We start from the raw sequence: 86,375 nt of genomic DNA, 5'->3' as shown, positions 1-86,375 counted from the left end.
GTAAGGCATGCCGCCAGCGTTCAATCTGAGCCAGGATCAAACTCTTCAGTTCAAACCTGTTACTGTTTTCGGTTTCGTTAGAAACCGGTCGCTCACTCAACGTACTGACGAAGTGTTCATCCATCTTTCGATGAAAAAACCTTCCTTTCATTACTGTGTGAGGCTTCTGATACTTTTGCTATCCGGCCAATTCCGAAGAACCGGCCAGTGCATTTCCGCATCAAGCGCCCACACTTATCGGCTGTTAGTTTTTAAAGATCGTTCGCAAATCACAGCACCTACAACCACCGGCACCGCTTCGTTTGCGTCGCTGCGTCTGCAGCAGAGAAACGAGATTATGGAGAGCCGGTCGCATCACGTCAATACCCTTCTCGCAATTTATTTTAAAAAGCTGAAGAGCACAAAAATTAAGCAGCAACGTGCGAACTTCCAATTAGTTAGTCATCCGATTTAATTGCCGACTCATCGAACGGACCGGAAATGCCGGCGCGGTTACGCCTTCTCTTATAGAGAAGCACCGACAACCGAGTCATTCGAAGAGGGAAACCCAACCGACCAGGAGTAGGCGGCAGGCTATTCATAAGAGGAGAAGAGAGGAATGAAGAAAAGCCAACTGGAAGCTTTTCCACAGAAAATGTTCGCAAGCCTGTGGATAACCGCTCCAAAACTGCGCCAAGTACTTGATAGAAAACTGTTCTTGCGCGTTGCGCGCAAAGCGCGGCGCCCTGCGGTCGCCGCGCCTCTGCCTTACTTATAGTCAGGCCGACTTCATCGTCACATGCGCATTCGTACGCATAAACGCGCTGCGCTCGACGATCGCGCCAAACAGCAAGCCGATCGTCGTCCACATGATCGCCTGCATGCCGAGCGCCGCCACGCGGAATTTCCACAGCAGCACCGCCGGGAACGCGGCCGGCACTTCATTGATCACCGGCATCGACAGTTGGACGGCCGCGATGATCACGACGAACACGAGTCCGGCGACAATCGAACCGTTCCACGCGCCCAGCTTCGCCGCCGCGCGACGACGCACCTTCAGCGAAAACACCATCGTCGCAAGAGAAATCGCGATCATCAGAAAGAACAGGCCCGTACGCGTGCCGATCGTCTCCGGGTCGCCGACCGACGGTGGATTGGCCGGATACTTGAGATTCGGCACGATGACGAGCGCGATGAACGCGCCGAGCGCGAGCCACGCGGACAATGCACGCACGCTCAATGCACCCGCACGACCATACGCATAAGCGAATACCAGCGAAAACAGCCCGCCGAATGCCGCACCATAAGTGACGACACCGGTCAGCAGACCGAGGCCCGCTTGCGTCTCACGACTGACGATTTCGGGCTCAGGCGCCTCGCCACGTGCAGCGGCCGCTTTTTCCTCGAACGAAATGGCCTGATCGACCTGCGGTTCGCCGACGATTCGCGCGAACGTGAACGTGAGCAAGCCCGCGACGATGCCCGCGAGCATCCCGCGTACCAACAATTTACCAACCATGTCGAACTCCGTTAGTGGCAGGGGAAGCCAAGCAGATGGCGACCGTCGTGCACGAACTCATGCACGTACATGCCGGGCACGAGCGACGTCGCGCCCTGTTCCGCACCAACGAAGTAAAGCGCGAGCAACAGCAGCAAGCCGCCGAACACCACCCATGGCAGCAGTTCGCGCAAAGGAATCGGAGTAGGCTGAGCCGCCGGTTGCGCGGCGGAATCGAAAACAGCGTGGTTCATCACGGACATCTCCTGGGGTAACGCGCCCCGAAAGTCGATTGCAGAGGAATGATGCGAAGTTCAGGTCTGGCTTTCGGCTCTTTTCATTGCAATGCCGATTACAGTGGCGCGACCGCGCCGGGTTCTCACCGGCTTCCGCGCTTCGCAAGGCGCCTATTCTACGCGCTAAACTTCGGCCTTCGTGAAGGAAGGCCGTACAAACTCCCGCTGGATCATGCCGCCGCAAAGCCGGGCGTGACGGCGACGCAAAGGCATTCAATGGATACGCGACTGTTACTGGTGAGCCATGCGGCGACGGCCGCGCAGCGCGCGGGCCGCTTTCCCGCCGACGAGCCGCTCGACGCGCGCGGCCACGCCGAAGCCGCAGCCGCCCGGACACGCCTCGCCCTTCCCGCCGCGACGGCAGCCACTGTATTAACCAGCCCGGCCGCCTGCGCACGCGAGACGGCTGTCGCGCTCGGCCTTGCGGCCACGCCTGTCGATGCCTTGGCGGATCTCGACTACGGTCAATGGCGCGGCCAGCGCGTCGCCGACGTTGCCCAGCAAGCGCCCGACGCACTGGCCGCCTGGACGCGCGACCCCGCCGCCGCGCCGCCCGGCGGCGAATCGTTCGGTCAATTGGTGCAACGAATGGGACGATGGCTCGACGCGCTCGCGCTACAGCCGCCGCAAGAACCCGCGCCAAAGGAATCCGCCGACGATACGGCCAACGCGACGCCACACACCGCTCGCCCCCGAACCCTCATCGCCATCACACACGCGCCGCTGCTGCGCGCCGCCATTGTGTCTACGCTGGGCGCATCGCCGGACGTGTTCTCTCGCATCGAGATCGCGCCGCTATCAGTGATCGAATTACGCCACTCGCGGCGCGGCTGGACCTGGTGGCCGGCCACCGCCCTCTGATAACCACACTCGCCTACCGCCCCGACACCACCAGCCGCAACCGGTTCGTCCCCTGCGGCGTCAACGTGATCTCGGTGCGCTGTCCCTTCGCGCCAAGATAAAAGTGCTGGCGCCCCGGTGAATTCTGATCGTGGGTCGCATCGGGCAGACACGACGCGATGTCGGCGGCGACTGCCTCCAACGCATCCGCGTTCGCGCCCGCCGCCTGATGCGGCGTCCACGTGCACTGGAAACTGCGATGTGCGGCCGAGCATTGCGCGTCGTCGCCATAGGGCTGCGCGACGCCTTTGCCGTCCTCGGGCGTCAGCGACGCGAAGCCATCGGGCGCGGCGGCCACGATCCGTTTGAGCGCGGCGCAAGGCCGGGGGCTATCGTCGGCGGATGCGCCGCACGGCAGCAACGCAACGAGCGATGCCGCGGCCAGCGCGATAGCGGGGAATCGATAGGGTTTCATATTGGGTGTGCTTGTGTGTGCTACGCCGAAAGTTCGGCGAAAGATCCGGCAAAAAAGTGGCTACCGGAGCCTCGCATGCCGAAGCACACGACATGCCCATACGCGCCGCCACACACGCCATCCCAAAGCACTCACCGCCCCTTCCACCATATACAAGGGCCATTCCCGCAGCCACCCGAGCCCGTCCCCCACGGCACACAAATTGCGTCGCGCCATACCGGCCACGACATCGTCGCCACTTCATTTGACGGAACCGCCGACGCCATCCTTCACATCATGTCGATCACATCCATTACGCCCGCCTCCGCCCGCCTGTCGTCCGGCATCGAAGGAATCGACGACATTCTCGGCGGCGGCCTCACGCCGAACCGCATGTATCTCGTCGAAGGCGAACCGGGGACTGGCAAAACCACCCTGGCATTGCAATTCTTACTCAGGGGGCTCGACGAAGGGCAGACCGGCCTCTACATCACGCTGTCCGAAACGCGCGCCGAGCTGCTCGCGATCGGCGAAAGCCATGGCTGGGACCTGAGCCGCTTCACGATACTCGAGCAGTTGCCCGAGGAAGGGCTCGAACCGCAGTACGAACAGAGCGTGCTACATCCGGCCGAAGTCGAACTCGGCGAGAGCGTGCGCAACATGATCGAGCGCATCGACGAACTGAAGCCCGCGCGCGTCGTGCTCGACAGTCTTTCCGAGTTGCGACTGCTGGCGGAGAACCCATTGCGCTACCGCCGGCAGATACTCGCGCTCAAGCGCCATTTCTCGACCCGCGACTGCACCGTGCTGCTGCTCGACGACACCTCGGCCAGCGCCTCCGGCATTCAGCTTCACAGCATCGTGCACGGCGTCATCAGCCTCGACAACATCGCCCACGATTACGGCGGCAACCGGCGCCGCATGCGCATCGCGAAGATGCGCGGCATCCGCTTTCGCGAGGGCTATCACGACTTCACGCTGAACACCGGCGGCCTGCGTGTCTATCCGCGCCTCGTCGCGGCCGAACATCACAGCACGTTCGACACGAACCCGATCAGCACCGGCACATCGGGGCTCGACGCGCTGCTCAGCGGCGGCCTCATCCCCGGCACCAATTCGCTGATCATCGGGCCCTCGGGGGTCGGCAAGACCACCACCGTGGTGTCGTGCCTGCTCGCCGCGCTCGAACGCGGCGAGCGTTGCGCGTACTACGTGTTCGACGAAACGCTCGGCACGCTGGTCACGCGCTGCGCGACGCTCGGCATGGATCTCGCGCCGCACGTCGAAAGCGGTCTGCTGACGCTGCGCCAGATCGATCCCGCGGAAATCTCGCCGGGCGAGCTGTCGAACGACGTGCGCAACGCCGTCGAAAACGAGCGCGTGCGCTACGTCGCGATCGACAGCCTGAATGCGTATCTGCAGGCCATGCCCGGCGAGCGCTATCTGCTACTGCACATGCACGAGCTGCTCGGCTACCTGAATCAGCAAGGCGTGATCACGATGCTGGTGCTCGGGCAGCACGGCATCATCGGTGAAGTGCAGACCGAGATCGACATCAGCTATCTGAGCGACGTGGTCGTGCTGTTCCGCTATTTCGAGCATCACGGCGAAGTGCTGACGGCCGTGACCGCCGTGAAAAGCCGCGCGAGCGAACACGAGCGCACGATCCGCCAGTTCCGCCTCGGCGGCAAAGGCGTCGAGATCGGCGAGGCACTGCGCGACTTCGAGGGCGTGCTGTCGGGCCTGCCTTCATATCGCGGCAGCACCGCGATGCTCGGCACGGCGCGCAATCTGATCGACACTTCCGGACAGTAAGCGATGGAGCAGCGTGTCCTCATCCTCGCGCCGTTCGGCCGTGACGCCGACGTGATCGCCGCGGTACTGCACAACGACGCGCGCGCCTGCGTGAGCTGCGACACCGCCGACACGCTCACCACCGAGCTCGACGTCGGCGCCGGCACCGCGCTGCTCACGGAGGAAGCGCTCGCGAACGGCCATGCCGCGGGTCTGTTTGCGTGGCTCGAACGACAACCCGCATGGTCCGACTTCCCGTTCATCCTGCTGGCCGCGCGCAGCATCGGCCGACGCTCCGCGCGCGGACTCGAAGCGCTCGAGCGCCTCGGCAACGTGGTCGTGCTCGAACGGCCGCTCAATTCGGAGACGTTGCGCCGCGCGGTCGCGTCGTCGTTGCGGGCACGCGGACGCCAATATGAATCGCGACGGCTGCTGGCCGAGCGCATCGACGCGCAGGACGCGCTCGAACAGCTGAACGATTCGCTCGAAAGCCGCATCGCCGAACGCACGCACGAACTCGCATCGGCCAACGACCGCCTGATGGCCGAAATCCACGAACGCGCGAAAGTGCAGGCGGTGCTGGTGCAATCGCAGAAGATGGAGGCGCTCGGCCAGCTCACCGGCGGCATCGCGCACGACTTCAACAATCTGCTGAACGTGATCATGGTGAATGCCGAGCTGATCGCTCGCGTGAGCAACGACGAGCGTCTGCGCGGCATGGCGGCCACCGTCAAGCGCGCAACCGAACGCGGCGCGAAACTGACCGGCCAGTTGCTGACCTTCTCGCGCAACAGCAATCCGAATCTGCAGGCGCTCGACGTGGTCGCGCTGCTGCAGGGCATGCGCGACATCATCGCGGTGTCGCTCGGCTCGGGCATCCGCTATGACAACGCGTTCGAGCGCAACGAGATGTGGACCCACGCCGACGCGAATCAGCTCGAACTCGCGGTGCTCAATCTCGCGATCAACGCGCGCGACGCGATGCCGGCCGGCGGCCACCTTGACATTCGCGTGACGACCCACGACGCTCCCGACGAGACGCTGAAGGCCGGCCGCTACGTGGTGATCGAAGTCGCCGATACCGGCTCGGGCATTCCGGCCGCGGTGGTGTCGCGCGTATTCGATCCGTTCTTCACGACCAAGCCGGTCGGCAAGGGTACCGGGCTCGGCCTGAGCCAGGTGTACGGCATCGCGAGGCAGGCGGGCGGCGCCGCGCGCATCTTCAGCGAGGAAGGCGCCGGCACCACGGTGCAGATCTGGCTGCCGCGACGCGAACGCGTGGCCGCGCGCAACGAAGCCGAGGCCAACGCCGAAGCGAACGCCGCGAGCGACAAGCGTGTCCTCGTGGTCGAAGACGACGGCGAAGTGCGCGCGATGCTGGTCGAATCGCTGCGCATGCTCGGCTATACGGTGACCGAAGCCGCCGACGGCCGCGCCGGTCTGGACCGTCTGGAGGAGGACCATCCCGATCTGCTGATGGTGGACTTCGCGATGCCGGGCATGAACGGCATCGACGTGATCGCCGAGGCGCGCAAGCTGCGCGCCGATCTGCCGGTGATCCTCGCGACCGGCTATGCGGACGTCGACATCTCCGGTCTCGCGGTTCAGCATTGCACGATTCTGCACAAGCCCTTCCAGCTCGACGACCTGGCCCGCACGGTACGGCTCGGACTTGCCGCCTGAGTCCTGAACCCTGCGCTCTGAACTGCATCGAACCGCCTCTCGCCAAACCACTCGCCAGACGCATCGACAAGCCGATCGAAAGGTCGATTCAAACGCCCTGCCGGCGCAGCCGGCGCAGTTCATCGCACCTTTCGCCAGCCCTTCTCCCAGCGGTTTAACACCACTGTCGCATTCCCGCCTCAGACTTTTCCGAACCGGCGATAATTTCCAATTCAATAGTTTGCTAACGAATAGTTTGGAAATACAATACCGGCCATGTCGAATCTCGATGCCCTGCGCCGCACTGTCAGTAGCACGCTGGTCCTCGCCGCCAGAAAATGGCGGCGCTCGAGTCATGGCGTGCTGGCGGCATTCAACGTGTCGGAAGCATGCGCGACGCCGCTGCTGACCGCGAGCCGGCTCGGCTCCGCGGTGCGTCAGGTGACGCTGGCCGATCACATCGGCATCGAGGGTCCTTCGCTCGTGCGGCTGCTCGATCAGCTGTGCGCGGCGGGCCTGATGCGTCGCGACGAAGATCCCGAGGACCGCCGCGCCAAGACCGTCGCGCTCACCGACGAAGGCCGCGCCGTCACCGCGAAGATGGAAGAAGAACTGGTGACGCTGCGCGCGCAGGCACTCAAGGGCGTGTCGCGCGGCGATCTGGAAGCCACATTGCGCGTACTCGACGCCTTCACGACCGACGCCGCCGCGCGCATCGAAGCGGGCAGCGCCGAGCCCGAACCCAGCGACACCCACACCGAACCGGCTAAACGCGCACCGCTCAAGCGCGAACCGCTAAAGCGCAAAACCGCCAAACGCGGGCCGCTCGCGAACAAAACCCAGACGGCCGGCAAAACCGTCGTGAAACCATCGGGTAAATCTCGCGGCACCGCCCTTTCCCGCAAGTCCACCCAACGCCGCGCGCGAACTGCCGCGCCGCGTCACGCCGATTCCGCGTAACGGTTTATGGTCTACCCCTCCATCCGCGACTGGCTGTTCTCGGTCAAGACATTTGCCGCGGCCATGCTCGCGCTCTACATCGGCCTCGCGTTCGAACTGCCGCGACCGTACTGGGCGATGGCCACCGTCTATATCGTGTCGAATCCGTTCGTCGGCGCGACCCGTTCGAAGGCGATCTACCGCGCGCTCGGCACCGCGCTCGGCGCGTCGGGCGCGGTGCTGCTGGTGCCGCCGTTCGTCGAATCGCCGTATCTGTTCAGCGTGATCGTCGCGACGTGGACCGGCACGATGCTCTACCTCGCGGTGTCGGACCGCACCGCACGCAGCTACGTGTTCATGCTGGCCGCCTACACGATGCCGATCATCGCGCTGCCCTCGGTGATGAATCCGACCGCCGTCTTCGATCTCGCGATCAGCCGGACCGAGGAAATCACGCTCGGCATCGTGTGCGCGAGCATCGTCGGCAGTACGCTGTTTCCGAGCCGGCTCGCGCCGACCATCATCGAGCGCACCGACGCGTGGTTTCGCGACGCCGCGTTCTACGCGACCGAAACGCTGTCGGGCCGCATCGCGAGCGCGGCGATTTCGGGCGCGCGGCAACGGCTCGCCAGCACGAGCAACGGCCTCGAACTGCTGCTGAGCCAGCTCGCTTACGACCACACGCGACCCGACATCCTCGCGCGCGCGCATGAACTGCGCGGCCGCATGCAGTTGCTACTGCCGATGATGTCCGCGCTCGCCGACCCGCTGGTCGCGCTCTACAACAACGGTCGCGATAGCTGGCCCGAAGGGCTCGACGCGCTGCTCGCCGACGTCACCCGGTGGTTCAATCAGCCGCTGCCCGCGCCGCGCGAGGGCTATCACGCGGATGAGACCGCCAACGCGCTGCGCGAGCGCATCGCCGCGATGCGCCCGCCGGCCGCCGCGCTCGCGCACTGGGACGGCGCGCTGCTGTCGAACGCGCTATGGCGCCTGAAGCAGATGATCGACCTGTGGCAGGACTGCCGCTCGCTGCGCATCATCATCACGCACGAGGGAGGTTCGTGGCATCCGCACTTTCGTCATTGGCGGCTCGGCGGCACCGAGCGCTTCTACGATCGCGGCATGATGCTGTTCGCTACCGTCTCGGCAGCCATGGCCGTGGTGCTCGCATGCGGCCTGTGGATCAGCTCGGGCTGGAACGACGGCGCGAGCGCGGTCACGCTCGCGGCGGTGGCCTGCTGCTTCTTTGCCGCGCTCGACGAGCCCGCGCCCTTCGTGTTCCGCTTCTTCGTCGCGACCGCCATCAGCGTGGTAGCGGCGGGTCTCTATCTGTTCGTCGTGCTGCCGCAGGTGCACGATTTCCCGATGCTGGTGATCCTGTTCGCGGCGCCGTTCATCCTGGTCGGCACGCTGATCCCGCGCCCGCAGTTCAACATGGTGACGGTGCTGGTCGCCGTGAATACCGCGACCTTCATCAGCATTCAGGACGCGTACGACGCGAACTTCCTCACCTTCATGAACGCGAATCTCGCGGGCCTCTCCGGTCTGCTGTTCGCGTATCTGTGGACGCGCGTGACGCGCCCGTTTGGCGCCGAACTCGCGGCCGCGCGGTTGTTGCGCTCGAGCTGGGCCGACGTCGCGCTGACCGCGTCGGCCCAGCCGATCGAAGATCCGCGCAACCTCGCCGCGCGCATGCTCGACCGTCTGATGCAGTTGATCCCGCGACTTGCCGCGACCGACGATCATCGCCATCCGTCGATCGAAAGCTTCCGCGATCTGCGCATCGCGTTCAACGCGCTCGATCTGCGCCGGCTCACCCGCAAGCTCGGCGGCGAAGCGCCGGCCGCGATCGATCACGTTCTCGACGGCGTGCGCACTTACTACGAAGGCTGCGTCGAAGGGCGTCATCGTCACCCGGTGCCGCAAAGTCTGATGGCGGCGATCGACGCGGCGGTCGCGCGCGTCACCGCGCAAGGTCTCGCGAACGCGGCCGCACCGACCGAGACTTCGCAGACCTCGGCGCGCCAGTTGCGCGATGCGCTGCACGCGCTGGTCGGCTTGCGTCTTTCGCTATTTCCGGCCACCCTCACAAAGCCGACGCCGACCGAACCGGAGGCCGCCGCATGACGCACTATCCGTTGGCGCAACCGAGTTCGCCACCCGTCCACCCTTTTTCCAGTTCCCGCGATGATCGGTGAAATCGATATCTTCGGCGTATTCGTGCCATCCGTGCTGGTGCTGATGTTCATCGCGTATCTGATCAACCTCGCACTGCGCACGGTGCTCGCGTACGTCGGCTTTTACCGCCTCGTCTGGCATCGCTCCATCTTCGATCTCGGCATCTATGTGCTGGTGCTGGGCCTTGTCGTCGTTGTTTCGCACAGACTAATAACGTGAAAAAAACCTGGTTCTCCGTTGGTCAGATCCTGCTGACCCTGATCGTCGTCGTGATCGCAGCGCTCGTGCTGTGGAAACTGGTCAACTACTACATGTTCGCGCCATGGACCCGCGACGGGCACGTGCGCGCCGACGTGATCCAGGTCGCGCCGGATATCTCGGGACTGATTTCGTCGGTCGAAGTCGTCGACAACCAGCAGGTCAAGCAGGGCCAGACGCTGTTCGTGATCGACCAGGCGCGCTACACGCTCGCGCTGCGTCAGGCCGAGGCCACCGCGCAGCAGCGTCGCGCGACACTCGATCAGGCGCGCCGCGAATACGCGCGTAACCGCCAGCTCGGCAACCTCGTCGCTGCGGAAGTGCTCGAAGAAAGCCGCTCGCGCGTCGAAGCCGGCGAAGCGGCACTCGCCGACGCGAACGTCGCGATCGACACCGCCAGGCTGAACCTGCAACGCTCGACCATCAAGAGCCCGGTCGACGGCTATCTGAACGACCGCGCGCCGCGCGCCGGCGAATTCGTGTCGGCGGGCCGCGCGGTGGTCGCGGTGGTCGACATGCATTCGTTCCGCGTCGACGGCTACTTCGAGGAAACCAAGCTGCGCGGCATCGACATCGGCCAGCCGGTCGACATCACCGTGATGGGCGAGCCGACGCCGTTGCGCGGCCACGTGCAGAGCATCGTCGCGGGTATCGAAGACCGCGACCGCACGCAGAGCGCCAATCTGCTGCCGAACGTGAACCCGGCGTTCAGCTGGGTGCGGCTCGCGCAGCGCATTCCGGTGCGCGTCGCGCTCGACGAAGTGCCGGCCGATTTCCGGCTGATCGCCGGGCGCACGGCAACGGTCGCGGTGCGCGATCTGTCGCCGACCAGAACGCGGGCCGTGTCGGGAACGCGTAGCGCGTCGGCCACGGTCCCGGCTTCGGCCGCGGCGGTGGCGCCGAATGCGGCGGTCGGTTCCGGCTCCGCCGCGTCGGCGGCGGCTGCGGCTTCATCGGGCGCGTCGCAATGAAATTCGCGCGTACCCTGTTTTCGCTGGCGCCGCGCCTGCCGCGGCTGCCCTTGCTGCCGCTGTTGCCGCTCAGCGTCGCGCTGACCGGCTGCATCAACGTCGGTCCCGACTACACGCTGCCGAAGCAGGCGCTCGTCAACGCGCCGCTTGCGACCGGCGCGATCGAAGGCGCCGACCCGACGCTGACCTCGACGCTCAACACGCCGACCGTCTGGTGGAAGCTCTACGACGATCCGGTGCTCAACAGCCTCATCGACGAAGCGCTGAAATCGAATACCGACCTGCGCGTCGCGGCCGCGAATCTGGCGCGCTCGCGCGAGGCGCTCGGCGTCGCGCAGGCGCAAGGCGGCTTCTCGGGCAAGGCGTCGGCGGCGGTCCAGCGCGCCCAGGAATCGGCCGAGCAGTATCTGCTCACCGAGAAAATTCCGGTCGTCAACGAAGGCGACTTTGGCCTGAGCATCGCGTATGAAATCGATCTGTTCGGCAAGCTGCGGCGCGGCGTCGAAGCCGCGAGCGCGGACACCGAGGCGGTCGCGGCCGCGGGCGACCTCGCGCGCATCACGGTGGTCGCGGACGTGGTGCGCTCGTATGTCGGGCAATGCTCGGCGGCCGAGGAATTGCGCATCGCGCAGCAATCGCTGGCGCTGCAGAAACAGCGCGTGGACCTGTCGCGCCGGCTGCGCGACGCGGGCCGCGGCAACCAGACCGAAGTCACGCGCGGCCAGACCCAGGTCGAAAATCTGAGCGCCGATATTCCGCGCTACACCGCGCGCCGCAAGATCGCGCAATACCGGCTCGCGGCGCTGCTCGCGCGTGCGCCGTCCGATCTGCCGCCGGCCGTGCTCGCGTGCGACCGGCTACCCCAACTGCGTCAGCCGATTCCGATCGGCGACGGCGCCGCGCTGCTGCGGCGTCGCCCGGACGTTCGCGAAGCCGAGCGGCAACTGGCGTCCGCGACCGCGCGCATCGGCGTCGCGACCGGCGCGCTCTATCCGAGCGTGAGCATCGGCGCGTCGGCGGGCTTTACCGGCGTGCTCGAAGACATTCCCACCCAGCCGACCGCGCGCTGGGGCTTCGGTCCGTTGATCACCTGGAACTTTCCGACCAACGGCGCGCGCGGCCGCATCCGCGAAGCCGAAGCGTCGAGCCAGGTCGCGCTCGCGAAGTTCGACGGTGTGGTGCTGACCGCGCTGCGCGAGACCGAGACCAACCTCGCGACCTACGCGTCCGACTACCAGCGCGCCGAAGCGCTGCGCTCGGCGCTGCAGTCGGCCGCGCAATCGGCGGATGAAACGCATCGGCTGTATCGCGCGGGACGCGAGTCGTTCCTCTCCGATCTCGACGCCACCCGTACGCTGACGGCGGCCAAAGCGCAGCTCTCGGCAGCCGAGGGTCAGGTGGCAATCGATCAGGTGAATCTGTTCCTGTCGCTCGGCGGCGGCTGGGAGGTCAGCGGGCAGAGCACGCCGGGCGAGACGCCTGCGCAGTTGAAGGCCACGCCGGTTGCGGCGAAGGCTAAAGCGGCGACTTCGTCGTCGGCGGCATCGCCTTCGACCACCGCAACGGCCAAGGCTCCCTGATCGGCTTAGCTTACGAAATATATTTAATTAACTTTCATTTTTCTTTCATTTCATGTTAAATACGAGACACCACTACACACTACGGGGTCTCCTATGTCGCCATTCATGCAAGGTGCCACTACGTTGGGAGGATGCATCGGCGTCTTCACGGTCGTGGTAGCGCTCGTGGAAATGCTGGCGAATTGAGTTCGGACAGGAAGGGGTGGCGTGAGCACGCGGTCGTGCAATGCTGCCGTTCAACACTAACGCCCCTTCCCCGCCGCCAGATGAATCGCCGCCCGCACTCGCGGATACGTGCCGCAACGGCACACCACCGGCGTCATCGCTTCATCGATCTCCGCATCTGTCGGATTCGGCTTGTGCTTGAGTAGCGCACAGGCCGCCATCAACTGCGCACTCTGACAATACCCGCACTGCACGACGTCGAGTTCGAGCCATGCCGCCTTCAGCGCCTGCGCCTCGCGTCCGTGCAAGCCTTCGATCGTCGTGATCTTCTGCGTATGCAGGCTCGACATCGGCGTCTGGCACGCGAGACACGCGGCATCGTCGAGATTGATCGTGCACGCGCCGCAAATGCCCACGCCACAGCCGAACTTCGTGCCGGTCATGCCGAGGTCGCAGCGCAATACCCAGAGCAGCGGCATGTCCGGCGCGGCGTCGACTTTCACCATGCGTCCGTTGATGTTCAGTAGTGCCATGCTTGCCTCCTGAAGCTTCTGACGCTCCTGAAACTCCTGAAGCGCCACGTCGAAATCTCGAACTCCCGTCCCGTCACACGAGCTGCAACGGCAAGGTCCGCAAGCGCTGCCCGGTCAGCGCGAACACCGCATTGGCCACCGCCGGCGCAACCGGCGGCACGCCGGGCTCGCCGACACCCTGCGGATGCAACTGGCTCGGCATGATGTCGGTTTCGATTGCCGGACACACGTTCATCCGCACAACCGGGAAATCGACGAAGTTCTTCTGCTGCACCTGACCATCGACGATCGTGATCTCGTTCTGCAACGCGCTCGACAAGCCGAACACGATGCCGCCCTCCATCTGCTGGCGGATCAGATTCGGATTCACCGGCAAGCCGCAATCGATCACGCACACCACGCGATGCACGCGAATCTGCCGGTTCGGTCCGATCGACACCTCCGCGACCTGCGCCACGACGCTGCCAAACGCCTCGTGCAACGCGACGCCGCGCGCGCAGCGTGCGCCATCGGCCGCGGGCTTGAGCGGCTGCCCCCAATTCGACAGCGTCGCGACACGCTTCAGGACTGCCAGGTGTCGCGGATGTTCGGCCAGCAGCGCGGCGCGAAACGCGATCGGATCCTGCCCGGTCGCGGCCGCCAGTTCGTCGGTGAAGCTCTCTGTGAAGAACGCCTGGTGCGAGTGGCCGACCGAGCGCCAGAAACCGACCGGCACCGGCAATTCGACGATCTTGTGCGACACCCGCGCGACCGGCCATTCGTACGGTTGATCGAACGCGCCCTCGCAGGTGGTCTTGTCGAGCGGAATGCGCGGCACGCCGTAGTAGCGCGCGAGCGACTCCGGCACGATTGCCTGCCCCGCCGATTTCGCGTGCCACGCCACCAGCTTGCCCTGTTCGTCGAAGCTCGCGCGCAGCCAGGCCGCGCACGCCGGCCGGTAGAAATCGTGCGTGAAGTCCTGCGCGCGCGACCAGATCGTCTGCACCGGACGACCGTCCGCCTCACGCGCAATCGCCGCGGCCTGTGCGATGAAATCGAGTTCGAGACGCCTGCCGAATGCGCCGCCGAGCAGTTGCGTCTGCACGTCGACCTGATCGGCGTCGATGCCGAGCGCCTTCGCCACATGCTGCCGCGCGAGCGCGGGCACCTGCGTCGACGCCCACACGGTGGCCGCGCCGTCCGCGACCTGCACGGTGCAATTCAGCGGCTCGACCGCGCCATGCGCGAGATACGGCGCGTAATACATCGCTTCGAGCGTGCGCGCCGCGCGACCCATCGCGTTGTCGACGTTGCCGCGATGGAAGTACACGTGACCGTCGCTGTCGTCGAGCGCCGCGACGAGGCGGCGCTTCACATCCGCGCTCGACACCTGCGCGGCCGCGCCTTCGTGCCAGTCCACCTTGATCGCCGCGACCGCGTTCATCGCGCGATAAGCGTTGTCCGCGATCACCGCCACGCCGCCGGTGCCGCCCGCGTAGGGCGGCAGCGCGAAGGCCTTGATGAAGCCCGGCATGCTCCGCGCGGGCGCCGCATCGAACTGCGCGACCGTGCCGCCAAGCGTCGGACACATCACCACGCTCGCGTACAGCAGGCCGGTCGGCAGCACGTCGATGCCGAAGCGCGCGACGCCGTCGAGCTTCGACGCGGCTTCGATACGCCGCACCGGCTGACCGATCAGCCGGAACTCAGTCGGCTGCTTCAACACGATGCTGCGCGGCAGCGGCTGCCGCGCAGCCTGCGACGACAACTCGCCGAAGCTCGCCTTATGCCCCCACGCATGCAGCACGTAGCCGTTTTGCGCGCGGCATTCGTGCAGCGGCACGTCCCATTGCTCGGCCGCCGCGCCGATCAGCATCGCGCGCGCCGACGCGCCGGCCTCGCGCATCGGCGTCCATAGATCGTTGATGCTCGACGAGCCGCCCGTCATCATCGTGCCGAACTCGCGCACCAGCTTGCGCGTGATCCACACGGTGCCGCGCTTCACGTAGCTGTCGTCGTCGGGACGAAACGGCAGATCGTCGACGATGCTCTGCACGCTGTTGTAGATCCGGTCGATCGGCGCTTCCTCGACGCGCACCTGCGACCAGTCGGCGTCGAGCTCTTCGGCCAGCAGCATCGCGAGGCCCGTATGGATGCCCTGGCCCATTTCGGCCTTGCACATCATGATCGTCACGCGGTTGTCGGCATCGATCTTGACCCAGCCGTTGAGCGCGACCTGCGAGCCCTGCACCGGCAGCGGCGTCGACGTGCTCAGCCGCTGCCGCGGCGGCACCACGGCCCAGCCCACCAGCAAGCCGCCGAGCGCGCTGGCGCCGCCGAGCAGGAACGTTCTGCGCGTTAACATGAGATGGCTCGCTCCGGCTAGCGGCACGATGACGGCGAAACGGCAAAACACGGACGAAAGCACGAACGTCGGCGTGGCAGAAAACGCCCAGACACCTATGCGCGTTTGCGAATAGTAATAAGACGGACAGCCGGGTGTGAGACTTAAATGCGCGCGCCCTGCGCAACGGGCCGTGCGGCGGGGGAATGCGGCGGAGGGAGACGGCGGGGCGAAGTCGTGGGGTGTTTCATTAACTGCCGCGACGTGCCGGGCCCCGCCGGCACGTCGCGTGCATGGTGCTCATGGTGCTGAGGTGCTATATGCGGCGCCTAGCGGCGGTTCGAGCCCGACATCACGTCGATCCACACGGCCAGCACGAGAATGCCGCCCTTCACGATCATCTGCCAGTACGCATCGACATCGAGCATCGACATGCCGTTGTCGAGACTCGCCATCACCAGCGCGCCGATCAATGCGCCGTACACGGTGCCGGAGCCGCCGCGCATCGAGGTGCCGCCGATAAAGCACGCGGCAATCGCATCGAGCTCGCCCATCGAGCCCGCCGACGGCGACCCGGCCGCGAGCCGCGCGGTGTTGACGATGCCGGCGAACGCGCACATCAGCCCCATCAGCGCGAAGATCGCGAGCTTCACGCGGTCGGTGTTGACGCCGGAGAGCCGCGTCGCTTCGAGGTTCGAGCCGACCGCATAGATGCGCCGGCCGAACACGGTCTGCGTCGCGACCCACGTGAAGATGCCGAGCAGCGCGAGCAGCAGCAGAACCGGCACCGGAATGCCGCCGTAGTTGTCGAGCATCGCGACGAAGCCCGCGAGAATCGCGCCCGCGCCGATCACCTTCGCGACGTCCTGCCAGAGCGGCACGACGCGCAACTGATAACGCTGACGATTCGCGCGCTGACGGATCGTCAGGAATGCCAGGAGCACGAACAGCACGACCGCGAGCGTGTCGCCCGCGAGCCGCGGCAGATAGCCCTGTCCGACGAACACGAAGCTGTCCGACACCGGCGCGATCGTCGAGCCGCCGGTAATGCCGAGCAGAATGCCGCGATACGCGAGCATGCCACCGAGCCCGACGATGAACGACGGCACGCGCCGGTACGTCGACCACCAGCCGTTGAACACGCCGACCGCGACGCCGAGCAGCAGCACGACCGGAATCGTCACGCCGATCGGCCAGTGCCGGTTCACGTCGAGAATCGCCGCCACGCCGCCGAGCAAACCGAGCAGCGAGCCGACCGACAGATCGATCTCGCCGGCGATGATCACGAACACCATGCCGCACGCGAGCATGCCGGTGATCGACATCTGCCTCAGCAGATTCGACACGTTGCGCGGCGTGACGAACGCGCCGTGCGTGAGCGCGGAAAAGAAAACCCAGATCACCGCGACCGCGATCAGCAGCGCGAGGATCTTGTAGCGCGCGAACAGTTGCTGGATGCGCTGGGTGCCACCGAATCCGCCACGCGATACGGCGTTGTCGGTACGTTGGGAAGTCACTTCGGGAGTCATGCGGCACTCGCTGCGGTTAAGTTCGAAGAGGGATGCACGGGACGAATCGCGGCGCCGAGTATGTCCTCCTGGGTGAGGCCATCGTTGACGAAATCGCCGCGCAACTCGCCCTCGCCGATCACCAGCACGCGGTCGCTGAGGCCGAGCACTTCCGGCAATTCCGACGACACCATCACGATCGACATACCGCGTTGCGCCAGCTGGAAAATCAGTTTGTAGATTTCGTATTTCGCGCCGACGTCGACACCGCGCGTCGGTTCGTCGAGGATCAGCACGGTCGGCTCGGTCAGCAGCATGCGCGTGAGCACCGCCTTCTGCTGGTTGCCGCCCGACAGGCTCGCGATCGACAGCATCGGATTCGCGGCGCGCACCGAGAGCCGCTTCATTTCGGTGTGGATCGTATCGAGTTCCGCGGCGGAATCGATACGCCCGCCCGACGTGAAACGCTGCAACACCGCGAGCGTGATGTTATGGCCGACGCTCAGGCCCGGCACGATGCCGTGACGCTTGCGATCCTCGGGCACCATCGCGATACCTGCGCGAATCGCGTCGATCGGCGCGCGGATTTTCAGCGGCTTGCCGTCGAGCACGACGCTCGCTTCGCTGATGCCCGGATAGGCGCCGAAGATCGCCTGCATCAGCTCGGTACGGCCCGCGCCGACCAGTCCGGCGACGCCGAGAATTTCGCCGCGTCGCAACGAGAACGACACGTCGTCCACGCGTTTGCGGCGCGGATTCGTCACGTCGAAACAGGTGACGTTGCGCGCCTCGAAGATCACCTCGCCGATCGGATGCGGCTCGCGCGGAAACAGATTCTTGATCTCGCGGCCGACCATCAGCGAAATGATGCGGTCGGTCGTGAGCGCGTGCATCGGTTCGGTCGCGACGTGACGGCCGTCGCGAATCACGCTGATCGTGTCGCACACGGCGGCGACTTCGTCGAGCTTGTGCGAGATATACACGCAGGCAATGCCGCGCCGCTTCAGATCGCGCACGATGTCGAGCAGGATCGCGATTTCGAACGCGGTCAGCGACGACGACGGTTCGTCGAGAATCAGCAGCTTCGCGCGCTTGTTCAGCGCCTTCGCGATCTCGATCAGTTGCTGATGGCCGCCGCCGTAGTTCATCACCGGCTGCGCGGCGTTGATGCCGCTGATGCCGAGTTCGCGCAGCAATTCGTCGGCGCGCTGGTACATCGCCGCGTAATTCATGCGCCCACCGGGCAGCGTGATTTCGTTGCCGAGAAAGATGTTCTCCGCAACCGACAGCTCCGGCACCAGCATCAGTTCCTGGTGAATGATGATGATCCCGGCGTGTTCGGTGTCGCGCACGCTCGCCGCTTTCAACGGCTTGCCTTCCCACGTTATTTCGCCATCCCAGGTACCGTGCGGATACACGCCCGAGAGCACTTTCATCAGCGTCGATTTTCCCGCGCCGTTTTCGCCGCACAGGCCCACGCATTCGCCCGGCGAGACGCTCAGGTCGATGCCGTCGAGCGCTTTCACGCCGGAAAAAGATTTGACGATGCCGCGCATCGTCAGAAGAGGTTGCGTCATTCGCTCTGCCTCGCTGCAAGGTGGGCGGGCGCCCGGCCAGACTGCCGGGCCGCCTGGCCCGACAGCGTGGCGCTCACGCCGCGCCCGTCTTCCGTCTTATTGGCTCGCGAGTTGCGACTGCGTGTAGAAGCCGTCCTTCACGACGAGATCGATGTTGGCCTTCGTCAGCTTGGTCGGCTGCAGCAGCACGGTATCGACCTTCTTCTTGCCGTTGTCGTATTGCGCGTTGAAGCCCGGCTTTTCGCCCTTCGCCAGCGCCACCGACAGCTTCGCCGCTTCGCCCGCGATCAGCTTCAGCGGCTTGTAGACGGTCATCGTCTGCGTGCCGGCCTTCACGCGCTTGACGGCGGCGAGGTCGGCGTCCTGGCCCGAGATGGGTACCTTGCCGGCGAGGTTCTGCGCGGCCAGCGCCTGGATCGCGCCGCCGGCGGTGCCGTCGTTCGACGCGACGACTGCGTCGATCTTGTTGTTGTTCGCGGTCAGCGCGTCTTCCATGATGCGCAGCGCGGTCGATGCGCTCCACTCCGGCACCCACTGCTGGCCGACCACCTTGATGTCGCCCTTGTCGATCGCCGGCTGCAGCACCTTCAGTTGACCCTGACGCAGCATCTTCGCGTTGTTGTCGGTCGGCGCGCCGCCGAGCAGGAAGTAGTTGCCCTTCGGCCGCACGTCATACACGCCCTGCGCCTGCATTTCGCCGACCTTCTCGTTGTCGAACGAGATATAGGCGTCGATATCGGCGTCGAGAATCAGGCGGTCATAAGACACGACCTTGATGCCCGCTTTGCGCGCTTCGGCGACCACGTTGCCGAGCGTCTTCGAATTGAACGGCACGATCACGATCACGTCGACGCCGCGCGAAATCAGGTTTTCGATCTGCGAGATCTGACGCTCTTCGCTCGCATCGGCCGATTGCACCGACACTTTCGCGCCGAGTTTTTCCGCCGCGGCGACGAAATAGTCGCGATCGCGCGACCAGCGCTCGACGCGCAGATCGTCGATACAGAAGCCGATTTCCGGGTGATCCTTGCTCGCGTGCGCGAGCGGCGCGGCGAGCGACAGGCTGGCGAGCACCGCGCCACACAGCAGCGAGCTCAATACGTTACGACGCATGGCGAATTTCATTTCTGTCTCCTTGTGTTGTGATAGCCGGAATCCCGGATGTGCCGTTCTGCGCTGCGAGCCGCAGTAGACCAGGCGATAAACCCACAGCTTCTGGTTCGCGCGGTCAGCGTGGCCGCGCGATATTTGTGTTCGTGCTTTATGTCCATGCGAAAGCTTCTGCCACCGCGCGGCGTTTCAACGTCCGCTATAAATCGCCTGATTGACGATGTTTTCCATGCGCTCCTGCTGCCCGCTCGCATGATGCGGATTCAGATCGCGCGCCACCGTGTCCTGCGCGAGCGTCGATAGCGAGTAGTCGCCGGACAGGATCCTGCGGCCGAACTCGCCGTCCCAGCCCGCGTAACGCTGCCGCTTGAACTGTTCGAGACGCTCGTTTTCGATCAGCACCGCCGCACGTTCGAGGCCGAGCGCGAGGTTGTCGATCGCGCCGATATGGCCATGAAACAGGTCTTCCGCATCGACGCTCTGGCGCCGCACTTTCGAATCGAAGTTCATGCCGCCGGTCGTGAAGCCGCCGTGGCGCAGAATCTCGTAGAACGCCAGCGTCAGTTCCTCGACGCTGTTCGGGAATTGATCGGTATCCCAGCCGTTTTGCGGATCGCCGCGATTCGCATCGACGCTGCCGAAAATGCCGAGTGCGAACGCGGTCGCGATCTCGTGATGAAACGAATGGCCGGCGAGCGTCGCGTGATTGGCCTCGATGTTCACGCGGATTTCCTTGTCGAGCCCGTATTGCAGCAGGAAGCCGTGCACGGTCGCGACGTCGTAATCGTATTGATGCTTGGTCGGCTCCTGCGGCTTCGGCTCGATCAGCAGCGCGCCCTTGAAGCCGATCTTGTGCTTGTGGTCCACCACCATATGCAGGAAGCGCGCAAGCTGCTCGCGCTCGCGCCCGAGGTCGGTATTGAGCAGCGTGTCGTAGCCTTCGCGGCCACCCCACAGCACATAGTTTTCGCCGCCGAGACGCAGCGTCGCGTCGAGTGCATGACGCACCTGGGTCGCGGCGAACGCGAAGATCTCCGGGTTCGGGTTGGTCGCGGCGCCGGCCGCATAACGCGGATGCGAAAACAGATTGGCAGTGCCCCACAGCAATTTGATGCCGGTGTCCTGCTGCTTGCGCGCGAGATAATCGGACACGCGCAGGAAGTTCTCGCTGTAGTCCCGGACACTCGCGCCTTCGGGCGCGACGTCGGTATCGTGGAACGTGTAGTACGGTGTGCCGAGCTTCGAGAAGAATTCGAACGCGGCATCGGCCTTTTGCAGTGCCCGCTCCATTGCGTCGCCGGGTTGCTGCCACGGCCGCCGGAACGTGCCCTGCCCGAAGATATCGACGCCCGGCCACACGAACGTATGCCAATAGCACACGGCAATCCGCAGATGTTCTTCGAGCGTCTTGCCGAGTACTTTTTTCGTTCTGTCATAGTGGCGGTACGCAAGCGGATTGTCCGATTGCGGGCCTTCATAACGGATCGCGGCAATGTGTTCGAAGTAGGACATCGGCGTCTCCATGTCGTGTTTAATGCTATCCACGCGGCATAGCCGGGCCAGCCGACGAGGTGACGCCATGCTGCCGCTTGCACGATGTGTCGGCAATTGCGAAATTGCGCAGCACGCTTGATGTTTCTTACCGCCCGCGCGTTTGTTTGTGACCGGCGCCCGATTCGGGGCCTAGAATAACCAGACGCTTAAAAACGGAGCCGCCCGCGGGCGCTCACCCGCAACCCCGTTGCGTGGGACTCGACAAAGGAGACGAAGACGCAATGGCCGGTTCGGTCATGCGTCGTTGACCGCCATGACCCGTCCGCAAGCACCACAAACAACCCACCGCATCGCGCTGCTGTTCAACGCGAACAAGGTCTACGACCGCGAGATCATCACCGGTATCGGCAACTACCTGCTGTCGACGCGCGTCGCGTGGGACCTGTTTCTCGAAGAAGACTTTCGCTGCCGCCTCGCCGGTATCCAACGCTTCGACGGCGACGGCATCATCGCGGACTTCGACGACCCCGCCGTCGACGAGGCATTGCGCGACTGTCCGCTGCCGGTGGTCGCGGTCGGTTCGTCGTACGAGGATCCGACGCAATACCCCCCGGATTTACCCTATATCGCGACCGACAACAGCAAGCTCGTGTCGCTCGCGTACACGCATCTGATCGGCGCGGGTCTCGAGAACTTCGCGCTATACAGCCTGCCGCAGGCGCAGGAAAACCGCTGGGCGCAGCAGCGCGAACTCGCGTTCTCCGCTCTGCGCAGCCAGGACGGACGCAGCGCCGCACAGATCGACAACGAGATCTATCGCGGCCTGTCGACCAGCGCGCCGTCGTGGAACCAGGCGATCGAGCAATTGACCGCGTGGTTGCGGCAACTGCCGAAGCCGGTCGGCATCATCGCGGTCACCGATGCGCGCGCGCGGCATCTGCTGCAGGCCTGTCTGATCGCCGGCATTCCGGTGCCCGAGGAAGTCGCGATCATCGGCATCGACAACGATCCGCTCACGCGCACGCTGACGCGCATTCCGCTGTCGTCGGTGATTCAGGGTACCGAGGAAATGGGCCGCACCGCCGCGCACATCCTGCATCAGATGCTGCATGGCGCGCGTTTTCCAGGGCGTCGCATCCTGGTGCCGCCGGTCGGTATCAACGTGCTCGAATCGACACGGCATCAACCGCTCGCGAGTCCGTACGTGATGCGCGCGCGCCACTTCATTCGCCAGTACGCGTGTCAGGGCATCCGCACCGAACAGGTGGCCGACTATGTGGGCGTGTCGCGTTCATCGCTCGAGGAGTACTTCCGGCGCGAGCGGCAGTGCACGGTGCACCAGGAAATCCTGCGTCATAAGCTCGACGTTGCGAAGTCGCTGCTCGCGAAACGCGATGCGTCGAGCGCGGAAGTCGCGATACGTTGCGGCTTCACGTCGCTGCAATACATGTACGCCGTATTTCGCCGCGAACTCGGCTGCACGCCGCGCGAGTATCAGGAGCGCGTGAGTGCGAAGCCGGCGAAAGCCGCCGGCTAGGCATGCTCTTTTTCTTTTTTTTCGCCTTGACCACATGATCAGCATCGCACAACTTTCTTCCGAGCCGTGGGGCACGCTGCACGGCGGCGATCGCGTGCGGCTCTACACACTGCGTAACGCGCACGGCATGAAAGTCGCCATCAGCGACCTCGGCGCGACCCTGGTCTCGTGGCACGCGCCGGACCGCACGGGACGTCTCGGCGATATTCTGCTCGGCCACGATACGCCCGCCGAATACGTGGCGGCGACCACGTATATGGGCGGACTGGTCGGCCGCTGGGCGAACCGGATTGCCGGCGCGCGCTTTTCGCTCGACGGCATCGAATACGCGCTCGATCGCAACGAAGGTCCGAACCTGCTGCATGGCGGCACCGTCGGTTTTCATCGTGTGCTGTGGGACGTCAGCGAGGACGACGGCGCGTTGCTGATGCGGCTGGAGTCGCCCGAAGGCGACGCCGGTTTTCCCGGCCACGTGACCGTGCAAGTCCGCTATTCACTCGACGACGACGGCACGCTGACGATCGAATACGAAGCGATCGCCGACGCGCCGACACCGCTCAACCTGACCAGCCATCCGTACTTCAATCTCACCGGTTGCGCGGGCACCGATATTCGCGGCCACGTTCTCTCGATCGACGCCGAGCGTTTTTTCGAAGTCGACGCCACGATGATTCCGTGCAAGCTCGCCGACGTCGCGGGCAATGCCTTCGACTTCCGGCAGAGCGCGCCGATCGGCGGCCGGCTCGACTGGCCGCACGCGCAGCTTGCGCGCGCCGGCGGCTTCGATCACTGCTACGTGCTGCGCGAAGCGGCGCAGGCCGGCATCGACGGCCATATGCCCGCCGTGCGGGAAGTCGCGTGCGCGTACGATCCGGGCAGCGGACGCGAACTGACCGTCTCGACCGATCAACGCGGTCTGCAGTTCTACACCGGCAACGCGCTGAACGGCAACGCGGGACGCGGCGGCGTCCGCTATCAGCGGCATGCCGGTTTGTGCCTCGAAGCCGGCGGCTTTCCGAACGAGGTCAATATGGCCGGGCAGGACGAAGTGATCTTGCGGCCTGGCTCGACTTACCGGCAAGTGACCGCTTATCGGGTCGACGTGCATAAAGGGATTTAAGCCGGATTAATAAGCCGGATTACGTGCGCTTTTCCGTTGTTTTACGAAAACCACGTCGGCGGGATTACAGCACGCCGACTGGTTGTTTGTGGCAATACTGAATTAACTTCCTGGTGGTTTCCCTGAAGCAGACCGCTTTCTAGACTCCGCAACAGGTGCCCGCATTGCGGCGGTGCCGGACAGACAACGTCGGAGGGAAACATCATGAAATCGCTGATTCAGGCAGTCACGCTCGCGGCGCTTATTGCCGCGCCGATTGCATCGTTTGCACAAAGCGACCAGCCGGTCACGCGCGCCGAAGTGAAGGCGCAATTGCAGCAACTCGAACGGGCCGGCTACAACCCGGCCACCGCGGAAGACTCCACCTATCCCGCCGATATCCAGGCGGCTGAAGCGCGCGTGTCCACGCAGAACGCGATGGCCCAGGGCAACACGTCGGGGTATGGCACACAACCGGCGGGCACGACGCAAACCGGTGGCCAGCATCCAATGGTGACGAATCCGGCGGACCAGTAGCGGACAGAACGCACGGATTGCACGGATTGCACGGATTGGCCGGTTGTGGCGGAAAGTTGGCGGTCCGAAAGACTGCTTGTGTTTTCACCTGTTCGGCCTGTAAAGCCTTGGCGGCTTTTTAGCGTTTCCGGCTTTTAGCGTTTTTCTCGCGAGAATAAAGCGGGCGCATGCTTTTAACGGCATACGCCCGCTTTTGTTTTATATGCGTGACCTCTGGATCCAGTTCGCGCATCGTGCACGAATTTCATCACCAACGCGTTCGATCCCGACATAGACTTCGCTGTGGCGAATACCGATTTGCCTGCCCCGACCTTGCCCGATCGACGAGGGAGCCTCCACTCCCTCCTTTCCTGGAGACTTGCGATGCCCCACACCGTTGCCGAAAAACGCGCCGCTTTCCGCGCGCTGCATACGTCCGGCTGTTTCGTGCTGCCCAATCCGTGGGACGCGGGCAGCGCCCGCTATCTGCAGACGCTCGGCTTCAAGGCAGTCGCCACCACGAGTTCCGGTTTTGCGTGGTCGACCGGACACGCGGACAACACGCTGCCGCGCGAAGCGATCCTCGCGCACCTGCGCACGATCGTCGAGGCGACCGATTTGCCGGTCAACGCGGATTTCGAAAACGGTTTCGGCAGCACGCCACAGGAAGTGGCCGACAGCGTGACGCTCGCGGTCGCGACCGGCGTCGCGGGTCTGTCGATCGAAGACTCGACCGGCAACCCCACCGCGCCGCTTTTTCCGCTCGACGTCGCCGTGCAGCGCATCGCCGCGGCGCGCCATGCGATCGATCAGAGCGGCGGCGATACCTTGCTGGTCGGCCGCGCGGAAAACTTCTTCGCCGGCAAGCCCGATCTCGACGACGCGATCGCGCGTCTGCAGGCCTACGCGGCAGCCGGCGCCGATTGCCTGTACGCGCCCGGCATCCAGACACGCGAGCAGATCGAGGCCGTGGTCGCGGCCGTCGCGCCGAAACCCGTCAATCTGCTGATCGGCTCGACCTCGAATCTGAGCTTGCAGGAAGTGGCGGCGCTCGGCGTGCGGCGTATCAGCGTCGGCGGCGGCTTGGCGCGCGCGGCGTGGGGGGGCTTCATGCAGGCCGCGCAGACGCTGGCCGAAGGGCGCTTCGACTTCACCGGCGCGGCGGCAGGCGCGAAGCTCAACGCGCTTTTCGGCGGCGGTGCGTGAGACGCGGATTGCGAAGCGAAGCAACGTATCGCATCGCGGTGTGCTCGCGCGATATTCCAGTCGATCCAACCGCACACATTTTCGTCGACATGCTCGCGTGCCCGGAACAAGTGGACGTCGGGATCGAATGCGTGGCGGCGGCTAAAGCAACGGCTGGCACGTAGCGCGCAGCGTCGTTCGTACATGGCGTAGAGCGCGCTGCAAGCCCGTAGTGTTTCCGATGAGAAAAGCGTGCACACGCGTCGGTGATGACACCGCGCGTGGGCCGCGATCCCACATGCGTTGCGAAAGTGTCGAACAGGGCGGCTCGAATGCGTGGCTCACTCCCCTTCGCCCCCACCGTTTATTCCCGCCGCATGCGCGCATCGTGCCAAATGTTATTATCGGAAACATCATCCGCTCCGATAAAGCGCGTAGCCAAACAGCAGCAAACCCCATGGACACCCACCTCACCAAACCCGTCGACACGTCCAGTACGGACCTTGGCCGTCGCGTACGCGCCGCCCGCCAGGCCCAGGATCTGACGCTCGAAACCGCGAGCCGCCTGTGCGGCGTGTCCCGCTCGACGCTGTCGAAAGTCGAAAACGGCCTGATGTCCCCCACTTTCGACGTGCTGCAAAAAATCGTGCTGGGCCTGAAGATCGAAATCGGCGAACTGTTCGGCTCGACGCCGAAAGTCAGCGCGAGCGGCCGGCGCGCGCTGACCCGCAAGGACGAGGGACAACGCCACGCGTATCGCGGCTATCAGATGGAATTGCTCGCCACCGATCTCGCGCACAAGGCGATGCTGCCATTTCGTATCCGCATCTCCGCGCATACGCTCGATGCGTTCGACGACTGGGGCCGCCACGAAGGCGAGGAATTCCTGTACGTGATCAGCGGCAGCGTGTGCCTTTATTCGGAGCTGTACGCGCCGACGCATCTGAATGCGGGCGACAGTCTCTACTTCGACAGCCGCACCGGTCATGCGGCCGTGTCCACCAGCGACGAAGACGCCGAAGTGCTGTGGATGGCGACCAACGCGGACTTGCCGCACACACCGCCGGCCACGATCGATTCGGCGAAGAAGTAACGCGCTGAATAACGCGCTCAGCCCTTAGCGCGCCGCCAGCGCCCGTTGCGCGAGCTGCGCGATATGCAGCGCCTGCTGCCCGGTGCCATGCTCGATCTGTTCGCGGCAACTGAAGCCGTTGGTCAACACGATGGTCCGCGCATTCGCCGCGGTCGCTTCACGCACGGCCGGAAACAGCGTGTCCTCGCCGATCTTCTCCGACAGCGCGTGATGCTCGATGTTAAAGCCGAACGATCCCGCCATCCCGCAGCAGCCCGTATCGAGCAGCGTCCACTTCACGCCGAGCCTGTTCAGCAGCGCCGTATCGCCCTGCATGCCGAATAGCGCCTTCTGATGGCAATGCCCATGCACGACCACGTCGGCATCGAGAGTCGGCCAGTCGAACGGCTGACGCGCGACGAAATCGGCAAACAGAAAGGTCTGCGCTGACAGCCGCGCCGCCAACGCGTGATCGGGCAACTGCTTCAGCAATTCGTCCTTGAAGACCGACAGACAGCCAGGTTCGAGCCCGACCAGCGGCACGCCGGCGGCAATCTCGTCGGCGAGATCGTCGACGATATGCGTGAGCAGTTCACGCGCGCGATCGAGAAGGCCGAAGTCGTACAGCGGACGCCCACAGCACAGACGGCGTTTCGGCAGCACGACGTGCCAGCCGAGTTGCGTGAGAACGTCCGCAGCGGCCTGCGTGATCTCGGGCGTGAAGTGGTCGTTGAAGGTGTCAACCCATAGGATGACTTTCTTCGCGTCGGCGTCGGCGCGCGCGGGAATCGCGCGTGTGAGTGTCTCCGCACGCTGCCGATACGTGGTCGTCGCGAACTTCGGCAATGCCCGCGCGGGCGCGACACCAGCCACCCACTTGCCGAGCGCGGACAAACCCGGCGCCGACATCAGAAAGTTCGCCAGACGCGGCACGCGCGCGGCCCACGGCGCCCATGCGCCGATGCGCCCCATGAACCACGCCTGGCGCGGTCGACGGTGCCGCTCATAGTAGTGCGAAAGAAACTCCGACTTGTATGACGCCATATCCGTATGCGTCGGACAATCGGATTTGCAACCCTTGCACGCGAGGCAGGTATCGAGCGCCTCCTTCACCTCGCGACTATCCCAGCCATCGGCGATCACCTCGCCTTGCAGCATTTCCCAGAACAGATGCGCACGACCGCGCGTCGAGTACTTTTCCTCGCGCGTCGCACGATAGCTCGGACACATCGTGCCGCCTTCCAGCGAGCGGCATTTGCCCATGCCGATGCAGCGTTCGATCGCGCGTTGAAAGCCGTCGCCCTCGTGACTCGCGAACGCAAGCTTCGTATGCAGCGTCACCGGTTGGTAGGCGGGCCCCATGCGCAGGTTTTCGTCGGCACGATACGCGTGCACGACCTTACCCGGATTCAGCCGGTTCGCCGGGTCCCAGATCGCCTTGAACTGCTCCATCGCCTGCATCAGTTCGGGGCCGTACATGATCGGCAGAAACTCGGCCTTGGCCTGACCGTCGCCGTGTTCGCCCGACAGCGAGCCGCCGAATTCGACCACCAGCTCCGCCGCTTCGCGCAGAAATTTTCGCCACGTCGCGACGCCTGCCGCGCTGCGCAGATCGAAGGTGATGCGTGCGTGCACGCAGCCGTCGCCGAAATGGCCGTAGAGGCTGGTTTCATAACCGTAACGATCGACCAGCGCCTGAAACGCGCGCAGATAATCGCCGAGCCGCAGCGGATCGACCGCCGCATCTTCCCAGCCGACCACCGGATCGGGCTTGTCGCGATCCACCGACAACGCGACCGCCGACGCCCCCGTCTCGCGAATCGACCACACCTTGGCCTGCAACGCGCGGTCCTCGACGAGCTTCGTCGAAACGTTCGCGCCCGCCGCGCCCGACTGAAAATACGCGGCCGCGTCCTGTGCCTGGCGCAACACCGCCTCCTGCGTATCCGCGCCGAATTCGAGCACGACCCACGCATCGCCGTCGGGCAGCAACGCGATTTCGTCCTTCTTCAAACCGCGCGCCTGCAGGCCGCGAATGATCGCGCGATCCAGTCCCTCGATCGCGATCGGTTCGCAGCGCATGAAATGCGGCACCGCATCCGCGGCCGTATAGATGTCTTTGAAGCCCACCACGACGATCACACGCTTCGCCGGACTCTTCACGAGACGCACTTTCGCCTGCAACGTGACCGCGCAGGTGCCTTCGCTGCCGACCAGCGCACGCGCGACGTTGAAGCCGTTTTCGGGCAGCAGCTGATCGAGATTGAAGCCCGACACGCGCCGTCTGATTTGCGGAAATTTCGCGCGAATCTGCGTGGCGTAGGTGTCGCGCAACTGCTTGAGCGCCGCGTAGATTTCACCCCGGCGGCCACCGGCGGCGATGATGCGTTCGAGTTCTTCGTCGGAGGTTGGGCCGACCCAGAAGCGCGCGCCGTCGAAGGTCGCGACTTCGAGCGCCTCGACGTTCTCGACGGTCTTGCCGGCCATCACCGAGTGCGCGCCGCACGAGTTGTTCGCGATCATGCCGCCGAGCGTGCAGCGGCTGTGGGTGGCCGGATCGGGCGCGAACGTCAGGCCGTGCTGTTCGGCGGCATCGCGCAGCGTATCGCACACCACGCCCGGCTCGACGATCGCGACGCGCGCAAGCGGATCGACCGAGACGACGCGATTCACGTACTTGCTCGCATCGGCGACCACCGCGACGTTCACGCATTGGCCGTTCTGCGACGTGCCGCCGCCGCGCGCGAGAAACGGCACATCGTTACGCCGACACGCGGCGAGCGTCGCGAGCAGATCGTCGAGGTCGGCGGGCACCACGACACCGAGCGGGATTTGCCGATAGTTCGATGCATCCGATGCATACAATGCTTTGGAGCCCTGATCGAACCGCACTTCGCCGCGCACATGTTCGCGCAGATCGCTTTCGAGCGTCTGCAATAGCGCGGCGCTCGCTGCGAACGGCCTGGCGATACGCGCCTCATCCGCTGCACCATGCTCGCCGCTCCGTGTATCGGCGCGCCGCTCCTCGTCCAACGACAATGACGTTCCCACTCCGCACCTCGTCTGCAATGCCGGCGCCCGCGCCGCGATGTGCGCTCAGGCCGCCTGGCTGGCGGTCATCCGGAAGATGCCCTGGGCGTTGCCCGCGTCGAAACGCAGGTCCGTTTCCCAGCGGCGCGCGTCCTGATCGAAACTGCGCTTGCGGGTGATGAATTCATAGAACGAACCCGGCACCTCGCGCGTGACGATGCCGCCATCGGCCGCGCGGAACTCGCGCCGCACGATATCCGCGCGATACGCGGTCTGAAACACGCGGCCCGAGCGCGAATGTTCGACCTCGGGTTTCATCGGCCGGCCCTTGGCTTTTTCGTCGTCCGACAGCTTGAACACATCCGCGACGCGGTCCGTCGCGTGATTGAACGCGTTGCCCTCGGTCGCGATCCACGCCATTTCCGCCGATTCCTTCAACAATACTTCGTAATCGGCTTCGCGGGGCATCTCGTGCTGACGCGCGAACGCACCGACGATCACCGGCAGCAACTCATGCGCCGCGTCGAGCGGCAGCACGCCGTCACGCTCCAGTTCCCACAGCAAGCCGCTTGCCCGCGGCGTCAACGGATCGCGCGACGCGCCGATCACATTCGTCACCGCCTGCTGAAACGCCGCGGAAAAACGCTCGGGATGCAGTTCGCTGACGAAGAACTGCGCGATCTCGTCGGGCGCGTCGTCATGCGCCCATGCGCGGCCGGTCATGCCGAGACGATCGAGCGGATAGCGGCCGTTGATGCGAAAGCCGAGCGGCCGCAGGATCCGCGCGAACGCTGCCTCACCAGGAGGCAGCGCGCCGCTGTGCGGCCAGCGCACGGTGCGCAGCGCGCCGTGATCGAAGTACACGCTGCCGCCGGCCTCGACCGCTTCTTCCGTATAACGACGGCCGTTTGCCGAGCGCGCGAGCAGATCGTCGAACAGCGCCATGTTCATCGCCTGCGCGAGTTCGGCGCGCGTCACGCTGCCGTTTTCCCACTCGCGCAGCACGTGCGGATGATTCAGCGTCGCGAAGAGCCGCGCGGTTTTCCGCTCACCCAACAGTTTCAGCAGCAGTTGTTCGACGTTCGCATTGTTCGGGTTTCGCATTCGGGATCTCCACGCTGTCGCTGTACGGTGAACGCCCGCATGGGCGCTTCATAACTGGCGCCATTATTGAAAACCCGCTCGCGCCCCGTAAAGCGAGATAAACTGGCCACTTGATGCGTTTTTGGAATTAACGTGCGGAAGTGAATGAACATGCGAAAGTTCAAGATCCCCAATATGGGCGCGTTGCTCGCGTTCGAAGCCGCCGCCCGGCACGAAAGCTTCACGCATGCGGCGCGCGAACTGTTCCTCACCGAAAGCGCGGTGTCGCGGCAGATCAATACACTCGAAAGCAACCTCGGCGTGCGGCTGTTCGTGCGCGTCAAACAGCGCGTGGTGCTCACGCGCGCGGGTAAGGTGTATGGCGCGCAAGTTCGGCGCTCGCTCGAACAGCTCGATCGCGACACGCTGTCGATCATCGCGCACGGCAGCGGCGGCGGTTATCTGGAGCTCGCGGTGCTGCCGACCTTCGCGTCGCAATGGCTGATTCCGCGCATGGCCGCCTTCAACGAGCAATACCCGGACGTGCGCGTCAACATGGGCGTGCGTACCGCGACGTTCCCGTTTGCCGACACGCATTTCGAAGCAGCGATTCACTACGGCAAACCGACGTGGCCGGGGACGTCGGCGGATTTTCTGTTCTGCGAGGAAGTGGTGCCGGTGTGCGCGGCGAGTCTGCTGAAGCGGCCAATCCGCAATGCCGCCGAGTTACTCAACTACCCGCTGCTGCATTCGACGACGCGGCCCGACGGCTGGGCGACATGGTTCGCGAATCTCGAGGTCGACGACAATCGGACCATGCAGGGCGTGCGCTACGAGTTGCACACGATGTTGATCAGCGCGGCCGCAGCCGGGCTCGGTATCGCGCTGGTGCCACGCTTTTTCGTCGACAAACAGTTGAAGCGGCTCGGTCTCGTGATTCCGTTCGAAACGCCCGCCGTCGCCGACGCGGCGTATTACCTCGTGTACCCGACCGAACTGAGCCACGGCAAACCGCTCGCGAGTTTCCGCGAGTGGTTGCTGCGGGAGGCCGCGGCGTATGGCGCGATTTATCCGGAACTGGCGGAGCGGCCGGACGGCGCGTGATTGGGCGTGATCGCGCGAGTTAACGGCGCGCGGGGCTGCCCGCGCGCTTATTCAGCTGCCGTCGCGCGCCTGCGCCAAAGCGGCGAGATTGCCTTCGCCGAAACCATGATGTCCGCGACGCTGGACGATTTCGAAGAAGATCTCGCCGGTACGGCGACGCACGAAGGTCTGGAAAAACAGTAGCGGCACGCCGTCCGCGCCGATCTCGCCGTCCACCAGCACATGCGTGCGCCGCAAACGCTCGACGTCGAGCCCATGGCCGGGCAAACGCGCATCGAGCAGATCGTAATAGCGCGGCGGCGGCTCGACGAATTCGACGCCGTTCGCCAGCAGACGCTCGACGCACGCGAAGATGTCGTCGGTGGCGAGCGCGATGTGCTGCACGCCCTCGCCCGGATGATCGGGCAGATACTCGTGCATCAGGCTGGTCCGGCGCGTGCCTTCCTCGTACAGCGGCACGCGAATCGCGCCGCACGGCGATACCATCACGCGCGATTCCGCCGATACGTGCCAGTTCGCGTGCAGCTCGTGAATCTCGCGGAAATTGAGCAGGTCGCGATAGAAATCGACCCACTCCTGCATGCGGCCTTCGCCGACCGTTTGCGTCAGATGATCGACCGCGATCAGGCCGCTGCCCGCGTGATTCAGATCGGCCTCGGCCGTGTCGATTTCGATCGGCCGGAAGTCGATGTCGAAGATCGAGATATCGCCGAGTCCGCCGCGCTGACCGCCGCGCCCGCGCCATCGGTCGACGAAATAGATGTGCGAATCGCCAATGCCCTGGATCGCCGGAATCAGCAGCTCGCCCACGCCGAGACGTTCGCCCTCGAACTCCCATGCGCCGAGTTCCACCGCGCGCTCGAACGCGCGCTGCGCATCGGCCACGCGAATCCCGATCGCGCAGATGCCGACGCCGTACTCCTCCGCGTAGCGCGCGGCGAACGAATCGGGCTCCGCGTTGATCAGGAAATTCATCTCGCCCTGGCGGTACAGCGTGACGTCCTTGCTGATATGCCGTGCGATCGCCTTGAAGCCGAGCCGCGTGAAGGTTTCGCCGAGCACGCGCGGATCGCGCGCGGCAAACTCGACGAATTCGATCCCGGCCGTGCCGAGCGGATTGTGCTCCGGCGCCAACACGGCACGCTGCGCGGCGTCTGGAGTGGGCAAGTCGCTGGGCATGGCAATCTCCTTGTACGGTCTTTCTGCATTGCGGCCGGTGTTTCCGAGGTTCGGCGTAAACCGGTTCGGCCGTCCGCGGCGGGATACGTGATGTGTTACCGGGTGCGTGGTATGCCGCAGCATCGGACGTGCCGCTACGGCTTGCGCAACGTGTTTGTACACCGGGTCGCGGGGCATTCGCAACCGCGATTTTGTACTGAATGGTTCATACATCGAGCGACGCCTCTTGCGACGCCGACTGCGGGCGCCTCGGAGTTCCATCGGTCAGTCACCCGACGCGCCGCTTGAGTCACCTTTGCGGGCCGTGTTGTCCGCGTCTCTTTCCACGTTTTCGCCGGCGTTTTTGCCGACATTCTGGCTCACGCTTTTCCCGCGCTTTTTCGCGGAGTTTCCCCCTTCCTTGCCCGACACCGCCGCCATCCGCGCCCGCGCCACCTCGCGCACCGCCTCGATAAACGCACGCCCGACCGCCGACGGCTGGGTATCCGAGCGACGAATCAGCCCGACCGGCTCGCCGGTACCCGCGAACGGCAACGGCAGCCGCACCAGCATCCCATGCGCGAGTTCGTATTCGACCGCGCTCTGCGGCACGAACCACACCGCGCCGTTTTCGAGCGTCAGCGCGCGCCCGGTCGATACCGACAACACCTCGACAAACGCCGACAGGGGCGGCACGCCCCACGCAGCGAGCAGACTCTCGGCCGACTGGCGAATCAGCGTGCCGAACGGCGGCAAGACAACCGGGAACCCCTCGAGCGACGTGCCCGGCAAACCCGTCCCTCGCGCGAGCGGATGGCCGGCGCGCACGACCGCGATCAGCGGCTCGGTGAACAGTTGCTCGAAACTCAGACCGACCATCCGTTCCGGGTCCGCGAGACGGCCGATGGCGAATTCGATCGCGCCCGCTTTCAGGCGTTCGAGCAGTTCCGGGTTCGCTCCGGTCGCGAGCCGCACGATCACGCGCGGCCACTGCGCGGCGAACTGCCGGAGCACCGGCGGCACCAGCACGGCCGCGACGGTCGGCAGTACGCCGATTTCGAGCGTCGCGGCGGCCGCGCCCTCGGCTTGCGCGAGCAGGTCGACGCCCTGACGCAACGCGCTTACACAGGCGCTGGCGTGCGGCATGAACAGCTGCCCCTCGCGCGTCGGCACCGCGCCGTGACGGCCGCGCTCGAACAGCTTTACACCAAGGATCGCTTCGAGCTCGGCGACCGTTTTGGATACCGCCGGCTGGGTGATGGACAGACTGTCGGCCGCCCGCTGGACGCTGCCGAACTGCGCGACGGCCAGAAAGCACTGGAGATGACGGAATTTGACGCGGCTATCCGCGAGACTGCGTTGCATAACGGAAGGTTATACGAAACGGGTCAAAACGTCATTTTGCATAACCGGCGATGTTGGATAAAGTGCGTGTCATAAAGCCGCATCCTCACGATTCCTCCAACGGAGACACTCATGGCAGACTCTTCCCTGCTTACCCCGCGCGATTTCGCATCGCATCCCGAATACATCTACCCGCCGTACGGTTCGTCGGTCAAACGCGGCCCGACGCGTCCGCTGATTCCGCTGAAGGAACGTCTGCGCGACCAGCGCGTGCCGGTCTACGGCACCGAAGACCTCGGCGCGCTCGATAGCGACCTGACCCGCAACGCGGTGCGCAACGGCGAGCCGCTCGGCGAGCGCATCATCGTGACCGGTCGCGTGCTCGACGAAGGCGGCCGCCCGGTGCGCAACACGCTCGTGGAAATCTGGCAAGCCAACGCGGCCGGCCGTTACGTCCACAAGGCCGACCAGCACGACGCGCCGCTCGACCCGAACTTCCTCGGCGCCGGCCGTTGCATCACCGACAACGAAGGCCGTTACCGCTTCCTGACCATCAAGCCGGGTGCGTATCCGTGGGGCAACCATCCGAACGCATGGCGTCCGCAGCACATCCATTTCTCGCTGTTCGGCGATCACTTCGGCTCGCGTCTGGTCACGCAAATGTACTTCCCGGGCGACCCGCTGCTCGCGTTCGACCCGATTTACCAGGGCACGCCGGAGCAGGCCCGTGAGCGCATGATCTCGAAGTTCTCGCTCGACATTACGCAGGAAGCCTATGCGCTTGGCTACGATTTCGACATCGTGCTGCGCGGCCCGAACGAAACCCCCATGGAGCGCTAAGCCATGACGACTCTCAAGCAAACGCCTTCGCAAACCGTTGGTCCGTACTTCGCCTACGGTCTTTGCCCGCAGCAATACGATTTCGACTACAAGAGCCTGTTCACGCACGTTCTGGCCGACCGCGAAGCGGCTGGCGAGCACATCACGATCGTCGGTCAGGTGTTCGACGGCGACGGCAAGGTGGTCGGCGACGCGATGCTGGAAATGTCGCAAGTGGACTCGAACGGTCACTATCCGGAATCGCGCGACGACATCCAGAAGTCCGGCTTCCGCGGCTTTGCGCGCGTCGGTACGGGTACGGATCCGCACAAGCGCTTCTTCGTCGAAACGGTGAAGCCGGGTCGCGCGCACGCGGACGAAGCACCGCACATCAACGTGATTCTGACGATGCGCGGCATGCTGCTGCACACGTTCACGCGCATCTATTTCGAAGACGAAGCGCAGGCAAACGAAAAGGACGCCGTGCTGGCAGCCGTGCCGGCCGAGCGCCGCAACACGCTGATCGCACGTCGCGATCCGGGCATGGCCAACGTGTATCGCTTCGACATTCACATGCAGGGCGATAAGGAAACCGTGTTTTTCGATCTGTAAAGCGGGGCTTGTGAGGCGAGATTTTGAAGTGACTCTTTCACACTTTCATCTCGCTTTCACATAAACTGCGTACGATCCGTCAAGCGACTGGATCGCGAAACTCCGAGTAGTAAAGGTTAAGCCCGCGTCGAGCGGGCTTTTTTTTTGCGCGACGGATCCGCGACGTTTCCGGTTTGACGGCCGACACCGCTCAGCAGCGGAAATGATCGATGTTTTGTCCGGCGTGAATCGCGCGCGCGAGCCATGCCGGTTTGTCGCCGTGACCATCCCACGTATTACCGAACGCGTCGCGATACAGCACCGCGCGCACGGCGTTCGCATCGGCTTCGAGCGATTCCGCCAGCGCCTCGATCGTGATGTCGTATTCGTCCATACGGCGGCGAATCCACACGATCATGCGATCGCGCACATTCTCATCGAGTTCGAACAGCCGTTGTTGTCCTTCTCGCTCTTTCATAATCCTGGTGTCGCAGCTGATGCTGGCGTTAGACAAACAGGGCTTCGCAAATCGCTGCGAAACCCATGCGAAATTTAAAAAAAGGTCGGAAAAATCTGAAGCAATACGAATTTACGACATTGTTATAAATACGTGAAAACCCGTACTTATAAATAATATCGATTAAATTCTGAATTGAAGCGTCTGAACGAAGGCGAGAGAATTGGCCGAATTAACAATTCGAATTGCGCGCAATCTGCATCCGGATCTGTACCGCGCCGCATGATCGCCTTCACAGGTCGCCGCAGTGTTCCGACGGGGCTTCAGCGTATGGGAGGTCATTCTAGCATCCAATTTATTTGGAACGCAGCAAGGGACTTTTTCTAATGACGCTTATTGCAGGGCCTATGGCTTTTCAGTATTCGTGGCTTCGGCGGCGTGATTGACGGACAATGCGAGACTCGATGCTCGTCGAAAATCCGCGGCCGGGCCGCGCCGCCGCAGTTCATTCGACAAGCGTAGCCGCCCTCAGGAGACAACGCCATGCCCGCCTCGACCGCCATCCTCACGATCCTCGCCGCGCTGCTATTAGGCGCGATGAGTCCGGGACCTAGCTTCGTCATCGTTGCACGCAACGCGATCGGTCTGTCGCGCGGCGACGGTCTCGCCACCGCGCTTGGGATGGGCATCGGCGGCGTGTTTTTTAGCGGCATCGCGCTACTCGGGCTCTATACGCTGCTCGCGACCGTCGAGTGGCTGTACGTCGGCCTGAAAGTGGCCGGCGGCATCTATCTGATCTACCTTGCTTCGAAAATCTGGCGCGGCGCCGCGAAGCCACTGGCCTTCAGCGCAACCCAGGACGGCAGCGGCGGCAATCCGCGCAAATCGTTCTGGATCGGCCTGAGCACGCAGCTCAGCAATCCGAAAACCGCCGTCTATTACGGCAGTATCTTCGCGGCACTGCTGCCGCAGCATCCGCCGGTGTGGTGCTATTTCGCGTTGCCGCCGGCGATCTTCGCTATCGAGGCAGGCTGGTACACGGTCGTCGCGCTGTGCTTTTCGAGCAAGCGGCCGCGCGAGATCTATTTGCGCTGGAAGGCGTGGATCGACCGGGTCGCCGCGAGCGCGGTGACCGCGCTGGGACTGCGGCTGATTCTGAATGCACACAAGGTGGGGATCTGACGGCAGCATGTAGCGGCGCGCATCGTCGTATCGATACGCGCCCCCGTGCCCGCCAGTAGGCGCCGGCAATCGCAGTGCGTCAGCCCTTCCCCTCCGCCTTGATCCGCGCGCGCAATTCGAACTTCTGGATTTTCCCCGTCGACGTCTTCGGCAACTCGCCAAAGCGCACCGCCTTCGGCAGCTTGTAGCCGGCAAGAAACAGCCGGCAGTGCGCGATGATCTCCTCCTCGGTCGCCTGCGCGCCTTCCTTCAGTTCGACGAACGCGCACGGCACCTCGCCCCACTTCGCATCGGCCATCGCGACCACCGCCGCGACCGCGACCGCCGGGTGGCGGTACAGCGTGTCCTCGACCTCGATGCTCGAAATATTCTCGCCACCCGAAATGATGATGTCCTTGCTGCGGTCACGGATGCGCACGTAGCCGTCGGCCGTGCGCACGCCGAGATCGCCGGTATGGAACCAGCCGCCGCGGAAGGCCGCGTCGCTCGCGCGTTCGTTCTTCAGATAGCCCTTCATGCAGATGTTGCCGCGGAACATGATCTCGCCGAGCGTCTCGCCGTCGTTCGGTACCGGCTCGAGCGTGTCCGGATCGAGCACCGCAACCGCCGCCTGCAGGTGGTAGCGCACGCCCTGACGCGCGGTCAGGTCGGCGCGGGTGAGGTCGTCGAGCGCGTCCCACGCGTCCTGCTTCGCGCAGACGGCCGCCGGCCCGTAGGTTTCGGTCAGACCGTACACATGCGTCAGATCGAAGCCGATCTCCTTCATCTTCGCGATCACGGCGGGCGGCGGCGCCGCGCCCGCGACCATCGTCGATACGCGATGCTCGATGCCCTCGCGCCATTCGGCCGGCGCGTTCGCGAGCGCGCTCTGCACGATTGGCGCGCCACAGTAGTGCGTGATGCGCTCGCGGCGAATCAGCTCGAACACGGTCTTCGCGTCGAACCGGCGCAGGCACACGTTGACGCCCGCGCGCGCCGCCACGGTCCACGGGAAGCACCAGCCGTTGCAGTGAAACAGCGGCAGCGTCCACAGATAGACCGCGTGCTTCGGCATGTCCCATTCGAGGATGTTGCTGAGCGCGTTCAGATACGCGCCGCGATGATGGTAGACGACGCCCTTCGGGTCGCCGGTCGTGCCCGACGTGTAGTTGAGCGCGATCGCGTCCCACTCGTCGGCGGGCGGGGTCCATTCGTAGGCCGGGTCGCCGGTCTGCAGGAACGCTTCGTAATCCGTCGCGCGCGGGAATTGCGCGGCGTCGGCCGGGTAGGCGTCGGCCACGCTGATCACGCGCAGTTGCGGAAATTCGAGCGCCGCCCGATGCGCCAGCTCGGCGTATTCGGTATCGACGATCAGCACCTTCGCCTCGCCGTGGCGCAGCATGAACAGCAGCGTCGCGACGTCGAGCCGGGTATTCAGCGTGTTGAGCACCGCGCCCGCCATCGGCACGCCGAAGTGCGCTTCGACCATCGGCGGGATGTTCGGCAGCAACGCGGCGACCGTATCGCCGCGCTCGATGCCGGCCGAACGCAATGCGCTCGCGAGCCGCCGCGCGCGCTCGTAGGTCTCGCGCCAGTTTCGACGAATCTCCCCATGGACGATCGCGAGCCGCTCGCCATACACTTGCGCTGCGCGCACGAGGAAGTCGATTGGCGTCAACGGGACATAATTGGCCTCGCGTCGCTCGAGACCTTCGTCGAACATGTGCTGTGTCATTGCATCGTCTCCTGGGGGCGCGAACCGCGCCGATGATCGTTCTGATTGGCAGGCCGGGGGCTGCTGCCGACTTCCCACGTTGGCAACGGGGCCTAGCCTAGCAATTGTCATCGCGAACTGTCTGTCATTCAAATGACAGAGTAGCCGACCCACGGTCGGCGCCCACCCAGAATCGATCCAGCCCGGCCGCTACCGCTCCACGCCGCTTACCGCTCATGAACGACGCTCCGCTCACCTCCCCCGCCGAACTCCCCTCGTCCCAGCGCGTCGCGCCCGCCGAGCTCGCGCGGCTCTTCGCCACCTGCGCGTGGTTTCGCGCGCTCGCCGCCGAGCATCAGGCGATGGTGCTCGCCAGCGCGCATGCCGAGCACCTCGAAGGCGGCGCGTGGATCGCGCGCCGCAGCGAACCCTCCGACTACTGGATCGGCGTCCATTCCGGGCTCATCAAGCTCGCGATCTACAACGCGTCGGGCCGCAGCTGCACGCTGTCGGGCGTGCCGCCGGGCGGCTGGTTCGGCGAAGGCAGCGTAATCAAACGGGAATTGCGCAAATACGACGTCGCCGCGATCCAGCCGTCGCTCGTGATGTTCGTGCCATCCACGACCTTCCATGCGCTGCTCGAATCGAGTCTGCCGTTCACCGGCTTCGTGATCCGTCAGTTGAACAACCGGATGGGGGAATTCATTGCGTCGATCCAGAACAGCCGGCTGCTCGACGTGGATGCGCGTGTCGCGCAATCGCTCGCGCAGTTGTTCAACCCCGACCTGTATCCGGACACCGGGCGCACGCTGGCGATTTCGCAGGAGGAAGTCGGTTTGCTCGCCGGGGTCTCTCGGCAACGCATCAATCAGGCGCTGCAGAACCTCGAAAAGCTGCGGATCTTGCGTCTGTCGTATAACCAGATCGATGTGCTCGATCTCGAACGGCTCTGCGAGTTCGGACGGGAACAGATCTAGAAGATCCTGGAGACCCGGGAGATTCGGGAATAGGCGCCGGGTAGATCGAAGAAGCGTCGCCGGAACGATGCCGGCGACGGCCTTTCTCTTTCGTTTCTGTTTCCGCGTTTGGTCCCGGCGTGACGCGGCGGTCTAACTCGCCCGCACGCCACCTTTGCGGGTGGCGCGCATTTCGAGCACGTCGTCGGTCTTGAATAGCGCGAACATGATCGCGGTCAAGACTCCTGATCTTTTCCAGCGCAGGTAGTAACGATGTGCGGTCTGATAAGGCACATAGTGCTCAGGCATTGCGCTCCATGGCGCGCGCGTGTGCAGCACCCACATCACGCTGTTGAGCACGCGGCGGATATCGATCGGCGGACGACCGCGGCGCGGCCCCTCGTTCAGCGTCTCAGGCAGAAGCGGTGCGACACGCTGCCATTGTTCGTCGGTTAAGTCCTGAATGACCGGCCAGATCGCGATGGGTTCGGAAGAAGGAATATTCATGCATAAAGGCGCGTCCACGCAAAACGCGGACCGACGTCGCGGCGAAAAGTATGTCCATATGTCAACTCGTTCGAGACTACTCGAAGCTCACGAGGGACAAAGTCAATTCTTGTCAACTAAACAAGCGCAATTGTCAAAAAACACAATACGTTATTGCGTCAACACGCTGATGGCGCAGCATGAGCCCGTGGTCTATCATCGGCGCGCCCGACGCCGCGGCTCATCCGTGCGCGCCGCGTTCAAACGATAAATCCCTCTCTCCACACGCAGGAAATTCAGTGAGACACATCCGCTTTCTCAAGACCGCCGCGCTGCTTGGCGGCGCCGCCCTTGCCGTCACATCGGAGCAGGCCGCCGCGCAAAGTTCGATCACGCTGTACGGCGTCGCCGACGTCAGCGTGCGCTATCTGACGAACTCGAACGCCAATAACGACGGCCGCCTGTTCATGACGAACGGCGCGGTCACCAATAGCCGCTGGGGTCTGCGCGGCTCGGAAGACCTCGGTGGCGGCATCAAGGCGATCTTCGATCTGGAAAGCGGTGTCAACCTGCAGGACGGCACGGCATCGGACAGCCATCGCCTCTTCAACCGCAACGCGTACGTCGGCCTGAGCAGCCGCTACGGCACGCTGACGCTGGGCCGTCAGAAGTCGCCGCTGTTCGATCTGCTCGGCGACACCTACGACCCGCTCACGGTCGGCAACTACAACGAGAACTCGTGGCTGCTGGGCGCGCTCGGCGCGGGCCTCTACGGGGACAACGCGGTCAAGTACACCGGCACCTTCAACGGCCTGACGGTCGCCGCGATGTATTCGTTCGGTACGGACTCGACGTCGACCGGCGAGGGCGGCTTCTCGGGCCAGGTGCCCGGCCATCTCGGCGCGGGCAATATGTACGGCTTCACGCTGTCGTACGTGGCCGGGCCGCTCAGCGTCGCAGCCGGCGTGCAGCAGAACAGCGACAACAGCAATCACAAGCAGACCATCTTCAATGCGAACGCCGTCTATGCGTTCAGCTCGACGAAACTGTTCGTCGGCTATCTGCATTCGAAGGACGACACCGGCTTTGTCGACAGCGCGCTCGCGCAGCAGCCGCTGGTGCAGGGCGTCGATATCGTGAAGGGTTCGGGTCGCATCGACAACGGGCCGTTCGCCGGCGTCACGTGGCAAGCCACGCGCGCGCTCATGCTGACGGGCGCCGCGTATTACGACCACATGTCCAATGCGGCGATCGGCGACGGTCAGCTCGGCAGCGGCTATCGCTACACCTTCGTCGCGCTGGCCGAATATGCGCTGTCGAAGCGCACCGAGGTGTACGGCACGGTCGATTTCAACAAGGTGTCGGGCGCGGCTTCGGTCGAACTGCCGGGCCGCGACAACCAGACCGGCGTGGCGCTCGGTCTGCGCACGATCTTCTGAATTCCAGATCGGCATGGCAAAACGGCGTCCCTCGGGACGCCGTTTTTTTTGCTTCTCACGCGGCAAACCGGCTTACCAGTCTGCCGCGCGCATAAAAAAAGGTGCCGCGAACGGCACCTTTCTGTACTACAGGTAGCTTCTGCTGAAGCTTAGAAGCGGTGACGCAAACCGACCGTAGCAGCCGTCTGGTTCTTCGACGACGACGTCGGAACGCTATTGTCGCCGCTGTAGATCGAAGCCACGCCGCCGTCGCCCATTGCGTGCTGGTACACGGCTTGAGCGTAGACGTCGGTGCGACGCGACAGCGAGTAGTCAGCCTGCAGGCCGATCTGGTGGTAACGGGTCTTCTGGTCGTTGCCGTCGGCATTGATGCCGTAGCCACGTGCGTCCGTGAACGTGTAAGCGATGCCCAGAGCCATTGCCGGCGTCAGGTTGTACTTACCGTTGACTTCGTAGTTGTTGGTGCGACCTTGACGCTGACCAGCTGCTGCGCCGACCAGGTTGTCGATACGCGATTGCGTCCATGCCACGCCGACGAGTGCCGGGCCGAAGCCGTACGAAGCGCCTGCGCCGAACTGACGCTGACGGAATTGAGCGTCGGCGAGCGAGCCGCCTGCGTTCGCGATCGTGCCCACCGAAGCGCCCGTGGTGTTGCCATTCGGGTTGTTCTGCTGAGCGTATGCAGCACCGAGGTGCAGGCCTTGCCACTGGTATGCAGCACCGACGCTGTACTGGCGGTTGTTGGCGAACTGACCAGCCTGGTTCGAGAAGCCGTACGTGCCGCCGAACGTGAAGCCAGCGTAGTTAGCGCTCGAGTACTTGATCGAGTTGTTAACCGACAGACCACCGTTGGTGTTCAGGTTGTCGTTGTTGTACGGGTGAGCGAAGAACGTACCGCCCCAGCTGCCCGTTGCGGTCAGCGGTGCCAGGTAGTCTTGCGCTGCGTCGTATTGACGGCCCAGCGTAACCGTACCGAATTGCGAGCTCGACAGACCGACGAACGCTTGACGGTTGAACATGCCGCCGTTGTTGGTGAAGCCGCCGTTGTTGATGTTGAAGCCGCTTTCCAACGTGAAGATTGCCTTCAGACCGCCGCCCAGATCTTCCGAACCGCGCAGGCCGAACATGCTCTGGTTGATGCCGCCGCTGCCTGCTGCCCACTTAGCGTTGCCACCAACGTTGCTGGTGTACGTCAGGCCTGCGTCCAGCAGACCATACAGGGTCACGCTGCTTTGTGCGTGTGCGACGGAAGCGAACGATGCGGCAGCCGCAACGACGATGAGACTCTTTTTCATGGGAACTCCAATTCGAAAAATTTACGGGGAGCGGGACCCGCCTCAGCGGCTGATGCCGAGAGCATCTGCCACCGCCCTGTGGCCGAGCCGTGAAGCTTGGCTGGGCACCCTTGAAACGAAGCGTGAGTGTAGGTGGACACCCTAATAGCAGCGCCGACAATTCACGCAACATGATTTTTCGAATTTCGCAACAATTGGTGCGGACACTGACCTAAGTCATTGTTTTTCAGTCAGTTCTGACAATATTGAGCGGTGGGGTCGTCAGCGTTAGAGCAGACGAATTTGCAATGTCTCAATATTCAAAGTTGTGCGTTTGCAACACCGTTTTAATACCTGTGACGTAATCGGGCCGGAACAAATTGCCGACTAAAGCGTGTAATGATTTGTTACCAGACAATTGAATGAGCAATTTCGCGAGTGACGCAAAAAATATTTTCGAAATGCGGGAACTTAATAGAATTATTGCAGTCTTTATCGCGCTTGCTCTCTAATCAACACGGTTTGTATTACGATCGATTAGCTCGTTGCGCAATTGCATAGGCTATTCGCCGAATTGCTCCCGATCGCTATTTGCCAGCTTCAAGCAACGGCTCGTGTAGCCTCGCTACGCAGCGATCCGCAGTCCCCACGGCCTCTTCATGTCGGCAATAAAAAACCGCCTGTTCGGCGGCCTTCTTATTTCTCATTCCGACTAATACGTCTTTCAGTCGCGCTTTCATAAAGCGTAGGCGTATCGCGAAGAAGCTTTCGGCACGGGTGTTGTCCGGAAGTAAATTGCGGCGCCGGCCGCCGCGTGACAAAACCCGTGCTGAAAGCGGACGACATACGTCAGTAAGCCTTCCCAATTTATTTAACGACGCAGCTCTGTTCGTTTTGACGCGGAGTTTCCCTGATACCGGCGCGGTCACGCTTGTGGCCGTGCTGGTGCCCGCTTATGCGCTGCGCTGCAAACGCCTGACGGCCGCCCGCATTCTCAGACGATGCGCGCCGCGCGCCGGCGCTTGACCTCGCGTGTCAACGTATGCGGAAAGTCCACTCATGACACCGCCTGTAGAAATCTCTCCGGCTCAAAACGAAATTTTCAACGCACGTGGCGCCTCAGCGAGAACCTGGCTTCGACCCTGCCGCGTCGTCGGACGATGCCGCGAGAAACGGATCGAGCCCGAACAGCCATGCAAAGCAGAACGCGCCCCACTTCAGCGCGCGCATCGGCCGCCGCGGCGGGTCTTCATGCGCGTCATCGAACGATGCGCCCGGCGCGGCTTCAGGCGGGACTAGCTCGGCAGCGGTCGGGTCGGTTCGCATGATAGTTCTCGTTATTGGATGGATGTGGAAGCCGACCTGTCGCAAACGACATGCCACTCTCAGGAGGCCGAATACATCCCTGCTGGAAAACAGGCTACAGACGTGCGGAGGTCGACTCTGTGCGCTTGCACGCCAAAGCCGCGAAGTGACCGAACGATCGAACGGAAATCCGCAGACGGAAGCGGAAACCGGTATAGGGCTTGATTGCTGCCGGCTATCCGTAGGATGAACGCAGAAACGGAAGAAGCGTGAAGCGCGCTTAAAGACGCTCACTTAAAGACGCGCATTCAAAGACAGTTACGCCGCGCGCAAAAACAAAAAGGGTTCCGAAATTCGGAACCCTTTTGCCAATACTTGGTGGGCCGGGTGGGGTTCGAACCCACGATGTCCTTTCGGAGGTGGATTATGAGTCCACTGCCTGCAACCAACACGGCGTCCAGCCCAGGAAGAAAAAGACCCGGTCATAAAGGCCGGGCCCGTTTCGTCGATTGGCCGACATACTACACGAAAAAGGAGCCTCCGCAACCGCCCCGCTTGCGCGAAACGACCGGGAGGCCCCTTTGATCGCATCATTTGCAGCGATGCGCCACCGCGATCAATTCCCTTCGAGGAAAGACTTCAGCTTGTCCGAGCGACTCGGATGACGCAGCTTGCGCAGCGCCTTCGCTTCGATCTGACGGATCCGCTCACGCGTGACGTCGAACTGCTTGCCCACTTCCTCCAGCGTGTGATCGGTGCTCATTTCGATACCGAAGCGCATGCGCAACACCTTCGCCTCGCGCGGCGTCAGCGAATCGAGCACGTCCTTCACGACGTCGCGCATGCTGGCGTGCAATGCGGCATCCGCCGGCGCAACCGTGTTGTTGTCTTCGATAAAGTCGCCCAGATGAGAATCGTCGTCGTCGCCGATCGGCGTTTCCATCGAGATCGGCTCCTTCGCGATCTTCATGATCTTGCGGATCTTGTCTTCCGGCATCTCCATCTTCTCGGCCAGCGTTGCCGGATCCGGCTCGAGACCGGTTTCCTGCAGGATCTGACGCGAGATGCGGTTCATCTTGTTGATCGTTTCGATCATGTGAACCGGAATCCGGATCGTACGCGCCTGGTCGGCGATCGAACGCGTAATGGCCTGACGAATCCACCACGTCGCATACGTGGAGAACTTGTAGCCGCGACGGTATTCGAACTTGTCCACCGCCTTCATCAGGCCGATGTTGCCTTCCTGAATCAGGTCGAGGAACTGCAGACCGCGGTTCGTGTACTTCTTCGCGATGGAAATCACCAGACGCAGGTTCGCCTCGGTCATCTCACGCTTCGCCTGACGCGCCTTCAGTTCGCCGGCCGCCATCTGACGGTTGGTTTCCTTCAGGTCCTTCAGCGGCAGCACCACGCGCGCCTGCAAGTCGAGCAGACGCTGTTGCTGTTCGCGGATCGCCGGGATGTTGCGCGTCAGAATCGCGCTATAGGCATGCCCTTCGGCAACGATCTTGTCGGCCCATTCGAGGTCCGTTTCGCTACCCGGGAAACGCGCGATGAATTCCGCGCGCGGCATCCCGCACTTGTCGACCACGGTATGCAGAATCTGCCGCTCGACCTGACGCACTTCGTCGACCTGCGCGCGCAGCGTGTCGCACAGACGCTCGACGGTACGCGCGGTGAAGCGGATCGCCATCAGCTCGTTCTGGATCGTTTCCTGCGCCTTCAGATAGGACTTGGACTTGTAGCCTTCCTTCTCGAACGCGCGACGCATCTTGTCGAACCATTCGCTGATCAACGCGAATTTTTCGAGCGACGCGCGACGCAACGCTTCGAGTTGCGCGGCGTTGGCGGTGGCTTGCGCCGAACCGTCGTCTTCTTCCTCGTCCTCTTCGTCCTCTTCCTCGGCGTCCTCGTCTTCGTTTTCGATCGCTTCCGCTTCCTGCGCGGAGAAGCCGTCGGCATCTTCCGCGTCGGCGTCGATCAGGCCGTCGACCAGTTCGTCGATGCGGATTTCGTCGTTCGCGACGCGCTCGGCCATCGCGAGGATGTCGGCGATCGTGGTCGGGCAGGCCGAGATGGCCATCACCATGTGCTTGAGGCCGTCTTCGATGCGCTTCGCGATCTCGATTTCGCCTTCGCGCGTGAGCAGCTCGACCGTGCCCATTTCGCGCATGTACATGCGCACGGGATCGGTGGTGCGGCCGAATTCGGAATCGACGGTGGACAGCGCGACTTCGGCTTCCTCTTCGACTTCGTCATCCGACGAAGCCGCGGGCGCGTTGTCGTTGAGCAGCAGCGTTTCAGCGTCCGGGGCCTGTTCGTAGACCGCCACGCCCATGTCGTTGAACGTGCTGATGATGCCTTCGATCGCCTCGGTTTCCGTGAAGTTGTCCGGCAGGTGATCGTTGATTTCGGCGTACGTGAGGAAGCCGCGCTCCTTGCCGAGCTTGATCAGCGCGCGCAGTTTCGAGCGGCGTTCTTCGAGTTCCTCCACCGTACCGGGCTGCGACGACGCGAATGCATCCTTCAGCAGCGCTTTTTCCTTGGCACGACGGTCGCGAGCCTTGACCTTCTCCGTCTTGCCCGGGGCGGCGGCAACGGTTTCTTCGGCCTGGGTTGCATCGTCATCGACAGATACTTCGTTCAGCTTTTTCGTCATGGAGTTCGCTGTACCAGCTGTAGTCTCGACCCCCGGCTGTTGGGCAACAGCCGGTTGAGCCGTGGATACTGGAGTCACGCGCGCTACCGCATCATCCGCGACGGCAGCCGCTTCCCTTGCGCTTCTGACACCTGGTCGCCTGGCGGCGGCCGACGGTGCTACCGCTTTCGCCGCCCGAACCGGGGCCGCCTGCGCGGCCGCAGTGGTCGACGATTTCTTCCCGGCAGCCGGTGCAACGTTGACGGCAGACGTTTTTCTGGCGGAAGCAGTCAGCTTGGCTTCGGTAACTTTTCCGGTGCGCTCTTGAGCGCGTGAGCCTGTTGTCTGATTTCCGCCTGTCGTCTTTGCCATCGCATCGCCTTTCGCCTTTGCTAGGAAAACCCTTGAAAAAACAAACCGCTAGAAACTTTTGATTATACCACCCGAGTTTTGAGCCCTCCGTTAGAGCCCGAGCTGACGCTTCATGTCAGCCCGCTTCCGATTGAGCTCCGAAAGCTCGGCAAATTCTTCCGGCGTATGCCGGGATTGTCGCGAAAGTTGCTCGAGACGATCGCAACAGGCGTCGTACCGCATCTTCAGAATCGCGGCCTTCAATTCCTCGCCAACGATCCGCTCCTGCTCGCGCCGCTCCTCGACGACGGCCGCGTCCTGCGGGTCTTTCAGCAGCAAATCCCGAACGTTTTCATCATAGTCTAGAATTTTGCGAAAGATTTCCTCGAAAGTTGGGGCGTTCGCGCCATTTCGCAAGAGATCGGACAACAGCTGGAACTCCGCCGAATCGCCGAGCGCACGCGCGTGCGTGGTCACCTCCGCGAACAGTTCCGCGTGCCGGGTCACGGTGACGAGCGCATCCTCCGCCTCCTCGTCGAGCATCCCGACGGTGCGCGGATACATCACCAGATTGCGCAGCGTCTTTTCCTCGATCCCCGTCACGCTGCGGCGGTCCTTGCGGGCCGGCGCCTCGCGCGCCGCCGCGGCAATCCGCGCATCGACCTCGCACAGCGCCGCGACTTCGCTGAACGGCACGTCGAGCCGGTCCGCGAACATATGCATGATTTGCGCGCGCAGCGCATTGGCCGGCAACGCCTGCAACAGCGGCTTGGCGTCGAACAGCGCGCGCGCCCGGCCTTCCGGCTGGTCGAGCTCCTTGCCCGTCAGCACCTCGTTGAGCATGAACTGCGACAGCGGCATCGCCCGCTCGACCTGCTCGGCGAACGCCTCGGTGCCGAATTCACGCACGTAGCTGTCGGGATCGTGCTCGGTCGGCAGGAACAGGAAGCGGATCGTACGGTTGTCGGCTGCATGAGGCAGGCAGGCGTCAAGCGCGCGGCGCGCGGCACGGCGCCCGGCCGAATCGCCGTCGAAACTGAAGATGACCGTGTCGGTCTGGCGCATCAGTTTCTGCACATGAATCGGCGTGCAGGCGGTGCCGAGGGTCGCGACCGCATTCTGGAAACCCAACTGGGCCAGCGCGACCACGTCCATATACCCTTCGACGACCAGCACGTAGTGCTGTTCGCGGATTGCGAGACGCGCTTCAAACAGCCCGTATAGCTCGCTGCCCTTGTTAAATAGCGGTGTTTCAGGCGAATTCAAATACTTCGGCTCACCGCCGTCGAGCACCCGGCCACCGAAGCCGATCACCTGGCCCTTCACGTTGCGGATCGGGAACATGATCCGCTCGCGGAAGCGGTCGTAGCGGCGGTTCTGGCCCTGCCCGTCGGACTTTTCGCTGACGATCACGAGACCCGCTTCGACCAGCGCGTCGTCGCGATAATTCGGGAACGCCGTCTCGAGGTTCTGCCAGCCGTCCGGCGCATAGCCGAGGCCGAAGCGCGCGGCGATTTCGCCGGTCAGGCCGCGCTTCTTCAGATACTGGATCGCGCCCGACGCGCCGCGCAGCTGCTTGCGGTAGTAGTCGCAGGCGGTCTGCATCAGGTCGGACAGCGCGGTGGTAACCGCTTTGGATGCCGCCGGCGCATAGCCGCCGCCAGCACCGCCGCCCGCGCCGCCATAGCCGGGCGAAGGCTCGTGCGGCACGGTCAGGCCGACCGATTGCGCGAGCTCGTTGACCGCTTCGGGAAACGATGCACCGACGTGCTCCATCAGGAAACCGATGGCCGTACCATGCGCGCCGCAGCCGAAGCAGTGATAAAACTGTTTAGTCGGACTAACCGTAAACGAGGGGCTCTTCTCGTTGTGAAACGGACATAGCCCCATGAAGTTCGCGCCGCCCTTTTTCAACTGCACATACTTGCCGACCACGTCGACGATATCGACGCGGTTGAGCAGGTCCTGCAGGAATGACGGTGGGATCACAGTGAATGACGCTGCCAGGAAAGCTTCAAAATCCAGGCCCGAAAAGCGGGCCCGACACGATCGCCGGGCCGCGCACCCCACTTCCAACAAAGCGCGCGCGACCCGGACAGACCGGCGGAGTTACTTCGCGAGCGCGGTCTTGACCTGCGCCGAGACGGCGGTCATGTCGGCCCGGCCGGCCAGCTTCGGCTTGAGCACGCCCATCACCTTGCCCATGTCCTGCGGACCGGCCGCGCCGGTTTGCGCGACCGCGGCCTGCACTTCGGCGACGATTTCCGCTTCCGACATCTGCTCGGGCATATAGGCGGACAGGATAGCCAGCTCGGCCTTTTCCTTGTCGGCCAGATCCGTGCGGCCAGCGGCCTCGAACTGGCTGATCGAATCCTTGCGCTGCTTGATCATCTTGTCGACGGCGGCGGTTATGCCCGCGTCGTCGAGCGTGATGCGCTCATCGACTTCGCGCTGCTTGATCGCGGCGAGCAGCAGGCGGATCGTACCGAGACGCTCGGTCTCGCGCGCCCGCATGGCAGCTTTCATATCGTCGTTGATCCGGTCCTTGAGACTCATCACTCACCTGAATTGCGTTGAAAAGTTGAAAAACCGGCCGGTCGGCGGCAGCAATACCGCGACATCAACACGAAAACCCGCTTGGGACAGCTTCCTCAAGCGGGTTGGCGCAATATGCGTAGTGGATGCGACCCTGCCGGCTGGCCCGATGGGCCGGGTTATCCGTGATGGCACCGATGCGCCATCCTCGGTTCGATGGTCGCCGCGACGCTCCTCGGAGCGGAAGTACGGCAACGCCAGAATGAATCAGTAGAGCTTTTTTGGCAGCATCTGCCCACGCAGACGCTTGAAGTGACGCTTCACCGCCGCCGCTTTCTTGCGCTTGCGTTCGGCTGTGGGCTTTTCGTAAAACTCGCGAGCGCGAAGTTCCGTCAGCAAACCGTTTTTCTCCATCGTGCGCTTGAAACGGCGCATGGCGACTTCGAACGGCTCATTGTCTTTTACGCGGATGGTCGTCATTTTTCAATAACGGAACTTTGTAAAGGTTGATGAGTATAGCAGAGCTTTCTCACAAAGCCATTGCGCCGTCAAGCCCCCCGCGCATAGTCGGCGGCGGCCTCGCCAGCCGCGACACCCGACGCCCACGCCCACTGGAAGTTATAGCCGCCGAGCCAGCCGGTCACGTCGACTGCTTCGCCGATGAAGTAGAGACCGGGCACCCGCGAGCTCATCATCGTCGTCGACGACAGCCCGCGCGTGTCGACGCCGCCGCGCGTCACTTCCGCCTTGCGATAACCCTCGGTGCCGTTCGGAGTGAGCGTCCAGCGCATCAGCGCCTCACCGATGCGGCGCAACGTCTTGTCCGGCAGATCAGCCACGCGCGCCTCGGCGGGCACCTGATGCGTGTCGAGCCACACATGCGCGAGCCGCTGCGGCACCCATTCCGACAGCAGATTGGCGATCTGCCGCTTCGTGCCGCTTTTGGCCTCGATCAGCTCAGCGGCGGCATCGCGCTCCGGCAGCAGATTGATATGGAGCGGCTCGCCGGGTTGCCAGTAGCTCGAGATCTGCAGCACGCCGGGGCCCGACAGGCCGCGATGCGTGAGCAGCAGGTCTTCGGTGAATTCGGCGCCGGTCTTCTTGTTGCCGGTCGACAGCTGCACTTCGAGCGACACCCCCGACAGCGCCGCGAACGGCTCCCAGTCGGCCGGCGCGAAGGTCAGCGGCACCAGCGCGGGACGCGTATCGATCAGCTTGTGGCCGAACTGTTTGGCGATCCGGTAGGCGAAATCGGTCGCGCCGATCTTCGGGATCGACAGACCGCCCGTCGCGATCACGAGCGCGCGCGCGGCGATCGTCCCGGCCGACGTACCGAGCGTGAACGCGCCCTGCCCATCGTGCCGCACCTCGTCGACCGACAACGGCGTGCGCCACGCGACGCCGCCCGCATCGCATTCGTTCTTCAACAGGTCGATGATCGCATCGCTCGACTGGTCGCAGAACAGCTGGCCCTTGTGCTTCTCGTGCCACGTCACGCGATGCTGCTTGAGCAGCGCCATAAAGTCGCGCGGCGTGTAGCGCGCGAGCGCCGAGCGGCAAAAATGCGGATTCGCCGACAGATAGTTGGCCGGCCCCGCGTGCAGATTCGTGAAGTTGCAACGCCCGCCGCCGGAAATGCGGATTTTCTCCGCGAGGCGCTGCGAGTGGTCGATCAGCGCCACGCGCCGGCCGAGTTGCCCGGCCACCGCCGCGCACATCATGCCGGCCGCGCCCGCGCCGATCACCGCGATATCGAAAGATTCCATGGGGCCGCATTGTACCTGCGGGGCCCGACCGCCAGAGGCCCGGGTCCGTGGGCGTCTGCGCCCGTTTGCCCGCGCTGCTATACTTTCAGGCTTACCTTTCACTTTCGGGCGTGCACTCGTGCGCCCGGTTCACGCGACTCAAAGCGACTCATCATGCTCGTTCTCGGCATCGAAAGCTCCTGCGACGAAACCGGTCTCGCGCTCTACGACACGGAGCGCGGCCTGCTCGCGCATGCGCTGCATTCGCAGATTGCGATGCATCGGGAGTATGGCGGCGTAGTGCCTGAACTGGCATCGCGCGACCATATCCGCCGCGCGTTGCCGCTGCTCGAAGAGGTGATGGAGCGCGCGAGCGTCGCGCGCAGCGACATCGACGCGATCGCCTACACGCAAGGTCCGGGGCTCGCCGGCGCGCTGCTGGTCGGCGCGAGCGTCGCCAATGCGCTCGCGATGGCGTGGAACAAGCCGACCGTCGGCATTCACCATCTCGAAGGGCATTTGCTGTCGCCGCTGCTCGTCGACGAGCCGCCGCCGTTCCCGTTCGTCGCGCTGCTGGTGTCGGGCGGTCATACGCAGTTGATGCGCGTGACTGACGTCGGCGTCTACGAGACGCTCGGCGAAACGCTCGACGACGCCGCCGGCGAAGCCTTCGACAAAACCGCCAAGCTGCTCGGCCTCGGTTATCCGGGCGGCCCGGAAGTGTCGCGCATGGCCGAGTTCGGCACGCCCGGCGCGGTCGTGCTGCCGCGTCCGATGCTGCATTCGGGCGACCTCGACTTCAGCTTCAGCGGCCTGAAGACGGCCGTGCTCACGCATGCGAACCGGCTCGGCGGCGCGAACATCTGCGAGCAGGCGAAGGCCGATCTCGCGCGCGGGTTCGTCGATGCGGCCGTCGACGTGCTGGCCGCGAAGTCGCTCGCGGCGCTCAAGCGCACGAAGCTGAACCGACTGGTGGTGGCGGGCGGCGTCGGCGCAAACCGGCAGTTGCGCGAGGCGCTGTCGGCGGCCGCGCAGAAGCGCAACTTCTACGTGCATTACCCCGACCTGTCGCTGTGTACGGACAACGGCGCGATGATCGCGCTGGCCGGCGCGCTGCGCCTGCAACGCTGGCCCGAACAGGCCGGCAACGACTACGCGTTCACCGTGAAGCCGCGCTGGGATCTGACGTCGCTCGCACACTGAAGCAAGTTCAAACCGCGCCGTCCGCCGCAATTACAACGAGCGACGACGGGCACGAAACGAAAAAAAGCCGCTTTAAAAGCGGCTTTTTTCATACTGCGCCTCCCCGTAACCCATCGGGGCAAGCGGATAGCGCGTAGCTTCAACCCACGCGCTTATCCCGCTCGATCACCGCATACGCGCTGTGATTGTGGATCGACTCGAAGTTCTCGGCTTCGAGCACGTAGGCGACGACACGCTCGTCCGCATTCAGACGTTGCGCGACGTCGCGCACGAGGTCTTCGACGAACTTCGGATTCTCATACGCACGCTCGGTGACGAACTTCTCGTCCGGGCGCTTGAGCAGGCCCCACAGTTCGCACGACGCCTCTTCCTCGGCGATTCGCACCAGTTCTTCGACGGCGACGTCGCCGCTCAGCTCGGCATCGATCGTCACGTGCGAGCGCTGATTATGCGCACCATACTGCGAGATTTTCTTCGAGCACGGGCACAGGCTCGTGACCGGCACCAGCACTTTCATGAACAGCCGCGTCGCGCCGTCACGGGCATCGCCCGTCAGCGTGACTTCGTAGTCGAGCAGGCTTTGCACGCCCGACACCGGCGCGGTCTTGTTCATGAAGTACGGGAACGACACTTCGATGCGGCCCGCCTCGGCCTCGAGCTTTTCGAGCATGGCCGCGAGCATCGTGCGGAAAGTGGCCGCGTCGAGCGGTGCCTTGTTCTCTTCGAGCAGCGCGACGAAACGCGACATGTGCGTGCCCTTCTGCTCGGCCGGCAGATGCACGTCGAGATTCCACGTGCCGACCGTCGGCTGCACGTCGCCGCTTTGCGTGCGCACCGTCAACGGATGACGCACGCCCTTGACGCCGACCCGTTGGATCGGAATCTGACGCGTGTCGGGGGTGCTTTGCACATCGGGCATCACAAAGGCGGGATTCATCTGATTCATTCTTGTGTCCTTTCTGGAAAGCGCCGGGCGGCCCCGAGATTTCGCTGCATCGGGATTGTCGCGCAGCGGTTCGGGCGCCCGGCGGCCGTGCGGATCGGCGCGCGCAACGGCGAACGCCGGCTCCTGCCGGCGTTGGGTGACGGGCCGCAACGCCCGTCCGTTCAAACTGGAGATTGCCGTGGTCGCCGTCGCGTGAGTGATACACGCGGGCAGCCCAGTCGGTACGACCGGTGCTGGCGCGCTTACGCGACGCGCTTCACCGACGATTGACCGCCGACCGCGCCGCTCGCGAGGAAGCGTTCGCGGATCGACCGGGCGATACCCGCGGCGTCGAGACCGCACGCGGCGAGCAGCTTGGCCGGGTCCCCATGATCGATGAACCGGTCGGGGAGGCCCAATTGTAGTACGGGTCGCATAGCCCCACTCTCGAGCAGGGCTTCGACGCAGGCCGAACCCGCGCCGCCCATGATGCAGCCTTCCTCGACGGTGACGATCGCGTCGTGCGTTTCGGCGAGCTGACGCACGAGTTCAGCGTCGAGCGGCTTCACGAAGCGCATATTCGCGACCGTGGCGTCGAGTTGCTCGGCCGCTGCAAGCGACGGCGCGACCATCGTGCCGAACGCGAGAATCGCGATGCGCTTGCCGGCCGGCTGCGAGGTCTCGCGACGCACTTCGCCCTTGCCAACCGGCAGTGCGGCCATCTGCTTGACGGTCGCGACGCCCGTGCCGGCACCGCGCGGATAGCGCACCGCGGTCGGGTTCGGCTGCTGCAATGCGGTGTACAGCATCTGGCGGCATTCGTTTTCGTCCGCCGGCGCCATCACGGTCATGTTCGGGATGCAGCGCATGAACGCGAGGTCGTAGGCGCCCGCGTGCGTCGCGCCGTCCGCGCCGACGAGGCCCGCGCGGTCGATCGCGAACACGACCGGCAGGTTTTGCAGCGCGACGTCGTGGATCAGCTGGTCGTACGCACGTTGCAGGAAGGTCGAGTAGATCGCGACGACCGGCTTCATGCCGTCCGCGGCGAGACCGCCGGCGAACGTCACCGCGTGCTGCTCGGCGATGCCGACGTCGAAGTAGCGATCCGGGAAGCGCTTCTCGAACTCGACCATGCCCGAGCCTTCACGCATCGCCGGCGTGATGCCGACCACGCGCGAGTCGAGCTCGGCCGCATCGCACAGCCATTCGCCGAACACCTGCGTGTAGGTCTTCTTCGACGGCGTCGTGGCCGGCTTGATGCCTTCGGCCGGATTGAACTTGCCCGGGCCGTGGTACAGCACCGGATCGGCCTCGGCCAGCTTGTAACCCTGGCCTTTCTTCGTGACCACGTGCAGGAATTGCGGGCCGCGCAGTTCCTTGATGTTCTGCAGCGTCGGGATCAGCGAGTCGAGATCATGACCGTCGATCGGGCCGATGTAGTTGAAACCGAACTCCTCGAACAGCGTAGCCGGCACGATCATGCCCTTCGCGTGCTCTTCGAGCTTGCGGGCGAGATCGAGCATCGGCGGCGCGACGCGCAGCACGCGTTCGACGCCCGCACGCGCGGCAGCGTAGAAGCGGCCCGACATCAGGCGCGCGAGATGGCGATTCAGCGCGCCGACCGGCGGCGAAATCGACATGTCGTTGTCGTTGAGGATCACGAGCAGCGGCACATCGTCTTCGACGCCCGCGTTGTTCATTGCCTCGAAGGCCATGCCGGCCGTCATCGCGCCGTCGCCGATCACGGCGATGCCCATGCGGTTGTCGCCCTGCAGCTTGCTCGCGACCGCCATGCCGAGCGCGGCCGAGATCGACGTGCTCGAGTGCGCGGTGCCGAACGTGTCGTATTCGGATTCGTCGCGTTTCGGGAAGCCCGAGATGCCGCCCAGCTGACGCAGCGTGTGCATCTGGTCGCGGCGACCCGTCAGGATCTTGTGCGGATAGGTCTGATGGCCGACGTCCCAGACGATGCGGTCGTGCGGCGTGTCGAACACATAGTGCAGAGCAATGGTCAACTCGACCGTGCCGAGGTTGGACGAGAGATGGCCGCCCGTCTGCGATACGCTGTCGAGCACAAAAGCGCGCAACTCGTCTGCAAGCGGTTGCAATTGGCGGCGATCGAGGCGGCGCAGGGCTGCCGGGTCGTCGATGGTTTTCAGCAAGTCGTACATCGTCGTTCCATTGTAGGAAAACTTACGCGCCCGCACTTCATACATGCACCCCGGGGATGGAGAGTGCGCGGCGGCGGGCTTTCGCGTTCAGCTGACCCGGTTCACCACCAGGTCGGCCAGTTCGGCAAGACGCTGCGCGCGCGCGCCGAACGGCGCGAGCGCGGCGTGGGCGTCGCTGCGCAGTTGCGCCGCGAGTGCGCGCGACGCGTCGAGCCCGATAATCGACACGTAGGTCGGCTTGCCGTCCTTCGCGTCCTTGCCGGCGGTCTTGCCGAGCGTCGCGGAGTCGGTCGTGACGTCGAGAATGTCGTCGACGACCTGAAACGCGAGGCCGACCGCCGCGGCGTATGCGTCGAGCGAAGCCAGCGCCTGCGCGTCCGGCGTCTCGCCGGCCAGCGCACCCATGCGCACGGCCGCGCGCAACAGCGCGCCGGTCTTCATGCGATGCATGGTCTCGAGCTGCGGGCGCGTCAGCGTGTGGCCGACGCTCGCCAGATCGATGGCCTGACCGCCGCACATGCCGATCGAGCCGCTCGCCAACGCCAGCTCGCGCACGAGCGATGCCTGCTGCTGCGCGCCCAGCACGTCCGAAGTCAGCGCAACGAACGCCTGCGATTGCAGCGCATCGCCGACCAGCAGCGCGGTCGCCTCGTCATACTTGACGTGGACCGTCGGCTTGCCGCGGCGCAGTGCGTCGTCGTCCATGCACGGCATGTCGTCGTGCACGAGCGAATACACGTGAATCATTTCCAGCGCCGCCGCCGCCGCGTCGAGGCACTCGACGCGCGCGCCGGTCAGCTCGCCGGCCGCATGGCACAACAGCGGCCGCACCCGCTTGCCGCCGCCCAGCACCGCATAGCGCATTGCTTCGTGCAGTTTGGCGGGTTCGGTCGTCTCGGCCGGCAGATAGTTTTCCAGCGCCGTTTCGACACGCTCGAGCACCGAGCGCGTCCATTGTTCGAATGTCATAGGTCGTCCCCGCTTTCAGTCGCGGCTGTGCCTGCGGTATTCATGGGCAGAGGCTTGAGCGTCTCGCCGTCGAGCACGCGCACCTGCTGCTCGACCTTTTCGAGCTGCTGCTGACAGAACGCGACGAGCGCCGCGCCACGGCGATACGCGCTCAGCGATTCCTCGAGGCTCAGGCTGCCGCCTTCCATGCGTGCGACGAGCTCTTCCAGCTCCGCCTGCGCGGCCTCGTAGTTCTCCGGCAGCGGCGCGCTATCGCCGTTTTCAGCGGATGCGGCGGCGGAATCTTTCGATGCGGTCTTCGCCATGAATAGTCGCAAAATTAAAACAAGTCGGACATTCTACGGCAAAAGCGACAGTTTCGACCCGCTCGCCACCCTGCGCCCCGCCGTCCCACCCCGTTTCAACCCTGACTTATCCCTGCTTTTTCCCCTCTTCGACCCTGAAGTCTCGCAGAAAAAAAGCCACGGGTCTGCGGCAAAAATGCCGAACTTTCCTGACATTTTTAACCCAAATCAGATACTTAAGTGCCCCAGCAGAGGGGAAACGGGTATAATTGCCGGTTCCCTAAATCGAATCTATCGATGGTTGGGTTGTTCACTGCTTTCACGTCTTCACGGGAGTGGGAATGTCCAATCTGAGCAATGCATTGCAGTTGCGGTCTGTCCACAGCCAGCTGCCAGTCACGGCTTACTTTGACGAAGCGCTTCTTACGCGCGAAATCGACACCCTTTTCAAGAAAGGTCCTCGCTACATCGGCCACGATCTGATGGTGCCCGAAGCGGGGGATTATTTTGCCTTGCCCAGCGAACGCGAGGGGCGGGTACTCGTGCGTAACCAGCAATCGCAAATCGAACTGCTGTCGAACGTGTGCCGCCACCGGCAAGCCATCATGCTCAACGGTCGCGGCCAGGCGCAGAACATTGTCTGTCCGCTGCATCGCTGGACATACGACCTCAAAGGCGAGCTGCTCGGCGCCCCGCATTTCGCCGACAACCCGTGCCTGAATCTCGGCGCCACGCCGCTGCAGAACTGGCAGGGGCTGCTGTTCGAGGCACAGGGACGCGACGTCGCGAAAGATCTCGCGCGTCTGGGCCCGAGCCGTCATTTCGACTTTTCGGGCTTCATGTTCGATCACGTCGAAGTCCACGAGTGCAACTACAACTGGAAGACCTTCATCGAGGTCTATCTGGAGGACTATCACGTCGCACCGTTCCATCCGGGCCTCGGCAGCTTCGTCAACTGCGACGATCTGACCTGGGAGTTCGGCGACTGGTACAGCGTACAGACGGTCGGCGTGCACAAGGATCTGGAGCAGCCGGGCAGCCCGACGTATCGCAAGTGGCACGACGAGGTGCTGCGCTTCCGTGGCGGCAACCCGCCCGAATTCGGCGCGATCTGGATGGTGTATTACCCCGGCATCATGATCGAGTGGTATCCGCACGTGCTGGTCGTGTCGTGGCTGATTCCGCGCGGTCCGCAGAAAACCACCAACGTGGTGGAGTTCTATTACCCCGAGGAAATCGCGCTGTTCGAACGCGACTTCGTCGAGGCCGAGCGCGCCGCCTATATGGAAACGGCGCGTGAAGACGACGAAATCGCCGAGCGCATGGACGCCGGCCGGTTCGCGCTGATGGAGCGCGGCGAGTCGCAGGTCGGTCCGTATCAGAGCCCGATGGAAGACGGCATGCAGCACTTCCACGAGTTTCTGCGCCGCGAACTCGGCACGATCTGATTCACGCCGCGAGGCATCGGAATCGATACACGGAAAGACGGGCTGCGGCCCGTCTTTTTTGTTTAGACTACCGACATAGACCGGCCATCCGCCCGCCGCGCCACAACGTGCAGCCGAAGCCGCCATCGCCCGTATCGAGGAGACGCCATGCCCCACACTCACTACACCACCCTGATCTCCGCGATCAATCTCGCCGAACGGCTCGCAGCCGCGCCGGGCAGCGTGTTCGTGATCGACTGCCGGTTCGATCTCACCAATGCCGAAGCGGGCGAGAAAGCCTATCTGGCCGGCCATCTGCCTGGCGCGCACTATCTGCATCTCGATCGCGATCTGTCCGGGCCGAAGAACGGCTCGAACGGCCGGCATCCGCTGCCGGATCGCGCGCGGCTGGTCGAGACGCTCGAATCGCGCGGGCTCAAGCAGGGTCAGCAGGTCGTGGCCTACGACGCACAAGGTGGCATGTACGCGGCGCGCGTCTGGTGGCTGCTGCGCTGGCTCGGCCACGACGCGGTCGCGCTGCTCGACGGCGGACTGCAGACTTGGGAAGCGGCCGGCCAGGCATTGACGCAAGACGCGCCCGCGCAAAACACCGGCGACTTCAACGCGGCCGCGCCGCTCGCCGTCACCGTCGATGCACAGGCGGTCGAGCGCAATCTCGGTTCGAAAGAGCGCGTCGTCGTCGATGCGCGCGCGGCCGATCGCTATCGCGGCGAGAACGAAACGCTCGATCGCGTCGGCGGCCATATCCCGGGCGCGCTCAATCGCTTCTTCAAGGACAACCTCACCGCCGACGGCCGCTTCAAGGCCGCCCACACGCTGCGCGAGGAATTCCACGCGCTGCTCGGCGACACGCCGCCCGAGCACGTGGTGCTGCAATGCGGCTCGGGCGTCACCGCCTGCGTGAATTCGCTGGCGATGGAGATTGCCGGCCTGCATGGCTCGGCGCTCTATGCGGGCTCGTGGAGCGAATGGAGTTCGGACCCGAAGCGGCCGGTGGCGACGGGCGCGAATCCCTGAGCACGAACTGAACACGAACCGCGACCCTTAACAAAAAAGGCCGTTGCCGCGTCAAAGCGGCAACGGCCTTTTTCATTCATCAGTTTTCCGGTTCGATCGACGAAACGTGAAGATTCTTTAAAGCCCGCAAGCTTTGTCAACGTTCGTCAACTTCGCTGGCGCGTGTCACGCCACCCCGTGCTGCTTGAACCACACCAGCGCGCGACGCCAGCCATCCTCCGCATCGGCCTTCCGGTAGCTCGGCCGGTAATCGGCGAAAAACGCGTGACCCGCATCGTCATAGACGACGAACTGCGAACCCCGCCCCGCCTGCGGACCTTGCGCGATCGCCTGCTTCATCTGCTCGAGGGTGTCCTGCGGAATGCTCTGGTCCTGGCGCCCGTACATGCCGAGCACCGGCGCGTGCAGGCTGGCGACGAGGTCGATCGGATTGGCCGGCGTCATCGCATTCTTCGCGCCGGTCACGCGACCATACCAGGCCACGCCCGCCTTCACGCGCGGATTGTGCTCGGCGTACAGCCACGCGATGCGCCCGCCCCAGCAGAAGCCGTTCACGCCGAGCCGGCTCAGGTCGCCGCCGTTTTCGCCGGCCCACGCGGCGGCCGCGTCGAGATCGGCCAACACCTGCTCGTCGGGGACCTTGCTGACCAGTTGCTCGCTCAACTGCTGCATGCTCGTGTAGACCGTCGGATCGCCCTCGCGCTCGTACAGGTTCGGCGCGATCGCCAGATAGCCCTGCTTCGCGAAGCGCCGGCAGACGTCGGCGATATGCTCGTGCACGCCGAAGATCTCATGCACGACGAGGATCACCGGCAGATGTGTCTTGCCCTTCGGCTGCGCGCGATAGGCCGGGATCAGCGTACCGCCCGAATGGAACGCCACTTCGCCGGCTTCGAGGCCATCGCTGTCGGTATGGATGGTTTGCGCCGAGACCGGCAGCACCGCCGCCGCGAAACCGGTGCCGAGCGCGGCCTTGATGAAGGTGCGCCGATTGAAGGGAACGTGCGGGATCAGACTGTCGACTTCGGGTTTCAGCATGCGGCGCTCCTCGATGAATTGTTAGATGCAACAGGATACGCCTTGCCCGCATCCCGTTGCAGCTTCGACCAGGGTGACCGCCGGCCCGCGTCAGCCCGTCAGCGCGGTCAGTGCAGCTTGACGCGCGGCAGCGTGGTGCGGCGCAGCCAGTGCGCGAAGGTATCGAGGACCATGCGCGGATAGCCGTGCAGCGCCGCGATATGCAACCGGTACAGCGACATATACATGAAGCGCGCGAACAGCCCCTCAATCAGCATGTTGCCGCCGATCACCCCGCCCATCAGATTGCCGACCGCGCTGAAGTGCCCGAGCGACACCAGCGAGCCGAAGTCGCGATAGGTGAACTCCGGCAGCGGCTTGTTGTCGAGCCGCGCCGCCAGCGCCTTCAGCAGAAAGCTCGCCTGCTGATGCGCGGCCTGCGCGCGCGGCGGCACGTTGCGCTCGTTGCCCGGCCACGCACAGGCCGCGCAGTCGCCGAGCGCGAAGATGTTGTCGTCGATTTCGGTTTGCAGCGTGCGGCGCACGTTGAGCTGGCCGAGCCGGTTGACCGGCAGACCGTCGAGTTGCCCAAGCACCGCCGGCGCCTTGATGCCGGCTGCCCACACGGTCAGATCGGCGCGCACGGTATGACCGCTCGCGGTGCGGATGAAACCGGGCGCGACCTCGGCCACGGTCTCGCCGATCATCAGCTTCACGCCAAGCTTGGTCAGCAATTCGGCGGTGGCGGTGGACACGCGCTCCTGCAACGCCGGCAGAATGCGCGGCCCCGCCTCGATCAGCACGATGCCGACGTCATGCCGCGGATCGAGCTTGTGCAGGCCGTACGCGGACAGCACCTGCGCGGTATTGCGCAACTCCGCGGACAGCTCCACCCCCGTCGCGCCGCCACCGACGATCGCCACCTGAATGCGCGGCTCGCTCGACGACCACGTGCCGGGTCCCGGTCGCGACTCGACCGGCTCGTGCTCCTGATGCTCGGCGCGCATGCACGCCGCGATCAGACGCTTGCGGAAACGCTCGGCCTGGCCAACGGTATCGAGCGCAATGGAGAATTCGGCGGCGCCCTGGACGCCGAAGAAGGCCGTGGTGCTGCCGATCGCGACGACCAGCGTGTCGTACTCGAGCTCGCGCTCGGGCAGCAGCACCGCGCCGTCGTCGTCGAGCAGGGTGCCGAGCGTGATACGGCGATTCGTGCGGTCGAGCCCGGTCAGCTCGCCCTGCTGGAACTCGAAGCCATGCCAGCGCGCCTGCGCCGCGTATTCGAGCTCCTGCGTGAACGGGTCCATGCTGCCGGCCGCGACCTCATGCAGCAGCGGTTTCCAGATATGCGTGGGGTTGCGGTCCACCAGCGTGACCTGCGCCCGCGCGCCACTGCCCGTCTTGCGGGCGCCATAGCGGTCCCCGAGGCGTGTCGCCAGTTCCAAGCCGCCCGCACCTCCCCCAACGACGATAAATCGATGCATTGCACTTCTCCGTGTAGCCGATGAATTATGCGTCGCGACGCTGCGCACGAATGCGCCGTCCTGCACCGATTGTCCTCGACCCACACGGGCGGCCACAAGTCGCCAAAACCCATGTGTGACATGCGCACGACGTTATCGCGCGCGTGTCACAAACAGGTTAATGCGCTTCTTCCCAGTTCAGCCCGGCGCCGACTTCGGCGACGAGCGGCACCTTCAGCGCGGCGACGCCGCACATCAGTTCGGGCAAGCGCTTGCGGACTTCTGACAATTCGGCGTCGGGGACTTCGAGAATCAGTTCGTCGTGCACCTGCATGATCATGCGCGTGCCGATCCGCGAATCTTCGATCCACTTCTGCACCGCGATCATCGACAGCTTGATCAGATCGGCGGCGGTGCCCTGCATCGGCGCGTTGATCGCCGCGCGCTCGGCGGCCTGACGGCGCGGACCGTTGCCGCCGTTGATCTCCGGCAGCCACAGGCGACGGCCGAACACGGTCTCGACGTAGCCCTTCGCCTTCGCGCTCAAACGCGTCTCGTCCATGTAACGCGCGACACCCGGATAACGCGCGAAGTAGCGGTCGATATACATCTTCGCCGCATCGCGCGTGATGCCGAGGTTCGACGCGAGACCGAACGCGCTCATGCCATAGATCAGGCCGAAATTGATGACCTTCGCGACGCGCCGCTGATCGCTCGACACTTCGAGCGGTGTCACGCTGAAGATTTCCGACGCGGTGGCGCGGTGAATATCCTCGCCCTGCGCGAACGCGCGCATCAGCGATTCGTCGCCGGAGATGTGCGCCATGATGCGCAATTCGATCTGCGAATAGTCGGCGGACACGAGCTTGTGTCCCGGCGGCGCGATGAATGCCTCGCGAATGCGCCGGCCTTCGCCGGTGCGCACCGGGATGTTCTGCAGGTTCGGATCGTTCGACGCAAGCCGGCCCGTCACCGCGACGGCCTGCGCGTAGTTCGTGTGCACGCGACCAGTTTGCGCGTTGACCATGCGCGGCAGCTTGTCGGTATAGGTCGACTTCAGCTTCGACAGACCGCGATGCTCGAGCAGGATCTTCGGCAGCGGATAGTCTTCGGCGAGCTTCTGCAGCACTTCTTCGTCGGTGGACGGCGCGCCGCTCGGCGTCTTCTTGACGACCGGCAGCTCCAGCTTCTCGAAGAAGATCTGGCCGATCTGCTTCGGCGAGCCGAGATTGAATTCGCCGCCCGCGAGTTCGTACGCCTCGCCTTCGAGTTGGATCAGCCGCGTGGCGATCTCGCTACTCTGCTGGCGCAGCTTGTCCGCGTCGATCAGCACGCCCGTGCGTTCCATCTTGCGCAGCACGCGCGAGGTCGGCACTTCGATCGCGCTGTACACGTGTTCGAGCGTCTTCTCCGCGGCGATCTGCGGGTACAGCGCCTGATGCAAGCGTAATGTGATGTCGGCGTCTTCGGCCGCGTATTCGGCGGCCTGCTCCAGCGCGACTTCGTCGAAGCCGATCTGTTGCGCGCCCTTGCCGCAAATCTCTTCGTACTTGATCGTCTTCACGCCGAGATGGCGCAGCGCGAGACTGTCCATGTCGTGCGTGCGATGCGACTCGAGCACGTACGATTCGAGTAGCGTGTCGTGCTGAACGCCGCGCATTTCAATGCCGTAATTCGCGAGCACCTGTTCGTCGTATTTCAGATGCTGACCGACCTTCTTGCGGTCCTCGCTTTCGAGCCACGGCTTGAGCTTCGCCAGCACTTCGTCGCGTGGCAGTTGCACCGGTGCGTCCGGGCCGCGATGCGCGAGCGGCACGTAAGCGGCACGGCCCACTTCAACCGACAGGGACAGGCCGACGATCTGCGCGGTCATCGGATCGAGCGAAGTCGTTTCGGTGTCGAACGAAGTCAGCTCGGCCGCGTCGATCTTCGCGAGCCAGACGTCGAACTGCTCCCACGTCTGCACGGTCTCGTAGTGACGCTCCTGGTCGACCGACAGCGCGGGCGGCACGTCGGTTTCAGGGCCTTCGACCGCATCGGCGATTTCGACTTCGCGCAGCCACGTCTTGAAGCCGTTGCGCGTGAACACATCGCGCAACTCCTCGCGCGATTCGGGCCGGCTTTGCAGGCTTTCCTCGATCGACACGAGATGCCCGGTCAGATCGCACTGACGCTCGACGGTCACGAGCTTGCGCGCCATCGGCAAGAAGTCGAGCGCGCGGCGCAGGTTCTCGCCGACCGCGCCCTTGATCTCGTTCGCGTGTTCGACGATGCCGTCGAGCGAGTCGTATTGCGTGAGCCATTTGAGCGCGGTTTTCGGGCCGCATTTATCGACGCCCGGCACGTTGTCGACGGTATCGCCGATCAGCGACAGATAATCGACGATGCGCTCCGGCGGCACGCCGAACTTCGCGATCACGCCTTCGCGGTCGAGCGTTTCGTTGGTCATCGTGTTGACCAGCGTGACGCGATCCGACACGAGCTGCGCGAGGTCTTTGTCGCCTGTCGAAACGACCACGTTCATGCCGAGCTTTTCCGCTTCGGCGCACAACGTGCCGATCACGTCGTCGGCTTCGACGCGTTCGATCATCAGCAGCGGCCAGCCGAGCGCGCGCACCGCGACGTGAATCGGCTCGATCTGACGCGACAGATCTTCCGGCATCGACGGACGATTCGCCTTGTAGTCGGGATACCAGTCGTCGCGAAACGTTTTGCCCTTGGCGTCGAACACGCACGCGCTATACTCTGCTGTGACTTCCTTGCGCATGCGCCGCAGCATGTTGATCATCCCGTAGAGCGCACCCGTCGGGCTACCCTCCGGGCCGCGCAGATCGGGCATCGCATGGTAGGCCCGGTATAGATAACTCGAACCGTCGACCAACAGCAGGGTCTTACCTTCAAGGCTTCGTTCTTCAGGCATTATGACTAAGAGAAAAGTGATTCCGAGTCTGCGATCGCTCGCAGATCAAGAGCGCGCAACGGCCAAAAAGGCCCGCGCATCGTGGCAGATGTTCACGATTATGGCAGAGTTTATCGAGGCGACCGAGTACCTCTCCGAGATTCGCCCGGCGGTCAGCATCTACGGTTCTGCGCGCCTGAAACCGAACTCGCCGTACTACAAACTCGCCACGCAAATCGCGCGCAAATTGTCGGATGCGGGCTTCGCGGTGATCTCCGGCGGCGGCCCCGGCATCATGGAAGCAGCCAACAAGGGCGCGCATGCGGGCAAGGCACCGTCGGTCGGTCTGAACATCGAATTGCCGCACGAGCAATCGGGCAACCAGTGGCAGGATATCTCGCTGCGCTTCCGTCACTTCTTCACGCGCAAGGTCACGTTCGTGAAGAACTCGGACGCGGTGATCGTGATGCCGGGCGGCTTCGGCACGCTGGATGAACTGGCCGAAGTGCTCACGCTGATCCAGACCAAGAAGTCGCGTCACGTACCGATCATTCTGGTCGGCGCGGAGTTCTGGGAAGGCCTGCTCGCGTGGTTCAAGAGTTCGCTGATTCCGATGGGCCTGATCAATCCGACCGACATCGATCTGATGCAGGTAATCGACGATCCGGACCAGGTGCTCGACGCGGTGCTGAAGTTCTATGAAGACCGCGAGGAAGGCGAGCAACATCCGGTCAAGTCGGACGAAGACCGGATGTTCTATCTGTAATGCCATGACTTAGCGCGGGCACCGCGTTGCGCGAATCGTTTCGCGCTGCGCGCTTCTCGCGGCGTAGCGCATGCGTGCATGCAAAGCAGTTTTCGGCGGGCGGCCTTCGGGTCGCCCGCTTTCGTTTTGCAGGCCAGTTTGCGGCGCGCTTACGGTCATACACTCGCACGCAAAAATCGTTTTGCGTGCCGCCGGTTCGGCGCTAACCTGCTGGGCTTCTACTCGAAGCTCTGCACTATGGACCACGAACTGACCTCGCCCGCCTCCGAACTTGCGCCCACCCCGACGCTGCGCGAAATCTTCGGCGGCTTTCTCGGCCTCGGGCTGATTTCATTTGGCGGCGCATTGCCGCTCGCGCGCCGCGCGCTCGTCGAACGACGCCGTTGGCTCACGGCCGACGAGTTCACCGACCTGCTCGGTCTGTGCCAATTCCTGCCGGGCGGCAACGTAATCAATCTGTCGGTCGCGATGGGCATGCGCTTTCGCGGCGTGCCCGGCGCGCTGGCCGGCCTGCTCGGGCTGATCGCGGGACCCTCGCTGGTGGTGATCGGCCTCGGCGTGCTGTATGAGCACACGCAGAACGATCCGCACGTGCGCCATCTGTTCGCGGGGCTCGCCGCGGCCGCGTCGGGCCTGTTGATCTCGATGGCGACCAGGATCGTGCTGCCGTTACGCAACAAGCCGCTGGCCGCGCTGATCGCGGTGCTCGGCTTCATCGCGATTGCAGTGCTGCGCTTGCCGCTACTGCCGACGATGCTCGTGCTCACACCGCTCAGCATCTACTTCGCCGCAAGGAGCGCACGATGAACGATACGCTCGTTGCGCTCGCGACCATCTTCAGTCAGCTGTCGCTGCTCGCATTCGGCGGCGGCAATACGATTCTTCCGGAGATGCAGCGGCAGGTGGTCGACGTGCATCACTGGATGCCGGCCAGCGAATTCAGCGCGCTGTTCGCGCTCGCGCAAGCCGCGCCGGGCCCGAACCTGATGATCGTGACGCTGATCGGCTGGCATGTGGCCGGTTGGGCCGGCATGCTGGTCACGTCGATTGCGAAGTTCGGGCCGTCGTCGCTGGTGACGATCATTGCGCTGCACGCCTGGGACCGCTTCAAGGATCGGCCGTGGCGACGCTATGCGCAGCTCGGGCTGGTGCCGGTGACGGCCGGCATCGTCGCGGCGAGCGCGGCGGTGATCGCGCGAGCATCGAACCCGACCGCGATCGCGTGGGCGATCACCGCGTTCACCGCGGTCATGGCGACGAAGACGCGCATTCATCCGCTGTGGCTGCTGGCGGCCGGCAGTCTGATCGGGCTGACGGGGTTCGGACAGGGTTGAGAAAGCTTTCCGGCGGCATGCGCCGGCAAGCCGTGCAACAGCACATACGGCGCGAACGGACGATCTCGATAGATGCGCCTGAGGCTGCGTCAACCGGGCCAAACGGCATCCGCCACTAACGACGGATGCCGGCTTCGCCCTACCGGGCTACTGGAACGCCACCTCGGCAAAGCTCCGCAATTTGCGGCTATGCAAGCGATGCAGCCCATTCATCCGCAGCAACTCCATCGCCTTCACGCCGATCTGCAGATGCTGGTCGACCTGTGCGCGATAGAACTGATCGGCCATGCCCGGCAACTTCAGCTCGCCGTGCAGCGGCTTGTCCGACACGCACAGCAAGGTGCCGTAAGGCACGCGGAAGCGGAAGCCGTTCGCGGCGATCGTCGCGCTTTCCATGTCGAGCGCGATCGCGCGGCTTTGCGACAGCCGCTGCACCGGCTCGCGATGATCGCGCAGCTCCCAATTGCGGTTGTCGACGCTCGCCACCGTGCCCGTGCGCATCACCCGCTTCAACTCGACGCCGTCGAGCTGCGTGACCTGCGCGACCGCGCGTTCGAGCGCGACCTGCACTTCGGCGAGCGCCGGGATCGGCACCCACAGCGGCAGATCGGCGTCGAGCACATGGTCTTCGCGCACGTAGCCGTGCGCGAGCACGTAGTCGCCGAGACGCTGCGTGTTGCGCAGCCCCGCGCAGTGGCCGAGCATGATCCACGCGTGCGGACGCAGCACCGCGATGTGATCGGTGATCGTCTTCGCATTCGACGGCCCGACGCCGATGTTGACCATCGTGATGCCGCTGCCGTCCGCGCGCTTCAGGTGATATGCGGGCATCTGCGGCAGACGCGGCGGCGGTGTGCCCTCCTGCGCCTGTTCGCCGAGATTCTCGTTGTACGTGACCACGTCGCCGGGCTCGACGAACGACGTGTATTCGCTGCGGTACGCGCGCAATTCCGCATCGTCGGTATGGGCCATCATGTTGCGGCCGAGCTTGACGAATTCGTCGATGTAGAACTGGTAGTTCGTGTACAGCACGTAGTTCTGCACATGCGTCGGCGAAGTCGCCGTGTAGTGCTTCAACCGATGCAGCGAAAAATCGACGCGCGCCGCCGTGAACAGCGCGAGCGGATGCGGCTCGCCGGGCAGCGGCTCGTAGGTGCCGTTGACGATGCGGTCGTCGAGCAGCGCGAGGTCCGGCGTGTCGAAGATGTCGCGCATCAGGAACAGGCGCTCGCGGTCCAGATCGCCTTCGAGGTGGATGCCCTCGGCGAAGGCGAAATGAATCGGGATCGGCTGATCCGATACGCCGACCTCGATCTGCACGTGATGGTTCTTCGCCAGCAGCCGCAGCTGCTCGCGATAGTAATTGCCGAACAGATCGGGCCGCGTGACGGTCGTCTCGAACACGCCCGGCCCCGCGACGAAGCCGTACGAACGGCGCGAGTCGATGTGCGTATTGACCTCGGTGCGCACCCGCACGAACGGATAGCATGCGCGCACGCGCTGCTCGAACTGTTCGTTGCGGCGGTAGCGCGCGAACGCATCGCGCAGAAACGACGTGTTCGCCTCGTAAATCGCCGCGAGACGGGTGACGGCCTCGGTCGCGTCTTCGAAGCCCTCGGTCGGGAAACTGTTGGTGGGAGTCAGCACCGTGCGTTGATTGATATCGTTGTTCATCATCGTTCCCCCCTATTGATGCAACGACCTTACCACGGAACCCGCCGCCGCCAAATGTCGCCATCGCACGCTCGGCGGGGTTCGCGCACGCCGCGCGCGTGTTGCGCGAAAGCGGCGCAAAATAAGGCCGCGCGCCCGTACGCAAGGCCGGATTTGCTAGAATCGGCGCACCCAATCGGAGAATCACCATGAAGCCGCTCCTTCCCGTCGCCGTTGCGCTGGCTCTCGCCTTCGGCAACGCCGCGATGGCTGCCCAGCCCGTCGACGAACCGCCGCCGGCCGATGCGCCCCAGTCCGCCAATGAACGGGCCGGTCTGCCCGACCTGGCGAAGATCAATCGTCCGGGCGCCGAGGTCAGCTCGAAGGTCGACATCAACGTGCCGCGCACGCCGAGCTTCCATCAGGTCACGCCGAGCGGCACCGAAATCACCGAATACCGCGACAAGGGCAAGCCGGTCGAAATCAACGTGCGCTCGAACTTCGGCACGCGCTATCAGATGACCGCGCCGCCCGACACGTCGCCGACCGTCCACGACAGCGGTCGTCCGAGCACACGCCTGCCGTCGGTCAATCTGCGCTACTGATCGATGCGGTGGCGGCGCGCCGGCAACGGCCGCCGTCGTCGGTATCTGCAGCGGATACGCGGCGGACCGCTTCAGGCCGTGCAGCACTGAAGCGGCCCGGCGACGCAACCTGGGCATACTTATGCCGCCGACTTGCGTCGCAGACTTGTGCCGCTGAAGGTATCGTCGTGCCGCGCTCGGTATGCGCTCGCCGCGCTAATAGGATGGCCGGCGCCGAGCCGCCCGCTTTGCCACAGCTTCGCCACATTCTTTTGCCTCACCTCGCACTGGCCGCACCGCGCCAGCCCGAACAACCTGACCCGACGTTTCCCGCATGGCCGTCTTCACCGCTGTCAACGAATCCCAACTCGCAGAATGGATGCGCCACTACGATCTCGGCGATGTCGTCGAATTGCGCGGCATCTCGTCCGGCATTGAAAACAGCAACTTCTTTCTGACGACGACGCGCGGCGAATACGTGCTGACCATTTTCGAGAAGCTGACCGCCGAGCAACTGCCGTTCTATCTCGACCTGATGCGCCACCTCGCGTCGCATCGCGTGCCGGTGCCGGACCCGATGCCGCGCCGCGACGGCGCGCTGTTCGGCCTGCTGCTCGACAAGCCCGCGACGATCGTGACCAAGCTCGAAGGCGCGCCCGAACTCGCGCCCGGCATCGAGCACTGTGTCGAAGTCGGCCAGATGCTCGCGCGCATGCACCTCGCGGGCCGCGACTATCCGCGCTATCAGCCGAATCTGCGCAGCCTGCCGTGGTGGCGCGAGACCGTGCCGACCATCCTGCCGTATCTCGAGGGCGAGCAGCGCGCGTTGCTGTCGTCGGAACTCGCGCACCAGGAAGCGTTCTTCGCGTCGGCCGATTACGCGGCGATGCCCGGCGGCCCGTGCCATGCCGATCTGTTCCGCGACAACGCGATGTTCGCGCACGCGGCGCCCGATACCGGCCACGAAGTGCGGCTCGGCGGTTTCTTCGACTTCTACTTCGCCGGCTGCGACAAATGGCTCTTCGACGTGGCGGTCACGGTCAACGACTGGTGCGTCGACCTCGCGACCGGCACGCTCGACGACGCGCGCACCGAAGCGCTGCTGCGCGCCTACCAGACGGTGCGGCCGTTCACGGTCGAGGAAAACCGCCACTGGGGCGACATGCTGCGAGCCGGCGCGTACCGCTTCTGGGTCTCGCGCCTGTATGATTTTCACCTGCCGCGCGCGGCCGAGCTGCTCAAGCCGCACGACCCCGGCCATTTCGAACGCATTCTGCGCGAGCGCCTGAAGGGCGTCGCCAATCCAGGCATTCATACCCCATGCAACTGATCGAAGTCCCCGCGAAAACCGGCTACGTGTGGTTCCGGCAAGGCATCTGGCTGTTCCGCAAGAACCCGCTCGCGTTTCTCACGCTGTTTTTCACCTATCTGCTGGTGATGACGCTCGTCGCGCAGATTCCGGTTGTCGGTGGCGTGCTGCCGCTGCTGTTCATTCCGGGCGTCGCGGTCGGCTTCATGGCCGCATGCCGCAACACGATCGCGGGCAAGCCGGTGTTTCCGACCATCCTCGTCGACGGCTTTCATTCTTATGGCCCGGTGGTCGCGCGCCGGCTGCTCGTGCTCGGCGTGGTGTACGTGGTCGCGATGGCGCTGGTGCTGGCCGGCTCGGCGCTCGCCGACGGCGGCATGCTGCTGAAGGTGATGCTCGGCGGCGCCGCGATGGATGAAAACGCGATCGCCAACAGCAATATCCCGCTTGCGGTACTCACCGCGCTTGCGTTTTACGTGCCGGTCGCGATGCTGTTCTGGTTCTCGCCGATCCTCACCGCGTGGCACGACGTGCCGCCCGTCAAGGCGATGTTCTTCAGCGTCGTCAGCTGCTGGCGTAATCGCGGCGCTTTCGTCGTGTTCGCGGCGCTGTGGTTCTCGGTCGCGACGGTGGTGTCGTTCGGACTGACCGCGCTGATGCAGGCGCTCGGCGCAGCCGACTTCGCATTCGCGATCCTGATGCCCGCCACGATGATCGTCACGACGATGCTGTACTGCTCGTTCTACGCGACCTACCGCGGCTGCTTCGGCGTGCAGACGCCGCAAACGCCGGATCTGCCGACCAAACCGGCGGCCTGATTCGTCGCTTGTCGCGCGGGCGTCGTCCTGATGTCCGCGCGGCGCGATCTTTTTCTCGCGGCTTTCCCTCGCGTCTTTCCTGTTTGTTCCGCGCGTTCTCCGTTTTTCCCCGCCGATTTCCGGCGCCCCTCGCCGCTTTCCCGCCCGCCTCACGCTCGTCACCCTGCGCTCCGATTTGCGGCACAATAGTTTGTGTGCAATCCATTTGCACACTCTTTCAGCCGAGATGCACGATGACCCAGCGCGCCGCCCTTCCCTTCACGCTCGACGAGCAACTCTGTTTCGCCCTCTACTCGACATCGCTGGCGATGACGAAAGCGTACAAGCCGCTGCTCGAGAAGCTCGGTCTCACGTACCCGCAATATCTGGCGATGCTGGTGCTGTGGGAAACCGACGACATCACCGTCAAGGACATGGCCGCGCGCCTGAACCTCGACCCCGCCACCGTCACGCCGCTGCTCAAACGGCTCGAGGCGCAAGGCCTCGTCGAACGGGTGCGCGGCACCGATGACGAACGACTCGTCTATCTCCGCCTCTCCAGCGCGGGCAAGGCACTCAAGCGCCAGGCGCGCGAAGTGCCCGCCGAAATCTTTTGCGCGACCCAGCAGACGCCGGAATTCCTGCTGCGTCTGCGCGACGACCTCACGCGACTACGCGCGACGCTCAACGACTACATGGATCAGTAGAGCGCTCATTGCAACAGAGTGATTCCGGTATCGCCCGTAAATTGATTTGCACACAAATGATTTGTGTACTATCTTAACGACATGCCGCTTCGCTAACACCTCGCCCGACCGGCGAACCAGCCGAGGCGGCAAGCATGCAAACCCTGACAACCCGGATAAGGAGCAGCACCATGAACATTCTCTACAAGGCAAGCGCAACGAGCACCGGTGGCCGCGACGGTCGCGCCGTATCGTCGGACAATGCACTGGACGTGAAGCTGGCCGCGCCGCGTGAACTCGGCGGCAACGGCGCGGCGGGCACCAATCCGGAACAACTGTTCGCGGCCGGCTATTCGGCCTGTTTCCTGAGCGCCATGAAGTTCGTCGCGGGCCAGAACAAGCAGGCCCTCCCGGCCGACACGCAAGTCTCCGCCGAGGTCGGCATCGGCCCGAACGACAAGGGCGGTTTCGCGCTCGACATCGATCTGCGCATCTCGCTGCCGGGCCTCGACGCCGCCGCCGCAAAGGATCTCGTCGACGCCGCGCATCAGGTTTGCCCGTATTCGAACGCCACGCGCAACAACGTCGCGGTGCGCCTGCACGTCGCTTAAGTTAGGCGCCGGTTGCGCGGCGGTTGACGTCGCCGCAAACGCCGTTCCCGCCCAAGCTCAACGACGACGCGCTATCGCGAACAGCGCCCGCTCCCTGCACAATGGGAGCGGGCGCTGCCGCATTGGGCGTCCGCGGCACGCAATCTGCAACACAGGCATCAACTCTCCCCTTTCAACCGACACCCGATGACACGCGCCCGCCGTATCGACGACACCTTCGACACCGGCCTCGTCTGGTTCCGCCGCGATCTGCGCAGCACCGACCAGGCCGCGCTCTACTACGCGCTCAAGCACTGCGAACGTGTCTGGTGCGTGTTCGTGTTCGACACCACGATCCTGCAGCCGCTCGCCGACACCTGGCACGCGCGCCACCCGGGCGAGCCGGTGCAGGATCGCCGCATCGACTTCATCGTTGCGTCGCTGCGCGAACTCGACGACGCATTGCGCGCGCACGGCGGCGGCCTCATCGTGCTGTACGGCGATCCGGCGGAGCTGGTGCCGAAGCTTGCCGCCGAACTGCGGGTCGACGCCGTGTTCGCGAATCACGATTACGAGCCCGTCGCGATCGAGCGCGACGCGACGGTAGACGCGCACCTCGCCGAAGCAGGCCGTCAATGGCTGACGTTCAAGGACCAGACGATCTTCGAGCGCGACGAATTGCTGAACGGCCAGGGCAAGCCGTTCGCCGTCTTCACGCCGTACAAGAACGCATGGCTCAAGCAATTGAGCGCGTTCGACCTGAAGCCCTACCCGGTCGAAACCTACGCGAAGCATCTAGCGGCGCTGCCGCGCAAGCTCGACCGCCAGTTGCCGACGGTCGACCAGTTCGGCTTCGCGCCCAGTAACCTGACGGATCTGAAGCTGCCCGCCGGCATGAGCGGCGCGCAGCAGTTGCTCGACGACTTCCTGACGCGCATCGACAGTTATGCGGACTGGCGCGACTTTCCCGCCGCGAAAGGGCCCAGTTATCTGTCGGTGCATCTGCGCTTCGGCACGGTATCGATCCGCACGCTCGCGCGGCTCGCGTACGAGATGTCGTTGCAACCCGACGGCAACGGCGCGGCGACGTGGCTGTCGGAGCTGATCTGGCGGGACTTCTATTTCATGGTGCTCGCGCATCATCCGCGCATCGCGAGCGGCGCGTCGTTCAAGCCGGAGTACGAGCGCTTGCGCTGGGAACAGGGCGCCGCCGCCGATGCAGCGTTCACCGCCTGGTGCGAAGGCCGCACCGGCTATCCGCTCGTCGACGCCGCGATGCTGCAACTGAACCGCACCGGTTATATGCACAATCGTCTGCGTATGGTGACCGCGAGTTTTCTCGCGAAGGATCTGGGCGTCGACTGGCGACGCGGCGAGCGCTATTTCGCGGACCTGCTCAACGACTTCGATTTCTCGGCGAACAACGGCGGCTGGCAATGGGCGGCGTCGACCGGCTGCGACGCGCAGCCCTACTTCCGGATTTTCAATCCGGTGACCCAGTCTGAAAAATTTGACCCCGACGGACGCTTTATCAACCGATATCTTCCCCAACTCGCGAAGCTACCGGCAAAATGGATTCACGCGCCGTGGCTCGCGGGCGCCGGGAAGCTGGCGGAATTCGGCGTGGTGCTGGGCAAGGATTATCCCGAGCCGATCGTCGATCATGCGCAGGCGCGCGAGCGCACACTGGCTCGTTACGGCAAGTGAGTGGTCGCTTACGTCGTTGCTTAGGTTGTTGCGTACATCATTGAAGAACAACGTCCGAGGGGGTGAAGATGCGCCGTCTGCCGTCGCTGCTCGTGTTTCTGATCCTGACGCTGGCGGCCGGCTGGGCCGCGAGTCTGTCGCTGCCGGACGCGTGGTATGCCGGTCTGCAAAAACCCGTCTTCAATCCACCGAACTGGGTGTTCCCACCGGTCTGGACCGTGCTCTACGTGCTGATGGCGTTTTCGGCGTGGCGCGTCTGGAAGCGCGACGGCGTGACCGCGGCGATCGTGCTGTGGGTCGTGCAGTTGTTGTTCAACGCGGCGTGGATGTGGCTGTTTTTCGGCCTGCATCGGCCGGACGCGGGCCTGATCGACATCCTGATTCTGCTGGTGCTGATCGTCGCGCTGACCTACATGTTCTGGCGACGCGATCGACTCGCGGGCGTGCTGCTGGTGCCGTACGTCGTGTGGGTCGCGTATGCGGCGCTGTTGAACTACGCGTTGTGGCAGATGAATCCGGTTACCTGAACCAGGCGGGGCTGCGTCGAGCCGCTGGACGGTGAATCGGTTGATTAGTTGACTGGCCGCGAAGGCCGTATGGCGGGTGAAACAGGGGAAACGGGGGAATTTCCAGGCGACAGCCTGAGCGGCTCACCCCAAACACCGGCGCCTCACGACGCGCCGATGTTCCGATTGCTACAGCCTGATGCCGACGATTAATGCTGACGACTAATGCCAGCGGTCAGCGCCGGATCAGCCGTAGTGCTGGCTCATCCACGACGGCTGACGCACGTTGGCTTCGCGATCGAGCTTGCGCATGCGGAATTCGAGATCGTACAGATCGGTGGCTTCGGCAAGATAGGCGTCGGCGCGCTCTTTGGCGAGCTGGTCCGGCGATTTGGTCAGAAACAGAAACAGGCGGCTAAGCAGATACATGGTCGACCTCGGCAATGGAGACTAAGCGTTTACTACTAAGGGATAACCCGTATTATAGGGAAAACCCTAGGATGACGCCACTCTTCATTTCCAAAGTGTTGTTACTGCCTCATCTGCCGGCCGACGAAGCCGCCACCACGGTGCTTTCTGCAAGATGCCCCGCGTCCGGACGACGCTGATGCCTGAAGAATTCCCACACCATCGCGCTCGCATCCGGGCCTTTCGACGAATGAAACGGCACCGCGTCGTCGCCGCCAGCCCACGCGTGGCCCAGCCCCTGTACGCGACACACCCGCACCACGCGCCGGCCGCCGCGCACATAGTCGCGCATCACGACGCCGCCCTTGCGGTCCTCGCGCATCTCGCCGGCCTTGCGGACGCCGTCCGCATCGATAAGGCGATTCAGGCGCAGGAACTGCGTCGCCAGCTGGTCCGCGTTGACCGGCGCCACCACGTGATCGGCGTCGCCGTGAATGATCAGCGCCGGCATGCCCGGGTACTGCGCGACGTCGGTCATCGCGTCTACCAGTTCGACCGGTTCGCGGCGTGTGCCGCGTCGCATCACGTCCATTGCCGTGATGCCGGTGCGGGCCTCGCCGAAAGCGGGGCCAGAATGGAGCGCCACTGCGGCGAAATGACTCGGATATTTGACGGCCAGCAGCGCGCTCAGGCCCGCGCCCGCCGAAATCCCCGCCACATAGACGCGCCCGGAGTCGAAGCCGTGCTGCTCGACCAGCGCATCGACCAGCGACACCACCGCGCGCGCCTCGGCGCCGCCCGCGCTGTCGCCAGAGTCGTACCAATGCCAGCAGCGATGAGAGTGCGCGTGCTTCGACTGCTCCGGGTAGACCACCGCGAAACCGTAGCGGTCGGCGAGCAGGTTCATGCGCGTGCCTTCGGCGAATTCGTCGATGGACTGGGTACAACCGTGCAGCATCACGACGAGCGGCAGCGCCTCGTGTGCGTGGCCGGACGGAATGTAGAGGCCGTACTGCAAATGATTGACGAGCCTGCCCGGGGCGGCCGGCGCGGAATGGAACGAGCGGGTCCACGAACCGCTTGCCCACGCAGCCGCGCGTGGTCGCACCCGCGACTCGCGCGGCGCTTCGCGCCTCGTGGGCGTGCGCAATGCGGCAGCCGGCTTCAGCGGACGAGCCTTGCTCGACGGTTTGTTGGCGGCGGCACGAATGGGTCGCGCCGACGTTCGCTTGGCGGTTTTCTGCGCGTGTTCGGTCTGAATCGCGAGTAGGCGCTTGAGACCGCGCAGCCAGATTTTCGACAGGCTTTTTGCCATCGGCGATAACCTCGCAAAAAGGGACAGTGCAGACCGGCAAAATCACCGGAACGCAGGAAGTTGTGCAATGCACAATAACATCATTCTTCATGCGTTGCTGAAGACCGGCACGGCCAACTCATCCCCAATTTCGGCCACGGCGAACCTTGCCGCCACGTCGCCGTCAAACCCCGACATCGCCCGTTCGGCAGCCCACATTGGGCGGACGAAAGCGCGGTGCGCCGCAAGACCGTGATTCGCCACCCGTCTATACTGGCGGTTAATTCCCGAGTGTGTCGAACCGGGCCGCGGCGGCGTCCGATGCCGGCCTCGCGCCGATTTCCACCAACCCGATTCCACGCGACCCGCGTCGCGCTCCTGCCATGCCCGATTTACCGATCCATCTGTGGTACTCGATCACCAGCCTCGGCGGCGCCGGTATGACGCTGCCGCTCGCATTCGCCATCGCGATATGGCTGGCGGTCGGCTACTCGTGGCGGCTCGCGGCCTACTGGCTGGCCCTGCTCGGCACGGCGATCGGTATCGTGACCGTCACCAAGCTCGCGTTCCTCGGCTGGGGCATCGGCGTGCGCGAACTCGATTTCACCGGCGTCAGCGGTCACGCCATGCTATCCACGACGGTCTATCCCGTCACGCTATTCCTGATGCTGTTGCCGGCGCGTCCGGCCATCCGGCTGCTCGGCGTGCTGGCCGGGCTCGCCGCCGGCATCGCCGTGGGCCTGTCGCGCGTCGTGCTGAGCGCGCATTCGCCGTCCGAAGCGGTGACCGGCTGCCTCGTCGGCGCGCTCGCCGCGCTGGTGTTCGTGCGCATCGCGTGGAATGCCGAGCCGGGCCGGCTGTCGGCGCTGCCGGTGGCCATCAGCATGATGGTGCTGGCCGTCGCGATGCACGGCGTGCACGTGCCGACCCAGCGCTGGGTCACGCATATCGCGCTCAAGGTGTCCGGCCACGACCGGCCGTTCATCCGCGCGAAATGGAAGGCCGAGCGCGACTTCCGCCCGACCGCCGCGCCGCTGTCGCAAACGCTCAATACGCTCGAGCCGCCGCGCGTCTCCGTCAGCTGAGCGGCCAGTCGCCGCGCCCGGCTGCTTCCGGACTTTCCCGAGCTTTTTTCCTATTTTTTGACGCTTCGACGCCGCGCTTCACGCTCACCCGTGAAACGCGGCGTCGAAGCGTCGGCTGCATGCACCGCTATAACCGCGCATATATTACGATAGCGCTTTTAAGCCGCTGCTTCCGTCCACGTCCGACTTCCAGGTCCTTCATGACACTTTCCCGCCATCTGAAGCAATACGCGCTGTGCGCCGCGAGCGCCGTCTCCGTTCTCGTCAGCGTGAATGCGCACGCCGACGAACTCGTGGTGTCCGCCGCAGCCAGCCTGACCAACGCGTTCAAGGCGGTCGGCGACGCGTTCGAGCAGCAGCATCCGGGCACCAAGGTCCTGATGAACTTCGGCGCGTCCGATGTGCTGATGCAGCAAATCGTCAAGGGCGCGCCCGCCGACGTGTTCGCGTCCGCGGATCAGAAAGCGATGGACAAGGCCGCCGCGGAAAAAGTGATCGTGCCGTCCACACGACGCGACTTCGCCGCCAATTCGCTGGTGCTGATCGTGCCGGCCGACAGCCATCTGGCGCCCGCCAACCTCAACGAACTGACGGGCCCGAACGTGAAGCGCGTCGCGTTCGGCGATCCGGCCTCGGTGCCGGTCGGCCGTTATACGCAGGGCGCGCTGCAAGCCGCCGGCGTGTGGGACGCGGTCAGCGCAAAGGCGGTGCTGGCGTCGAACGTGCGCCAGAGTCTCGACTACGTCGCGCGCGGCGAAGTCGACGCCGGCTTCGTGTTCGGCACCGACGCCGCGATCATGCCGGACAAGGTCAAGGTCGCGCTGACGCTGCCGACGCAAACGCCCGTCACGTACCCGATCGCGCGCGTCGAAGGCAGCCGCCAGGCGACCTCGGCGCAGGCCTTCATCGACTTCGTGCTGTCGCCGGCCGGCCAGGCGGTGCTCGCGAAGTACGGCTTCAAGCCGGCGCACTGATCCACGCGAGAGGCGCACGCTCATGCAACAGGCCTGGGTTCCGCTGCTGCTGTCGCTGAAAGTGGCGGGCTGGGCCACTGTGCTCAATCTCGTGCTCGGCGTCGCGGCGGCGCTCGGTCTGTCGCGCTGGCGCTCCGGCGCACGCGACGTGATCGATTCGCTGCTGATGCTGCCGCTCGTGCTGCCGCCCACCGTGCTCGGCTACTACCTGCTGGTGCTGCTCGGCCGGCGCGGCGTGATCGGCGCGTGGCTCGACCGCTTCGACATCCAGCTCGTGTTCACGTGGCAGGGCGCGGTGATCGCATCGACGGTGGTCGCGTTTCCGCTCGTGCTGAAGTCGGCGCGCGCCGCGTTCGAAGGCGTCGATCCGCAACTCGAGCGCGCGGCGCGCACGCTCGGCGTCAGCGAAACGGCGCTGTTTTTCCGCGTGACGCTGCCGCTCGCCGCGCGCGGCATCCTCGCCGGCGGCCTGCTCGCGTTCGCGCGCGCGCTCGGCGAATTCGGCGCGACGCTGATGATCGCCGGCAATCTGCCGGGCCGCACGCAAACCTTGTCGGTCGCGGTCTATTCGGCGGTGCAGGCCGGCGACGACAGCACCGCCAACGTCCTCGTGCTCGTGACCTCAGTCACCTGCGTGGCGATTCTGCTGCTCGCGGGACGCCTGGTGCCGCAGCACACGCTTCTGAGGTCGCGCTGACATGCCGCTCCAGGTCGCCATCCGCAAAAGCTTCCAGAGCGCCGAGCGGCACTTCACGCTCGACGTCGCGTTCAGCGCGAACACCCAGCGGCTCGTGCTGTTCGGGCCGTCCGGCGCGGGCAAGAGCCTGACCTTGCAGGCGATCGCCGGCCTGCTGCGCCCCGACGAAGGCTCGATCACGCTGCACGGCACCACGCTGTTCGACAGCGCGAACGGCGTCGACCAGAAGCCGCAGGCACGCAAGATCGCGTATCTGTTTCAGGACTACGCGCTGTTTCCGCATCTGAACGTGCGGCAGAACATCGGCTTCGGGCTGCGTCAGGGCTGGTTCAATCCGCGTGCGCGCGGCTCGCATCCGCAGGTCGATTACTGGCTCGACGCGCTGGAGTTGAAGGGGGTCGCGGGCAATCATCCGGTGCAGTTGTCGGGCGGCCAGAAACAGCGGGTCGCGCTGGCGCGCGCGCTGGTTTCGCAGCCGCGCCTGCTGCTGCTCGACGAACCGTTTTCCGCGCTCGATAGCGCGTTGCGCCAGCGCATGCGGCGCGAGCTATCGGATCTGCAAACGCGGCTCGACATTCCGATGGTGCTGATCACGCACGATCCCGACGACGTCGCCGCGTTCGGCGATCAGGTCGTGCAGGTCAACGACGGCCGCGTGCAGGAAGATCAGCCGTTCGCGGGGTATGCGCGGAGCGAGGCGTCGCCGCGTTGAACGCGGTGGTTTTGCTCCGCTCTTTCGATTGCACTGCCGGCCCCGGGCCTTCGGTCTTGGGCCTTCGAACGACCCTCGACTGCGACCACCGTCAATCCTTCACGCCCAGTATCACGCTCGACGCCTTGAACGCCGCAATCGCGCTCACGCCTTCGTGCAAACCGAGCATGTCGACGCTGCCGTTGGTCACGATCGCGGTGATAACCGCGCCGCCCGCCAATCCCAGCGACACCTCCGCATTCACCGCGCCGCGCTTCACGCTCTGCACGGTACCGCGCAACTGATTGCGCGCCGACAGCTTGAGCGGCGTGTCGCCGTCGCCATCACCCGCGACGAGCAGCACGACCCACGACGCCTTGATCAGCGCAAACGCCGCCGCGCCTTCGACGAGCCCCAGCGCCTCGGTGCTCTCGTGTGTGAGCACGGCGACGAGGGTCTGGCCGCCGGGCAGCACGAGCGACACCTCGTCGTTAACGCTGCCGCGCACGAGCGCCGACACCGTGCCGTAGAACTGATTGCGCGCGCTCGTCTTCACGCCGATGCGGCCGATCAGATCCCAGTCCGTCGCGAAGCCCTCGCCGATCGCCGCGCCCGCGCGCTCCAGAAAGCGCCGATGCTCGCGCTCGACCGCGCGAAACGTGTCGATCAGCTTCACCGCGCGCGGCGTGAGCGTGGTGCCGCCGCCACCCTTGCCGCCGGTCAGCCGCACGACGAGCGGTTCGCCGGCGAGGTTGTTCATCGTATCGACAGCGTCCCACGCGCCCTTGTAGCTGATGCCGACCGCCTTCGCCGCGCTCGTGATCGAGCCGGTTTCGCCGATCGCCGCGAGCAGCGCGATGCGCGCCGCGCCGCCGAGCGTCTGCGAGCCGGCCTGAAACCAGACGGAGCCGCCGAGTTCGAGGGAATCGTGCGGAGGGTCGGTGCGGTCGGAGGTCATGGCGGCGAGCGGTCGAGGAAGGTGGGAGGGGACGGACAGATGGAAAATCATTATAGCGACGCGCTTTCGGGCGGCTGGGGCGCCAGTTCAGTTGAAGCCTGCATCATGACCACGGGCGCGGCGTTTCGCGTGAACGGCGGCGCGGTCGATACGATGGCTTATACAAACATCACACAATACCGCGCGTTTCTCAAAACACGTCGCGCCCCGCGCACTAGTCAAACAGCATGCGCGCATCACTTCAATTATCGAGAGATGCGCAAAATGACACCAACATCGAAATGACCCAAAGCCACATCATGTATCGTCCAAGTGATTCTAGTGTGCGCTCCAAATGCCTTTCCGGTAGCCGCGATGAGCCTAGAAAGCGCCAGTTGGGCGCTCACTAGAGTCAGCACTTCATGTGAAGGGCGCTACCACTGTCTTAATGGCTGGGACAGACTATCGTGACAGAGGTACCTCGTTGGCAAATCGAGCAAGCATCAGTTCGACAGCGGACAATTGACGGATGTGAGACCACACAGAAAAATGACAAGGCTTTCGTGAGTTCCTCAGCGTCAGCGCTATACTTGCCGTAGAAACTCGTCCCCGCCAAGTACGCAGGACTATCTGCCGTTTTGGCTTTGCAGAAACCATCGACCTACCCGTATATGCTGATTACCCGACTAAAATTAAAAAACTGGCGCAATTTCAAGAATCTTGACGTGCCGTTGAGAAGTCGTACTTATGTAATTGGCGCCAATGCCTCCGGAAAATCAAATTTGCTCGATGTCTTTCGTTTTCTTCGTGATATCTGCAAGCCTGCGGGTGGCGGACTGCAAAAAGCGATTGAGGACCGAGGCGGTCTGACGAAGTTGCGATGCCTGCAGGCGCGGACAGACAATGAAGTTGAAATATATGTAGCTATTTCCGAAGATGCCGATTCAGATCCTCTCTGGGAATACACTCTCGCGTTCAGACCCGAGGGAAAAGGCCTGCACCGCGTCCTCGTCACTCGAGAAATTGTAAAGCGAGGAGGACGGACGACTGCCGTTCTTGATCGCCCAGACAATAAAGATAAGGGAGACACGTTACGACTTACCCAAACGGCTATTGAGCAAATCAATTCAAATACAGCCTTCCGGGAAGTTGCTGATTTTTTCCGTGAAACCACCTATCTTCACCTAGTGCCACAATTACTCAAGCATGGCGAAATTGGAGCACGCATTGTTGAGGGCGATCCATTTGGGCAAGGTTTGCTGCAACGTATTGCGAAGACATCACAAAAAACTCGGGATGCGCGATTGAGACGGATACAGCAGTCTCTGGAAAAAGCCGTACCGCAATTCAATCAACTCAAATTTGAACAAGACAAAGTCACTGGTCTGCCGCACTTGATGGCGTCATATCAACATTGGCGTACTCACGGAGCGTGGCAACGCGAGGATCAATTCTCTGATGGCACGTTGCGACTACTTGGGCTTCTTTGGATGCTACAGGAAAGCAATTCGCTGCTGTTATTGGAAGAGCCTGAGCTTTCTCTAAATGACGCAATCGTGGCTCACATTCCGTTGATGATTGATCGTGTACTACGAAAACAAAAGGCCTTCGGTCGTCAGGTGATTATCACTACACACAGTGAGGCGCTGTTGCGCAATCCACTTGACGGTAGAGCAATTCTTTTGCTCGAACCAGCGAGCGACGGCACCGTCGCTCGGGTGGCTGACGAGACCGAACTCCAACTGATGTCATCAGGACTGTCTCCCGCCGACGTTTTATTACCCAAAACACATCCGCAAGGAATTGATCAGCTTGGGTTGTTCGCATGACGGGGACCGTTTTCGTTGTAGGTGAGGACGAATTATGCTGTGCAATAGCGGAAGCTCTGATTGCACATAGCGACATTGCCACAAATATTCAGCAGAGAATCGTTGCTGGAGGAGCGGACCCGTTTAGGAGAAAAATTCCGGCGATGAACAATGTCGCAAAAAGTGTCATGCCGGTATTAATGATTGCTGACGCGGATCAAGCGCCATGTGTAGTGACGCAGCGTAATTTATGGCTCCCACCGAATGTCAGCCACAGGCTTTCGATGCGACTAGCTGTAAAGGAGGCAGAGGCATGGGTCCTTGCAGACCACGTCGGATTTTCCAAATTTGCAGTTATTAGTAAGGATTTGCTTCCAGCGCGACCAGAAGCGGAGCTCGACCCCAAGCAAATACTGCTAGCGCTTGTCAAGAAGAGCAAGCGGCGGGAATTGCGAGAAGAAATGCTGCCCGGGAAAGGAGCCACATCACCAGTGGGCCTAGGTTACAACATTCACATGACGGATTTTGTAAGAAATCACTGGAGCATCAGTCGAGCTATGGATCGAGCACCAAGCTTGGCGCGAGCAATTCCAAGAGTCGCTGCACTACTACAGGATGTTGCAGAAAAGTGAATTGCATGAATAACTGCTCCATACAATTTTCGAATGGCTGCACCGTCAGGTGTATGTGATCACGAGGCGAATTCAAAGCTGAATGGCATACCTAGATGGTGCTCAGTCAAATGGAAAAGACGGTTATTGGCTATGCGCGTTCCTTTCGTTCCAAGTTGTTTAGGGGACATTGCGGACAACGGGATAGTCGATCGCTCTGGAGCACCTGTACTGACCACCTTGTTCGCTCTACGCCAATCCGAAAGAGCAAGGCAGCGAAGACACAACGCCCCCTCACGTTTATCCCGCATACTGCGCCACCCCATTCCCAAACGACCAGTTCTCCTTATCAACCTCAACAAGGTTGATAAACACATCCTCCGGCCGCACGCCCGGCGACTTTCCAAGTTCATCGACGATCCGTCTGTACAGCGCCTTCTTCTGCTCGACCGTGCGCGTGTTGCTCACGGTCAGCTGGATCACGACGAAGTCGTCGCCGCGGCGGATGTTCTGGTACTGCCGGTCGTAGATCATGTTGTCGGCCGTGTGCTCGGTGATCAGCATGAACATGTCGTCGTGCGGCACGTTGAACGTGTCCACCAGCGAACGCTGGATACCGACGGTCAGCGCCTCGCGATAATCGGCCGGCTTGCCGGCGCGCAGGGAGATTCGGGTGAGCGGCATGATGGGCTCCTTCTTGCTGTGTTGGGTTAAACACAGCTTAGGCGGCCTCAGTCATAATAAACAGACATCCCTGCCTATTTCATTCATTTTCATCTGAAATGAAAGTCCTCGATCTCGATGCGGTCCGGGCCTTCGTGCTGGTCGCCGATCTGCGCAGCTTCACGCGCGCCGCCGACGCGCTCGACACCACGCAATCGGCCGTCAGCCTCAAGCTGAAGCGGCTCGAAGCCCATCTGGGCAAGCAGTTGCTGGAGCGCACGCCACGCGTCGTGCGTCTGTCCGCCGACGGCAACGCGTTTCTCGGCGCCGCCCGCGAGCTGCTGAATGCGCACGAGCGCGCGCTCGGCGCGCTGTCGGTCGAGCGACGGAAGCTCACGCTCGGGCTCAGCGAACACGTCGCCGGCCCCGATCTGCCGCACCTGCTCGCCCGTCTCAACGCGCACGATCCGGGGCTCGTGATCGAGCTGCACATGGGCTCGTCGGCGACGCTGCTCGCGCAATTCGACGAACGCCGGCTCGATGCGGCGATCGTCCGCTACGGCCCCGATGAGCCACCGCGCGACGACGCACAGGCGCTATTCAGCGAGCCGCTCGGCTGGCTCGCCACGCCGAGCTGGCTGCCGCGCGTCGGCGAGCCGCTGGCGCTCGCGCTGCTGAGTCCGCCCTGCAACGTGCGCGACGTCGCGCTGCGCACACTGACGGCGGCGGGGATTGCGTGGCAGGAAGTGTTTGTCGGCGGCGGGGTCGCGGCGGTCGGCGCGGCGGTGGCAGCGGGCCTCGCCGTGTCGCCGCTCGCGCGACGGGTCGCGCCGCGCGGTCTGATCGATGTCGGCGCGCGGCTCGGCTTGCCGGCGCTGCCGGAATCGCGCGTCACGCTGCATTCGCGCGTGCGCGAACCACGTTCGGCGGAGACGTTGCGGCTGCTCGCGAACGGGCTCGCGGCGGCGTGACGCAATGACGGTCACGCCACCGCGTAGCGCGGACTGAGTGGATCTCAGTGGATGATCGGCGGCAGCGACCCGCTGCTGGCCGTGGCCGGATTGGGCACGGAGCCCATCGGTACGATGTTGTTGACGTCGGCGGACGTGGCCGGCGCGGTCTGCACCGCCGGCTTGATCGGATTGGCGCGGGCGGCGTGAGAAACCGCCGGCTTCGCCGCGACCCTGAGCACGTGCGGACGGGCGGCACGACCCGTCGCGAAGTTCGCGCTCATCACCTTGCCCTGACCCGGCTTCGCGTGAGCCAGTTGCACATGCGCTTGCGGATGCGGCTTCGTGGCCTGCGCGGTCACGGCGGCGTGCGCGCGGGGTTTCCTGCCTGCGGCCGCCACCTTGGCGCTGCCCTTCTTACCGCCCTTCACCACCTCGCCCGCCGCGACCTTTTTCGCGCCGCCGCCATGCGCCGCGAGCCTGGCGCCATGCTGCGCGCCACCCGGCACCGCATGCGAAGCGCCATGGCGAGAAGCACCGGCCATCTGCTTCATCTGCGCACCGGCCCCGGCCTTGTTGCCGGCGCGGCTGCCCGCTTTCGCCGACGACGTCGCCGGCCGGGCCGGCGCCGCCTTCGCGATATGCCCGCTCGCGACATGCCCGGTCGACTCGGGCGGATTCCACACTTCCGTATAACCCGCAGCCAAGGCCGCCTCCGATACACACCACACGGCCAGCGCCGCTGCTACTGCTCGAACCCGCATCTCCTGCTTCTCCTGATCGACGACTGCAAAATGCAGCCGGGATTATATTCTCTTGCAAAAATCTATTTCTGGACTAATATCGAAATAAAGTATGCATAAGGACTCACCCGTTTATGGCACACGCCGCCCGACTCACCACGCCCGAAGCGCCGCCGCGACGCTCGCCTTCGGAGCCGACGCTCCCGGAAATGTCCGCAGCGGGCCTGCGCGCGTTCTTCAACATTGCGCGCGACTGGGACCTGAACGCCGACGAGCAGATCGTGCTGCTCGGCTCGCCGGGTCGCTCGACCTTCTTCAAATGGAAGGCGTCGCCCCAAACCGCGCGCCTCGGCCGCGACACGCTGGAGCGGCTATCGCTGCTGCTCGGCATCTACAAGGCGCTGCAGATTCTGCTGCCGCAGCCA

General features: G+C 64.0%; 78 protein-coding genes, 1 tRNA gene and 1 riboswitch (1 of these 80 cut by a window edge). Of the genes, 42 read left to right on the top strand and 37 right to left on the bottom strand.

The annotated features are described in order from the left end of the window. Positions 1 to 598: 598 nt before the first annotated feature. Complete coding sequence (locus HHL14_RS12540; protein WP_169497925.1) at positions 599 to 757, top strand: hypothetical protein; 159 nt, start codon at positions 599 to 601, stop codon at positions 755 to 757. Here the strand turns inward: HHL14_RS12540 and HHL14_RS12535 are convergent, their stop codons facing one another. Both HHL14_RS12535 and HHL14_RS12530 read right to left on the bottom strand, forming a co-directional pair. After that, complete coding sequence (locus HHL14_RS12535; protein ID WP_169497924.1) at positions 758 to 1,498, bottom strand: CbtA family protein; 741 nt, start codon at positions 1,496 to 1,498, stop codon at positions 758 to 760. It abuts the gene before it with no gap. Between the two features lie 11 nt (positions 1,499 to 1,509). Then, positions 1,510 to 1,731 carry a CbtB domain-containing protein gene (locus tag HHL14_RS12530; protein ID WP_169497923.1) on the bottom strand — a complete coding sequence of 74 codons (222 nt, stop codon included), beginning with the start codon at positions 1,729 to 1,731 and terminating at the stop codon, positions 1,510 to 1,512. A gap of 41 nt (positions 1,732 to 1,772) precedes the next feature. Further along, a riboswitch (cobalamin riboswitch) is annotated at positions 1,773 to 1,920 on the bottom strand. Between the two features lie 69 nt (positions 1,921 to 1,989). Here HHL14_RS12530 and HHL14_RS12525 point away from each other — a divergent pair. After that, on the top strand, positions 1,990 to 2,634 hold the full coding sequence (locus tag HHL14_RS12525; protein WP_169497922.1) for a histidine phosphatase family protein: 645 nt from the start codon (positions 1,990 to 1,992) through the stop codon (positions 2,632 to 2,634). A 13-nt stretch (positions 2,635 to 2,647) separates the two neighbouring features. Here the strand turns inward: HHL14_RS12525 and HHL14_RS12520 are convergent, their stop codons facing one another. Then, positions 2,648 to 3,088, bottom strand: coding sequence for a hypothetical protein (locus HHL14_RS12520; RefSeq protein WP_169497921.1), 441 nt, complete (start codon positions 3,086 to 3,088; stop codon positions 2,648 to 2,650). A gap of 276 nt (positions 3,089 to 3,364) precedes the next feature. Here HHL14_RS12520 and HHL14_RS12515 point away from each other — a divergent pair, with 276 nt between their 5' ends. From HHL14_RS12515 to HHL14_RS12485, 7 genes are all read left to right on the top strand, one after another. Next, on the top strand, positions 3,365 to 4,882 hold the full coding sequence (locus HHL14_RS12515; RefSeq protein WP_169497920.1) for an ATPase domain-containing protein: 1,518 nt from the start codon (positions 3,365 to 3,367) through the stop codon (positions 4,880 to 4,882). Positions 4,883 to 4,885: 3 nt separating this feature from the next. Then, positions 4,886 to 6,544 carry an ATP-binding protein gene (locus HHL14_RS12510; RefSeq protein ID WP_169497919.1) on the top strand — a complete coding sequence of 553 codons (1,659 nt, stop codon included), beginning with the start codon at positions 4,886 to 4,888 and terminating at the stop codon, positions 6,542 to 6,544. Between the two features lie 255 nt (positions 6,545 to 6,799). Next, entirely contained in the window at positions 6,800 to 7,483 is a 684-nt protein-coding gene (locus HHL14_RS33945; protein WP_169497918.1) for a MarR family winged helix-turn-helix transcriptional regulator, read from the top strand. A gap of 6 nt (positions 7,484 to 7,489) precedes the next feature. Beyond that, on the top strand, positions 7,490 to 9,592 hold the full coding sequence (locus tag HHL14_RS12500) for an FUSC family protein (protein WP_169497917.1): 2,103 nt from the start codon (positions 7,490 to 7,492) through the stop codon (positions 9,590 to 9,592). Between the two features lie 60 nt (positions 9,593 to 9,652). Beyond that, on the top strand, positions 9,653 to 9,862 hold the full coding sequence (locus tag HHL14_RS12495; protein WP_169497916.1) for a DUF1656 domain-containing protein: 210 nt from the start codon (positions 9,653 to 9,655) through the stop codon (positions 9,860 to 9,862). Further along, positions 9,859 to 10,872 carry an efflux RND transporter periplasmic adaptor subunit gene (locus HHL14_RS12490; protein WP_169497915.1) on the top strand — a complete coding sequence of 338 codons (1,014 nt, stop codon included), beginning with the start codon at positions 9,859 to 9,861 and terminating at the stop codon, positions 10,870 to 10,872. Before HHL14_RS12495 ends, HHL14_RS12490 begins: the two co-directional genes overlap by 4 nt. Next, positions 10,869 to 12,452: an efflux transporter outer membrane subunit gene (locus HHL14_RS12485; protein WP_169497914.1), complete on the top strand. Its 1,584-nt coding sequence runs from the start codon at positions 10,869 to 10,871 to the stop codon at positions 12,450 to 12,452. The genes HHL14_RS12490 and HHL14_RS12485 overlap by 4 nt, the downstream gene beginning before the upstream one ends. A gap of 242 nt (positions 12,453 to 12,694) precedes the next feature. Here HHL14_RS12485 and HHL14_RS12480 read toward each other — a convergent pair whose 3' ends face one another. The 6 genes from HHL14_RS12480 to xylA all read right to left on the bottom strand — a co-directional run bounded on the left by HHL14_RS12480 (position 12,695) and on the right by xylA (position 21,180). Further along, positions 12,695 to 13,150: a (2Fe-2S)-binding protein gene (locus tag HHL14_RS12480; RefSeq protein ID WP_169497913.1), complete on the bottom strand. Its 456-nt coding sequence runs from the start codon at positions 13,148 to 13,150 to the stop codon at positions 12,695 to 12,697. Between the two features lie 73 nt (positions 13,151 to 13,223). Beyond that, positions 13,224 to 15,494, bottom strand: coding sequence for a xanthine dehydrogenase family protein molybdopterin-binding subunit (locus tag HHL14_RS12475; RefSeq protein ID WP_169497912.1), 2,271 nt, complete (start codon positions 15,492 to 15,494; stop codon positions 13,224 to 13,226). Between the two features lie 308 nt (positions 15,495 to 15,802). Beyond that, complete coding sequence (locus HHL14_RS12470) at positions 15,803 to 17,002, bottom strand: sugar ABC transporter permease (protein WP_169497911.1); 1,200 nt, start codon at positions 17,000 to 17,002, stop codon at positions 15,803 to 15,805. Beyond that, complete coding sequence (gene xylG, locus HHL14_RS12465; RefSeq protein ID WP_169497910.1) at positions 16,999 to 18,558, bottom strand: D-xylose ABC transporter ATP-binding protein; 1,560 nt, start codon at positions 18,556 to 18,558, stop codon at positions 16,999 to 17,001. Before xylG ends, HHL14_RS12470 begins: the two co-directional genes overlap by 4 nt. A 96-nt stretch (positions 18,559 to 18,654) precedes the next feature. Further along, a complete protein-coding gene (gene xylF / locus HHL14_RS12460; RefSeq protein ID WP_169497909.1) occupies positions 18,655 to 19,683 on the bottom strand; it encodes a D-xylose ABC transporter substrate-binding protein in 1,029 nt (342 codons plus the stop codon). Positions 19,684 to 19,857: 174 nt separating this feature from the next. Further along, a complete protein-coding gene (gene xylA, locus HHL14_RS12455) occupies positions 19,858 to 21,180 on the bottom strand; it encodes a xylose isomerase (RefSeq protein WP_169497908.1) in 1,323 nt (440 codons plus the stop codon). Positions 21,181 to 21,475: 295 nt separating this feature from the next. On the opposite strand from xylA, the gene HHL14_RS12450 reads away from it, so the two are divergent. The 5 genes from HHL14_RS12450 to HHL14_RS12430 all read left to right on the top strand — a co-directional run bounded on the left by HHL14_RS12450 (position 21,476) and on the right by HHL14_RS12430 (position 26,592). Continuing rightward, positions 21,476 to 22,699, top strand: coding sequence for a XylR family transcriptional regulator (locus tag HHL14_RS12450; protein WP_169497907.1), 1,224 nt, complete (start codon positions 21,476 to 21,478; stop codon positions 22,697 to 22,699). A 34-nt stretch (positions 22,700 to 22,733) separates the two neighbouring features. Continuing rightward, positions 22,734 to 23,819 (top strand): aldose epimerase family protein, encoded by a 1,086-nt coding sequence (locus HHL14_RS12445; RefSeq protein WP_169497906.1) that lies wholly within the window; start codon positions 22,734 to 22,736, stop codon positions 23,817 to 23,819. A 204-nt stretch (positions 23,820 to 24,023) separates the two neighbouring features. Beyond that, positions 24,024 to 24,335, top strand: coding sequence for a DUF4148 domain-containing protein (locus HHL14_RS12440; protein WP_169497905.1), 312 nt, complete (start codon positions 24,024 to 24,026; stop codon positions 24,333 to 24,335). 363 nt (positions 24,336 to 24,698) lie between these two features. After that, the gene (locus tag HHL14_RS12435; protein ID WP_169497904.1) at positions 24,699 to 25,520 is read left to right on the top strand and encodes an isocitrate lyase/PEP mutase family protein; all 822 of its coding nucleotides are present in this window, start codon (positions 24,699 to 24,701) and stop codon (positions 25,518 to 25,520) included. Between the two features lie 436 nt (positions 25,521 to 25,956). Next, on the top strand, positions 25,957 to 26,592 hold the full coding sequence (locus HHL14_RS12430) for a helix-turn-helix domain-containing protein (protein ID WP_169497903.1): 636 nt from the start codon (positions 25,957 to 25,959) through the stop codon (positions 26,590 to 26,592). A gap of 24 nt (positions 26,593 to 26,616) precedes the next feature. Here HHL14_RS12430 and HHL14_RS12425 read toward each other — a convergent pair whose 3' ends face one another. After that, on the bottom strand, positions 26,617 to 29,622 hold the full coding sequence (locus HHL14_RS12425) for an FAD-binding and (Fe-S)-binding domain-containing protein (protein WP_169497902.1): 3,006 nt from the start codon (positions 29,620 to 29,622) through the stop codon (positions 26,617 to 26,619). Positions 29,623 to 29,667: 45 nt separating this feature from the next. Continuing rightward, positions 29,668 to 30,705, bottom strand: a complete 1,038-nt coding sequence (locus tag HHL14_RS12420; RefSeq protein ID WP_169497901.1) for a DUF1338 domain-containing protein — start codon at positions 30,703 to 30,705, stop codon at positions 29,668 to 29,670. A gap of 150 nt (positions 30,706 to 30,855) precedes the next feature. Between HHL14_RS12420 and HHL14_RS12415 the strand changes: the two genes are divergently transcribed. After that, positions 30,856 to 31,788: a LysR substrate-binding domain-containing protein gene (locus HHL14_RS12415; protein ID WP_169497900.1), complete on the top strand. Its 933-nt coding sequence runs from the start codon at positions 30,856 to 30,858 to the stop codon at positions 31,786 to 31,788. Between the two features lie 51 nt (positions 31,789 to 31,839). On the opposite strand, the gene HHL14_RS12410 is transcribed toward HHL14_RS12415, so the two are convergent. Further along, complete coding sequence (locus HHL14_RS12410) at positions 31,840 to 32,967, bottom strand: 4-hydroxyphenylpyruvate dioxygenase family protein (RefSeq protein ID WP_169497899.1); 1,128 nt, start codon at positions 32,965 to 32,967, stop codon at positions 31,840 to 31,842. A 264-nt stretch (positions 32,968 to 33,231) separates the two neighbouring features. Beyond that, positions 33,232 to 34,311 carry a pca operon transcription factor PcaQ gene (pcaQ, locus tag HHL14_RS12405; RefSeq protein WP_169497898.1) on the bottom strand — a complete coding sequence of 360 codons (1,080 nt, stop codon included), beginning with the start codon at positions 34,309 to 34,311 and terminating at the stop codon, positions 33,232 to 33,234. 111 nt (positions 34,312 to 34,422) lie between these two features. Here pcaQ and pcaH point away from each other — a divergent pair, with 111 nt between their 5' ends. Continuing rightward, positions 34,423 to 35,130, top strand: coding sequence for a protocatechuate 3,4-dioxygenase subunit beta (gene pcaH, locus HHL14_RS12400; RefSeq protein WP_169497897.1), 708 nt, complete (start codon positions 34,423 to 34,425; stop codon positions 35,128 to 35,130). Between the two features lie 3 nt (positions 35,131 to 35,133). Further along, on the top strand, positions 35,134 to 35,721 hold the full coding sequence (pcaG, locus tag HHL14_RS12395; protein ID WP_169497896.1) for a protocatechuate 3,4-dioxygenase subunit alpha: 588 nt from the start codon (positions 35,134 to 35,136) through the stop codon (positions 35,719 to 35,721). 190 nt (positions 35,722 to 35,911) lie between these two features. On the opposite strand, the gene HHL14_RS12390 is transcribed toward pcaG, so the two are convergent. Next, entirely contained in the window at positions 35,912 to 36,178 is a 267-nt protein-coding gene (locus HHL14_RS12390) for an H-NS family nucleoid-associated regulatory protein (RefSeq protein WP_169497895.1), read from the bottom strand. A 522-nt stretch (positions 36,179 to 36,700) separates the two neighbouring features. Between HHL14_RS12390 and HHL14_RS12385 the strand changes: the two genes are divergently transcribed. Then, positions 36,701 to 37,339, top strand: coding sequence for a LysE family translocator (locus tag HHL14_RS12385; RefSeq protein WP_169497894.1), 639 nt, complete (start codon positions 36,701 to 36,703; stop codon positions 37,337 to 37,339). A 79-nt stretch (positions 37,340 to 37,418) separates the two neighbouring features. On the opposite strand, the gene HHL14_RS12380 is transcribed toward HHL14_RS12385, so the two are convergent. Further along, positions 37,419 to 39,053 carry an acyl-CoA synthetase gene (locus HHL14_RS12380; RefSeq protein WP_169497893.1) on the bottom strand — a complete coding sequence of 545 codons (1,635 nt, stop codon included), beginning with the start codon at positions 39,051 to 39,053 and terminating at the stop codon, positions 37,419 to 37,421. Between the two features lie 215 nt (positions 39,054 to 39,268). Here HHL14_RS12380 and HHL14_RS12375 point away from each other — a divergent pair, with 215 nt between their 5' ends. Next, on the top strand, positions 39,269 to 40,009 hold the full coding sequence (locus HHL14_RS12375) for a Crp/Fnr family transcriptional regulator (protein WP_169497892.1): 741 nt from the start codon (positions 39,269 to 39,271) through the stop codon (positions 40,007 to 40,009). Between the two features lie 132 nt (positions 40,010 to 40,141). Here HHL14_RS12375 and HHL14_RS12370 read toward each other — a convergent pair whose 3' ends face one another. Then, on the bottom strand, positions 40,142 to 40,495 hold the full coding sequence (locus HHL14_RS12370; RefSeq protein WP_169497891.1) for a transposase: 354 nt from the start codon (positions 40,493 to 40,495) through the stop codon (positions 40,142 to 40,144). Between the two features lie 287 nt (positions 40,496 to 40,782). Between HHL14_RS12370 and HHL14_RS12365 the strand changes: the two genes are divergently transcribed. After that, on the top strand, positions 40,783 to 41,913 hold the full coding sequence (locus tag HHL14_RS12365) for a porin (protein WP_407945283.1): 1,131 nt from the start codon (positions 40,783 to 40,785) through the stop codon (positions 41,911 to 41,913). 149 nt (positions 41,914 to 42,062) lie between these two features. On the opposite strand, the gene HHL14_RS12360 is transcribed toward HHL14_RS12365, so the two are convergent. From HHL14_RS12360 to HHL14_RS12325, 8 genes are all read right to left on the bottom strand, one after another. After that, positions 42,063 to 43,208, bottom strand: a complete 1,146-nt coding sequence (locus tag HHL14_RS12360) for a porin (protein WP_169497889.1) — start codon at positions 43,206 to 43,208, stop codon at positions 42,063 to 42,065. A 1,098-nt stretch (positions 43,209 to 44,306) separates the two neighbouring features. Beyond that, a complete protein-coding gene (locus HHL14_RS12355; protein ID WP_169497888.1) occupies positions 44,307 to 44,513 on the bottom strand; it encodes a hypothetical protein in 207 nt (68 codons plus the stop codon). Positions 44,514 to 44,868: 355 nt separating this feature from the next. Continuing rightward, positions 44,869 to 44,956, bottom strand: a tRNA-Ile gene (locus HHL14_RS12350). Positions 44,957 to 45,108: 152 nt separating this feature from the next. Continuing rightward, the gene (gene rpoD / locus HHL14_RS12345) at positions 45,109 to 47,502 is read right to left on the bottom strand and encodes an RNA polymerase sigma factor RpoD (protein ID WP_169497887.1); all 2,394 of its coding nucleotides are present in this window, start codon (positions 47,500 to 47,502) and stop codon (positions 45,109 to 45,111) included. 90 nt (positions 47,503 to 47,592) lie between these two features. Then, positions 47,593 to 49,470, bottom strand: a complete 1,878-nt coding sequence (dnaG, locus tag HHL14_RS12340) for a DNA primase (RefSeq protein ID WP_169497886.1) — start codon at positions 49,468 to 49,470, stop codon at positions 47,593 to 47,595. Between the two features lie 120 nt (positions 49,471 to 49,590). Next, entirely contained in the window at positions 49,591 to 50,037 is a 447-nt protein-coding gene (locus HHL14_RS12335) for a GatB/YqeY domain-containing protein (RefSeq protein WP_169497885.1), read from the bottom strand. A 246-nt stretch (positions 50,038 to 50,283) separates the two neighbouring features. Beyond that, positions 50,284 to 50,496, bottom strand: a complete 213-nt coding sequence (gene rpsU, locus HHL14_RS12330; protein ID WP_008919901.1) for a 30S ribosomal protein S21 — start codon at positions 50,494 to 50,496, stop codon at positions 50,284 to 50,286. Positions 50,497 to 50,564: 68 nt separating this feature from the next. Further along, positions 50,565 to 51,782 carry a BaiN/RdsA family NAD(P)/FAD-dependent oxidoreductase gene (locus HHL14_RS12325; RefSeq protein ID WP_169497884.1) on the bottom strand — a complete coding sequence of 406 codons (1,218 nt, stop codon included), beginning with the start codon at positions 51,780 to 51,782 and terminating at the stop codon, positions 50,565 to 50,567. Between the two features lie 153 nt (positions 51,783 to 51,935). Between HHL14_RS12325 and tsaD the strand changes: the two genes are divergently transcribed. Further along, positions 51,936 to 52,964 (top strand): tRNA (adenosine(37)-N6)-threonylcarbamoyltransferase complex transferase subunit TsaD, encoded by a 1,029-nt coding sequence (gene tsaD, locus HHL14_RS12320; RefSeq protein WP_169497883.1) that lies wholly within the window; start codon positions 51,936 to 51,938, stop codon positions 52,962 to 52,964. 139 nt (positions 52,965 to 53,103) lie between these two features. Here tsaD and folE2 read toward each other — a convergent pair whose 3' ends face one another. The 4 genes from folE2 to HHL14_RS12300 form a co-directional block, all read right to left on the bottom strand. Next, the gene (folE2, locus tag HHL14_RS12315; RefSeq protein WP_169497882.1) at positions 53,104 to 53,910 is read right to left on the bottom strand and encodes a GTP cyclohydrolase FolE2; all 807 of its coding nucleotides are present in this window, start codon (positions 53,908 to 53,910) and stop codon (positions 53,104 to 53,106) included. A 242-nt stretch (positions 53,911 to 54,152) separates the two neighbouring features. After that, positions 54,153 to 56,060, bottom strand: a complete 1,908-nt coding sequence (dxs, locus tag HHL14_RS12310) for a 1-deoxy-D-xylulose-5-phosphate synthase (RefSeq protein ID WP_169497881.1) — start codon at positions 56,058 to 56,060, stop codon at positions 54,153 to 54,155. Between the two features lie 87 nt (positions 56,061 to 56,147). Next, a complete protein-coding gene (locus tag HHL14_RS12305; protein WP_169497880.1) occupies positions 56,148 to 57,029 on the bottom strand; it encodes a polyprenyl synthetase family protein in 882 nt (293 codons plus the stop codon). After that, a complete protein-coding gene (locus tag HHL14_RS12300; RefSeq protein ID WP_169497879.1) occupies positions 57,026 to 57,334 on the bottom strand; it encodes an exodeoxyribonuclease VII small subunit in 309 nt (102 codons plus the stop codon). The genes HHL14_RS12305 and HHL14_RS12300 overlap by 4 nt, the downstream gene beginning before the upstream one ends. Before the next feature lie 320 nt (positions 57,335 to 57,654). On the opposite strand from HHL14_RS12300, the gene HHL14_RS12295 reads away from it, so the two are divergent. Beyond that, on the top strand, positions 57,655 to 58,761 hold the full coding sequence (locus tag HHL14_RS12295) for an aromatic ring-hydroxylating oxygenase subunit alpha (RefSeq protein WP_169497878.1): 1,107 nt from the start codon (positions 57,655 to 57,657) through the stop codon (positions 58,759 to 58,761). Between the two features lie 147 nt (positions 58,762 to 58,908). Beyond that, entirely contained in the window at positions 58,909 to 59,778 is an 870-nt protein-coding gene (locus tag HHL14_RS12290; RefSeq protein ID WP_169497877.1) for a sulfurtransferase, read from the top strand. 165 nt (positions 59,779 to 59,943) lie between these two features. Here the strand turns inward: HHL14_RS12290 and HHL14_RS12285 are convergent, their stop codons facing one another. The 3 genes from HHL14_RS12285 to polA form a co-directional block, all read right to left on the bottom strand. Continuing rightward, complete coding sequence (locus tag HHL14_RS12285; RefSeq protein WP_169497876.1) at positions 59,944 to 60,816, bottom strand: dienelactone hydrolase family protein; 873 nt, start codon at positions 60,814 to 60,816, stop codon at positions 59,944 to 59,946. A gap of 107 nt (positions 60,817 to 60,923) precedes the next feature. Beyond that, positions 60,924 to 62,279, bottom strand: a complete 1,356-nt coding sequence (locus HHL14_RS12280; RefSeq protein WP_169497875.1) for an NAD(P)/FAD-dependent oxidoreductase — start codon at positions 62,277 to 62,279, stop codon at positions 60,924 to 60,926. Positions 62,280 to 62,436: 157 nt separating this feature from the next. Next, on the bottom strand, positions 62,437 to 65,178 hold the full coding sequence (gene polA / locus HHL14_RS12275; RefSeq protein WP_169497874.1) for a DNA polymerase I: 2,742 nt from the start codon (positions 65,176 to 65,178) through the stop codon (positions 62,437 to 62,439). A 1-nt stretch (position 65,179) separates the two neighbouring features. Between polA and HHL14_RS12270 the strand changes: the two genes are divergently transcribed. The 3 genes from HHL14_RS12270 to HHL14_RS12260 all read left to right on the top strand — a co-directional run bounded on the left by HHL14_RS12270 (position 65,180) and on the right by HHL14_RS12260 (position 67,257). Further along, positions 65,180 to 65,923, top strand: coding sequence for an LOG family protein (locus tag HHL14_RS12270; protein ID WP_169497873.1), 744 nt, complete (start codon positions 65,180 to 65,182; stop codon positions 65,921 to 65,923). 237 nt (positions 65,924 to 66,160) lie between these two features. Further along, on the top strand, positions 66,161 to 66,730 hold the full coding sequence (locus HHL14_RS12265; protein WP_169497872.1) for a chromate transporter: 570 nt from the start codon (positions 66,161 to 66,163) through the stop codon (positions 66,728 to 66,730). Beyond that, the gene (locus HHL14_RS12260) at positions 66,727 to 67,257 is read left to right on the top strand and encodes a chromate transporter (protein ID WP_169497871.1); all 531 of its coding nucleotides are present in this window, start codon (positions 66,727 to 66,729) and stop codon (positions 67,255 to 67,257) included. Before HHL14_RS12265 ends, HHL14_RS12260 begins: the two co-directional genes overlap by 4 nt. Positions 67,258 to 67,404: 147 nt before the next feature. Here HHL14_RS12260 and HHL14_RS12255 read toward each other — a convergent pair whose 3' ends face one another. Then, a complete protein-coding gene (locus HHL14_RS12255; protein WP_169497934.1) occupies positions 67,405 to 68,931 on the bottom strand; it encodes an AMP nucleosidase in 1,527 nt (508 codons plus the stop codon). 188 nt (positions 68,932 to 69,119) lie between these two features. Here HHL14_RS12255 and HHL14_RS12250 point away from each other — a divergent pair, with 188 nt between their 5' ends. The 7 genes from HHL14_RS12250 (at position 69,120) to HHL14_RS12220 (ending at position 75,110) form a co-directional block, all read left to right on the top strand. Next, positions 69,120 to 69,515: a hypothetical protein gene (locus tag HHL14_RS12250; RefSeq protein WP_169497870.1), complete on the top strand. Its 396-nt coding sequence runs from the start codon at positions 69,120 to 69,122 to the stop codon at positions 69,513 to 69,515. A 313-nt stretch (positions 69,516 to 69,828) separates the two neighbouring features. Next, a complete protein-coding gene (locus HHL14_RS12245; protein WP_169497869.1) occupies positions 69,829 to 70,824 on the top strand; it encodes a homoserine kinase in 996 nt (331 codons plus the stop codon). Further along, positions 70,815 to 71,621 (top strand): BPSS1780 family membrane protein, encoded by an 807-nt coding sequence (locus HHL14_RS12240; protein ID WP_169497868.1) that lies wholly within the window; start codon positions 70,815 to 70,817, stop codon positions 71,619 to 71,621. Before HHL14_RS12245 ends, HHL14_RS12240 begins: the two co-directional genes overlap by 10 nt. Before the next feature lie 233 nt (positions 71,622 to 71,854). After that, complete coding sequence (locus tag HHL14_RS12235; RefSeq protein WP_169497867.1) at positions 71,855 to 72,307, top strand: MarR family winged helix-turn-helix transcriptional regulator; 453 nt, start codon at positions 71,855 to 71,857, stop codon at positions 72,305 to 72,307. Between the two features lie 170 nt (positions 72,308 to 72,477). Next, complete coding sequence (locus tag HHL14_RS12230) at positions 72,478 to 72,897, top strand: organic hydroperoxide resistance protein (RefSeq protein WP_169497866.1); 420 nt, start codon at positions 72,478 to 72,480, stop codon at positions 72,895 to 72,897. Positions 72,898 to 73,083: 186 nt separating this feature from the next. Further along, positions 73,084 to 74,583: a cryptochrome/photolyase family protein gene (locus HHL14_RS12225; RefSeq protein ID WP_169497865.1), complete on the top strand. Its 1,500-nt coding sequence runs from the start codon at positions 73,084 to 73,086 to the stop codon at positions 74,581 to 74,583. A 68-nt stretch (positions 74,584 to 74,651) separates the two neighbouring features. Continuing rightward, positions 74,652 to 75,110: a TspO/MBR family protein gene (locus HHL14_RS12220; protein ID WP_169497864.1), complete on the top strand. Its 459-nt coding sequence runs from the start codon at positions 74,652 to 74,654 to the stop codon at positions 75,108 to 75,110. Between the two features lie 225 nt (positions 75,111 to 75,335). On the opposite strand, the gene HHL14_RS12215 is transcribed toward HHL14_RS12220, so the two are convergent. Together HHL14_RS12215 and HHL14_RS12210 are read right to left on the bottom strand one after the other, a co-directional pair. Beyond that, the gene (locus HHL14_RS12215) at positions 75,336 to 75,518 is read right to left on the bottom strand and encodes a DUF3563 family protein (protein ID WP_169497863.1); all 183 of its coding nucleotides are present in this window, start codon (positions 75,516 to 75,518) and stop codon (positions 75,336 to 75,338) included. Between the two features lie 109 nt (positions 75,519 to 75,627). Continuing rightward, on the bottom strand, positions 75,628 to 76,812 hold the full coding sequence (locus HHL14_RS12210; RefSeq protein WP_169497862.1) for an extracellular catalytic domain type 1 short-chain-length polyhydroxyalkanoate depolymerase: 1,185 nt from the start codon (positions 76,810 to 76,812) through the stop codon (positions 75,628 to 75,630). Positions 76,813 to 77,174: 362 nt separating this feature from the next. Between HHL14_RS12210 and HHL14_RS12205 the strand changes: the two genes are divergently transcribed. From HHL14_RS12205 to HHL14_RS12190, 4 genes are all read left to right on the top strand, one after another. Continuing rightward, positions 77,175 to 77,876 carry a phosphatase PAP2 family protein gene (locus HHL14_RS12205; protein ID WP_169497861.1) on the top strand — a complete coding sequence of 234 codons (702 nt, stop codon included), beginning with the start codon at positions 77,175 to 77,177 and terminating at the stop codon, positions 77,874 to 77,876. A gap of 200 nt (positions 77,877 to 78,076) precedes the next feature. Next, positions 78,077 to 78,850: a molybdate ABC transporter substrate-binding protein gene (gene modA / locus HHL14_RS12200; RefSeq protein WP_169497860.1), complete on the top strand. Its 774-nt coding sequence runs from the start codon at positions 78,077 to 78,079 to the stop codon at positions 78,848 to 78,850. 22 nt (positions 78,851 to 78,872) lie between these two features. Continuing rightward, entirely contained in the window at positions 78,873 to 79,547 is a 675-nt protein-coding gene (modB, locus tag HHL14_RS12195) for a molybdate ABC transporter permease subunit (RefSeq protein WP_169497859.1), read from the top strand. Between the two features lies 1 nt (position 79,548). Beyond that, positions 79,549 to 80,259, top strand: a complete 711-nt coding sequence (locus tag HHL14_RS12190; RefSeq protein WP_169497858.1) for a sulfate/molybdate ABC transporter ATP-binding protein — start codon at positions 79,549 to 79,551, stop codon at positions 80,257 to 80,259. Between the two features lie 91 nt (positions 80,260 to 80,350). Here the strand turns inward: HHL14_RS12190 and HHL14_RS12185 are convergent, their stop codons facing one another. Beyond that, positions 80,351 to 81,196: a TOBE domain-containing protein gene (locus tag HHL14_RS12185; protein ID WP_169497857.1), complete on the bottom strand. Its 846-nt coding sequence runs from the start codon at positions 81,194 to 81,196 to the stop codon at positions 80,351 to 80,353. A 39-nt stretch (positions 81,197 to 81,235) separates the two neighbouring features. Here HHL14_RS12185 and HHL14_RS12180 point away from each other — a divergent pair, with 39 nt between their 5' ends. From HHL14_RS12180 to HHL14_RS12170, 3 genes are all read left to right on the top strand, one after another. Further along, on the top strand, positions 81,236 to 81,481 hold the full coding sequence (locus HHL14_RS12180; RefSeq protein ID WP_169497856.1) for a hypothetical protein: 246 nt from the start codon (positions 81,236 to 81,238) through the stop codon (positions 81,479 to 81,481). Positions 81,482 to 81,846: 365 nt separating this feature from the next. Continuing rightward, positions 81,847 to 83,004 carry an AAA family ATPase gene (locus tag HHL14_RS12175; RefSeq protein WP_169497855.1) on the top strand — a complete coding sequence of 386 codons (1,158 nt, stop codon included), beginning with the start codon at positions 81,847 to 81,849 and terminating at the stop codon, positions 83,002 to 83,004. Then, positions 83,001 to 83,615 carry a hypothetical protein gene (locus tag HHL14_RS12170; protein WP_169497854.1) on the top strand — a complete coding sequence of 205 codons (615 nt, stop codon included), beginning with the start codon at positions 83,001 to 83,003 and terminating at the stop codon, positions 83,613 to 83,615. Before HHL14_RS12175 ends, HHL14_RS12170 begins: the two co-directional genes overlap by 4 nt. 279 nt (positions 83,616 to 83,894) lie before the next feature. Here the strand turns inward: HHL14_RS12170 and HHL14_RS12165 are convergent, their stop codons facing one another. Next, positions 83,895 to 84,278, bottom strand: coding sequence for a tautomerase family protein (locus HHL14_RS12165; protein ID WP_169497853.1), 384 nt, complete (start codon positions 84,276 to 84,278; stop codon positions 83,895 to 83,897). A 98-nt stretch (positions 84,279 to 84,376) separates the two neighbouring features. On the opposite strand from HHL14_RS12165, the gene HHL14_RS12160 reads away from it, so the two are divergent. Then, positions 84,377 to 85,228 carry a LysR family transcriptional regulator gene (locus tag HHL14_RS12160; protein ID WP_169497852.1) on the top strand — a complete coding sequence of 284 codons (852 nt, stop codon included), beginning with the start codon at positions 84,377 to 84,379 and terminating at the stop codon, positions 85,226 to 85,228. 44 nt (positions 85,229 to 85,272) lie between these two features. Here HHL14_RS12160 and HHL14_RS12155 read toward each other — a convergent pair whose 3' ends face one another. Next, positions 85,273 to 85,971 (bottom strand): hypothetical protein, encoded by a 699-nt coding sequence (locus HHL14_RS12155; protein WP_169497851.1) that lies wholly within the window; start codon positions 85,969 to 85,971, stop codon positions 85,273 to 85,275. 188 nt (positions 85,972 to 86,159) lie between these two features. Here HHL14_RS12155 and HHL14_RS12150 point away from each other — a divergent pair, with 188 nt between their 5' ends. After that, positions 86,160 to 86,375: the 5' portion of an MbcA/ParS/Xre antitoxin family protein gene (locus HHL14_RS12150; protein ID WP_407945282.1), read on the top strand. 147 nt of this gene lie beyond the right edge of the window; the window shows 216 of its 363 coding nt (coding positions 1-216); it begins with the start codon at positions 86,160 to 86,162; its stop codon lies off the right edge, out of view.

The sequence above is a fragment of the Paraburkholderia antibiotica genome (genome assembly GCF_012927125.1).
GTDB classification, from domain to species: domain Bacteria; phylum Pseudomonadota; class Gammaproteobacteria; order Burkholderiales; family Burkholderiaceae; genus Paraburkholderia; species Paraburkholderia antibiotica.
The sequence above is the reverse complement of the archived record's forward strand: the minus strand, read 5'-3'. Positions and strand labels throughout refer to the sequence as shown.

Bases quoted from the DNA above. Each gene is read 5' to 3' on its own strand.
- HHL14_RS12435 (WP_169497904.1), top strand. From the start codon at position 24,699: ATGCCCCACACCGTTGCCGAAAAACGCGCCGCTTTCCGCGCGCTGCAT.
- HHL14_RS12390 (WP_169497895.1), bottom strand. From the start codon at position 36,178: ATGAAAGAGCGAGAAGGACAACAACGGCTGTTCGAACTCGATGAGAAT.
- HHL14_RS12445 (WP_169497906.1), top strand. From the start codon at position 22,734: ATGATCAGCATCGCACAACTTTCTTCCGAGCCGTGGGGCACGCTGCAC.
- HHL14_RS12265 (WP_169497872.1), top strand. From the start codon at position 66,161: ATGGACCACGAACTGACCTCGCCCGCCTCCGAACTTGCGCCCACCCCG.
- HHL14_RS12355 (WP_169497888.1), bottom strand. From the start codon at position 44,513: ATGCGAACCGACCCGACCGCTGCCGAGCTAGTCCCGCCTGAAGCCGCG.
- HHL14_RS12410 (WP_169497899.1), bottom strand. From the start codon at position 32,967: ATGCCCAGCGACTTGCCCACTCCAGACGCCGCGCAGCGTGCCGTGTTG.
- folE2 (WP_169497882.1), bottom strand. From the start codon at position 53,910: ATGAATCAGATGAATCCCGCCTTTGTGATGCCCGATGTGCAAAGCACC.
- dxs (WP_169497881.1), bottom strand. From the start codon at position 56,060: ATGTACGACTTGCTGAAAACCATCGACGACCCGGCAGCCCTGCGCCGC.
- HHL14_RS12155 (WP_169497851.1), bottom strand. From the start codon at position 85,971: ATGCGGGTTCGAGCAGTAGCAGCGGCGCTGGCCGTGTGGTGTGTATCG.
- modB (WP_169497859.1), top strand. From the start codon at position 78,873: ATGCAACAGGCCTGGGTTCCGCTGCTGCTGTCGCTGAAAGTGGCGGGC.
- HHL14_RS12295 (WP_169497878.1), top strand. From the start codon at position 57,655: ATGTCCAATCTGAGCAATGCATTGCAGTTGCGGTCTGTCCACAGCCAG.
- HHL14_RS12380 (WP_169497893.1), bottom strand. From the start codon at position 39,053: ATGACACAGCACATGTTCGACGAAGGTCTCGAGCGACGCGAGGCCAAT.
- HHL14_RS33945 (WP_169497918.1), top strand. From the start codon at position 6,800: ATGTCGAATCTCGATGCCCTGCGCCGCACTGTCAGTAGCACGCTGGTC.
- HHL14_RS12260 (WP_169497871.1), top strand. From the start codon at position 66,727: ATGAACGATACGCTCGTTGCGCTCGCGACCATCTTCAGTCAGCTGTCG.
- HHL14_RS12485 (WP_169497914.1), top strand. From the start codon at position 10,869: ATGAAATTCGCGCGTACCCTGTTTTCGCTGGCGCCGCGCCTGCCGCGG.
- HHL14_RS12495 (WP_169497916.1), top strand. From the start codon at position 9,653: ATGATCGGTGAAATCGATATCTTCGGCGTATTCGTGCCATCCGTGCTG.
- HHL14_RS12385 (WP_169497894.1), top strand. From the start codon at position 36,701: ATGCCCGCCTCGACCGCCATCCTCACGATCCTCGCCGCGCTGCTATTA.
- HHL14_RS12175 (WP_169497855.1), top strand. From the start codon at position 81,847: ATGCTGATTACCCGACTAAAATTAAAAAACTGGCGCAATTTCAAGAAT.
- xylG (WP_169497910.1), bottom strand. From the start codon at position 18,558: ATGACGCAACCTCTTCTGACGATGCGCGGCATCGTCAAATCTTTTTCC.
- HHL14_RS12430 (WP_169497903.1), top strand. From the start codon at position 25,957: ATGGACACCCACCTCACCAAACCCGTCGACACGTCCAGTACGGACCTT.
- HHL14_RS12335 (WP_169497885.1), bottom strand. From the start codon at position 50,037: ATGAGTCTCAAGGACCGGATCAACGACGATATGAAAGCTGCCATGCGG.
- tsaD (WP_169497883.1), top strand. From the start codon at position 51,936: ATGCTCGTTCTCGGCATCGAAAGCTCCTGCGACGAAACCGGTCTCGCG.
- HHL14_RS12160 (WP_169497852.1), top strand. From the start codon at position 84,377: ATGAAAGTCCTCGATCTCGATGCGGTCCGGGCCTTCGTGCTGGTCGCC.
- HHL14_RS12225 (WP_169497865.1), top strand. From the start codon at position 73,084: ATGACACGCGCCCGCCGTATCGACGACACCTTCGACACCGGCCTCGTC.
- HHL14_RS12255 (WP_169497934.1), bottom strand. From the start codon at position 68,931: ATGAACAACGATATCAATCAACGCACGGTGCTGACTCCCACCAACAGT.
- modA (WP_169497860.1), top strand. From the start codon at position 78,077: ATGACACTTTCCCGCCATCTGAAGCAATACGCGCTGTGCGCCGCGAGC.
- HHL14_RS12285 (WP_169497876.1), bottom strand. From the start codon at position 60,816: ATGCTGAAACCCGAAGTCGACAGTCTGATCCCGCACGTTCCCTTCAAT.
- HHL14_RS12220 (WP_169497864.1), top strand. From the start codon at position 74,652: ATGCGCCGTCTGCCGTCGCTGCTCGTGTTTCTGATCCTGACGCTGGCG.
- HHL14_RS12300 (WP_169497879.1), bottom strand. From the start codon at position 57,334: ATGGCGAAGACCGCATCGAAAGATTCCGCCGCCGCATCCGCTGAAAAC.
- HHL14_RS12245 (WP_169497869.1), top strand. From the start codon at position 69,829: ATGGCCGTCTTCACCGCTGTCAACGAATCCCAACTCGCAGAATGGATG.
- HHL14_RS12215 (WP_169497863.1), bottom strand. From the start codon at position 75,518: ATGTATCTGCTTAGCCGCCTGTTTCTGTTTCTGACCAAATCGCCGGAC.
- HHL14_RS12470 (WP_169497911.1), bottom strand. From the start codon at position 17,002: ATGACTCCCGAAGTGACTTCCCAACGTACCGACAACGCCGTATCGCGT.
- HHL14_RS12415 (WP_169497900.1), top strand. From the start codon at position 30,856: ATGCGAAAGTTCAAGATCCCCAATATGGGCGCGTTGCTCGCGTTCGAA.
- HHL14_RS12250 (WP_169497870.1), top strand. From the start codon at position 69,120: ATGAAGCCGCTCCTTCCCGTCGCCGTTGCGCTGGCTCTCGCCTTCGGC.
- HHL14_RS12270 (WP_169497873.1), top strand. From the start codon at position 65,180: ATGACTAAGAGAAAAGTGATTCCGAGTCTGCGATCGCTCGCAGATCAA.
- HHL14_RS12520 (WP_169497921.1), bottom strand. From the start codon at position 3,088: ATGAAACCCTATCGATTCCCCGCTATCGCGCTGGCCGCGGCATCGCTC.
- HHL14_RS12180 (WP_169497856.1), top strand. From the start codon at position 81,236: ATGGAAAATCATTATAGCGACGCGCTTTCGGGCGGCTGGGGCGCCAGT.
- HHL14_RS12190 (WP_169497858.1), top strand. From the start codon at position 79,549: ATGCCGCTCCAGGTCGCCATCCGCAAAAGCTTCCAGAGCGCCGAGCGG.
- HHL14_RS12475 (WP_169497912.1), bottom strand. From the start codon at position 15,494: ATGTTAACGCGCAGAACGTTCCTGCTCGGCGGCGCCAGCGCGCTCGGC.
- HHL14_RS12305 (WP_169497880.1), bottom strand. From the start codon at position 57,029: ATGACATTCGAACAATGGACGCGCTCGGTGCTCGAGCGTGTCGAAACG.
- xylF (WP_169497909.1), bottom strand. From the start codon at position 19,683: ATGAAATTCGCCATGCGTCGTAACGTATTGAGCTCGCTGCTGTGTGGC.
- HHL14_RS12500 (WP_169497917.1), top strand. From the start codon at position 7,490: ATGGTCTACCCCTCCATCCGCGACTGGCTGTTCTCGGTCAAGACATTT.
- HHL14_RS12210 (WP_169497862.1), bottom strand. From the start codon at position 76,812: ATGGCAAAAAGCCTGTCGAAAATCTGGCTGCGCGGTCTCAAGCGCCTA.
- HHL14_RS12290 (WP_169497877.1), top strand. From the start codon at position 58,909: ATGCCCCACACTCACTACACCACCCTGATCTCCGCGATCAATCTCGCC.
- HHL14_RS12185 (WP_169497857.1), bottom strand. From the start codon at position 81,196: ATGACCTCCGACCGCACCGACCCTCCGCACGATTCCCTCGAACTCGGC.
- xylA (WP_169497908.1), bottom strand. From the start codon at position 21,180: ATGTCCTACTTCGAACACATTGCCGCGATCCGTTATGAAGGCCCGCAA.
- HHL14_RS12540 (WP_169497925.1), top strand. From the start codon at position 599: ATGAAGAAAAGCCAACTGGAAGCTTTTCCACAGAAAATGTTCGCAAGC.
- pcaQ (WP_169497898.1), bottom strand. From the start codon at position 34,311: ATGCAACGCAGTCTCGCGGATAGCCGCGTCAAATTCCGTCATCTCCAG.
- HHL14_RS12280 (WP_169497875.1), bottom strand. From the start codon at position 62,279: ATGCATCGATTTATCGTCGTTGGGGGAGGTGCGGGCGGCTTGGAACTG.
- HHL14_RS12235 (WP_169497867.1), top strand. From the start codon at position 71,855: ATGACCCAGCGCGCCGCCCTTCCCTTCACGCTCGACGAGCAACTCTGT.
- HHL14_RS12510 (WP_169497919.1), top strand. From the start codon at position 4,886: ATGGAGCAGCGTGTCCTCATCCTCGCGCCGTTCGGCCGTGACGCCGAC.
- HHL14_RS12480 (WP_169497913.1), bottom strand. From the start codon at position 13,150: ATGGCACTACTGAACATCAACGGACGCATGGTGAAAGTCGACGCCGCG.
- HHL14_RS12440 (WP_169497905.1), top strand. From the start codon at position 24,024: ATGAAATCGCTGATTCAGGCAGTCACGCTCGCGGCGCTTATTGCCGCG.
- HHL14_RS12360 (WP_169497889.1), bottom strand. From the start codon at position 43,208: ATGAAAAAGAGTCTCATCGTCGTTGCGGCTGCCGCATCGTTCGCTTCC.
- HHL14_RS12170 (WP_169497854.1), top strand. From the start codon at position 83,001: ATGACGGGGACCGTTTTCGTTGTAGGTGAGGACGAATTATGCTGTGCA.
- HHL14_RS12370 (WP_169497891.1), bottom strand. From the start codon at position 40,495: ATGAATATTCCTTCTTCCGAACCCATCGCGATCTGGCCGGTCATTCAG.
- HHL14_RS12230 (WP_169497866.1), top strand. From the start codon at position 72,478: ATGAACATTCTCTACAAGGCAAGCGCAACGAGCACCGGTGGCCGCGAC.
- HHL14_RS12525 (WP_169497922.1), top strand. From the start codon at position 1,990: ATGGATACGCGACTGTTACTGGTGAGCCATGCGGCGACGGCCGCGCAG.
- HHL14_RS12240 (WP_169497868.1), top strand. From the start codon at position 70,815: ATGCAACTGATCGAAGTCCCCGCGAAAACCGGCTACGTGTGGTTCCGG.
- rpoD (WP_169497887.1), bottom strand. From the start codon at position 47,502: ATGGCAAAGACGACAGGCGGAAATCAGACAACAGGCTCACGCGCTCAA.
- HHL14_RS12515 (WP_169497920.1), top strand. From the start codon at position 3,365: ATGTCGATCACATCCATTACGCCCGCCTCCGCCCGCCTGTCGTCCGGC.
- pcaH (WP_169497897.1), top strand. From the start codon at position 34,423: ATGGCAGACTCTTCCCTGCTTACCCCGCGCGATTTCGCATCGCATCCC.
- HHL14_RS12205 (WP_169497861.1), top strand. From the start codon at position 77,175: ATGCCCGATTTACCGATCCATCTGTGGTACTCGATCACCAGCCTCGGC.
- HHL14_RS12420 (WP_169497901.1), bottom strand. From the start codon at position 30,705: ATGCGAAACCCGAACAATGCGAACGTCGAACAACTGCTGCTGAAACTG.
- HHL14_RS12325 (WP_169497884.1), bottom strand. From the start codon at position 51,782: ATGGAATCTTTCGATATCGCGGTGATCGGCGCGGGCGCGGCCGGCATG.
- HHL14_RS12165 (WP_169497853.1), bottom strand. From the start codon at position 84,278: ATGCCGCTCACCCGAATCTCCCTGCGCGCCGGCAAGCCGGCCGATTAT.
- rpsU (WP_008919901.1), bottom strand. From the start codon at position 50,496: ATGACGACCATCCGCGTAAAAGACAATGAGCCGTTCGAAGTCGCCATG.
- HHL14_RS12530 (WP_169497923.1), bottom strand. From the start codon at position 1,731: ATGAACCACGCTGTTTTCGATTCCGCCGCGCAACCGGCGGCTCAGCCT.
- HHL14_RS12375 (WP_169497892.1), top strand. From the start codon at position 39,269: ATGAACGACGCTCCGCTCACCTCCCCCGCCGAACTCCCCTCGTCCCAG.
- polA (WP_169497874.1), bottom strand. From the start codon at position 65,178: ATGCCTGAAGAACGAAGCCTTGAAGGTAAGACCCTGCTGTTGGTCGAC.
- pcaG (WP_169497896.1), top strand. From the start codon at position 35,134: ATGACGACTCTCAAGCAAACGCCTTCGCAAACCGTTGGTCCGTACTTC.
- HHL14_RS12535 (WP_169497924.1), bottom strand. From the start codon at position 1,498: ATGGTTGGTAAATTGTTGGTACGCGGGATGCTCGCGGGCATCGTCGCG.
- HHL14_RS12450 (WP_169497907.1), top strand. From the start codon at position 21,476: ATGACCCGTCCGCAAGCACCACAAACAACCCACCGCATCGCGCTGCTG.